Genomic DNA, 112,088 nt, shown 5'->3' on the forward strand with positions numbered 1-112,088 from the left:
AAGCACTGGCTCAGAAAGGCCGCAAGTCGCACGGTCGAAACCGTCTGCCAGGCGATCGGACAGATCCTCAACGGTGTCACACCGATCGAGTGCTCAAACTACTTCGCAAACTCTGGATATGACCGGTGGTAATCCCATCCCGCTCTAATGGTAGGACAGCGCCCTTTGAAGGCGTGAATCGTGGTTCGAATCCATGAGCGGGAACCAGTCGGCGAATACGGATTCCACCACCAGCACGCGATCACACAGGGTCGTGAAACGGGAAAGGCTGCCGCTTGGCGGCGCGGGGGCGACGCACCGACCGATACTTCGACGAGAACGCTCTCGCTGCCCTGGTGAAGGCGCCGATTACTTCTTGAGCTTGCTCGCCTCACGCGCCAGCGCTTCGATCTCGTCCCACTTGCCGGCCTTGATGAGATCGTCGGGCGCGACCCAGGAGCCGCCGACGCAGATCACGTTGGGCAGGCTCAGATAATCGGCGGCGTTCTTGGCGGTTATGCCGCCGGTCGGGCAGAATTTCACATCCGCCAGCGGCGAGGCGAAAGCCTTCAGCGAAGCGATGCCGCCGGACTGCTCGGCCGGGAAGAACTTCAGGAAGCGCAAGCCGGCTTCGCGCGCGGCCATGATCTCGCCGGGCGTGATGGCGCCGGGCAGCAGCGGCACGGGACTGTCCTTGGCCGCGTCGAGAAGCTGGCTGGTGATGCCGGGGCTGACGATGAATTTCGAGCCGGCGCGGGCTGCCTCGTCGAACTGCCTGGCGTCGAGGATGGTGCCGGCGCCGACGACCGCGTCCTCGACTTCGGCGGCAACGCGGCGGATCGCTTCCAGGGCGTCGGCGGTGCGCAGCGTGATCTCGATCGCCGGCAGGCCGCCGCGCGAAAGCGCGCGAGCAAGTGGTACGGCATCGGCAACATTGGCGATTTTGAGCACCGGGATAACCGGCTGACCATTGAGAAGCGACAGGAGCTTTTCGGTCTTGCTGGTCATGTGCTGGTCTCCATTTCGATCACTTTAAACCGATTAGCAGAAGGGATATGCCAAGTCCACGAAGGGCGGCGTGTCGTGATGTCACGTCGTGATGTGCCGGCGTCGTCTGCCTTGAAACGGCTTTCACCACGGTCTAGTGGCATTGCCATGACAATAGCCAAGGAAATTCAGCCCGTCTGCGTCGCCGCGCTCTATAAGTTTGCCCGGCTCGACGGATACGAGGCCCTGCGCGCGCCACTCGCGGCCTTCTGTTGCGGGCGCGGCATCAAGGGCACGCTGCTTCTGGCGCATGAAGGCATCAACGGCACCGTCGCCGGCAGCGAAGGGGCGATTGCCGCTCTCGTCGACCATCTGCAGGCCATCGAAGGCCTTGCCGGGCTGGACGTCAAATACAGCAGCGCCGCCGAAATGCCGTTCCACCGCATGAAGGTACGGTTGAAGCGCGAGATCGTGACCATGGGCGTCGAGGACATCGATCCGGCGGCGAGCGCGGGCACCTATGTCGCGCCGGCCGACTGGAACGCGCTGATTTCCGATGCGGATACCTTGGTGATCGACACGCGCAACGCCTATGAGGTTTCGCTCGGCACCTTCAAGGGCGCGGTCGATCCCAAGACCACCAGCTTTCGCGAATTCCCCGCCTGGATCGAGCAGCACCGTGAAGAGCTTGAGGGCCGCAAGGTGGCGATGTTCTGCACCGGCGGCATTCGCTGCGAGAAGGCAACGGCCTATGTGAAGTCGCTCGGCCTCAAAAACGTCTTCCATCTCAAGGGCGGCATCCTGAAGTACCTGGAAGACGTCCCTGCCGATGAGAGCCTGTGGCAAGGCGAATGTTTCGTCTTCGACGAGCGGGTGTCCGTCTCGCATGGCCTGGCCGAGGGTGAAGCGGAGCTCTGCCGCGCCTGTCGGCACCCGCTGACGGTCGAGGACCGGCTGTCGTCGAAATACGCGATCGGCGTTTCATGCCCGCATTGTTTTGAAATGCGCTCCGACGAGGATCGAGAACGCTATGCCGAACGCCATCGCCAGGTGGAGCTGGCGCAAGCGCGCGGCGGCAAGCGCCATATAGGCAGTTAGAACTCCACCGAATAACGATCGATCGCCCAAAGCCATGTTCCGTCGCTCTGACGGCGGGCGACCTCGCTGGTTATGCTGCCGTCGGGAAGCTTCGTCGACGTCAGCGCCAGGTCGCCGTTGACGAGGGCAGGGCGCTGCTCGCCGCGCTGGAATTTGCGACCCGCGGCGATGCCCTGTTCGAACAGCGCGCGGATGGCGTGCCGGCCGCGAACCGGCCCGTCATCGCTGCTGTCGACGACGGCGTCGGGCTCGAACAGCGCCAGCATGCCCTCGATGTCGCCGGCCCATTGCCGATCGATCAGCAGACGCTCGAGATCCTGCGGATCGCGCGCCGGCTCGCGGTTTTCTGCACTCGTCATCCACTCGCTCCTCTCCGAAACCGGCGTGATCCTACTCGATGCATTCCACCGTTTCGACACACGACGAACCCGCCCCGACAGCGGCACCGCGCGGGCAAAAAGGCCGTCCCGTCATTGTAATGTCAAAACGCGGGGCCTACCTCTTGCCGGTCCGACACCTTGCCCGCGCGCATTCGGCCGGGCCAATTCTGGAGGCATTGATGCTCGACCCCAAGAAGCTGCTCGACGATCTTCTCGGCTCGCAAATCCCTGGGACCGGCTCGACCGTCCGCGACAAGGCCGGGCAGGCGGTGCAGATGGCGAAGGACAATCCGCTGGCAGCCGGCGCGCTTGCCGCCGTGCTGCTCGGCACCGGCACCGGCCGGCAGGTAACCGGCGCGGCCGTCAAGCTCGGCGGCCTGGCTGCGATCGGCGGCCTCGCCTACAAGGCCTATCAGAACTACAAGGCCGGCAAGGAGCCGGCGCAGGCGCCGGCCGCAAGCGAGCCGGAACTGCTGCCGCCGCCCGCCGACACCGCCTTCCACCCCTCGCAGGCGCCGCAGGGCGAGGCCGAGTTCACGCTGACGCTGGTCAGGGCGATGATCTCGGCGGCGAAGGCCGACGGGCATGTCGACGACGACGAGCGCAAGAAGATCGCCGATAAGCTCAAGCTCGCCGGCATTGGCGCCGAAGCGGAAAAGTTCCTGCTCGCCGAGCTGGAAAGCCCGCTCGATCTCGACACGCTGGTCGCCGGCGCCAAGACCGATGCGCAGAAGCTCGAGCTCTACACCGCCTCGCGGCTGACCATCGATCCCGACACGCGCGCCGAGCGCGGCTATCTCGACCTGCTTGCCGGCCGGCTCGGCCTGCCGGACGCCCTGGTCGATCATGTCGAGGCGACGGTTTCGGCGGCCAAAGTGCCTGCGGGAAGCTCGCCCTGGTGAGCAGGGTTAGCGGATGCGGTTGCCGTTAACTTCTCGTTAACCCAGCAAGCGCATCATTCTAATCAGTCGGACCGGCTTTTCCTCCTCCCAAGCGCGGTTCAGATCGGGGCGGTCGCTAATGGCCGCCCTTTTTGTTGGCATGTCCTTATCCGCCAATAGCGGCTTGCCATGATCCCCGGCATTTGCGATGCCACGTCTTTCCATCCATGACCGGGAGGAGGACGGCGATGACAGCCATAGCAGAGAAGACCGCCATCGTTACCGGCGCCGGCACCGGCATCGGCAAGAGCGTGGCGACGGCGCTGCTCAAGGCAGGCTGGAACACGGTGTTCTGCGGCCGCCGCAAGACGGTGCTGGAAGAGGCGATCGCGGAAGCCGGGAAGACGCAAGCCAAGGCATTGGCCGTCGCCTGCGACATTGGCAAGGCCGACCAGGTGGACGACATGTTCGAGACCGTGCTCGAAGCCTTCGGCCGCGTCGACCTGCTCTTCAACAATGCCGGCATGGGCTACAAGTCGACGATGATCGACGAGATCCCGGTCGAGGTCTGGAACGACGTCGTCGGCGTCAACCTCACCGGCTCGTTCCTGTGCGCGCGCGCGGCCTTCGGCGCCATGCGCCGGCAGAAGCCGATGGGCGGCCGCATCATCAACAACGGCTCGGTGTCGGCCTATGCGCCGCGCCCGGGCTCGGTTCCCTATACGGCGACCAAGCATGCGATCACCGGGCTGACCAAGACGCTGGCGCTCGACGGCCGGCCTTTCGACATCGCCTGCGGCCAGATCGACATCGGCAACGCGCTGACCGAGATGGCGCAGCCGATGACGGTCGGCGTGCCGCAGGCCAATGGCTCGATCGCCGCCGAAGCGGTGATGGATGTGCAGCGCGTCGCCGATGCGGTGCTGCACATGGCGAGCCTGCCGCTCGACGCCAATGTGCTGTTCATGACGGTGATGGCGACGAAGATGCCGTTCGTCGGGCGCGGATGAACGCGAGTTCCCTCACCCGGAGGATGGGGGTCACTTCTTCAGGAACGCCTCGATCCGTTCCAGTGCGCGCAGGATATTTTCCTCGGAATTGGCGTAGGAAAGCCGGATATAGCCTTCGCCGAGCACGCCGAAATCGGGGCCGCCGATGAGCGCCACGCCGGCATCCTCCAACAGCGCCGATGCAAGCTTCTTGGCCTTCCAGCCGGTCTTCGAGACGTTGGGGAAGGCATAGAAGGCGCCCTTCGGCGTGATGCAGGAAATGCCGGGCAGCGCGTTCAGCCCCTCGACCACGATCCTGCGGCGGTTGTCGAAGGCGCGCATCATCTTCTCGACATCGTCCTGCGGGCCGTCGATCGCGGCGATGCCGGCAAACTGGCTCGGCGCGTTGACGCAGGACCAGCAGTTCACCGCCAGCTTGCGCACCTTGTCGTAGAGATGCGCGCCCTTGTCGCCGTTCGGCCAGATCGACCAGCCCATGCGCCAGCCGGTCATCGCCCAGGTCTTCGACCAGCCGTTGAGCACGATCAGCCTGTCGCGGATTTGGGGGAAGTTGAGCAGCGAGCAGTGGGTCTCGCCGTCATAGGTCATCACGTCGTAGATCTCGTCCGACATGATGGCGACCTGAGGGTGCTTCTCCAGGCCCTTGACCAGCTTCTCGATCTCGCTGCGCGGGGTGACGCCACCGGTCGGATTGGCGGGCGAGTTGAGGATGAGCAGCCTGGTCTTCGGCGTGATCAGCGCCAGCGTCTCCTCCGCCGAGAAGGCAAAGCCGTTTTCCTCGCGGATCGACACCGGCACCGGAGTGGCGCCGGTGAACTCGATCATCGAGCGATAGATCGGAAAGCCGGGATCGGGATAGAGGATCTCGGCGCCCGCCTCGCCGAACATCAGGATCGCGGCAAACATCGTCGGCTTGCCGCCCGGCAGGATCATCACATTCTCGGGCGACACCTCGACGCCGGTGGTGGTCAGCGTGCGGCGCACAACCGCCTCGCGGGTGGCTAAAAGCCCGTTGGCCGGCGTGTAGCCATGGTGGCCGTCGCGCAGCGCCTTGATCGCCGCCTCGACGATGTGCTGCGGCGTCTTGAAGTCGGGCTGGCCGATGCCGAGGTTGACGATGTCGCGGCCCTGATGGGCCAGCGCGGTGGCCCTCGCCAGCACCGCGAAGGCATTTTCCTCACCGAGACGGTCGAAGGCCGCGATCGTGTGGAGCATTTTTCCCGTCCCTGTGGTTCTTTCTGTGAGCGAGCGTTTTTGTGACCGTCTGCCGGTAAAAGTCAACGGATTGGAGTGGCAGGTGTCGGAAGATCTGATGAATTGGCAGCCGCGCCCGCGGCCGGAACGCAAGGCAATCGAGGGACGCACCGTCAGGCTCGAGCCGCTGAGCGCCGCCAAGCATGGCGACGGCCTTTACGAGGCCTCCTCCGTCTCGGATGTCGGCGGACGTTTCGCCTGGCTGCCCGATTACCCGCCGGAAACCCGCGCCGCCTTCCAGCCCTGGCTCGACAAGGCCGAAGCCAGCGAGGATCCGCTGTTCTTCACCGTCATCGACAAGGCGAGCGGCAAGATCGCCGGGCGCCAGACGCTGATGCGCATCGACGCCGCCAACGGCGTCGGGGAAATCGGCAACATCTATTGGGGGCCGCTGATCTCGCGCAAGCCGGCGGCGACCGAGGCGCAGTTCCTGTTTGCGAAATATCTCTTCGACGATCTCGGCTACCGCCGCTACGAGTGGAAGTGCAACAACCGCAACGAGCCCTCGAAACGCGCCGCCGAGCGCTTCGGTTTCAGGTTCGAAGGCATCTTCCGCCAGCATCTTGTGGTCAAGGGTGAAAACCGCGATACGGCGTGGTATTCGATCATCGACAAGGAATGGCCGGCCTTGCGCCAGGCCTATGAGGGCTGGCTCGATCCGGCAAACTTCGATGGCGAAGGCGGCCAGAAGAGGCGCCTCGAGGATTTCCGCGCCGAATTCGGAGCGTGACAGGGAGTTTGGCGATGGCGCATGACCACGGTTCACATGATCACGGTTCCGCCGGCCATAGCCATGGCGCCGGGCATGTGCATGGCTCGACCGACAAGAAACGGGTGCTGATCGCGGCTTGCCTGACCGGCGGCTTCATGGTCGCTGAGGCGCTTGGCGGTCTGCTCACCGGCTCACTGGCGCTGCTCGCGGATGCCGGCCATATGCTTGCCGATTCGATTGCGCTCGGCCTAGCCTGGTACGCCTTCCATCTCGCCGGGCGGCCCGCCACCGGTCGTCTCACCTATGGCTTCGGCCGGGTGAAAACGCTGGTCGCCTACACCAACGGCATCGCCATCTTCGTCATCGCGCTGTGGATCGTCTACGAAGCCTGGGGACGGCTGTTGCACCCGTCGCCGGTGCTGGGCGGACCGATGCTGGTGGTGGCGGTCGCCGGCCTTCTGGTCAACATCGCCTCGTTCTTCGTACTGCATGGCGGCGATCGCCAGAGCCTCAACATGCGCGGCGCCATCCTGCATGTGCTGGGCGACCTGCTGGGGTCGGCCGCGGCAATCGTCGCCGCGATCATCATCCTGGCGACAGGCTGGACGCCGATCGATCCCATCCTGTCGGTGCTGGTTTCGCTGCTCATCCTGTCGACGGCATGGTCGCTGATGCGCGAGGCCGCGCATGTGCTGCTCGAAGGCGTGCCGGCAAGCCTCGACCGCGATGTGATCGCCAAGGATATCGAAGGCGCGGTCAAGGGGGTGCGCGAGGTGCACCATATGCATGTCTGGTCGCTCGACGGCACCTCCAACATGGCGACGTTGCATGCTTGCCTCAACGACGGCGTCGACGCGCATATGGCGGTGAGCGCCATCAAGAAACGGCTTGCAGCCAAGCATGGCATCGAGCATGCCACTGTCGAACCCGAATTTGGCCAATGCGCGGACAGCCATGACGAGCACGACCACCATCACGATCACGATCATGACCACGCGCACGATGCGCCGCGCGATCGCCGGCACTATCACTGATCGCTGCGTGATGACAAAGCCGAACAGCCTCGAAACGAAGAATGCCAGTTGATGGATCGTGACACCCGCAACGCGGCGATCGCCGCCGCCGTGATACTGCTTGTGTTCGGCCTCGCCGCCTATTTCCTGCCGGCCATCATGCTGGCCGCTGGCAAGGTATCGACGGTTCTGGCGGCCATCATCGCCGCGATCTTCATGGTCGGGCTGTTCGTCGTCCTGTGGCTGCGCGGACGCAGCCAGCGCAAGAAAGGTCTCTGAAGATGAGAATTCTGATCACCGGTGCCGCCGGCATGGTGGGCCGCAAGCTGATTGCCCGGCTGGCCAAGGACGGGACGCTGCGCGGGCAAAAGATAACGGCGCTCGACCTGCATGACATCGTGGCGCCGCAGGCGCCGGCGCTCGCGGGTGTCGATGTGTCGATCCACACCGGCGATCTTTCCGAACCCGGGGCCATGGCGGCTCTCGTGGCTCCGCGCCCGGATGTGATCTTCCATCTGGCCGGCATCGTGTCTGGCGAGGCGGAGGCCAATTTCGACCTCGGCTACCGCGTCAATCTCGACGGCACGCGCGCCCTGTTCGACGCCGTGCGGCTGGCGGCGTTCGCGCCGCGCCTGGTCTTCACCTCGTCGATCGCCGTGTTCGGCGCGCCGTTCCCGGACGTCATTCCGGACGAATTCCATCCGACGCCGCTCACCTCATACGGCACGCAGAAGCAGATGAGCGAGGCGCTGCTCGCCGACTATACGCGGCGCGGCTTCTTCGACGGCATCGGCATCCGGCTGCCGACGATCTGCGTGCGCCCCGGCAAGCCGAACAAGGCGGCGTCGAGTTTCTTCTCCGGCATCATCCGCGAGCCGCTCGCCGGCCAGGAAGCGATCCTGCCGGTGCCGCGCTCGGTGCTGCACACCCATGCCAGCCCGCGCTCGGCGGTGAATTTCCTCATCCATGCGGCCGAGATCGATGGCGACAAGGTCGGTCCGCGCCGCAACCTGACAATGCCTGGTGTCGCCGTCACCGTCGGCGAGCAGATCGAGGCGCTGGAGCGCATCGCCGGCGCCGAGGTCGCGAAGCGGATCCGCGAGCAGCCCGACGAGGTCATCTGGGCGATCGTCAAAGGCTGGCCGACACGGTTCGAAGCCAGGCGGGCGAGGGAACTCGGCTTTGCCGCCGAGAAGAATTTCGACGACATCATCCGTGCTCATATCGAGGACGAACTGGGCGGCAAGATCGCCTGATAGGGTTCAGACGCCGCCCGACAGGCTGGCCGACAGAAGCAGCAGGCCGACGATGAAAATGAAGGCGGCGCCGCCGATCTCGACGATCGAGTGGATGCGGTTGCCGATGCGTCCGTCGCCGGCGAAATAGACTGCCCAGTTCTTGGCCGTCACTGCGATCGTCGCCAGCGCCGACACCGTGATCGCGGTGCCGATCGACATCGCCAGCACCGACAGCAGCCCACCTACCCACAGTCCGTTGAGCAGCGCGAAGCTCAGCACGATCAGCGCGCCGGAACAGGGGCGGATGCCGACGGCGGCGACTGCCGACCAGGCCGTCTTCCAGTCGAAGCGGTCGCCCGACAGCATTGCCGGGTCCGGCGCATGCGAATGGCCGCAGGTCTCGCAGACTTCGCCCGGGCCATGGTCGTGGCGGGCGTGCTCGTGCGCGGCGTGATGATGGTGCTCATGCGCGCCATGATCGTGGGCGTGCGCATGGTCATGATGATCATGATCGTCATGCACATGCAGGGAATGCGCGGCGTGCGCATGTGCGTGCGAATGGCCCGCATGCGAATGCGCGTGAGCATGCGAGTGGCCCGAATGCCCACCATGCGAATGGCCGGCATGGGCCGCCGACAGGCTGTAGGCAGGGGCTCTGCCGAACAGGCGCAGCACCGACGGACCGAGCTTGCGCCACAGCAGCCAGGCACCGAACAAGGTGACCAGCACAAAGCTGGAGATTTCGAGGAACCAGGCCGCGTCGGTCATCGAGATCGCGGTGCCCCGCAGCACGAAATAGGCAAGCATCATGACGACCACTGCCGTCAGACCCTGCAGCAGCGCCGAGACGAAGGAGAGCAGGATGCCGCGTCTCAGCGCCACCTCGTTGGCCACCATGTAGGAGGAGATCACCGCCTTGCCGTGGCCGGGTCCGGCAGCGTGGAAGATGCCATAGGCGAAGGAAAGCCCGATCAGCAGCCAGAGCTTGCTGCCGTCCTGGCGCATCGCCTTCATCGCGGCCGCCAGCGAATGGTAGAATTCCTGCTGCCTGAGATTGATCCACATCAGGATGTGGGCGAACGGGCCGGTGGTGGTCGGCGCCATGCCGTCATTGGTGCCGATGCCGAGCGAGCTTTGCGCGTGCGCGACGACGGGCAAATGAGTGATCACCAGGGTGGTGGCCAAAAGGCCGAGCGCTAAGCGGATATTCGTGGGATGCCCCACGAATATCCGCTTAGATTCCCTTGCTTGTCGCAGGTTCCGATCGCAAAACCGTGGGACACTTTTGCGGAACCTGCTTACGCGCAGCGACGGTTTCATCACCAAATCATCCTTCCGGCGAGCAGTTCAACTCGAGCTTGGTGGCGAAGATCTTGCTCATGTCGGTGCCTGTCGGATCGTTGAAGAACGCGTCCGTCAGGGTCTTCTGGTTTTCCTTGATCGCCTCGTCCGGATCGGGCCGGACGACCTTCTTGGTGCAGGTCGAGGGCAGGCCTTCGACGGTGAGGTTGGCGTCGTCGGTGAAGTCGATCGCCGTGTAGAAGGTCGGATCGTAGACGCCGATGTCGATCTTGCCCGTCAGCTTGATCGGTGCCTTCGGCTGCGACTCGAACAGGATGATCAGCTGGTCGTTGTCGAAGTTCGCCATCAGATGCGGCGGCGGCACCATCGGCACGTCCTTACCGTCCTGGGTGACGAGCTGGAAGTAGTTGAACTCGGCCAGCGAGGAATGGACGGTGTCGGCCACTTCCTTGAGCTCTTTGTCGTCAAGTTTCAGATCGGAGTTCTTGTCGAACTCCATCATCACTGTACTCGAAAACAGGTCGTCGAAGCGCCAAAGGTGGCGCAGCGCCGTCACACTTTGGTGATCCTGGCTGAGGATGACGTCGAGCCGGGCTTCGGCAAATACATGCGGGTGCACTTCGGCCTGCTCGACCGAGGCGAACGTGGCCGCGAGGGCCGAAGCCAGCATGGTGGCTTGCCGTTTCAGATGCATTCCGTGCCGCGATTCCATTGACTTCGAGGGCGAGCCCGAGAGTTAGCATAAAGGGGGCGAAATTGGGACGCCTGCTCAGGCTCCCGTATCGCGCGTCTTGAACCACTGCGCCAGGAAGTCGACAAACACCCGCACCTTGGCCGGCAGATAGCGCCGGTGCGGGTAGACGGCGAAGATGCCGGTGCCCGCCAGGATGCGGTCGTCGAGCGCGGTGACCAACTTGCCGGACGCGACGTCGGGGGCGGCGATGAAATCCGGCAGCATGGCGAAGCCCAGGCCGGAAAGTGCTGCGGCTCTTGCCACAATGGGGCTGTTGACCTCGATCGGGCCCGATACGGCGACGCTCACGGAGTCTTCGCCTTCGCCCTTGAAGCGCCAGTTGGCCAGCGAGCGGCCGTTGGTGTCGACGAGGCAGGGCATGTTGGCGAGATCCTGGGGTCGCGTGGGCTTGCCGTGCTTGGCGATCAGCTCCGGCGACGCGCAAAGCCTGACCGAGAACGGCGCCAGCCGCCTGGCGATGAGCGAGGAGTTCTCCAGCCGCGAGATGCGCACGGCAAGATCGAAACCTTCCTCGACTAAGTCGACGAACCGGTCGTCGAGATGGATGTCGAGCACGATGTCGGGATGCTGCCTGGCGAAGTCGACCAGCGACTGACCGATCGGCGCATCTGCGAAGGTGCGGGCGGCCGACAGCTTGATCCTGCCGCGAACGTCGCCGGAAGACTGGCGCACCGCCTCGGCGAGGCTGTCGACCTCGCGCACGATCTCGGAGGCGCGCTGATAATAGGTGTGGCCGGCTTCGGTCAGCGAGAACTGGCGCGTCGTGCGGTTGAGCAGCAGCGCGCCGAGCTCGTCCTCCAGCTCGCGCACATATTTCGACAGCAGCGCCTTGGAGCGGCCGATCTTGCGCCCTGCGGCCGAAAAGCCTTCCGCCTCGACCACGTCGATGAAGGCGCGCATGCGCGTCAATGTGTCCATGGTCAGACCTTTCGTGCCGCGTCGAGAATCTTGCGGCCGAGCCGTATCAGGGCAACGTCGCTGCCGGAAGGGCCGAGCAGCGAAAGGCCGAAGGGTGCGCCGTCTATCGCGCCGATCGGCAAGGTGATCTGCGGAAAGCCCGAGAGGCCGGAGAGGCACAAGAGATGCAGCGCCCGTTCGCGATAGGCCTGGAACTGTTCCGGCGTGCCGGCCGCGAGCGGCGCCGCGCCGGGAACGGTGGGCAGGACCAGGAAGCCGTTATTGCCGAGCAGCGCCCCGAGTTCGGCCCGGAACGCCAGTCGGCGCGCGGCTTCGGTGGCGGCCACCTTGGCGTCGATGGTGCGGCCAAAGCCGAAACGCTCCTCGACGCCTGGGCTCAGGCGGCCGCCGGCCGAGATCCAGGGACCATGCTCGCGCCAGGCCTCGAAGGCCTGCAAGCGGCGAAAGCACCAGTAAAGCTCGTCGGGGAACGAGGCGAAGGCGTATTCGGTCTCCGCGGGCTGGCCGATGACGGCGGCGGCCAGCGCCTTCATGCGCTGATATTCGGCGGCTTCCGCCGGACCCATGACAAAGGCGTCCAGCCAGCGGATCGACAGCGGGCGGTTGAGCGGGTGCTGGTGCGGATCGCGGCCGAGCAGAAGTTTGCCGACCGTCTCATAGGTCTCGATGTCGTCGGCGAACCAGCCGAAGGTGTCGAAGCTCGATGCCAGCTTCATCGCGCCGTCGAGCGGAATGCGGCCATGGGTGGTGCGCAGTCCGATCAGGCCGCAGAAGCTCGCCGGCGCGCGGATCGAGCCGCCGGTGTCGGAGCCGGTGGCGATGTTCGCCAGCCCGCCGGCAACCGCGGCCGCCGAGCCGGAGGAAGAGCCGCCGGTGACGCGCTCGGGCGCGGCGGGATTGACCGGGTAGGGGAAATGCGCGTTCTGGCCGAACAGCGAGAAGGCCAGCTCGTCGGTCTGGGTCTTGCCGACGAACCGCGCGCCGGCATCGAGGATCGTCTGCACCGCCTCGGCCGTGCGCGAGGCGGCATGCGCCTCCTCGAACTTCTGCGGATTGCCGCAGCCGGTTCGGTAGCCGGCGACGTCATAGATATCCTTGACAGCCAGGCGCAGGCCGGCGAGCGGACCCAATTCCGCATTCGCCACAGGCATTTGGCGCAGATCGAGGAAGGCGTTCAGCGGTCCTTGAGTTCCTGGCATCGTTCGATTTCCGGATACGGTGCGACAAACATTGTTCGATGCCAGAAATTTTACAACCTGGGCTTACGATTTTTATTGATTGTGAAACCCTTCGCTCCTATATCGCGCTTGCCCAAAGTCGCACGTGCCTGTGGGTGTCCGCCGATCCTCGAATGGTGAGGGCAATCGGTAAGGTAACTGGAGCCAACCCCTCCAGTCGGTCAGTGGCCAACCACAAGACCGAGGACACCTTGAAGCAACGACGGTGCGGGCCTTTCTGGTTCTCTGCCGGTTGTCCAAAGACCGGGGTTACTGAAGAGGCACACCTTCATTGCCGGCAGTGCGGAACGGGGTTCTCCCAATCCAAGCCAAGGCAGACAAAGCGAACCGAAGCCGGGCAAGGCTAGGTTCATCGCCGCGAGACGGCGTTTCATGGTTCCGGGGTCTCCACCGGCTGGTTCCATGGAATTTCTGTCCCGCCTTTGTTTGACCGCGTGTTCGCGAGGCCGACAGCCCGCGTCCGCACCCTTGTGCGCGCCGAAAGGCGTGATGGAGAGACCCCGATGGCCACCCAGCGCATCCTTGACTTCCTCGCCACCCGACGTCCGAACGGTCCCTGCCTCGTCGTCGACCTCGATGTCGTGCGCGACAATTTCCGCGCCTTCGAGAAGGCGTTGCCCGATTCCAAGATCTACTATGCGGTGAAAGCAAACCCGGCGCCGGAAATCCTGCGCCTGCTTGCTGCGATGGGCTCGTCCTTCGACACCGCATCGGTTGCCGAGGTCGAGATGGCGATGGATGCCGGCGCGCCGGCCGATCGCATCTCCTTCGGCAACACCATCAAGAAGGAGCGTGACATCGCACGCGCCTACCAGCTCGGCATCCGCCTGTTCGCCGTCGACTGCGTCGAGGAGGTCGAGAAGATCGCCCGCGTCGCCCCCGGCTCGCGCGTGTTCTGCCGCGTGCTGACCGACGGCGAAGGCGCCGAGTGGCCGCTGTCGCGCAAGTTCGGCTGCGTGCCGGCGATGGCCGTCGACGTGCTGCGCCATGCCAAGGGCCTCGGCCTCGACGCCTATGGCGTGTCGTTCCATGTCGGCTCGCAGCAGACCGACCTGACGGCCTGGGACCGCGCGCTGGGCGACGCCAAGAAGGTGTTCGCGACGCTCGCCGAGGAAGGCATCGTGCTCAAGATGGTCAATATGGGCGGTGGTTTCCCGACCCGTTACCTGAAGGACGTGCCGGTGGCCCAGGCCTATGGCCAGGCGATCTTCTCGGCGCTGCGAAAGCATTTCGGCAACGCGCTGCCAGAGACGATCATCGAGCCGGGCCGCGGCATGGTCGGCAATGCCGGCGTCATCAAGTCGGAAGTCGTGCTGATCTCGAAGAAGGCCGACAACGACAATGTGCGCTGGGTGTTCCTCGACATCGGCAAGTTCGGCGGTCTCGCCGAGACCATGGACGAGGCGATCCGCTATCCGCTGGTCACCCGCCATGACGGCTCGGAGACCGCGCCTTGCGTGCTCGCCGGCCCGACCTGCGATTCGGCCGACGTAATGTACGAGAAGACGCCTTATCCGCTGCCCTTGTCGCTGACCATCGGCGACGAGGTGCTGATCGAAGGCACCGGCGCCTACACGACCACCTACTCGGCGGTCGCCTTCAACGGCTTCGAGCCTCTCCGATCCTACGTGATCTGACCGGTTCGCAAGGACCGCTCAGATCATCCGGCGCGGGCGATCATGTCGCCCGCCCTGGCTCGCTTGTGGGACAGATCTCCGCTCGTGAAGGATCGCGGACATGGAATACCTGATCAAATCGGCCGTTGCGGCCACCGAAATTGCCCCCTCGTCCGGACCGTCGGCTGAGCTTTTCTCCGCGGGGGAGAATGGCTCGACGGCAGTGCTCTTTGGCGCATTTTCTTACGGCGAACCGGTTTCCACTTCGCCTGAAAATGTGCTGGCGCCCTCCCTTGCCCTCCGGGCACAGGCTGGCTCGCGCGGCGCGCCGGACGAGGGGGCCGCCCAGGCGCCGGCCTTCGTCATCCTTGGCGAAGGCGCGGGCGACGTCGCGGCGCGCGAAGCGCTGCTCGACCGCGCCATGGGGCCGAAACGCAGGAAGAAGTCGTCCGAGAAGCTGCGGCGCGGCCGCCGGCCCTCGGAAGGCCTGGCCTTTGTCGCCCGCGATGTCTCGGGCGCGGTCGTCGGCACGGTGCGGCTGTGGGATGTGAGGCTGGGCGAGGGCGGTCCGGCGGCGCTTCTGCTCGGCCCGCTCGCTGTCGAGCCGGGATTGAAGAGCGGCGGCATCGGCTCAGCGCTGATGCGGCATGCGGTTGCCGAAGCCGCGCGGCTCGGCCACGGCGCGATCCTGCTCGTCGGCGATGCGCCCTATTACGGGCGGTTCGGCTTCTCGGCCGACCGCACCGGAGCGCTCGCCATGCCCGGCCCCTATGAGCGGCACCGGCTTCTGGCGCTGGAGCTGAAGGACGGCGCGATGGGTGGCGCCAATGGCACGATCAAGGCCGCCGGCCGCAAGCTCAAGGGGCAAGCGCCGGGCTTCGTCGCCTGAAGCCTTTGTTTCACGCAATTCCGGACGGAAGGCCACGGCGAAGTCGCCGAGCCCAACCGCTACGCACTTTTCCTGGAATTGCTCTAAAGCAGGTCGCGTGAAAAAGGATTCACGCGACCTGCTTTAAGTTTTTGATTTTAAGCATGTCTTTGTCCCGAAACCGGGCCCACTTTCGGGAGACATGCTTTAGGTTCGACAAAAACAGGAACGCCGCCCATCGGGCGGCGTTGCTGTTTTGCGAAAGGTCAGCCGAGCAGCTGGCTGAGCGCCATGGCGACGGTCATGTCGCCTTCGACCTTCAGCTTGCCGGCCATGAAGGCCATGGTCGGGTTGAGGTCGCCGGCAATCAGCGAATCCAGATCGTCGAGCGACAGCTTCACGGTGCAGTCGGTCGGCGCGTCGATGGTCGAGACGCTCGCGCCGTCGATGACGATGACGCCATCGCTGCCGGTGTCGAACTTGACGGAATGCTCGAAGCCGGCGCTTGCCACGCGCGACTTGATCTTGTCGGCAATCTCCTGAACGCCCATGGCGGTTCTCCTCGTTGGTTGCGTTGACGCGCACCGGCGCTTGGCCGCTGGGCGAGGTAGGCGCGCCACGCCTGCGCGCGGTTGCCTGTCACCGGCGCATATAGCTTCGAGTTGACGTTAACGTCAACGCAAGCGACATGCGTCATCTCGCATCACGGGTAAGCGGAGTTCGGGCATCCACGCCGAACCTTGGCCGGACAATCAGTGCTCCGGCTCGGCCTTGAAAGCCTTGGTCATGGCTGAAGCGGTCTCGCCGGCACCCCTGCGGCGGCGGAGCGCGTTGTCGCGGATATCGTCCTTGGAGAGGAAGTTGACCTGGTCGATCAGCACCTCGTGCACGAGCTCGACGCCAACCCGAGCGTTGATGGTATCGCGGATCGACTTGCGAAAGGCATCGAGATCGATCGATTCCTTCTTGGTGAAATCGATCTGCGGGTTGGAATAGAGATATGAATAGACCTGGTCGGTCATCAGCGCCTGCGCCGGGACCGACAGCTTCTTTATCTGTTCCGGCTCCACCGTGTAGACCAGCTTGGTGAGGAAATAGCCGTCGATCGTGCCGTCGCGCAGCAGCGGCACCGAGATCATGTCGGTCTTGACGTAGTCGAGGCCGCCCAGCATCGGCTTCGGCGGTTCGGCCGCGCCGCGCTGGCCGGCCGCCTGGAAGGAATAGAAGACCGCGCCGAGCGTCACGGCGCAGATCCACAGCGCGGCGGCGATAAACTTAATCACCCAGTCCGTCCTTGCGCCTCGATCATCTCGATCAGGCCCGTGCCATTCCGAACTCCCCAACCGAATAGGTGCCGTCGGCATCGGCCCGCTGGATGGCGTTCCTCAAAAGCGTGGCGACCTCGTTGACCGCGTTGAGATGGGCAAGGATCGCCGCTTCGTTCTTCGCCAGCTTCTGGCGCAGCCGCAGCAGGCCTTCTTTATGCTGCTCGAGGAATTCGATCTCGTTGGCGCCCTTCAAGGCGCGGTTCAGCTCGTAGAGGTACCGGCTCTTGCGGGCGTTCGAGGCCTTGAGGTCATACGTCGTTCCGCTGCGGATGCCGGCGGTCTCCTCGTCCACGACTTCTTCGATGCGGCCGATGATGGCGGCGAGGTTGCCGGGTCGTGCGGCGGCGGGCGCCTCCATTGCGTTGGTGCGTACGGGAAGGTTGGAAAGGTCCGTTTGGTCGGCCATGTAGGTCCCTAGATCTTGATGTCCGTCTTTATGGTTGTGTCGTCGCCGGTCATCGACCGTGCGGCTTTGCGCTCAAGCTCCTCGATCATCGAGGTCGAAAGCCGGGTCTGCTGGTCGATCTCGGTCTTCTGCGGTCCGCCGGCAACAGGGCCGACCGGCACCTTGTGCTTGCCGTCGAGATAGTGGTCGGCAAGCATCGATTTGGCGATGCCGATGCCGCCATGCGCGGCCATGACATCGGCCACCTTTTCGGCGAGCTGCGACTTCCACATGTCGCCCGCCAGGCCCTTGCCGTAAACGCCCTCGGTGTCCTTGGGCATCATGTTCTGGATGAAGGTCGTCAGCACCATCGCCTCGAAGCGCTGGAACTTCTTCGCCGGATTGGCGGCTTCCGCCTTGTCGGCCGAGGCGCGCGAGAGAATGGAGCCGGCATCGACCGTTACAGAGGGACCGACAGAGAATGCACCTGGCGCACCACCCGCGCGCTTAAGGAGTGCTGCCCGCGCGGCCTCGATATCGGCCGGCTCCGCTGCGCGGGCAACGTCCATGACGATGTCGCTGGGTGGGGAAATGGCCAAGAAAGTCCGCCCTTTGCCGGTTTTGTTATCTGCACAATGACTGAACAAGCTTGTGGCAGGCTTGCGATATCGGATGATGACGGCGGCGTGATCGGCAGCCGGCGAAAGAGCAGCGACGATTCGTCGTTACACCGTCAAATCGCGCCGCGGCAGGCCGATCCACGAGCCGAACCGGACCGTGGCGATGTGCGGCGCGTCCTCGTGTCCTGAATTGTCCGCATCTGTCCATATGTGCCCGCCACTGTCGCCGAGCCCGGCGCCAGGGGGTTCTGGATGCAGGGCGCCGGGCTTGCCCGCTCGCTCGACAGCGACGGCAACGCCGCCGATGCCGACGCCAACACGGGCGCCTTCTTCGCCGGTATCGACGCCGCCGTCGGCGACGGCTGGACGCTCGGCTTCCTCGGCGGGATCAGCGTCACCTCGCCCGATATCGACGACCGAGCGTCCTCCGCCGACATCGCCAGCGTGCATCTTGGCGCTTATGGCGGCGGCGCCATCGACAGCGTCCGCTTGAAGTTCGGCGCCGGCTACAGCCATCACGACATCGACACCAGCCGCAGCCCGGCCTTTGTCGGCTTCAGCGATGAGCTGAGTGCCAGCTACGGCGCAAGCACGCTGCAGGCGTTCGGCGAGGCGTCGCGCCCCTTCGATCTCGGCGCGCTCAAGCTCGATCCGTTCGCCAATCTCGCCTATGTCCATCTGTCGACCGACGGCTTCGCCGAGGACGGCGGCGCGGCGGCCCTGTCTTCGGGCGGCTTCAGCAGCGACGCCACATTCACCACGCTTGGCGCGCGGGTCTCGCAGAAGATCGTCGTCGTCGGCACGAGCTTCGAGGCGCGCGCCTCGGCTGGCGCCATGCCTTCGCGGATGCGCCGGCGGCGCGGCTTTCGTTCGACGACGGCGACGGCTTCACCGTGTTCGGCGTGCCGATCGCACGCGACGCGGTGGCGCTGTAGGCCGGCGTCGATGTCGACCTCGGCGGCGCCAGCCGCCTCGGCTTCAGCTATGACGGCCAATTCGCTTCCGGCGCGATGGAGAATGCCTTCAAGGCGAGTTTCTCGACACGATTCTGAAGCGCGACACGCCTGCCATCGTTTGATCTGGAGATGTGCCGGCATAGCCTAAGCCTTGTCGCAGCCGGGCTAACGACTTAACCTGCGCCTTGAGCTTTGGGCGGGGATGTGGGCATGCGCGCGCTCGAAATTTCCAACCGCGAATTGCTGGCTTTCATGTCGGAGGCCACAAATTTCGCCGCCGAGTACTGGGCTTCGCTGGAGGAGCGGCCATCCTATCCCTCGACCAGCGGGTCTGAGACGGCGCGCCTCTTCGACCGGCCATGGTCGGGTGAGGGGCGAGGGAGCAAAGTTCTGGACGACGTCAGAGTGATTGCCGAACACGTCCGCCCATGCACTGGCCGCTTCTTCGGCTACGTCGCCGGCTCTGGTGAACCGGTGGGGGCCGTCGGCGATTTTCTCACATCGGTTTTCAACCAGAACACTACGTCCTGGCGTTCGGCTCCCGCCGCAATCACCATCGAGCGCGCGGTGATCGGATGGCTCGCTGAGGCGATCGGCTGCGGCGGTTTTGCCGGAAGTCTGTGCGGCGGCGGTTCAATGGCCAACCTGATGGGGTTGGCGATCGCGCGGGAGAAGGCGCTGGCCGCCAACGAGGAGGGGGCTCGGCCGGGTGTGGTCTACGCATCCGAACAAGTGCATATGTCGATTCCCAAGGCCATTGCGCTGCTGGGCCTGGGCCGCAGCAATCTTCGGCTGATCCCAGTCGACGCGGATTTTCGTTTGCGGACCGATGCTCTCGAAGCCGCCATCGCCAGCGACCGGAAGTTCGGGAACACCCCGGTGGCTATCGTGGCCAGTGTGGGCGCGGTGGCCACCGGAGCAATCGATCCATTGCGGCAAATCGCGGAAATCGCGAAGTCCGAAGGAATTTGGCTCCATGTCGACGGTGCTTTCGGCGTCTTGGCAGCGCTGGCGGTCCCGGAAAAATTCGAAGGACTGAACCTGGCCGACTCCATTTCCCTCGACGCGCACAAGTGGCTCTACCAACCCATCGACTGCGGTTGCCTGCTTTATCGCGATCGCGACGCCGCGCGGAAGACCTTCTCCCACAGCGGAGATTATGTCAGGGTCTTCAACCAAGACCCCGGCGAAGCGTTCGCCTTCTTCGAGGAATCGATCGAGCTTTCCCGCCGGTTTCGCGCCCTCAAGCTCTGGCTGTCCCTGCAATACCACGGACGCGAAGCCTATCGAGAGGCCATCTCGCGCGATCTGCTGCACGCACAGCTACTCGCCGATGCTGTCAGGGCACGTCCTGAACTCGAACTGCTCGCGCCGGTGCCTCTTAGCGCCGTGTGCTTCCGCCATCGCGTCAAAAGCAACGAAGCCATCCTGCAGCGCGTGATTGCACGTGGGCGCGTGTATCTCTCCAATGCCAGCATCAACGGTCACTTTGCGCTGCGTGCCTGCTTCGTCAATCATCGGACAGAGCCGGCAAACGTCTATGAGATCGTTTCCGAAGTGATCGCCGCAGCTGACGAACTCAACGCCTGAAGCGCTGAGGCGCGTTGCACTCACTCTTCCCAACGCTTCTGCGTGATGAGATCGAGCCGCTCGCGGTCGGAGCGCTCGCGCTCGTCGCGGCGACGCACGTCCTTGTAGGCGCGCTCGACCATGTTGGTGCGCGCCGTCGCGGTGGCGATGAGCGCGGCTTCCTGCTTGGCATCTTCCAGGCTCTTTTTCTGGCGTTCCAGCGCCCCGGTGATGCGGCGATGATAGATTTCCGGAAAGAGGGAGCCCAGCGAAGCGTCGGTCTCGAAATGCTCGATCAGGTCCCTGGCCTCCGCCTCGGCCTTGACGGCGGCGGCGAGGAAGCCGGCGTGGCGGGTCTCGTGCAGCGCCTTCAACTGCTCCTGCACCTTGACCAGTTTCTTCAGGCGGTCTTTTCGCGTGGTCATGGCTATCTCGCCAGCGTGAGGTCGACGAAGCCGTCGACGAACAGCGACAGCAGCGTGCCGACGGCGAAATAGAAGATGATCATGCCGCCGGCGATGACGAAGGGCAGCGAGATGAAATAGACCGGGATCTGCGGCGTCAGCTTGTTGACGAAGCCGATCGTCAGATTGACCAGGATGGCATAGGCGATGAAAGGGCTGCCGAGGCGGATGACCAGGAAGAAGGCGTCCGACACGGTGTCGGTGACGTCGACCAGCGCCGCCTGCGGGTTGAAGAACACGTTGACCGGGGCGACCTGATAGGAGGCGACCAGCGCCTTGACGATCTCATGGTCGAAGTCGAAGACGAAGAGCAGAAGCAGCGCTGAAAACGAGATGATGGCGGCAAGGGCCGCCTGCGGTTCCGGTTCCTCGATCGCCGGTCCGCCCGAGCCGCCATAGCCGATCAGCATGGCGATGGCGGAGCCCATGAAGCGCAGCGCCTCCATGTAGAGCCTGGTCATGGCGCCGATCAGGCCGCCGACCAGCAACTCGGAGACGATCATCGGCGCCAGGACCTGTGGGCGCGGATCGACGAACGGGTAGATGCGGTCCCACAGGAAAGCGAGCAGGCCGCCGGTCGCTGCGAGCGAGACGAACAGCCTGATCTGCAGCGGCACGCGGGCGCTCGACAGGCCCGGCATCAGCATGAAGCAGGCGCCGATGCGGCAGAAGGCGAGGAAGGCGGCGATGACGACGCCTTGCGAGAGCGCGTTCACGAGATGGTTCCGAGCACCTTGATCTCGACGCCCTTGGCGATCTCGACATGGCTGAGCACCGGCAGCGTCGTGAACAGCCGCTCGATGATCATGCGCACATAGGGGCGCGCGTCGGGCGCGGTGACGAGCACGAAGCGCTCGCCGGCCTCGAGATGCTTGCGGATCGCCTTGGTGGCGTCCTGGCCGAATTCCTCGAGCTGGCGCGGATCGATGTCGAATTCGCGCACCTCGCCCTTGGCGTCGCGCTTGAGGCTCTGGTGGAAGGCGAGGTCCCAGCGGTTGCCGAGCCGCAGCACCTTGAGCGTGCCGCCTTCGGAGAGGTCGCCACAGATCTGCTGCGCCATGCGGATGCGCACATGCTCGACGATCTGCTCGGTGCGGCGCACATGCGGCGCGATCTCGGCGATGGCCTCGATGATCAGATGCAGGTTGCGGATCGAGACGCGCTCGGCGAGCAGCAGCTTCAGCACCGCCTGCAGGCCGGGATAGGAGATGTGCGAGGTGCATATCTCGTCGGCGAGCTTGCGGTACTCAGGGTCGAGCCGCTCCAGCAGCGCCTTCATGTCCTTGTAGGACAGGAGCTGTGGCAGATTGTTGCGGATCACCTCGGAGAGATGGGTGAGCAGCACCGACATGTTGTCGGCGAAGGTGAAGTTCTCGCGCTTCAGGTCCTCGGCGAAGGTTTCGAGCACCGAATAGGCGCGCATGCCGAAGGCCGGCTCGCGGATTTCCTCGCCGGGGATCTCCGGCACGCCGCGCGTGCCGAGCAGCACCATGATCTCGCCGACGCGCATCTGGTATTCGGCGACGACCGTCCCGTGCACCTTGATCTGGTAGCTCTTCGGCGGGATGGCGAAGTCGTCGGCCACGCGCACCTCCGGCACAACGAAGCCATATTGCTGGGCGAATTTCTTGCGCATCTTCGACATACGGAACACCAGTTCCTGGTGCGCCACCATCAACCTGGTCGAAAGCTGCTTGCCGATCAGAAGCTCGATCTCGGCGGTGACCAGCGAGGCCTTGACCGAGTTCTTCTCCTCCTCGACCTTGTTCGCCTTCTCCTGCGTCTTCAGGGCTTCGGCAGCGGCGTGCTCGCGGTTCTGTCGCAGCGGGATGATGTAGCCGAGGCTGGCCATGCCGCCGGCAAGCGCGAAGAAGGGGAACAGCGGCAGGCCGGGCATCAGGCCGAGGATGACCAGCAGCGAGGAGGCGACATAGAGCGCGCGCGGATGCGCGCCGAGCTGGCCGAATATCGCCTGGTTGGCCGAGCCGCGCGTGCCGCCCTTGGAGACGAGCATGCCGGCGGCGAGCGAGACGATGAGGGCGGGGATCTGGGTGACGAGACCGTCGCCGACCGACAGCTTGATGAAGACGTCGGCCGCCTGGCCGAGGCCCATGCCGTGGCGCAGGTAGCCGATGGCGATACCGCCGACGATGTTGATGGCGGTGATGATCAGGCCGGCGATGGCGTCGCCGCGCACGAATTTCGAGGCACCGTCCATCGAGCCGAAGAAGGAGGATTCCTCTTCCAGCTCGCGACGGCGCAGCTGCGCCGTCTTCTCGTCGATCATGCCGGCGGAAAGGTCGGCGTCGATCGACATCTGCTTGCCTGGGATGGCGTCGAGGGTGAAGCGCGCGCCGACTTCGGCGATACGGGTCGCGCCCTTGGTGATGACGATGAAGTTCACCACGATCAGGATCATGAAGACGATGAGGCCGATGACGAAGTCGCTCGACATCACCAGCTTGGAGAAGCCCGAGATGACATAGCCGGCGGCATGCGTGCCCTCATTGCCGTGCGACAGGATCATGCGCGTGGTGGCGATGTTGAGCGACAGGCGCAGCATCGTGGCGATCAGCAGCACGGTCGGGAAGGACGAGAAGTCGAGCGGCCGCTGGATCCACAGCGCCACCATCAGGATCAGCACCGAGAGCGCGATCGAGAAGGCGAGGCCGATATCGATGAGGAAGGCCGGGATCGGCAGGAACAGCACAGCCAGGATGAAGACGATGCCCAGCGCGAAGAAGACGTCGCGGCCGTTCTTGACCACCAGGCCCGACGGGAGTGTTTCGCTGATCGCCATGTCGTCCCCAAATCAAGACCCGCCACGCACAGGGGCAGGCCCTCGACCGTAACCCCCCAAGCTTGCGCGAAGGTGGGAGAGTGGCTACGGGACCTGGACACGGTCTTGCGAAAGGAAGGCAGATGCTCCTGATCATCGGCACGATCCGGCTGCCGCCAGACAGGCTCGAACAGGCTAAGCCTGTGATGCAACGCATGATCCTGGCGAGCCGCGCCGAGCCGGGCTGCCTCGGCTATTCCTACGCGCAGGATGTGCTGGATGCCGGGCTCATCCATGTCTCGGAAGCCTGGAGCGATCGCGCCGCGCTCGAAGCGCATTTCAAGTCGGCGCATATCGCGAAATGGCGCGCGAGCTGGGCGGAGCTCGGCATCGGCGACCGCCAGCTCACGCTTTACGAGACGGGCGGCGGCGCGCCGACCTGAAAGCGTCGCCTCTCAAGTCTGAGCCATGTCCGCGGTCGCGACGGCGACCAGCCAGCGCCGCACCGCGCGCTCCTCCTCGGCGGAGAGGCCGGCGGTCAGCTCGCCTTCGAGCTTGTAGACGCGTTCCCGGCATTTCTTCAGCAAGGCGCGCCCGCTGTCCGAGAGGTCGAGATGCTGGATGCGGCCGTGGACGGCATGCGGCCGACGGATGAGGGAGCCGGCTTTTTCCAGATTGCCGACGATCACGCTCACCGTCTGCGGCGTCAGCACGGCGAGCCGGGCCAGGTCGGCATTGGACAGGCCGGGATAGGCCGAGATCATGGTGAGCGCCGCGAACTGCGCCTGCGTCACGCCGAATTCATCCAGCGCCCGCTCCACCTTAAGGCGATAGGCGCCGGCCGCCTGGCGCAGCAGGTAGCCCAGATAGCCTTGCTCGCCGCGCTTGCCTTCACCGGCGGACGGAATGGACGAATTCCCCTTGCGCATGGTATCAGTGCTCTTATATGTTATTCGTACTCTGATATTATCACAGCAAGGAGCGAAAGACGATGGGCCATCGCATTTTTCTCGCGGGCGCCTCGGGCGCGATCGGTCGCCGGCTGGTGCCGCAGCTGGCGGCGGCCGGCCATGAGGTGACGGCGACGACGCGCCAGGCGGCAAAAGCCGAAGATCTTGGAGCGCTCGGCGCCGATCCGGTGGTGGTCGATGTGTTCGATGCGAACGGGTTGCGCGCGGCTGTCCTGGCGGCGAAGCCGGAGATCGTCATCCACCAGCTCACAGACCTGCCGGCCGGGCTCGACCCATCGAAAATGGCCGAGGCAACCGCGCGCAACGCCCACATCCGCGATGAAGGAACCCGCAACCTCGTCGAGGCGGCGAAGGTGGTCGGCGCAAGGCGGCTGATCGCGCAGAGCATCGCCTGGGCCTACGCGCCGGGGCCTGAGCCGCATGCCGAGACCGACGCGTTGGACGGCGGCGCGGAAGGCGGTCGTGCGGTCAGCGTCGGCGGCGTCATTGCATTGGAAAGGCATGTGCTCGGCGCCTCGCCGATCACCGGCATCGTGCTGCGCTACGGCCACCTCTACGGTCCAGGCACCGGCGTGGAAGTTGCCGCGGACCCGGCGGTGCATGTCGACGCCGCCGCTTACGCGGCCTTGCTTGCCGTCGAGCGGGGCGCACAGGGCGCCTTCAATGTCGCGGAGCCGAACGGCCATATCACGACCGACAAAGCCGTCCGCGAGCTCGGCTGGCACGCCGGCTTTCGCCTGGCCGGATGAACGGAGTTGCCGTCATGATCGAAGATGTTTCTTCGAGAAGCCTCGCGCTGCTCGGCGTCGCCGCCATCGCTTCGGGGTTGCTTGGCATGGCCGTAGCCCAGAGCAACAGGGCAACCACCACGGCTGGTGGAATGGACGCGCATATCGATATGATGGGGGCCGATGCCGGGGAAGGGGCGGCGGCGCGTCCGACCACCACGGTCAGGCCGCTCTCCTGCGAAAGGCTGCCGAATGTGCCTGGGCATTCGATCACCACGGCGCTGGTCGAATTCCCGCCCAACGCCTACACGCCGCGACATCGCCACCCGGGCTCCGTGACGGCTTTCGTCATCAAGGGAGCGCTGCGTTCGCAGATGGAAGGCGGGCCGGCCGTCACCTACACAATGGGCCAGACCTGGTTCGAAGCGCCCGGCGCGATCCATTCCTTCGCCGAGAACGCCAGCGCCACCGAGCCGGCCGAGCTGCTGGCGATCTTCGTCGCGGGGGACGACTGCGGACCGCTGACCATTCCGTTACCCAACTAAATCTATCGCCTTTATCGCGGCGGGGAGCCTTCCTTTGCTGTATGCATGTCGTTGTCCCAGAACCGCTGCACACTTCTAGGCGACATGCATTACGCTAATTCGCGCAACGCCAAAATGGCGCCATAAGCGGTCGGCATTGCGATTGCCACGCAAGGCCGCCGCGCGTATCAGGCACGGCAGCTGTTTATCCTTCGCATACCGGCGAGCCGTTCCGTTGCCTGCCAGAAACGACCCACAAGTCTACGCCCGCCGGCTTCGCGCGGTGCTGATCAGTTCGATCCCCGTGCTCGAGGCGCGCGGCATCGTGATCGTGCTGATGGCCGGCATGGTCGGCGTCATCGCCGGCGCGCTGGTCACCGGCATGAGCGCGCTGGTGCAAGGCATGCACTGGCTGCTGTTCGACGTGCAGCCCGGCGGCCGGCTTTCGGCGATGTTCTCGCTCGCCGACCCGGTGCAGGCGATGTTCCCGGCGATCGGCGGCCTGCTGCTCGGCCTTTCCGTCATCTGGCTCAGAAAGCGCAAGTTCCGCACGCCGGTCGACCCGATCGAGGCGAACGCCCTCTATGGCGGGCGCATGTCGCTCACCGACACCTTCATCATCGTGGCGCAGACGATGATCTCCAGCGGCTTCGGCGCCTCGGTTGGATTGGAAGCCGGCTATACGCAGATCGGCTCCGGGATTGCTTCCCGACTTGCGCGCGCGTTCCGGCTGCGCCGCAACGACGTCCGCATGCTGGTCGGCTGCGGCGCGGCCGGCGCGATCTCGGCCGCCTTCGACGCGCCGCTGACCGGCGCGTTCTACGGGTTCGAGCTGGTCATCGGCATCTACTCCGTCGCCAATGTGGCGCCGGTGATGACGGCGGCGATCGCCGCTTCGCTGACGGCGGAAATGTTCGGTGGCGTGCCGTTCCCGCTGGAACTCTCAGGCCTGCCGAATCTGACAGCCAGTGAATACGTGCCGTTCATGCTGCTCGGACTGCTCGGCGGGGCCGCCTCGATCGCCATCATGCATCTGGTGAGCATCGTCGAGCAGCTCTTTGTGCGGCTGTCGATCGACGCGTCGGTCAGGCCCTTCATCGGCGGCATCTTTGTCGGTCTGCTCGGGCTGGTCACGCCGCAGGTGCTCTCCAGCGGCCATGGCGCGCTGCATCGCGAGTTCGCCATGAATTACACGCTGCCGGTGGTGGCGAGCGTCTTCGTGATGAAGCTGGCGGCCTCCGCCATCTCGCTCGGCTCCGGCTTCCGCGGCGGCCTGTTCTTCGCTTCGCTGTTCCTGGGAGCCTTGCTGGGCAAGGTCTTTGCCGGCGTCATGGCGATGACCGCGCCCTCGATCGGCATCGACCCCGCGGTCGCCGCCGTGGTTGGCATGACCTCGCTTGCGGTGGGCGTCGTCGGCGGCCCGCTGACCATGACGTTTCTGGCGCTGGAATCCACCCGCGACCTGACGCTTACCGGCGTGGTGCTGGCGGCCTCGATCATGTCGGCGATCCTGGTCCGCGAGACCTTCGGCTACTCCTTCTCGACCTGGCGTTTCCACCTGCGCGGCGAGACGATCCGCAGCGCCCATGACGTCGGCTGGATGCGCAGCCTCACCGTCGGCTCGATGATGCGCAAGGACGTCCGCACCATTCCCGCCTCGACCACGCTCTCCGAATTCCGCAAGGAGATACCGCTCGGTTCCGGGCAGCGCGTCATCGCCGTCGAACAGGCCGACCAATATGTCGGCATGCTGCTGGTGCCGGAGCTGCACAGCGATCCCTCCGATGGCGATACGCCGGTCAGCGCGCTCGCCCAGTTCAAGGATGCGGTGCTGGTGCCGTCGATGAATGTCCAGACCGCCGCCGAGACCTTCCAGCGCACCGGGGCCGAAGAACTGGCGGTGGTCGAGGACTTCGACGAACGCATCGTGCTTGGCCTGCTCACCGAAAGCCATCTGATGCGCCGTTATGCCGAAGAACTCGACAAGGCGCGGCGCGACCTGTCGGGCGAGGGCTGACCCGATCGACGGCCCGGCCAATAGACGCACACCACTCGCGGAAACCATCCCATGCAAGTCAAGCGTAACGGCGATATCTCGTTCTGGTACGCGGATCTGGGTCATATCCCGGCGCCGCGCCCGTCTTTGCCTGGCGACATCGAGGCGGATGTCGCGATCGTCGGCGCGGGCTATACCGGGCTGTGGACGGCCTACTATCTGAAGAAAGCCAGGCCCGCGCTGCGCATCGTGCTCCTCGAGCGGGAATTCGCCGGCTTCGGCGCATCGGGGCGCAATGGCGGCTGGCTGTCGGGCGGTTTCGGCTGGTCGCGCGAGAAGTATCTCAAGACCTCGACGCGGCAAGGCGTCACCGCCATGCAGAAGGCAATGGCCGGCTGCGTCGACGAGGTGATCCGGGTGGCGACGGAAGAGGGCATCGACGCCGACATCCGCCGCGTCGACAATCTGACGGTCGCCACCAATCCGGCGCAGCTGGAACGCGTGCGCGAGGAGTGCGAGACGATCCGCTCCTGGGACGCCGATCCCGAACGCATCGAGGCGCTCGACGCCGACGCCACGCGAGCGCGCATCAACATCCGGAATGTCATGGGCGGCTTCGTCATCCATGGACAGGCGCGCGTGCAGCCGGCCAAGCTGGTGCGGGCTGGCGGCAGCGGTCGAGCGTCTCGGCGTTTCGATCTACGAGAAGACGACGGTCACGGCCATTGCCAAGGGCGTCGTGACCACGGACCGCGGCACGGTGCGGGCCGAAACCATCATCCGCGCCACGGAAGGGTTCACGGCCGGCATCCCGGGGGAAGAGCGGACCTGGCTGGCGCTCAACAGCGCGCAGATCGTCACCGAGCCGTTGTCCGAAGAACTCTGGCGCAAGATCGGCTGGGAGGGGCACGAGCTGCTCGGCAATGCCGCGCATGCCTATTGCTATGCCCAGCGCACGCGCGAGGGGCGCATCACCATGGGCGGGCGCGGCGTGCCCTACCGCTACGGCTCGCGCACCGACGTCAACGGGCAGACGCAGCAGGCGACGATCGACCAGCTGCACACGATCCTGACGACGCTTTTGCCGCAGACCGCCGGATGCCGCATCGACCACGCCTGGTGCGGCGTGCTCGGCGTGCCGCGCGACTGGTGCACGACGGTCGGCCTCGATCCCGCGACGCGCATCGGCTGGGCCCGGTGGCTATGTCGGGCTCGGCGTGTCGAGCTCCAACCTGTCGGGGCGCACGCTGACCGATCTCGTGCTTGGCGAGAACACCGAACTGACGCGGCTACCCTGGGTCAACCGCAAGGTCAGGCCCTGGGAGCCCGAGCCGTTCCGTTGGCTCGGCGTGCATTCGATGTACCAGCTCTACCGCATCGCCGATAACCGCGAGGCCACCGGGCTCAACCACACTTCGAAACTTGCTGCTTTGGCCGACAGCCTCACAGGCCACTGACACTGGAGCCTATCTTGATCGATCTCTCGACTTTCCACGACGTCGCCAAGGCCGACATCGGCGCCTTTTCACCGAAGCCGACTTCTTTCGAAGGGGATCAACTGGAGGCCGCGCGGTCGCTCTTCCAATCGCCGGACGGGAGTATCGACATCGGCATCTGGGAATGCACGCCTGGACGCTTCACCGCCGACCGCACGAACTCGTCGGAGATATGCCACATCATCTCCGGTCGCGTCGCGGTAAGCCGCGCCGATGGCGAGATGCGTGAATTGGGGCCGGGCGACCTTCTCGTCCTGCCGCAGGGATGGAAGGGCGAGTGGCGTATCCACGAGACCACCCGCAAGCTCTACATGATCCAGAGCGCCGACTGATCCTTGACCCCTCGGCGCAGGCCTCGGACGACGTGCGATCAGTGATCGATCGGGCCTTTGGGCGAGACAAGTGTCGTGCCGGCGGTGGTCGGACGCTCGATCATGCGGCGCACGCGCGGCGGGTTCTCGCCACTGTGCAGCGCGCGGATGCGTTCGCCGACCACGGCGTCGGCATGGGTGGCGCGCCGGTTGTGGCGGATATACTCGACCCAGGTCGGCGTGTGGTAGTGCTCGATCCAGATGCCCGGATTCTCAAGGTCCCGCGCGAGCGTCCAGTTGCGCGCGCCGTCGCGGCGGCGGATGCGGCCGCGCTCGGCCATGGTCGCCAGGAATTCCGGCACATCCTCCTCGCGGATGATGTACTCGATCATGATGGCGATAGGGCCGCTGCGCGGCTTCAAATCGAGCGCCAGCATAGGCTCCTTGAAACGATTGAGCGGATCGAGGTTGAGCACCGTCTGCCGCGGCAGCGGCAGGACGAAGCCGATGGCGCCGCCGGCGAGCATCGCTATCGCCGCGGCGATCAGCGCGGTCTCGGCGCCATGGGCGTCAGCGACGACGCCCCAGATCCAGCTGCCAAGCGCAATGCCGCCGAAGGTCGCCGTCTGGTAGATCGACAGCACGCGTCCGACCACCCAGCGCGGCGTCGACATCTGTACCGTGACGTTGAAATGCGAGAGCGCGATCACCCAGCAGGCGCCGCCGATGAGCAGGCCCGCCGATGTCTGCCAGGCATTGTGGCTGACGGCGGCATTGAAGGCGCATAGCGCGAAGCCGGCAAAGGCCATGCGCACCATCACCTCGCTCGACAGCAGCTGCCGCAGCCGCACGCTGATCAGCGCGCCGCCGACCGCGCCGATGCCGAAGGCGCCGAGCATGATGCCGTAGGTCAGCGCATCGCCCTTGACGACGTCGCGCGCCACCAACGGCAGCAGCGCCAGCACCGCGCCGGCGCTGAAGCCGAAGGCGGAACCGCGGACCAGCACCTTGGCGATGTTGGGCGACATGGCGACATAGCGCAGGCCGGCGCCCATCGCCGCGCCCAGCGACTCGCGCGGCAGGGTCTGCTCGGGCAGCGCCGGCTTCCAGCGGGCGAGCACGACGATCAGGCCGATATAGCTGACGGCGTTGGCGGCAAAGGCGGCCGCAGCGCCTGCCGCCGCGACGATGACGCCGCCGATGGCCGGGCCGACGCTGCGGGTGATGTTGAAGCCCAGCGAATTGAGCGCGACCGCCGCCGGCACCTTGGCGCGCGGCACCATGTCGCCGACCGAAGCCTGCCATGAGGGGCTGTTCAGCGCCGTGCCGCTGTCGATCAGGAAGGTGAAGGCAAGCAGCGTCCACGGCGTCATCCAGCCTTGCCAGGTGAACAAGGTCAGCAACGCCGAGACGACCAGCATGAAGGTCTGCGCCACCAGCATCACCTTGCGGCGGTTGAAGCTGTCGGCGATGGCGCCGGCGACGAGCGCGAACAGCATGATCGGCAAGGTGGTCGAGGCCTGGACCAGCGCCACCTGGTAGGGCGAGGTGGCGATCGTGGTCATCATCCAGGCGGCGCCCACGCCCTGGATCAGGCCGCCGAAATTCGACACCAGGCTGGCCGACCAGACGGCGCGGAAGATGCCGTGCCGGAACGGCGCCAGCGCGGAGACGCGTTCGCTTTCCGGCTCGTCGTCGATCATGGTTGGGCCTTCGTCCGCTGTAGGGGCGCGCCGCGCCCGGAAGGGAGGCGACTCGCCAAAGAGTGCGGTCCAACAACAGGAAGGCAAAGGCGAAAATGCGTCGGCGAGGCTTTAAACCAAGCATCTGGCCGGTCTGGACCAACTTTCGGTTATTTTGCGCTTCTCGTCTCGGCGTGCAGGGCCTCGGTCAGCTCGCCTGTCGTCTCGCCGCCCATGTAAAGCCTGAGCAGCATTTCCATGCCGACGAGACGCAGGCGCGACGTTTCCTGGCTCCTTGCCATGTCGATCAGGTCGTCCAATTCGGAAGAAGACCATTTCATCGCGTCGCGCAGCAGACCGCCGCGCAGCAAGCCTTGAGTGCCGGCTGAAAAAGCCTCGGCCATCTCGAAGCCGTTCTTCGCGGCGCGAATGTTTTCGCGCGGCAGATGGCGCTCGGCGACCTTTTTCAGCAGCCACTTGCCGGTTCCGCCGCGGTATTTCTGCCTGCGCGGCAGATGAAGGGCGAAGTCGATCAGCCGGTTCTCGAGGAACGGCACCCGGAGCTCGACGGACGCCGCCATGCTCAACCGGTCGTGCCGGTGCAGCAGGTCCTGCAGATGCGAGTAGAGGTCGTAGAGACAGCTCGCCAGGAAGGCGCGATCGCTGGGCGGCGCGACGCCGTCCAGCCTGTCGAACAGCTTTGTCTGCAGGAAATTCAGCTCCGGCGACAGGGCTCTGAGCGCCATGGTGCGGTCCGTCGGCGAGCCGCGACCGATCGAGTTGCGGAACGGAGCACGGCGCAGCTCGGCGAATTTGCGGTCGCGCCTGGTCTTCGAGCGGAACAGGCGCTGCAGCCAGGACTGGCGCCAGAGCCTCATCGTCGACGCCTGCCATTTGTAGCCGCCGAAGAGTTCGTCGGAGCCCTCGCCGGTGAGCAGCACCTTGACGCCGTCGGCGCGGCACTGTTCGGCGAGCGCCAGCAGCGCGGCGTGGCTGGCATGCCAGCCGTCGGTTTCAAGGTGCCAGACCGCGCGCGGCCAGAGTTCGAGGAACCGGTCCTTGTCGAAAGGCACCCGGCGCAGGTTGACGCCGACATGGCGACCGGTGCGCTCGGCGTCCTGCGCTTCGCTGCGGCCGAGCTTCGGGTCGACGACATAGCCGTGCAGCTCGGGCCTGAAGCGTTTGGCAAGTGCTGTGATCAGGCCGGAATCGACGCCGCCGCTGCAGGCGGTGGCAAGGCTGGCATCGGCGATGCAATGCAGCTCGACGCTTTGCTCGAGCAGGCTCTGAAGCGTCGCCATATGTTCGGCGTCGGACGTCCTGTCGCCGGCGATGCGCGCGGTCTCGATGACGTCGAGGACGTGCCAGAAGCGGCGCTTGTCGATGCCGTCTCCGGTGATCTTCCAAAGGCCGGCCGGCGGCAGCCGCTCGATGCCGTCGAAAACGCTGTAGCTCGAATCGCGGCTCTGCCAGGCGAGCCGCAGCGTCAGTTCGCGCGTGTCCATCCTGCGCGCAAAATCATGGCAGGCGAGGATCGCCTTGTCCTCGGAGGCGAACAGTACGCGGTCGCCGGTTTCGGCGACCGACATCGGCTTGATGCCCAGCCTGTCCCTGGCAAGCCACAAGGCGCCGTCGCGGGCATCGAAATAGGCGAAGGAGAACATGCCGTCGAACAGCGGCACCGCCTTTTGCGGACCCCAGTGATGCAGGGCCTGAATTATCACCTCGGTGTCGGACACCGATTGGAATATCAAGCCTTCCGCTTCCAGCGTCTTGCGCAGCGCGCGAAAATTATAGACCTCGCCATTGTAGCACAGCACGCCGTCGCCGGACGCGGTCAGCATCGGCTCGCGCGCGGCGGGCGATGGATCGATGATGGTCAGCCGGCGGTGGCCGAGCGCCAGGCGGGCGTTGTTCCAGTTGCCGTGATCGTCGGGGCCGCGATGCGCCAATGCCTGCATCATGCGCACGACGTCGCGGCGATCGCCGCTGCCGATCGGATCGCGCTTTCGCCAGACGCCGGCTATTCCGCACATGGCCTGCCGGCCGTTCTTGCCTGATGCATCGCTTCCTGAAGATCGCTTAGGACAAGGGCACCGCCCGATGCCGGCGCGTCTACAATCTAGCTGCAAGAAACGCCGCCGCAAGCGATCTGGCGACTTGCGAACAGGCCGCCAGGCGCTTGCCGCAGCTTCGCGTCAGAAACCGTGTTCGATGCGCTCGAAGATGACGTTGGTGAAGGCCGAGATCTGGCTGCCGATGAACGGGCCGGTCAGCGCCACCACGAGCATGATGGCGACGATCTTCGGCACGAAGGTGAGCGTGATTTCCTGGATCTGGGTCAGCGCCTGGATGAGCGCGATACCGATGCCGACGACCATCGCCACCAGCACCACGGGGGCGGAAGCGGTAAGCACCGTCCACACCGCATACTGGACGATATCGAGGGCGTCGGCCTCGTTCATGGCTTGCCCCTATGGAGAAATCGGCTAGGCGGCTGGCTTGATCGACACGCCCGCGCCGACGGGCACCTTGGTGCCGTCCTGCAGCACGGCGATCAGGCCGCTGCTGGACAGCGTCACTGAAGCCACCGTTCCGCTGGTCTTGCCGTCGGCCGATGTGATGTTGCGGCCGATAATCGCGTCGGCCTGCGACAGCGCCGATGACGACATGATCTGGTCGAGCTTGGTGTTGGTCTGCACCGATTGCTCGACCTGCGAGAAGGTGGCGAGCTGGGCGACATATTGCGTGGAATCCATCGGCTTGGTCGGATCCTGGTTCTTCATCTCGGCGATGAGCAGCTTCAGGAACGACTGGTAGTCGACCGCCGTCTTCGAGGTCTGCTGGCTGGCCTGGTTGGCGCCAACCGGGATCGTCGTCGTCATGTCCACAGCCATCTTATGCTCCTACAGCCAATGCGCGCGGCGCTTGCGGGATGTCGTCATTGTCTTCGAGCGCCTTGCGCTCGAGCGGATAGAGCGCACGGATCGCTTTCAGCGCCTCGTAGATCTCATCCTCGCCGACCATGCGGTCGATCTGCTTCAGGCCCTTGCAGATGTCCTGGTTGTCGAAGCTTGCGATCAGCATCGGCAGCGAGCGGCGGAACATGTCGCGAGCTTCCACGGCCCCTGCCGGATTAATCAGCATGATCTGCACAATGAAATAGAGCTGCTTCAGCGGCGTCGAGGCCTGATCGGCCTGGATGACGTGGCTTTCGAGCAGGAACTGCACGTCGTTCATCAATTCAAGGGTGACCTTGCGGTCGACGCGGATGACCGCGCCGTTGATATAGATCTTCTCGTTGGGCTTCAGCGAGATCTTCAGCGTGTTGGTCATTGGATGCCGTCCCGGATGATCTGGGAGACCTCGATCAGCCCTTCGAAATTGTTGGTGCGGCCCTGGCGGATGTCTTCTGTCTCGCGCAGCAGCCACAGGCCGATGGAGATCAGGTTGGCGCGCAGCTCCTTGGGCAGGGCGTTGTCGCTGGAGCCGAGATCCTCGACGAAGGTGGTCCAGATGCGGTTGGTGAAGTGCAGCGCCTCAACCGCTTGCATTGACTCGGTGCCGACGACGGCCGCCGCGGCCAGCATATCGATCGAGCGGGTGAGCAATTGCCGCTCCCGGTCCTTGGCGTCGGCGACGGAGTCGGTCTGGATGTCGGCGTAGGAGAATTGATACATCGTCAGCGCTCTGGCGTTCCGGTGTGGGTGTTCAGGTGAGGTACTTCAGCAGGCTGAGCTGCTGCAGACGCGCGGTCAAGGCGAAGGAGGTCTCGATGTGCTGCGTCAGGTCGGCGACGCGGGTAGCGGCTTGCGCCGGATCGACGCCTTCGAGATCGACGATATGCTTCTCGAAGAGGTCGACCTGGGTCTTCATGCGATCGCTGGCGTCGGACACACGCTGCTGGGCAAGGCCCGTTTCGGCCCGCACCTGGGTGATGCCGCCGATGGCTTCGCCGACCAGCGCCTGCGCGCGATCGACGACCGCGTTCTGGGCGGCTTCGCTGATGTTGCCGGTAAGCAGACTGCTGACCATGGCGGACGCCATGGCGAGCTTGCGGATGCCCTGCTCGTTGGCGCTGACCGAGGTCTGGGTGGTTTCGTTGAGCGAGATGCGGCTGGTGATCTGGTCGTCGGTGGCGCTCGACCAGTTGGCCTGCCAGCCGGCGCCCAGGAATTGCGGCTCGACCTTGGTGGTGATGAAGTCGTCCATCTGCGCGGCGGTGATGTTCGCCGCCGCCGGGTCGGTCTGGGCGAAGCCGAAATAGCTCGAAAAGGCGGCATCGAAGGCGGCCTTGGCCGGCGAGCCGGCGGCGTTGAAATCGTCGATCGGCTTGACGTCGGTGTTGGTGCCGGCAAACAGATATTCGCCGTTGACGCTGGTGTTCAGGATGCCGGTCATCTGCTGCAGCGCCGAGGCGCCGGCGGTCCGCAGGATGCTGGTCGAGGAGTCGCCCGACACGCCGCTGGTCAGCGCCGACAGGAAGCTCTGCGCGGTGTCGGCGATTTGCCCGAGCGAATTCTGGGTCGATGTCAGGCGCGCGGTGACGAGCGCGTTGGAATCGACGATGCCGTTCAGCCGGTCGAGATCGCGCTGAAAGGTGACGGCCTGGGTCGTGCGGCTGCCAAGCGCCAGGCCGACATCGGCGACCGTCCCGGTCTGCGATTCCTTGGTCGCCTTCACGAGGTCGGCCTGCATCTTCGCTTGCTGGTAACGCAGCGCGTTGGAGATGGCAGCTGAGGAGACGCCTGTCGCTTTCATGGATTATCCCACCGCGGCCATCAGAGAATCCAGCATATCGCTGACCGTTTTCATCATATGCGCCGAGGCTTGATAGGTGTGCTCGAGGTCGAGAAGCAGAGACATTTCCTGGTCGACATTGACGCCGGTGTCGTTGGACAGCGCCTCGGCCGTGCGCGCGGCCAGCGCCTGCTTGCTGTCGGCATTGGTCGAGGCCTGTTGGCGCACGCCTTCGAACCAGCCGATGGCATTGGCCGCGTAGTCGGAGACGCCGGAACTGACGGTGATGCCGGCCGAGCTGTCGAAGGCCATCGGCTGATCGAGCTTGTTGGAGTAGCTGATCAGGAGGTCCGAATAGGATGCGCCGCCGGTGTTGACGACATAGGCCGCGCCGTTGGCGCCGCCGTCGCGCAACAGGGCCGGATTGCCGCCCGCGCTCGGATCGAAGGCCGCGTTGACGCTGATCGTGCCGGCGAGGCCGTCGACCAGGGTGCCGGCGGCCGGAATTGCCGGTGCGCCGGACCATGTGAACAGGCCGGCCGCATTGGGCTGCGACGGCGCGGTTTCGGCAAATGCAGTGACAAGGCCGCGCGCGATCTCGTCGAGCTGGCTCTGCATGGTCGAGGCGACGCCGTCGCGCAGCTTCAGCAGGCCCGCAAGCTTGCCGTCGGTGGTGCTGTTATCGCCGGTGCCGGCAGAGACCGGCACGTTGTCGATGTAGATCGTGTTGCCGGGCGTGCCGGCCGAATAGCCGGCCGACGGCGTGAAGGTCACCGAGCGCGGCACGGTCTCGAACAGCGTCGAGCCGTCCTTCGTGGTGATGACCATGTCGTTGTCGCCGCGCGTGAAGGTCGAGACCGGGACATATTCCGATATCTTCTTCAGAATAGCGTCGCGCTGATCGAGCGCGTCGGACACGTCCGTGCCGGAACGGGTGCCCGAAATGACCGCCTTGTTGGCGTCCTGGAACTGGCTGAGCAGCGAGTTGAGATCGTCGACGGCAGTGGCGATCTGGCTGTCGGCCTGGGTGCGGAAGTCCTGGATCGCCTTGGTGCCGCTGTTCAGAGAATTCACCACCTGCTTGGCGGCGTCGATGACGCTTGTGCCGAGGTTCTGGTTCGACGGCGTCGTGGCGTAGAGCTGCAGGGCCTTCTGCAGGTTGGCGATTGCCGTCGAGGGGGACGACGCGTTGTCGACCCCGTTGACCGACAGATCGAGCTGATCCATGCCGTTGTAAAGCGCGCTCTGCCCGCTCCATGCCGACAGCGCCGAAAGGTTCTGCCGGAACAGGAGGTCGTTCGCGGTGCGCTGGATCTCCACCGACCGGGCGCCGGGCGCCGTGCTGGTCACCACGGCGATGCGACGGGTATAGTCCGGGTTCGACGCGTCGGCCACATTGCGCGATACGACGCTGGTCTGCTTGGACGTGGCCAGGAGCGCCGACTGGGCAATGCTTAGTGCGGAGGAAAGCGACATGCTGATCTTTCACGGGCGGCGCCCGTCGTTTATCTCTTCAGGTTGACGAGGACGTCCATCAGGTCCGAGCCGGTCTGGAAGACCTTGGAATTGGCGGTGTAGCTGCGCTGCGCCGCAATCATGTTGGTCAGTTCCTCGGCGATATCGACGTTGGAGTTTTCAAGCGCCCCGGAGACGATGGAGCCGAGCTTGCCCTCATTGGCAAAGCCGATGTGTACGGCGCCGGAGTCGGTGCTCTGCACATAGACGTTGCCGGGCATGGCGGTGAGGTTGTCGGGGCTCTGAACGTCGGCCAGCGGGATCTTGTACAGCGCCTTGGTCGAGCCGTCCGCGAACTGCGCGTAGATGATGCCGTCCTGGCCGATCTGGACCTTCTGGATGGAGCTCGGCGCATTGCCGTTGACCTTGGCGTCGGCGACCGTGAAGCCGGTGCCGAGCTGGGTCACCTTGGAGAGATCGAGGTTCAGCGTCGAGCCCCCCGGCACGGTGAAGGAGATGCTGTTCGTCGCGCCGGTGAGCTTACCCGTGGTGGTGTCGAAGGTGAGGTTCGTCGATGCCAGCGCGCCGCCGGCATAGGGGAAGGAAGTGCCGGGCGTCGCCTTCGACTGATCGAAGACCGAAACCTCCCAGGTGCCGGCGCCGGTGTTGGTGAAATAGACGTCGAGCAGCTTCTTGTTGCCGAGATTGTCGTAGGCGACCAGCGAGGTTTTCGACGTGTATTCGGCGGTCGCGCTGTTGCTGGACGGCAGCGGGCCGGCAGGCGGGGTGGCGCCCGCGGGCAGGTTGCCGCTGAAGGTGCCTTCGGTGCTCGGCGTCGCCGTCATCTGCTGGTCGGAGATCTGCACCGGCACGAGGCCTTCGAAGCCGTTGGCGGTCGCCGCAGGATCGCCATTGGCGTAACTGTAGGCCATCAGCTGGTAGCCCGCGGCATTGACCAACTGGCCCTGCGCATCCGGAACGAAGGAGCCGGCGCGGGTAAGATAGGGCGTGCCGGCGGCGTCCTGAACCACGAAGAAGCCGTCGCCGTTGACGGCAAGGTCGGACACCGAGGTGGTGTAGGTCATGACGCCCTGCGTGCTGACGGCGGAGCGGATCGTCGTCGTCACGCCACCCGAATTATAGGCGCCTCCGGTGTTGGGCATGATCAGGGACGAGAACTCGGCCGAAGAGCGCTTGTAGCCGGTGGTGTCCGAGTTGGCGATGTTGTCGGCCACCGCGGAGAGGCGGTTGGCCTGCGCGTTCATACCGGAAACGCCGGTTCGCATCATTCCGTAGAGGCTCATCGATCGATCTCCGCAGTGCCTGGGTAGGAGGCCATAAAACTATGCCTCGTGTCTTGCGCGAGGCTGGCGCGGGATGTGCCTTGGACGGCCATCAAAACACTAGCCGGTAGCCGAGGAACCTCTTGGAATCGATCGGGTCGCGACCAAGCTTCTCGCGCAGCTTCTTGCGCAGCTTCGAGATGTGGCTCTCCACCACGTTCTCCTCGACCTCCTCGTCGAAGATGCCGTAGATGGCGTTGAAGACCTGCGTCTTGGTTACGCGCCGGCCGCGGTTGCTGGCCAGATATTCCAGGATGCGCCGCTCACGCCGCGGCAGCGGCAGCGGCTCGCCGTCGATCTCCGGATCGCGGCCGTCCATGAAGATGCGCATCGACCCGACTTCGGTGTAGGCGGCTTCTTCGGAGCCGCGACGGCGGATGGCGGTTATGCGGGCGAGAATTTCGCGGATATGGACAGGCTTGCGGACGACGTCGTCGACGCCGCTTTCGAACAGCCGCAGCGTATGTTCGAGCGAGTGCTGTTCGCTGAGCGCGATTACCGGCGCGCCGGTGCGGTCGCGGATCTGGCGCGGCGATATCGCGCCGTCGCGGCAGTCGCCGATGAGAAAGGCCCTGACGGATCTGAGATCGGTGTCGGCGGCGGAACTTACCCATTCGCCGAATTCGCCCGGCGCAAAGCCGGCCGTGGCCACGCCCTCGCGATCGAAAAGTGAAGAGTAGCCGTCTGTCACGAGCTCCCGCTCGTCAACGATCACGATCATCGGCCCGCCCTCCGAATCAATTCATTTGCCCCGTGCGGAAAGGGGTACCCGGCTCGACGAATCCTGAAAAACCATCATTTCTTGTAGCTATTTTCTTGGGAGTTTTTTTGAGAGCCGTAATAAAGGCGGTTGCAGCAGGTGTATTTGCCCCCACTTTTGGCCGATGAATATTGGGGCTGGCGGATAGGCGGCGAAGGTCGGTCGGCGTTCGAGGACTGCAATTACTGATTGCAGAAGGCGCTGGCGTTCGGCGTCCATTTGCCGAAGCCGGTGGCGACCATGTTGGCGATGACACGGCAGACATAGACCTTCTGCGCCGGGTCGTTGTCGGGGCCGGCGTGATAGCGGGCGACGGCCATCGACCAGGTCATATGCCTGGCATGCAGGCTCACCAGGAAGCGCGCCGCATAGTCGACATTCTGATGCGGGTCGAGCATATCCTCGACGCTGCGGAACTGCGCGCCGTGATAGCGATGGTTGATCTGCATGCAGCCGAGATCGATCAGCGTCTTGCCCTCGCGACGCGCATTCTCGAATGCGGCGAGCGCTTCACCGCGGCTGCGGGGAAAGAGAGCTTTTCCTTCTATATTCAAGGCATTAGGCTGAAGGCTGCCCTTCTTCCCGGTTTCGGTCAGACCGACCGCATAGAGGATGCCGGCCGGCACGCCGTAGCGATCGGCGGCGCGCAGGATCTCGGGCTCGCAGGGATTGGCGGCGGCGCTGGCCGCGCTGGCGGCGAAACTAGATATACATATCGTCGTCAGCACGCTCGCGAAGAGGCGAAGCGGCACGACCGAATTCCTGTGCGCCATTGCCATCGTTCCTTCCCGGTTGCCGGCCGCCCTCGTTGTTGCCGCCCGAGTTCCCGGGCTGGAACGAAGGCTGGTCGCGGCCTGTCGACATGGGCATGGCGCTGTTTGCGTCGGCGCGGCTGGCCGCATGCGCTGCTATCGAAGGTTGCAGGATGGTGATCTTGTCGACGTCAAAGCCGAGGCTTCGCATCGACTTGACGATGGCGTCGCTGTCGACGGTGAGACGGCGGTATGCCTCGTGCGTCTCGGGCTTCATCTCAATCGAAAGTTGCTCCCCCGAGAGCCGCAGGCTGGCGGTGACCGATCCGAGCTCCGAAGGGTGGAGCTCGATCTTCAGCACATGTGTCGGAACGGCAACAGAATTGGTCGTCTGCAAGCCTGCCGGGGCGCTTGCAAAGGCCTGCTGAACGCCCTTGTCGGAGGCAAGCGCTTCAACCAGCGCCGATGCCGTCTGGCCGATCGGGTTTTGCGCCGGCGCCGGGAAGCTCTGCTGGCTGACGACGTCCATGCGCGTGGGGGAGGAGGATGGCTTGGCCGGAGCCTGCTGCGCGGTCGACTGCGATTGTTGCGAGGCCTTGGAGACGGAAGCCGGCCGCCAGCCTTGCGGGGGCAACGGGCTATCGGCCGTCGGCTCGTTCCCCTGCACCGGCAAGGTATTGGCGTCATGACGGCCCGGCACATCGAGAGCCATTTGCGTCTTCACCGGCTTCTGTCCGAAGTCGGGCCCGGACTCTTCCGCCGTCGTCGAACGGGCGGACCGCGACTGCGGCTCCAGGGAATTGTCGGCCGCCGCGCGCTTGCCTGGGCGCAGCCGCAGTTCCAGCGATCCGCGGTCGCTCACAGGTTCTTCACCGTTGGTGGAATCCTTGCCGCCCGTGCCCGACGATTGCGCGAAATGCTTCATGTCGCTCAGCGCCATCAGCAACGGCAAGCGGTCCTGCAGCGGCGCGGACTCGTCGGTTTGCGCCGTAGTACCCTTGTCCGTCGTCGGCTTCGCCTGATTGGCCTGGGCGGTGGTCTTCGCGGACTTTCCCGTGGTTGCTTTCTGCGAGCCGGTCTTCCCTTCCTGCGGGTCCTGGTCCGGCTCCTGCCTGCCGGCATTGGCCGCCGAGCGCCTTGCCGGATGCGCGTCCGGCATCACTGGTCCGGTCGCGTGCTTGTCCTGCGGCCGATCGGACTTTTCCGTCCCGTTCACGAGGTCCCCGAAATTCTGATCCTTGTCTTTACCGCCGGCGGCGTGCTGCCGGGGCTGGGTCGAAGCAAAGCCCGGCAGGGTCTGGTTGACGCTGGTCATTTGGGGGCTGCTCCGAGTAGCTGGTCGATCTGGTCTAGCTGACGACGCGTGCTCGTTACCGCCGCATCGACAGGGTCTTGCGAATCCGGCGTCGCCGGCGCGGATGCCTGCACCACCGGCGCGGCGTCAGTCGATGCTGGCGCCGACGCCGGCGTCTCAGCCGATGCTTGCGCTGGCTGCGTGACGGCGGGCGGCGAAGCCGCGGGCGTGTCTTTTACGTGGTCGCTTGCCGCCGCGACCGCTGGATTGCTTGCCGCGACCGCTGGCTGGTCGGGCATCGCTCCTTCCACCGGCGGCAAGTCCGCATTGGCCGGGTCGGCCGAGGCCTCGGTCGCTGATTTCGCCTCGTCACTTTTTGCAACGGTTTTCGATGCGGCTTTGGCATTGGCGGCCGCTTTGACAGGCGCCATCACCTCGCCCGCGACAGCTTGCGCGGCATCGAGCAGGTTGCGGTCGCTTTGCGAGAGCTTGCCGCGATCGATCTTGCCAAGCTTGGCGCGCACTTCATCGACATTGGCCGATGTCATGGTGGAGAGGCTCGAATAGAGCTGGGTGCGCGGGTCGTCCTGGTTGCCGTTGCCGTTGCGGCCCAGTTCCGCCTTGGCCGAGGCGAAGGCCGAGAGCTCGGTCATCCCGTCGATCGCGGCACGGCGCGCGATGCGCAGGTAGATCACTTTCTCGCGCTCGGGATCCATCATCGAGGTGATGTCGGCGATCTTGTCCTGGCTGATCGCCATGTGCAGCGTGATGACGCCGGAAACAAAGGCATCGGCGAACTGGCTGGCGTAGGGCGAGTAGAGGTAGGACGCGACATACTGGGTCGAAGCCAGCGCGAAACGGGCGGCGTCGCCCTGCGCGGCCGCGATGCCCACGGAGCGGCGAAGCGCCGCTTCCTCGACCAGCGTGCCGGGGCTGAGCAAGCGCGCCTCGTCGAGGAACGCAAGCGCTGCCGCCGGGTCATCGGCCGAAAGAAGCGAGCCCTTGACCAGCGCCAGGAAGGCGCCGAGGTCGGCGGGCACGCTCATCGGATCGATCGGCTTCAGCATTTCGATCGCTTCGGCCGGCTGCCCGCTCAGATAGGCGACGACGCCTTTGGCGATAGCCAGGCTTTGCGGGTCGGTCACCGCCCGCGAAGCCGCCGCCGCGACCGTCACCGGATTGCCGCCGCTCATGCCGTAGACCAGCAAGGCGCGAAAGTTCTTCGGCTCCTTGAAATCCTCGGCATTGGCGGCGCGCATCCGGGCATCGATCATTTCGAGGAGTTTTGCCTGCATCGGCATCGCGGCATGATCGCCGCCGGCAATGCGATCCTGGATCAGCTGCAGCGAACGCACCAGTTGATAGGGCTGCAGGGCATCCTGCGCGAAGGCCGGCGACGGCCCCGCGGCGAACAGCGCCAGCGCCAGCGCAATTCCAGGAAAAGTGTGGCGCGGTTTTCCGTTCGGAATTGCGCCAAGGCAAAAACATGTAGCGGTTCGCCGTTTCGACGAAACGGTGAAGTGCTCCATTGCACGGCCGATGACGGCTTTGCCCCTCATCCGCCGGCCGCCATCAGGATTTCGATGCGCCGGTTCGCGGCCGCCATCGGATCGGACGCGATCTTGGGCTGCCGGTCGGCGAAGCCCGCAACCTCGGTGATGCGGCTTTCGTCGACGCCGCCGCGCACCAGCATGTAGTATGCCGAATGGGCGCGTGCTGTGGACAGCCGCCAGTTGTCGTAGGCGTCGCTACGGAACGGCCGCGCATCGGTGTGGCCGCTAATGGTGATTGTGCCCTTCTTCTCGTTGATGATCTGGCCGATCTTTTCCATCGCCTGCACCAGCTCGCGCCGCGGCATGGCCGAGCCGATCTCGAACATGCCGAAATCGAGCTGGTCGGTGATCGAAATGACGACACCCTTGTCGGTGGCTTCGACCGAGACGCCGGCGGCGAGCTTTTCGCCCGGCAGAAATGCCTTGGCGAGTTCTTTCTTGATATCCGCCGCTTCCTGAAGAGCGGCTTTGCTCGGCGCCTTATCACCTTTGTCGGCGGCCTGCTCGGCTTCGGTCTTTTCCGCCTTCGTCGTTTCGGCCTTGGTGTCGGCCGCTGCAGCCTCGCGCTTGTCGACTTCAGCTTTCGCGTCTTGCGCTTTCTCGGTCTTGTTCCCTTTGGCCGACGGCTTCTCGGCCTCGCCTAGCGCGACCTTTGGCCCGTTCTTGGCGTCGGTCTTTTCCGTAGCCGCCAGCGGTTCCAGCGGCGCGGCCGTCAGCGGGGGAGCAGCCGGAATGGCCTTCACCCTCGGCACCGCGACGATGGCGACCTTGTCGCCGGGTTTGACCGGATCGCCGTCGATCCTGGCGCGCTCGGCGGTAGCCTCGGCATCAGGCGCAGCCACTTGTTGCGACCAGAAATCCGGCGCGAACGGATCGCGGTAGGATTCGCCGCCGGAGGCGCCTGTTGCCGGACCGGATGTCTGGGCACCGCCTTCGCCCTTGGCGCTGACGTTCTGCATCACGCCCGTATCGGCGGCGATCTCCGCCAGCACCGCATAGGGGTCGGCAAACAGCTTCTCGTCGGAGAGCTGGGCGTCCTGGGCCCCGTCCTTCGTCTGTCGGCGTTCGGAGGAACCGGCGCCGCCCTTGCCGTTGTCGCCCGCCTTGGTCGCGCCCTGCTGCGGGTTGTCCGCGGTCAGCCCCACCTTGCTGGGGCCATCGCCGAGGTCCTCCAGGCCCTTGCGGCTGGAGTTGCGGTCGATCAGCTCGACCGGATTGAAATAGCTGGCGACGGCTGCCTTGGTCTGCTCGTTGGCGGCGTTGATCAGCCACATGACGAGGAAGAAGCACATCATCGCCGTCATGAAGTCGGCGAAGGCGATCTTCCACACGCCACCATGGTGATCCTCGTCATGACCGTCGTGATTGCGCTTGACGATGATGATCTCGTGCCGGGGGTCGGCATGGTCGACGGCGCTCATGTCAGGACCTCCGACAAAGACGCCGACCACTCGGCGATACGCGTTTCGAACACCGTCTCGTCAATGGTGACGGTCAGGTCGAAGCCCGGCGCCTCGGTGAAGTCGAGATTGGCGGCGCGGGATCCGAGGGCCGCCTTCAGCGGCTCGAACAGCGAGAGCGGCCCGCGGACACCGATCCGCACGGCCTCGCTGTCGGCGACAGCGGCGCCGATGGTGCGCGAAAGCGCCTGGAGCGAGCGTTGCTGCAGATCGTCGCTGAGAAGGCCGCCGAGGATGCGCGCGACGGTCGCGCCGGCAAGCTCGGCAACGCGCTGCTCCATGGCCTTGATGCGCGTGGCGACGGCAGCGCCGAGATCGCCGCCGAAGCTTTCAAGGAAAGCTTTCGCCGCATCGTCGCTGGCCTGACGCTCGGCGTCGAGCGCAGCCTGATGGGAGAGCGCAAGGCGTGCCTCGAGCGTCGCCTCCGCGTCGGCCACCGCCTCGGCGATCAGCGCGCCGATATCGGCCTGCGGCGCCGGCGCGGCGGCAGGCAAATGCTCTGCGGCGCGTGCGGACGGCGGCTGGCTGGCACGCGGGGTCCGCGAACCAAAATCGGGCAGGAGATCGAAGAGCGCCGAGGCCACGGCCTAACCCACGGCTTCCGGAGCAGCAGCCCATTTGCGCAGGATCTGGGCGGTGCGCTCCTCGTTGAGGTCGACCATGCGGGCAAGCCGCTCTTGCGGCGCCGGCCGGATCTTCTGGCGCAGGTCGTCGAGCGGGGTTGCGCCGGCGCGCGCGCCGGGCAGGGCGCCGGCCGGGGTCTCGGCGGTGATCGCCGCGACGGGCGCATCGGGCGTCGGCAAGGAACGCTGCACGTCGTCGAAGCTCGGGCCGGCAATGGCCGCGGGCTTCGCCGACGCCGTCAGCGCGGAGGCCATCGGCTTCAGGCCGAAGAAGGCCACCAGGAAAACGACGACGATGAAGGCGCCGGCATTGATCAGCGTGCCGGCATGGGTGCCGATCGAGGCGAGGATGCCAGGCTGATCGATCGGCTCGCCGTCGAGGCCGTTGATGAACTCGACCGCCGACACGTCGATGATGTCGCCGCGCTTGTCGTCGAAGCCGGTCGCCGAGGCGACCATCTTCTGGATCTCGGCGACGCGCTTGGCGATCTGCTCCGGGGTGGCGTCCTTGCCGAGGATGGTCTTGAGGCGATCCTGGTTGACGACGACCGCGATCGACATCTTGTTGACCGTGTAACCGTTCGAAACGGTCGCGATCTTCTTCGAATTGATCTCGTAGTTGGTGATCTCTTCCTTGCGGTCGTTCTGCGAGGTGGATTGCGGTCCCTCGGTGGTGGTGGTCTGTGTCTCGGGCAGGTTCTGCTCGACGCTGGTCGGGGTCGAGGCCTGCTTCTGGTTGCTGGCCTCGTTGGTCTTCACCGACTGCACCGAACGCTCGACGCGTGAGTTCGGATCGAAGATCGTCTCCTCGGTCTGGCGCGTGTCGGTGTTGACGTCGGCCTTGACGCTGGCGCGGAAATTGTCCGGGCCGAGATAAGGGGTGAGCGCGCGGCGGATGTTGTCGCCGATCTGCGCCTCGACCGTCTGCTCAACGCCGAGCGTGCGCGCGGCGCTCGTATTGGACGGGTCGTCGCCGGCGGCCAAAAGGTTGCCGTTGGAATCGAGCACAGTCACCTTGTCGGCCGAGAGGCCGGGAACGGCCGCGGCGACGAGGTGGCGGATCGACATGGCGCTCTTCTCGGCATCGTTGCCGGCATAGCGGATGACCACCGAGGCGGAGGGCTGCTGCTCGTCGCGGCGGAAATTGGCGCGCTCGGACATGACGATGTGGACGCGCGCCGCCTTGACGCCGGAAATCGACTGGATGGTGCGCGCGATCTCGCCTTCCAGCGCGCGCACGCGGGTGATCTGCTGCATGAAGGAGGTGAGGCCGAGCGAGCCGACATTGTCGAACAGCTCGTAGCCGGCATTGGTGCTGGTCGGCAGTCCCTTCTCGGCAAGCAGCATGCGCGCCTGCGCGGTGGTGCCGGCCGGCACCAGCACGGAGGTTCCATCGGAGCCGACATCGAAGCCGATGCCGGCGTCGGCCAGCACCAGGCCGATCTGGTTGACGTCGGAACGATCGAGGCCGACATAGAGCGTCTCATAGGCCGGCCGGTTGAGATAGACGGAAGCGATTCCGATGACGGCCATCACCAGGGCAGCGATGCCGCCCATCAGCGCCAGACGCCGCACGCCGAAGCTCTTCAAATTCGCGATGACGCTCTGGATCTGTTCCGGCACGATTCAACCGCTCCCAGCATGACTGTCCGCCGGAAGACTAGACCGCGAAGCTTGTGCGAGGATGATAGGTGTGCCGCCGGAGAGCCGCCAAAGTGTCGAACCGGCGTCTTGTCGAGCAACGAAAAAACGGCCGCGCCTCAGGCGCGGCCCTTCGCTGGTCGGAATAATCCGGCGGCTTAGCCGTTCTTGAACAGCTGCAGGATCGACTGCGAGGAGCCGTTGGCGATCGACAGGGATTGTATGCCGAGCTGCTGCTGGACCTGCAGCGCCTGGAGGCGCGTCGATTCCTTGTTCATGTCGGCATCGACGAGTTGGCCGACGCCGCGGTCGATGGAGTCCATCAGGCTCTGCGTGAAGGTCTTCTGCAGGTCGATCGAGCTCTTGGCTGCGCCGAGCACGGTGGCGGCGTCGGTAAGCTGACTCATGACATGGTCGATCTTGGTGACCATTTGCGTGATGATGTCGTCGGTCACGCCCGTTGCCGTGATGTCGAGATTGAAGGCGGAGACGTTGTCGATCTTGACGGGCGTGCCCGACACAGCGCCCTGGGCTGTAATGTTGGCGGCGATGTCGGTGGCGCCGCCGGCGATGGCGGTAGCATAGGCGGCGTCATACGCCGACTGGTCCGCCGCCGTGGAGTAGATCGAAGTCTTGCGATCGAGAATGCCCTGGTTCTTGACGTCGGTGGAGAGGCCGTTGTCGAACAGCTTGGTGCTTTCGATATTGATGTCGATCGTTCCGAGCGAAATGGCGCCGGACGACGAGCGGTTGAACGAGGAGACGATCTTGGCGTCGGACTGGACGCCGTCATTGGCGGCCGCGACCTGCTTGGACGTCACCGAAAGGAAATTCGAGCCGGAGAAGGTGGCGGCATCGGCAAACGACTTCATCTGCGCCTGTAGCGCGGTGATTTCGGTCTGCGTCTTAGCCTTGTTGGCATCCGACTGGCCGACACTCGACAGCAGCTTGGTCTTGATCTGGCCGATCGTCGAAATGACGTTGTTCATGCCGGTGTAGGCGGTGTCGACCTTCGAGGCGCCGAGTCCGAGCGCGTCCTGCACGGTCGACAGGGCCGAGTTGTCGGAACGCATCGTGGTGGCGATAGACCAGTAGGCGGCGTTGTCGGCGGCCTCGGAGACCCGGTAGCCGGTCGAGATTCTGGCCTGTGTCTGCTGGAGCGATTTGTTGGTGGCGTTGAGGCTTTGAAGTGCAGTCAACGCCGCAGCGTTCGTCATGATGCTCGCCAAGAAACTCGCTCCTTCTCAAAAGCCGGCATGCCACACAGGCCGGTTCGGCCTGTCCATCGGTTGCGATCGTGCCGGTCGGGCCGATTCGACAACCTAAGTGATTGGTTAACCATACCTAGCGCGATATGGTTAATGGCCTGTTAAAAGTAGGCTTCCGAGAGGTTAAGGAACGAGGGTTGCGCGAGCCTTGAGCAAACGCAAATCGGGCCGCGCTTTTGGCGCGGCCCGATGCTTTGGCCTTGTCAATATAGAGCGATCAGCCGCGGAAGAGCGACAGGATCGACTGCGACGAGCCGTTGGCGATCGACAGCGCCTGGACGCCGAGCTGCTGCTGAACCTGCAGCGCCTGGAGGCGGGTCGATTCCTTGTTCATGTCGGCATCGACGAGCTGGCCGACGCCGCGGTCGATGGAGTCCATCAGGCTCGAGGTGAAGGTCTTCTGCAGGTCGATCGAGCTCTTGGCGGCGCCGAGCTTGGTGGCGGCGGTCGTCATGTCCTTCAGCGCTGCGTCGACGACGTTCATCATCTGCGAGATCTGAGCGTCGCTGGCGGCGGTGGTGCCCGTGAAGATGGACAGGCTGGAAACCGAATAAGTATCGCCGGCTACGGGAGCGGCGCCCAGGGTCGGGTTCTGTGCCGTGGCGGTCGTAGCGCCGGTGGTGCCGAGGCGAGCCGCATCGAGAATGCCCTTCGAGGTCGGGGCAGCGCCCGCGTCATAGAGCTTGATGCTTTCCACGTTGACGTCGATCGTCGAGATTGAAACCGCGCCCGTGGCGTCGCGGTTGAAGGCCGAAACGATCTTGACGTCGGCAGCGGTACCCGAGGCCGTCGACACCGACAGCATGTTGGTGCCGGAGAAGGTGGCGCCGTCGGCATAGGCCTTCAGCTGGTCCTGAAGAGCTTTGATTTCAACCTGCGTCTTTTCCTTCGAAGCATCCGTCTGGCCGTAGGAGGCGGTCAGCTTCTGCTGGATCTGGTTGATCGTGGTGATCGCGCTGCTCATGCCGGTGTAGGCGGTGTCGACCTTCGAGGCGCCGAGGCCGAGCGCGTCCGAAACGGTGGACATGGCTTGGTTGTCGGAGCGCATCGTGGTGGCGATCGACCAGTAAGCGGCGTTGTCGGAAGCCTGCGAGACGCGATAACCCGTCGAGATGCGGGTCTGGGTGGTCTGGAGCTGGTTCTGGGTATTGTTGAGGCTCTGCAGCGCGGTCAACGCAGCGCTGTTGGTCATGATACTGGCCATGGTACTCGTACCTTATTTTTACACGGATTTTTTTGACATACCGGCATGTCCGGTATGACGGTGCGGCATCATGCCAATGACCGCTCAACTGGGTCACCCGCCATCTGCGAGCGACTATGGCGGGAAGTCCCTACCAAAGACCTAAATGGGACGGTTAATCGAAAATAATGTCAGGAAGACTTGCGCGCACTTTGCTCAAGCGGTCGAGACTTTGCGCACGCTTTCGCGTGGTCCGGGGGAAACGATCAGGTGAAGGATCGCACCAGGCTGCCGACCAGAAGGTTCCAGCCGTCGATCAGCACGAAGAACAGGATCTTGAACGGCAGCGACACCACTGTCGGCGGCAGCATCATCATGCCCATGGCCATGGTGACGGTGGCGACGATGAGGTCGATGACGAGGAACGGCAGGACGATGAGGAAGCCGATCTCGAAGCCGCGCCGGATCTCCGAGATCATGAAGGCCGGCACCAGGATGCGCAGGTCGACGGTCTCGCGCGAGACGGTCTGGCCACGCTCGCGGGCGAGGTCGGCGAAGAGGTCGAAATCCTTGTCGCGCACATTGTGCAGCATGAAATCGCGGAACGGGCCGGAAATCTTCTCGAACGCCTCGGCCTGCGTGATCTGGTTGTCCATCAACGGCTTGACGCCGGTGTTCCAGGCCTGGTCGAAGGTCGGCGCCATGACATAGAAGGTCATGAACAGCGACAGCGAGATCAGGATCAGGTTGGCCGGCGTCGATTGCAGACCGATGCCGGCGCGCAGGATCGAGAAGGCGATGACGAAGCGGGTGAAGCTCGTCACCATGATCAAAAGGCCTGGCGCCACCGAAAGCACGGTGAGCAGGCCGAACATCTGGATCAGATAGCCGACGGTCGTGCCGTCGGCCTTGCCGATGCCGCCAAGATCGAGCTGCTGGGCGGCAGCGACGGACGTGGTGACGACGATAAGCGCGGTCGCTATAAGGAACTTTCTCATTCGAGCAGCATCGTCCTGACGAGAACCTGTTTGACGTGGCCGCCGCTGCGCAGCGCCGCGCGCTCCTCGAGATCGGCCTTGAGATGCTGGTAGCCGCTGGCGCCTTCGATCTGATGCAGCTTGAGTGTGCGCACATAGGCGAGCAGGTCCTGCTGGATCTGCTCGGCCATTTCCGGCGGCTGGGGAGCATCGTAGAGCAGCGACGTCTCCAGCCGGATCCAGACGTCCGACGGCGAAGCGAGATTCGTGGTGATCGCCGCCAGCGGAACCAGTGTCGGCCCGGCGACCGCCTTGCCGCCTTCGGCGAGTTTTTCAGCGGTGCCGGCATTTTCCGGCGCCGCGGGCACCGGCGCCGGCGTTTCGCCTTGCTTGAGATAGCCGCCGGAAAGCCAGCCCATGCCGACGGCCGCGCCGGTCATGGCCAACAGCATGGCGAGCTGGATCACCAGGGAAGGTCCCTTCTTGGGCTGGACCTGCTCGAGATTCGCCATGGCAGCGCTCTCCCGGGCCTAGAAGGGAAGAACCTGGTCGAGGACCTGCTGGCCATAGGCCGGCTGCTGGACCTCGCTCACGCGGCCTCGACCGCCATAGGAGATGCGCGCCTCGGCGATGCGCTCGTAGGGGATGGTGTTTTCGGCGCCGATGTCGGACGGACGAACCATGCCGGCGATGGTCAGCACCCGAAGCTCGTAGTTGACGCGAACCTCCTGCGAGCCCCTGATCATCAGATTGCCGTTGGGCAGCACCTCGGTAACGACGGCGGCGACGTTGAGGGCGAGGTCCTCCGAGCGCTTGATCTCGCCGTCGGCATTGGTCTCGGTGCTGGAGCTCAAGCCGGCGTCGCCCTTGCCGCTGGTGCTTGCCTTTTCCCAGCCGAGATTGATGTCGTAGCCGAGCTTGCGCGCGGCGGTGCGGCTGCGGTCGTTCTGGTTCTTGAAATTGGCCCTGTCGTTGAGCTTGATGTTGACGGTCAGGATGTCGCCGGCGCGCAGCGCGCGCGGATCGGTGAAGAGCCGGCTCTGGCGATCGTCCCACAGCGAGAATTTCTTCGGCCGCGAGGCAGGCGGCTCGGGGTAGCTGTACGGGCCCGGGCCGCCGTCACTGATGCCGGAACCGACCGGCGACAGAGCGGGTTCCCTGTTGATCTCCCTGAGATCGGTGCCGCAGCCGGTCAGGGTGGCGAGGGCGACCAGGGCGAGCAGTTTCAACTTCATGACGGATCAACCCTTCGCGCCGCGCTGGCCATGATGCCGGTGAGCGTCGCCGCCGCCTTCTGGTCCATTTCGTTCAGGATGACGCCGGCCTTGCGCGAGTCCAGCTTCATCAGGATGGCCGCCGCGAGTTCGGCATTGACCATCGCCAGGCGTTCGGCGGCGGCATCGGGCTTCATGCCGGCATAGATCTTGACGACGCCGTCCTCGGCGCGCGCCAGGAACACTTCGCGGCGCTTCAGCCATTCCTCGTATTCGGCCCGCTTTGCTTCAAGCGCTTTCATGCGCTCGTCGATGCCGGCTTGTAGCTGCTTCAATTCCTCGGCCTGAAGAGCGTAGCGGCGGTCGCGCGCGGCGTCCGCGATGTTGGAGCAGAAACGCTGTACCTCGCTTTCGTCAGGCGCCTTCCCGTCCGCAAGCGCGGCCGGCTGAACCGGCACGGTCTCGCGCTTGAGCTGGGCCGGCTGAAGTGGCGCCTGTCCACCGGGCAATATCTGGCGCACCTCGTCGGCGCGGGCGACGGTCGCACCCAGCAGAGCAACGATCACCCCGGCGGCGCAGAGGCTCAGGTGACGATGCGGTTTTGAGGAGAAGAGCGCGTTCATCGGCGTGCCTATTGGAGAACCAGGTCGGCCTGAAGGGCGCCGGCCGATTTGATGCCCTGCAGGATGGCGATGATGCCGTCGGGCTTCACGCCGAGGCGGTTGAGGCCGGAGACAAGCGTTTCGAGATCGGGGCCGTCGAGCACTGCGACGCGCGCGTCGGGCCGGCTCGCCTGGATGGCGGTGAAAGGCTCGACCGCGGTCTGGCCCCTGGAGAAGGGTTCCGGCTGGACTACCCTTGGCGCTTCGGTGATGCGCACGGTGAGCGTGCCATGGCTGATCGCCACGCGCGAGATCCTGACATTGTTGCCGATGACGATGGTGCCGGTGCGCTCGTCGATGACGACACGGGCAGGGGCGTCCGATTCGACGACCAGATTTTCGATCTCGGCATAGAAACGCGCGGCGGAGACGTTCTTCGGTCGTCTGATCTGCACGGTGCGGGCATCGCGCTCGGCGGCGACGCGCATGCCGAAGCGCTGCGAGGTGTAGTCGTTGATGGCGTCGGCGATGCGGATGGCGGTCGAGAAATCGGGATTGCGCAGTTGCAGCGTCAGCACGCCCTGATCGTCGAATTCAGCCGGCACGGCGCGCTCGACGATGGCGCCGTTCGGCACGCGGCCGGCGGTCGGCACGCCTTGCGTCAGCTGCTGGGCCTGGCCTTGGGCGGTGAAGCCGCCGACGATCACGGAGCCTTGCCCGACGGCATAGATCTCGCCATCGGCCGCCTTCAGCGGCGTCATCACCAGCGTGCCGCCGGCAAGCGAGGTGGCGTCGCCCATCGAGGAGACATCGATGTCGATGCGGGCGCCCGACTGGACGAAGGGCGGCATGTTGGCGGTGACGATGACGGCGGCCACGTTCTTGGCGCGCGCGCTGCCACCCTCGGTGGCGATGCCGAGATTCTCAAGCATGGCGCGGATCGACTGTTCGGTGAAGGGCGAGTTGCGCAGGCTGTCGCCGGTTCCGGCAAGGCCGATGACCAGGCCGTAGCCGACCAGCTGGTTGTCGCGCGCGCTCTGCAGCTGCGCGATGTCCTTGATGCGCGCGGCGACCTGGCCGGGCGGCAGCGTGCTTGGCCCGGTCGAGACCCGGAACATGCGCTGGGTCGTTGCCGGATCGTATTCCGGATCGTCGTAGACGCCGCCGTTCTTCTGCGCGAGCTCGCGCTTGGCCTTGGGCGTCAGCCCATCCGCCAATGCCGGCTGAAGGCCGATGGCAGTGCTCAGCAGGAGGGCAAGCACGCGCATCACGAAGCGCCGACCTGGATGGTGCCGTCGGCCATCACCGTGCCCGAGATGATCTTGCCGCTGTCGATGTTGCGGATCTTGATCTGGTCGCCGGCGGCGCCTGGCTGCAGCGTGACGCCGGCCGCCGAAATGGTGAGCGCGCCGGCGGTGAAATAGACCTGCACGGACGCGCCCTGCTCGACCAGCCAGGCGTCGCGGATGGCGCTGACCGGGATGTAGCGGCCGGGCAGGAGCGTGCGCTTGGCGACCTTGCCCTGGAGTTCCTCGGTACGCGTCGCCATGCCGTCCGGCTTGTGCTTGCCGGGGATCAGCGTCACCTGCTTGAGCGAGGCGGGTTCGATGGTCTCGCCGGGATAGATGACCCTGTTGGGGATCAGCACGGCCTCGCCGACGGCCTGGCCGGCGGCGATCTGGTTCGCCGACTGGCCGGTCGCGTCCTGCGCGAAAGCCGGCGTGCCCGCGGCCACCAGGACCGTGGCCAGCGCGGCGCGACGCAGTGCGGAGGAGATCGGCCCGGCCATCGTCCGTTACCTGATGTTCTTGGAGACCACCGAGGCCATGTCGTCGGCGGCCTGGATGACCTTGGAGTTCATTTCATAGGCGCGCTGGGCGGAGATCAGCTCGGTGATTTCCTTGACCGGATCGACGTTGGAGGATTCGAGATAGCCCTGCTGGATCGTGGCGAAGCCGGGATCGCCGGGGACGCCGACATTGGCCGGGCCAGACGCAGCCGTTTCCTGGAAGAGGTTGTCGCCGAGCGGCGCCAGGCCCGCCTCATTGGCGAAGTTGGCGATCTGGAGCTGTCCGAGAAGCTGGAGGTTAGTCTGACCGTCCAGGCGGGCAAAAACCTGGCCGGTCTTGTTGACGATCACCTCGACGGCGTTGGTAGGCACGGTGATGGCCGGAATGACATTGGCGCCGTCGACCGTCACGAGCTGCCCGGTGGCATTGGTGTTGAAAGCGCCGGCGCGGCTGTAGAGCGTGCCGCCGTCGGCGCCCTCGATCTGGAACCAGCCCCTGCCGGTCAACGCCAGGTCGAAACTGTTGCCGGTGCTGGCCAATTCACCTTGCGTGTGGACGTTGCGCACCGCCGTCGTCTTGACGCCGAGGCCGATCGAGACGCCTTCCGGCACCAGCGAGGTGTTGGAGCGGTTGGGCACGCCCTGCGTGCGGTCGACCTGGTAGAGCAGGTCGGAGAATTCGGCCCGCGCCCGCTTGTAGCCGGTGGTGTTGATATTGGCGATGTTGTTGGCGATGACTTCCAGGTTGGTCTGCTGGGCGTTCATGCCGGTGGCGGCGATGGCAAGGGCTTTCATGGTCCTAGATACTCATGCGGCTGATTTCGAGATAGGCCGAGACGACCTTGTCGCGGATGGCGATGGTGGTCTGCAGCGCCTGCTGGGCGCTCATCACCGCATCGACGACCTGGCGCGTGTCGGCATCGCCCTTGAGCGCCTGTATCGACATCTGCTCGGCGCCCTGCAGCGTGTTGACGGTCTTCGTCGCCGCCTGGCTGAGGACGTCGGCGAAGGTGCTGCCGAGGCCTTCGCTGGCCTGCGTTCCGATGCCGCCCTGCAGCAGGTTGGGTGAGGCCGACTCCGCCCCGTCAACCGCCGTTTTGAATTGTATTGCCCCGATACCGCCGATCATTACTGGTTCCTCATCAGGTCGATGGTCATGGAAATCAGATCGCGAGCCTGCTTGATGACCTGCAGGTTGGCTTCATAGGAGCGGTTCGCCTCGCTCATGTCGGCCATTTCGACCAACGTGTTGACGTTGGGCATCTTGACGTACCCTTTGCTGTCGGCGGCTTCATTGCCGGGTTGGAATTCGATCGGGAAGTCCGAAGGGTCGCGGGAGATCGCGCTGACTTCCACCAGCGAGCCGCCGGTCGCGCGGTCGACCTCGGACTGGAAGGTGATCGTTTTGCGGCGATAGGGGTCGGCGCCCGGCGTGCTGCCGGTCGACTGGGCGTTGGCGAGGTTTTCCGAGACCACGCGCAGGCGCTCCGACTGGGCGCCAAGACCGGATGCCGCGACTTTGAGGGCTGCAGTAAGGGCGTCCATGATCAGCTCTTCACCACCATCGTCATCATCGAGTGGAAGGCTTTGACGATCGCCGTGTTGAGCTCGAAGGAGCGGCGGACCTCGCCGGCCTTCATCAACTCCTGCTCGACAACCACGGTGTTCTTCGAAGGCATGATCGCGCCGTCAGCGTCTTCCGGCTTGACGTTGAAGCCGGCATTGGCCGTTTCGGCGCCAAGGTGGCCGGTCTGCGTGGCGGCAAGCGTCACCGCGGTCCGGTCGAGGACCTTTTCGAAGGGCTCGACGTCATTGGCCGTGTAGCCCGGCGTGTTGGCATTGGCGATGTTGGAGGCAATCGCCGACTGGCGCACGGCCAGCCATTGCGACTGCCGCGTGGCAAGATCGAAAAGATTTACGGGTTCCATGGGAATCTCCCGGGCAATTACGCACAAGACTAGGCGGCCAGTCTTGCGCGGACCTTGCGCGGGATGGGTCACGCGACCCGGCGCCGTTACCTGGAGAGCTGGATCACCTTGTCGGCGCTGGTGACGATCACCCACTTGCCGCCGCGCTGCTCGATCGAGGCGACGCGGCTGGAATCGGGCAGGACAGAGCCACGCTGGACGATCCACAGACCGGTATCGTCCTCGATCATGGCGCGACCGTTGGCGACATGCACCATCTTGAATTCCGAAGCGGCGGCCGGGAAGGGCTGGTCGCCGGGCGGCGGCGCGGGGTCGTCCTGCACCGTTCCGGTGGCGAACAGGTCGATATCGGCGTTGGGAACGTCCTTGGCCGTCAGTGGCCCGCTGCGTTCGGCCACGACGCCACCGCCCGCGCGTCCGGAATTGCTGCCGCTGCCGCCGAACTTGATCGCCTGAACGCCGAACTGCTCCTGATTGAAGAAGATATACCAGGGGAACAACGCGCAGATCAGGCCGAGCGTGATCCCAAGCGCGGCGATGACGAAATCGCTGCGGCGATCGGCGCTCTTGTCGGCCAGGCGCGGGAACTGGGCTTTCGGCGGCTCCGGCCATTCGGTCCGGGGAAAGAGGCCGTCGAGCAAGGAATCGCGGCTGGCCTGTGCAACGTCGGCGGTGGAAGTCCGCGGTGGATGCGGCCTGTCGGCTTTGGTCAGAAGCGCTGTTGCCTTCTCCGTCCTGGCGCGGGCGGCCCTATCCTTGGCAAGCCTTGCCGCGTCGGCCTCGGCTCTTTCCGCCGCCTCGGCCTCGGCAAGCATGTCGCGCAACATGCGCTCGGTGTATTGGAGCTCAGTCTCCTTGATCGCCATTCAGCTTCCCCTTGAGATGGCGGGCGAGGTCGGCGAACGGATCGGCCGATGCGCGGTCCCTCGGCGATTGCGTGAGCGCCTCGTAGATCACCGGCACCTGGCGCACCGCGTTGTCGAGCTCGGCATCGGCACCGCTTTGATAAGCGCCCAGCAGACGGATGTCGCGCGTGTCCTCGAAGCGCGCGATCATCGATTTCAGCCTTGTCACCAGCATGCGCTGCTCGGCGCTCCAGGCCTTGTCGGCGAGGCGGGAGATCGACGACAGCGGATTGACCGGCGGATAACGGCCCTGCTCGGCAAGCGAGCGGTCGAGCACGACATGGCCGTCGAGGATGCCGCGCACCGAGTCGGCGACGGGATCATTGTGGTCGTCGCCGTCGACCAGCACGGAAATGATGGCGGTGATCGAACCCCTTCCTTTAACTCCGGGGCCCTCGGCTCCAGGCCCGGCGCGTTCGAGCAGCTTCGGCAGGTCGGTGAAGACCGAGGCCGGATAGCCGCGCGCGACCGGCGGCTCGCCGGTTCCGGTCGCCACCTCGCGCAACGCATGCGCGAAGCGGGTGATGGAATCCAGCACCAAGAGCACGCGATGGCCTTGGTCGCGGAAATGCTCGGCCACGCACATGGCGGTGTCGGGCGCGCGGCGGCGCATCATGGCGCTTTCGTCGCTGGTGGCGACGACGGCGACGGTCTTGGCCATGCTCTCGGCGCCGATCGTGTCCTCGAGGAATTCGCGCACCTCGCGGCCGCGCTCGCCGATCAGCGCCACGACCACCGTATCGAAAGCCTCGGCGCCGGCCAGCATCGCAAGCAGCGTCGACTTGCCGACGCCGGAACCGGCGAAGATGCCGAGCCGCTGGCCGAAGCAGAGCGGAGTGAAGATGTCTATCACCCTGACGCCGGTGAGGAAGCCGGTGCCGACGCGCTGGCGCGCCAGGGCGCCCGGCGTCGCGGCATGCCCGACCTCGGCGGCATTCGGCCTGATCAGCGGCGGTCCGCCGTCAATGACGCGGGTCAAGGCATCGATGGCGCGCCCGCGCCAGGAGACATGCGGCGTGACGGCGAGCGGGCCGCGGCGAAAGACGGCGTCGCCGATACCGGCATCGGCGCTGCGGTCGAATGGCGCGACCACCACCTCGTCGCTGCCGATCTTGACGATCTCGCCGCGGCGTGTGCCGGCCTTGCCGCGCTGCTCGACGATGTCGCCGAGCCTGGCAATTCCGGACAGGCCGCGGACCTTGTAGTGCGTCGGCGATATCTCGGCGACGCGGCCGCCGCGCGCAAGCAGCGCCTGCGGATCGTCGAACCGCCGCCAGACGCGTTCGAGCGCGGCCAGCCTGTCCGTGTGCCCGGTATCCGCCGGGCTCTCCGAAGCGCGCAACAGGGACGAGCCGGTCGTCATGCCGTCACTTCGAGCCGAGCGTCTTGATCGCGTCGTCGGTGGAGGAATCGGTCTGCCGCATCAGCGCCGCCGTGTTCTCGAAAGCGCGCTGCACCTGGATCAGCCGGGTCATTTCCAGCACTGGGTTGACGTTCGACTCTTCCAGAAACCCTTGAGCGACGCCGACGTCCGAGCGATCGGTGACAGGTTCGGGCGTGCGCGCCGGAACGATGCCCGAATTGCCATAGCGGACGAAATTCTCGCCGGGGTCGAAATCGTAGAGGCCGAGGGCTCCGACCAACTGGTCGTTCTGCCTGAGCGAGCCGTCGGCGCCTGCCTTGGGCGGGCCGTTGCGCGGATCGAGCTGGATCGGAGCGCCGCCGCTGTCCAACACCGGATAGCCTTCGATCGACATCAGTTCACCGTTCTCGTTCATGGAGAAACGGCCGTCGCGCGTCATCACCGTGCCGGCTGGCGTGTCGATGGCGAACCAGGCGTTGCCCTGGATGGCGAAGTCGAACGGGTTGCCGGTCTCGGTCAGCGCGCCATGCGCACCGGACAGGTAGGTCTTGCCGGAGGAGGCGAAGGAGACCGACTTCGACCCGGTGCCCGAGACCACGTCCTCGAACTTCACTCCGGTGGCGCGAAAGCCGATGGTCGAGGCGTTGGCGACGTTATCGGCGATGGTGTCGAGACGACGCTCGAGCGCGATCTGGGAGGAAAGGGCGACGTAAAGGCTGTCCTGCATGATCTTCTCAGAACTTCAACTGCTGCATGGCCATCATCAGATCGGTAGAGATGCCGACGGTGGTCGGCTGCGCGAAGAGCACGCTGACCGACGTCACGGCCGTCGAGGTCGGATGGGCGATCTCGTACATGCTGGTGAAGCGGGTCAGGAACTTGCTGAGCTTGGCCGGGTCGGTGAAGTCCTTGATGTCGAGCTTCTGCCCGAACAACTGCGCCTGCTTGTCGACGTCGGCGGTGGCGAAGGAATCGGGCAGGCCGAGCGCGCTGCGCACCACGCTGGCCAAAGCGGTGTCGGCCAGCACGTCGTACCAGCTGGTGATGTCGGGCGCCTTGCGCTGGAAATAGAGCGCCAACCGAACGCCTTCGTTGCTCTGGCCGGCATTCTCTTCCAATGTCTGGCGCAGATACATGTCGACGGTCGGCTGCTGCGCCGCAACGCGAGTGGTGGTCGTGTCGCCGTATTGCGCGAAGTTGAAAGCAGCGGCGAGCCCGGCATAGGCCTTGTTGGTTTGCTGGTTGGCGACGCTTTTGGGATCCTTCACGCCGCCTTGCAGGACGGACTTGATCAGGTCCTTGTTCTCGGTGGCCGAATCCAGGCCGAACGCGGCCAGCGCGTAAGTGTAGAGCCGGTCGTTCGACATCAGGTCGTCGATCGACTTCACCTTGGTGATGTTGGCGAGATAGTAGGTCGTCTCGCCTTTCACATAGTCCGAATTCGGATCGAGGCCGGCGATCTCGGCCTGTGCAGCGTAGTTCGCTGTAACCTGCTGCTGCGTCGGGTTGTAGACCGTCGCATTGGCGCCATCGGCGGCGAAGTTGAAGGCAGCGACGAACTGGGCGTAGCGCTTGTCGGTCAGCTTGTTGGCGAAGCTGTCGGTGTTGGAGACGCCTTCCTTCAGCGCCTTGACCATGAAGGCCTTGGCATAGTCCATGTCCTCCAGTCCGTAAGCCTTCATGGCATATTTGAACAGGCGGTCGTTGTTTACGAAATCGTCGATCGATTTAACCTTGCCGATATTGGCCAGATAATATTGCGTATCGCGATCGACCGTCGGCTGTTGCTCGACCTGGGTGATCGATTTGTTGATGTCTTTGGCGATCAACTGGTAGCTGGTGTAGGTACTGAGCAAGGAGACGCCTCCGGCCGAAGCTATCCCTGCACAATAGCGTCACTTCCTTGCGCGAAGCTGAATCGCGTTCGCTGCCTTCGATTCAAGCCTCACACAAGGCACGAGGACTATCCCTGATCCACGACGTGACATGCGGAAGGACCTGTCGTGGGCATTCTGATCGGACTTGTGGTGACGCTCGGCTGCGTTCTCGGCGGCTTCATGGCCATGGGCGGGCATCTGCATGTGCTGCTGCAGCCTTGGGAGGCGGTGGTCATCTGCGGCGCCGCGCTCGGGACCTTCCTCGTCGCCAATCCGATGAAGACGGTCAAGGACACCGGCAAGGGCATTCTCGAGGCCTTCAAGCAGGCGGTGCCGAAGGAGCGCGACTACCTGGAGACGCTGGGCGTCCTGCACAGCCTGATGCGCGAATTGCGCTCGAAGTCGCGCAGCGAGGTCGAGGCGCATATCGACAATCCGGAAGAGTCGGCCATCTTCCAGGCCTTTCCGACCGTGCTGAAGAACCACGACCTGACGAATTTCATCTGCGACTATTGCCGCATCATCATCATCGGCAATGCCCGTTCGCATGAGATCGAAGCACTGATGGACGAAGAGATCCAGACGATCCGCACCGACAAGCTGAAAGCCTATCACGCAATGGTCGCGGTCGGCGACGGTCTGCCGGCGCTGGGCATCGTGGCGGCCGTGCTCGGCGTGGTGAAGGCGATGGGCGCGCTGGACCAGTCGCCGGAAATCCTCGGCGGCCTGATCGGCGCGGCACTTGTCGGAACCTTCCTCGGCATCTTCCTGTCCTATGCGGTGGTCGGTCCGGTCGCCACCAAGATCAAGACGGTGCGCGAAAAGAAGAACCGCCTCTACATCATCGTCAAGCAGACGCTGCTTGCGTATATGAACGGCGCCTTGCCGCAGGTGGCGATCGAGTTCGGCCGCAAGACCATCTCCTCCTACGAGCGTCCGACGATCGATGCGGTGGAGCAGAGCACCATGAACGCTGGCGCGGCCGAGAAGAAGGCGGCCTGAGCATGCAGCGTCTCAGACAGGGCCGCCTGCCGTCATGACAAGTCCGGGCAGTCCTTCGCAAACCCGGGAGTTGATCATCGAGCGGCTCGTCGGCGACAGCGGCGAGGCGGCGCAGGTGATCGGCGTCGGCCGCGGCATGGCCGAGCGAGCGCTGCCGGTGCTGCAGAAGGCGCTTGCGGGCGAACTCGGCGCGCCGGTGAGCGTGGATCTCCAAGTGGTGGAGGTCGGTCGCGTTCCCGAGGCCCGTTCGCGCGCCGGCGACGCCTTTGCACTGAGCGTCGTCTCGTCGCCGGCTTCGGCCGACGCCATGACGCTGGTGATGGATGCGCAAGCGGTCGCCGTGATGGTGAGCGCACTGTTCGGCGGCGATCCCGACCAGCCGGTGGCGCCGATCGAGCGCGACCTGTCGCAGATCGAGGCCGATGTCGCGACCACCGTCTTCCAGGAGGTCGCGACGGCACTCAACGGATCCGGCAAACGTTCGCTCGACCTGCGCCTACCGGTGCCGAAAGCAATGTCCGGCAACGACGCGAGGCGGCGCGTGTTGCGCGACGGCGCCGCCGTGCGCATCGTCTATGGCCTCTCGACGCCGTCCGACAGCGGCACGCTCACGGTGATGATCCCGCAGCGCCTGCTGCTTTCCGCGCGCAGCAGCGACGTCGCCACGGGCGAGGGGGGCGAGGCCACGGAATTCGACTGGCGGGCCCGCTTCTCCGAAGAGGTGATGCGCTCGACCGTCCGGCTCGAAGCGACGATGCCGCTCGCCCGGCTGACGCTCGGCGACCTCGCCGCGTTCGAGCCCGGCCAGGTGATCGAATTCGAGGAGAACGCGCAGGTCAACGCCAGGCTCAGCGCCCGCGACAAGACACTGTTTGTCTGCGAGTTCGGCAAGTTGGGGCAGAACTATACCGTCCGCATCAGCCAACCGCATGATGCCGGGCAGGATTTCATCGACGGACTGCTGCCGGGCTGACGCCAGGCCTGGGATTCATGGAGACGACAGATGGCAAAAACCAAGGTGGAAGCCGAACCCGATCAGCCCGACGAACAGCTCGACCGCGCCATCGAGGAGCTGCGCGGCGTGCTGCGGGAAGAGGAAAAGCGCCCGGATGCCGCCCTGCAGTCGGGTGCGAATTCTTCGATCATCATGGCCATTCCGGTCGACGTGCAGATCATCCTGGGCAGCACCGAGATGCCGGTGTCGGAGCTGATGGCGCTGCAAAAGGGTTCCACCGTCGCGCTCAACCGCCGCATCGGCGAGCCGGTCGACGTCGTGGTCAACGGCCGCAAGATCGCGCGCGGCGAGATCACGGTGCTGGAAAGCGATCCGACGCGTTTCGGCATCCGGCTCACCGAAATCATCGCCGCGACGAAGAGCGCCTGAGAATGGCCGGCGTGCGGACCAACCGGCAGCGAGGGCAACACGCATGACGACGGCATTGGCGCTCACACGTCCGCAAAAGGCGGCGGCCATATTGGTGGCCATGGGCAAGCCCGCGGCCAGCCGCCTGCTCAAATTCTTCAAACAGGACGAGCTGAAGGCGCTGATCGAGGGCGCGCGTCTCTTGCGCACCATTCCGCAAGCCGATCTGGAGCGCATCGTCGCCGAGTTCGAAGCCGAATTCACCGAGGGCGCCGGCCTGCTCGATTCAGCCGACCGGATGGACACGATCCTCAATGAATCGTTGTCGCCCGAGGAGATGAGCGCCATCATGGGCGACAAGAAGTTCGAGCCGGTCCAGGAAGGACCCGCGCCGATATGGCCGGACCTCGAAAAGCTCGAGCCGGCGCGGCTTGGCGCCTTCCTTGCCGGCGAGCATCCGCAAACGTCCGCCATGGTGCTGTCGAAGCTCGCGCCGCAGACAGCCGCCAACGTGCTGCTCACCATGGAAAAGCCGATGCGCAGCCAGATCACCAAACGCATGGTGACGATGGCCAACATCCCGGACGCAGCATCGCGGATCGTCGAGAACCAGCTGCGCGTGAGCGTGCTGTCGCAGAAGGCCAGCAGGGACACGTCCGCCGGCCAGGAACGCGTTGCCAGCATGCTCAACGAAATGGCGAAGCCGGAGCTGGACGAACTCATGCAGGACCTGGAGAACGCCAACACGCCCGATCTCGCCGGCGTCAAGTCGCGTCTGTTCGCCTTCGACGACCTGCCGCTACTGCCGCAGAAAGCCCGGGTTCTGCTGTTCGACGGGCTATCGACCGAACTCGTCACGCTGGCGCTGCGCGGCGCGCCGCCGGAACTCGCCGAATCGGCGCTGTCGGCGATCGGCGCACGCTCTCGCCGCATGATCGAGTCCGAGCTTGGACAGGGATCGGAAGGCATTGCCCTTGCCGACATCATGGCGGCGCGCAAGAGCATATCGGTCGCTGCCATCCGGCTGTCGCGCGAAGGAGCTTTCGAGCTGCCTTCGACGCAGACCGCCCCCGCCGAAGCCGCCTGACGATAGCGACCCGGTCAGAGCGCGATGGCTGAAGCGGTCGACAAGGATTCCAAAACCGAGGAAGCCACAGAAAAGAAGATCCGCGACACGATCGAACAGGGCAAGCTGCCCCATTCGCGTGAGACCGCGATCTTTGCGTCCTTCCTCGCCATACTGGTTTTCGCCGTCTTCTACGCCAAGGACGCGATCGTCGATCTCGGCATGTTCCTGTCGACGTTCCTGGAAAAGCCGGAAGCCTGGCCGATGGACACCGAGACCGACGTCATCTCGCTCTACAAGCAGGTGATGACCGAGATCGGCCGCGCCGTGGTCAGCCTCTTGGTGCTGCTGACGGTTGCCGGCATCGGCGCCTCGGTCTTCCAGAACATGCCGCAAATCGTCGGCGAACGGATCAGGCCGCAGCTGTCGCGCATCTCGATCGCCAAGGGCTGGAGCCGGATGTTCGGCGCGCAGGGCTGGGTCGAATTCCTGAAGTCGCTTGCCAAGCTCGGCTTCGCCATCGCGGTGCTGAGCTTCACGCTCTCGGAAGATCATCGCAAGCTGCTTGCCGGCATGATCACCAACCCGGTCTCGTTCGGCATGGTCATACGCGGCATCTTCGTCGACATTCTTGTGGCGATCGTCTTCGTCATGGGGCTGATCGCGGTGATCGACATCGTCTGGTCGCGTTTCCACTGGCGGCGCGACCTGCGTATGACCAAGCAGGAAGTCAAGGACGAGCTGAAGCAGTCGGAAGGCGATCCGATCGTCAAGTCGCGGCTGCGCTCGCTGGCGCGCGACCGGGCGCGCAGACGCATGATGACGGCCGTGCCGCGCGCGACGCTGGTGATCGCCAATCCGACGCACTATTCGATCGCGCTGAAATATGTGCGCGAGGAAGATTCCGCGCCGATCGTGCTGGCCAAGGGACAGGACCTGGTAGCGCTCAAGATCCGCGAGATCGCCAAGGAGAACAACATCCCGATCTTCGAGGACGTGGCGCTCGCGCGCTCCATGTACAAGCAAGTTTCGGTTGATAGCGTGATCCCGTCGCAATTCTACCAGGCGGTCGCCGAGTTGGTGCGGATCGTCTACTCGAAAAAGGCCGCGCGCAAAGCAACCCAATGAACGGACGCCGCTAATCCATGGACCGGCAACCACACGCCAACTCCCGCGAGCTTATCGTCGCCAGCGCCATCGAGCCCGTTGTGGGCGAATTGAGGCTCATCGACGTGGCCGACTATATCGCCTTCATCCGGCTCGAGCATCTCGCCTGCCTGTCGGATCTGGTGGATTCGGCGGCCGAGCTTTACTTCCGGCCAGGCACGCTTCGCCTCGGCCATGGCGCGGAGGCGCATGTAGACTGGAGCGGCAGCCCGCGCATCGTGCTCGATCTCGAGCTGCGGCCACGCGGCGTGACGGTCTATTTCCAGCTGACGCTGACCGAGCACGAGGCGTCCGTGGTGGTCAACTATGTCTCGTTCGAGAAGCCCGGCGAGACGCCCGAGCACAACACGGCCTTGCTCGAGGACGCGATCGAAGAGGCTCGCATCCGCAGGACCGAGCCGCTGGCCTTTTGATTGCAGTCGTCCCAAACCTCGCTATGGCACGCTCAAAGCGCCGCGCGCTGAGACGGGTTCAGGCGACGCGCTTTAAGCCTTGGTTTTGATGCATGTCGCCCAAAACCGCTGCATGCATTGGTGCGGCTATTCGATCAGGCCGAGCCGCAACGCCTTGGCGACCGCCTGGTTGCGGTTGACCGCGTTGAGCTTCTGCGTCGACTGGGTGAGATATTGGTTGGCGGTATGTACCGAGAGCTTGAGGAGCTTGGCGATCTCCTCGCTGGTGTTGCCGTTGGCTGTCAGCTTGAGGCATTCGAGCTCGCGCTTGGAGATCGAACGCGTTTTGCCGGCGTCGCCGGGGCGGATGCGGGCGACCGCCGCGAAAAGCGCGAAGGAGCGGGCATGGATCTCGCACAGCATGTCGTCGGACAACGCGATCTCCGAGCCCAGGAAGACGACTAGCCCACATTGACCGCGATCGGCGTGCACCGGAAGGGCGATGCCGTTGGTGCCGGGCGCCAGCGGCGCGGTCGGCTCGGCCCAGGCGAGCGACTGAAAGACCTGTCGCGACCCGGCGGTGCCGTCGTCGGCCCACCAGCGCGGCGCCGTCGAGAGACGGCTGTGGCGCACCATATCCTCGCCATTGGCGCCGGAGATGAACTTGGTCGCGACCGCGGTGCCGGGATAGTCGGAATCGAAACACGCGACCAGTCGCGCGCGCTCGGGCGAGGGGCTGACGAAATAGAGCCCGAAGGCCGAGGCGTTGATATCGACGGCGATCCAGCGGCAACGCCGCACGGCATCCGGAATGGTGACCGCGTGATGGGTCTCCGAGCCGAGCGAGAAGGCGCCAAACGGATTGCGCTGATCGTTGAAAAGGGCGGCTGCCGCCTCTCTGACCTGTGCGTGCTTCAAATGATGCCGCTCCTGATCGCGGTCGCGATCGCCATCGCGCGGTTGCTGGCCGCGAACTTCTGGATGGCGTGCGTGATGTAGCTGTTGACGGTGTTCGACGAGACACCGAGGATGACGGCCACCTCATCGGTGGTCTTGCCTTCCGAGACCCAGAAGAGGCATTCGCGCTCGCGGTCCGAAAGCGGATCCTGCATCGATGCCGCCGCGATCAGCTGCGGAATGCTGGAAAGCGCGTAGCAGCATTTGAGCTGCGCCTTCATCAGGGCGGTCAGGTCGATCCTGCCCGCCTCGGCGGCCGAGAACAGCACGAACAGGCGCTGCCGGCCGACATTCAACTTCAGCGAATAGATTTCAGCGTGGCCGAGCACGTCGAGCAGGCGGGCTTCCTCACCGGTCAGCAATGCGCCGGCGTCAGGCGCGTGCGCCGCCACCAACGGCTTCGGGCGTATGCCCGGCGCCACGGTCAAGGGACCCAGCGCCAGATTGGCAATCAGCCTTTTGCCGATCAGCTCGATGGCATCGAAGATCCAGTTGGAGGAGACGATGCGCGCATCGTTGCGGTCCTGGTCATGCACGATGGCGACCAGCATGTAGCTGTCGGCGCCGATATCGGCGGCAAGCTGCATGAAGAAGGAGGTGAGATCGCCGCGCGACGTCAGGCGCGAGCCTGAAGTGTCGGGTTGGAGAAGCGCGGCGGGACTGCTCATTTTAATTCTTGGATTCTTGCCGGAATCGATCCTTGTGCCCGGTGTTGGCGAAGCCAACAGCCGGACCCGAAACGCGTCACGTTTACGAAGACACACCCACGGGCGCGAACGGCGCCCAACCGCGCCGAATCCCTCTAGGGAACGCGAAACCGTCCGCGTCTGGTACCGGCCTGGCGCCGGAACTTGAGACTTTGGGTGGTCGCCGCGCCCCCCATGGACCGGCTGATTCGGGTCTAATCTACCCGCAGATGAATCCGACATCAAACGCGATTTGACAAAATCGAATCCGGTGGACTCGCTTTGCGACTCAGCAGCCGGTCTTCGCGTTACTTGGCGGTGATTTCAAAGTCGAATTGAGCCGATGATTTCGCGGAGGAGCGCAAAAAAATACGCCCCCGGTTGCGTCCGAGGGCGTATGTCCCTGAATGGGATTGGTTCAGCGATCCTCGAAACCGGTCAGCACGCCAACGGCATTGATGCCGATCTCTTCGACGGCGTAGCCGCCTTCCATGACGAACAGCGTCGGCAGGCCGAGGCTGGCGATGCGGCGGCCGATCTTGGGATAGTCCTCGCTCTTCAGCTTGAACTGGCTGATTGGGTCCTTCTCGAAGGTGTCGACGCCGAGCGAGACGATGACGACGTCGGGGGCGTAGGCCACGAGCTTGGCGCAGGCGTCCTCCAGCGACGCGCTCCAGCCGTCCCAGTTGGTGCCGAAGGGCATCGGGTAGTTGATGTTGAAGCCTTCGCCTTCGCCTTCGCCGCGCTCGTCGGCATGGCCGAGGAAGAACGGATACTCGACCATCGGATCGCCATGCAGGTTGAGGACCTGGATATCACCGCGGCGATAGAAGATCTCCTGCGTGCCGTTGCCGTGATGGTAGTCGACATCGAGGATCGAGACGCGTTTGGCGCCCTGGTCGCGATACCACTGCGCGACGACGGCGGCGTTGTTGATGAAGCAATAGCCGCCCATGAAGGCAGCACCCGCGTGGTGGCCGGGCGGGCGGCAAAGCGCGAAGGCGGTGGGCTCGCCGCCCTTGACCAGGGCGGCGGCGGTCAGCGCGACGTCATAGGAGGACTTGATCGCCGCCCAGGTGCCTTCGACGAAAGTGGCACCGGCGTCGAAGGAATAATAGCCGAGCAAGGCATCGATCCGCTTCGGCGGCACGTCGCCGCGCAGGCCGCGCGTCGGCCAGGTGAAGCCCATGGCCGATCCCTTGAAGCCGGCGGCGACCCATTCCGGCCACACCGTCGGCAGGAAATCGATGTAGTGGGCTTCATGCACGCGCTTGGCGGCGGCGAGGTCGTGCTCGACCGGCCCGATGATCGGCCCGAGCTTCTCGCTCTCCACCCGCGCCCTGATGAATTCAGCCCGCGACGGCTTCTCGAAGCCCGGCACGATCGCCGACGTGACCAGTTCCATCTGGCCCGAATGGCCGGCATGAAGCGGCGAATAGACAGTTTTCATGGAAATTCCCCTGCGAAATCAGTTGGAGGTGCGAAAATTCAGTCGAGATTGAGATGGGGGGTTACCAGAGCGAGCCACATGGCTTCCACATCGTCCTCGATGAGGTCGAAGGTCCTGCGATCCCTCTTCAGCCCGACAAGCCGGCAGACATGGCCGACTTCCATCATCAGCACGCCGAGCCGGCTGGCGATCTTGGCTTCGAGAGCCGGATTCACATGCTGCAGCCACGCGGCGTAGAGGGCGATGATCTCCTTGTCATATTCGTCCTGGATCGGCCTCAGGTCGGCATTGCCGGATATGGCCTCGATCACCGGCATCAACGTGGCGTTGTCGAGATAGAGCCTGGACGTGTCGATGAAGAGCTTGCGCACCTCGCGCCGAAACTCGTCACGGTTGGTTGGCCGTGGGACGTCGATGCGCTTCTGGATGACCTTGGGAAAAGACGACAGCCAGCGCCGGGCCAGGTCCAGAAGAATGGCCTCCTTGTTGGGAAAGTACTGATAAACCGAACCGACCGACAGGCCTGCGCGCTGCGCGATGGCGAGTGTCGTTGGCGTTCTGGTTCCTTGCTCGCGCGTCAGGATCAGCGCCGCGTCGAGAATCCTGTCGACCACCTTGCTTGACCGTTGCTGCCGCGGCTGCTTGCGCGGTTCGAGCGCTATCTTGGTCTTGCGGTCGAGACTGCGCTTCACTGTTCGTTGCCCCCGTTCCCCGCCCGGCCTCACCATCGGCGCGCGGTGCAGTCCACTATACATTCCAAATTCCGGCTGTTGACAAACGCGAATAAACAGTCGCATTCTTTATCCACGCTGTCTTCCACGATAACAAGGGGAATTTCGAAGACGGCGCATCGGCATCGACTTTTGTCCCATGGCGTCGCCCCGGTGGAGCGGCTGCCCGTTGGACGTGGCGTTGCCGGTCCCTCAGCAAATGTGGAGTCGCGATGTCGGTTGCGGATGGTGGTGCGGATCTGGTGGTCGTCAACGGCCGAGTGCTGACCATGGATGATGACAATCCCACCGCCGAGGCTGTTGCCGTCAAGGACGGCGTCATCATCGCCATCGGCAACCGCGCTTCCATCGAAGAACTCAAGGGACCGGCGACAAAGGTCGTCGACGCCCATGGCGGATCCGTCCTGCCGGGCTTCATCGAGGCGCATATGCATCTGTTCGGCGGCGCGGCCGAGCTCGACAACCTGCATCTGGCGGGCGTGCACGGCTTCGACGCGCTGCGCGACGCGATCCAGGATTTCGCGGCCAGGCGCCCGGACGTCAGGCTCCTGATCGGCGCCGGCGTCGACTACGCGATCCTGCCGGAGCCGGTGACGCGACACGATCTCGACCGTATCATTCCCGACCGGGCCTTCGCCATGTCGGCTTCGGACCACCACACGATGTGGGCGAACACCAAGGCGCTGGAAGAGGCCGGGCTGCTCAATGGCAGAGAGGTCGGACAGGGCAACGAGATCGTCATGGGCGCCGACGGGCTTGCCGCGGGCGAGCTGCGCGAAGGCGAGGCTTTCGGGCCGCTCCTCGACCATTACGGGGCCAACCGGACGCGGCTCGGCCTCGAGGGCGCCGAGCCGGATCCCTATCCTTCGGAGGAGGAACTGGCCGCCGATCGCGACCTGATGCATCGCGGCCTGCAGTGGTGCGCCAAGCACGGCATCACCTCGATCCAGAACATGGACGGCAATCTCTACCAGCTCGAGCTGCTGGCCGGGCTGGAGAAAGAGGGGCGGTTGCTTTGCCGCACCAAAATCCCGTTCCACTTCAAGAACTTCATGAAGCTGGACATGCTGGAAAAGGCCTCGCGAATGGCCTCGACCTACAATTCCGAATGGCTGACGTCCGGCATGGTCAAGGTCTTCTATGACGGGGTGCTGGATTCGTGGACGGCGGTGATGGTCGACGACTATGCCGACCGGCCCGGATGGCGCGGCGAGCCGCTGTTTTCGCCGGAGCATTTCGCCGAAGTGGCGGTCGAAGCCGACAGGCGCGGCCTGCAGATCGCCGTGCATTCGATCGGCGATGGCGCCGTGCGGGCGGTGCTCGACGGCTACGAAGCGGCGCAGAAGAAAAACGGCAGGCGCGACAGCCGGCACCGCGTCGAGCATATCGAGGTGACAACGGCTTCCGACGTTCCGCGCTTCGCCGAGCTCGGCGTGCTCGCGTCGATGCAACCGGCGCATCCGCCGGGCGCGTTGAACTTCCCGATGGAGCCGACGATCTCGCGCATCGGCCGTGACAAGTGGGCGCTGAGCTATGCCTGGCGCACGTTGAAAAACGCCGGCGCGCGCGTGGTGTTCGCGTCCGACTGGCCGGTTTCGCCGATCGATCCGATCCTGTCCATCCAGGCGGCAGTCATGCGCAAACCTTGGGCAGAAGGCATGCCGGACCAGAGCTTTTCGTTGCAGGAAGCAATCGAGGGCTACACGGTCGAGGGCGCCTACGCGGAGTTCATGGAAGATCGCAAGGGTCGCCTGAAGACCGGGTATCTGGGCGATATCGTCGTTTTGTCGGCTGACATCGAGGCGACCGCGCCGGAAGCGCTGCACACCGTGCGCCCGGTGACCACCATCTGCGGGGGGAAGATCACTTACCAAGCCTAACGATGGCATAGGAATTGCTTAATTGAATAGGGGCTCGGATCGAGTCACTGCTCCGCAGTTGCCAAGCCGACCAGCTTGTGGTGACAATCAAACAGGAACACACCTGCCGACAAGAGCAGGCTCTCTCAATGGGGTAATCGTGCCGGAACAACCGGGTAAGAACGCGATCGAAGTTCGCGGTGTTCGCAAGGTCTTTGGTGCCGGCGAAAATCAGGTAGCCGCTCTCGACACGGTGTCGGTGTCGATCCGAGAAAACGAGTTTTTCACTTTGCTCGGCCCGTCCGGATGCGGAAAGACGACGCTGCTGAGATTGATTGCCGGTTTCGATTTCCCGACAGCCGGAGAGATATTGCTGCACGGCCAGGACATCGCGCCGCTGCCGCCCTTCAAACGTCCGGTCAACACCGTCTTCCAGAGCTACGCGCTCTTCCCGCACATGACGGTGGCGCAGAACATCGGTTTCGGACTGGAGATGCTCGGCAAGCCGAAAGCCGAGATCGAGGCGCGCGTCGCCCAGATGCTGAAGCTGGTCAAGATGGAGGCGCTGAAGGCGCGCAGCACCAGTCAGATCTCGGGCGGCCAGCAGCAGCGCGTGGCGCTGGCCCGGGCGCTGGCGCCACAACCGAAGGTGCTTTTGCTCGACGAGCCTTTGTCGGCGCTGGACTATAAGCTGCGCAAGGAAATGCAGATCGAATTGAAGCGGCTGCAGAACGAAACCGGCATCACCTTCATCTTCGTCACCCATGACCAGGAAGAAGCGCTGACCATGTCCGACCGCATCGCGGTCATGTCGGCCGGCAAGATCCTGCAGGTCGGCACGCCGCGCGACATCTACGACCGGCCGGCCGAACGCTTCGTCGCCGACTTCATCGGCGAAACCAATTTCCTGCCTGGCACGGTGGTGTCGAAAAAGCCTGGCGTGGCGACGGTCAAGTTCGCCAGCAACGCGACGATCGCCGCGGGCTATCCGGAAGGCTTCGACCCGACCGGCGAGGTGACGCTTGTGGTTCGCCCCGAACACGCCGACCTGGTGCCCGATCCGGCCAAGGGCACGATCGCCGGGACGCTCTCCAACATCGTCTATTTCGGCACCGACACGCACTATCACGTCAAGCTCGACGGCGGCGAAAACTTCATCGTGCGCCACCAGAACAGCCGCTCGTCGTCGGTCACCTACGCGACCGGCGCCAAGGTCGGCATCCAGTTCGAGGAGGACGCCGCCCGCGTCCTGAAAGACTGATGACGACAGCCGCGCTCTCCCCGACCACGCTCTCCAAGGCCGCGTTGTTCGAAGCCCAGGCGGTGAAAGCCGGTGCCCGGCGCAACCGGCTGCTGTCGCTGCCGGCGCTGATGATCATCGGCATATTCGGCGTGCTGCCGCTCCTCATCATCTGCGTCTATTCGTTCCTGGTCGCCGCACCCTATGGCGGCGTGCAGTGGCAGTTCTCGACCGACGCCTATCTGAACTTCCTGTTCCAGCGCGACATTTTCGACGATACGCTGCAATTCACGCCGGACTTCCTGGTCATCTACCTGCGCTCCTTCCTGTTCGCGGTGGTGACGACGATCATCTGCCTGCTGCTCGGCTTTCCGACCGCCTATTTCATGGCCACCCGGCCGCCGGCGCAACGCAACTGGTGGGTGCTCCTGATCACCATCCCGTTCTGGTCGAACCTTCTGGTGCGCACGCTGGCGATCATGTTCATCATCCGCGACGAAGGCCTGATCAACGACGCGCTGATCGGCTTGGGCGTGATCGATAAGCCGATCACCATGCTCTACACCAACTTCGCCATCCAACTCGGCCTGCTCTACGCCTTCTTGCCGTTCATGGTGCTGCCGCTCTACTCAAGTCTGGAGAAGCTCGACTTCCGGCTGATCGAAGCCGCATATGATCTTTACGCGACGCGCCGGCAGGTGCTGTGGCGGGTGATCATCCCGATGTCCAAGCCAGGCATCATCGCCGGCTGCCTGCTCGTCTTCATCCCGGCGCTCGGCGCCTATGTGACACCGCTGATCCTTGGCGGTGGGGTCCACCTGATGATCGGCGATCTCATCGCGCAGCAGTTCGGCTCGGGCCGCAACTGGCCGCTCGGCTGCGCGCAAGCGCTGATCCTGATGGCGGCGGTGCTGGTGGCGCTGTTCTTCTATGTCCGCAACACGTCGGGCAAGGTGCAGCATGGCTGAGCCCCGCATCATGGACATCAAGGACCAGCCGGGCTTCCGTTCGATCGCCATCATCTGCCTTTTGGTGCTCTATGTGCCGGTGCTGATCCTGATGATCTTCTCGCTGAACAGCGGATCGCTGGTCACACATTGGGAAGGCGTCACGCTCAACTGGTACGGCAGCGCGTTCCTCAACGAGGAATTCCATGCCGCGGCACGCAACACGCTGATCATCTCGGTGACCGCGACGATCGTCTCGACCATCTGCGCGACGCTTGCAGCGATCGGCATGACACGCGTGAAGCCGTGGCGCGGGCTTGCGGCGGCTTTCATGGTGATCAACTTGCCGCTGATGGTGCCCGAGATCATCACGGCAGTGGCGACGCTTTCCTTCTTCGCGCTGATCGCCGGCGCGTTCGGGCTGAATTTCGGCATCGGCAACCTTATCCTCGCCCACACCGTGTTCTGCATCCCCTTCGCCTATATGCCGATCCGGGCGCGGCTGGAGGATATGGATCTGACGCTCGAATATGCGGCGGCGGACCTTTACGCGACGCCGTGGAATGCCTTCAGGCGCATCACGCTGCCGTTGCTGGTTCCCGGCATCATGTCGGGTGGGGCACTCGCCTTCATTGTTTCCTTCGACGATTTCACCATCACGCAGCTGGTCGCCGGCCCTGGCCAGACGACGCTGCCCCTCTACATCTGGAACCAGATCCGGCGCCCGATGACGCCGGAGATCAACGCCATCTCCACCATCCTGCTCATGGTGTCGATCCTGTTCGTCTCGATCTCGTTCCTGATCGCGCGGCGACGCGCCAAATGAGTTCCAAACACAACAATGGGAAGGCAAGGAGAACATAAAATGTCTGGAAAACTGATGGCGGCCGTTTCCGCGGCCGTGCTTTTATGGGCAGTGCCGGCGCTCGCCGACGGCGAACTGCATATCTACAACTGGGGCGATTACACCAACCCGAAGCTGATCGATAAGTTCCAGAAGCAGTACAACATCAAGGTGACGCTGGACGACTACGATTCCAACGAAACCATGCTGTCCAAGGTGCGCGCCGGCAATTCCGGCTACGACATCGTCGTGCCGTCGGACTACACCGTGAAGATCATGGTCGAAGAGGGCCTGCTCGAAAAGACCGAGCCCAACGCGATGCCGAACGGCAAGAACATCGATCCGCGCTTCGTGGACGTCTATTGGGACAAGGGCCGGCATTACACCGCGCCGTGGCAGTTCGGCACGACGGCGTTCTCGGTCAACACCGACAAGTTCAAGGGCGACATCAACAGTTATGCCATCCTGTTCAATCCGCCGGATGAACTCAAGGGCCAGATCAACGTGCTCGACGACGTCAACAGCGTCCTGCATGCGGCCGAGCGTTATGCCGGTGTGCCGCGCTGCGGCGCCGACAAGGCCAATCTGAAGAAGGTCAACGACATACTGATGGCCGCCAAGCCGTCGTGGAAGACCTTCAGCTACGACACCATCACCAAGATCACCTCCGGCGACGTCATCGTGTCGGAGCAGTGGAACGGCGCCAGCTACCGCTCGCGCCAGAAGATACCGGCGATCAAATATGCCTATCCGAAGGAAGGCATCGAAGGCTGGATGGACAATGTCGCGGTGCTGAAGGGCGCCAAGAACCTCGACAACGCCAAGCTGTTCCAGGACTTCGTCATGGCGCCCGAGAACGCGGCGCTGATCTCGGAGTTCGCCGGCTACGACAACGGCATCGCCGGCAGCCACAAATTCCTGGCCCCGGAATTCGCCAACTCGCCGGAAATCAGTCCCCCGGCCGGCTCGCCGACGCCCGAATTCGTGCCGCCGTGCCCGCCGGACGTGGTGGAGATCTACAACAAGATCTGGACCAACCTGCGCAAGTAATTTCGCAGGCAAGCATGACAGGAGGGGAGGCTCCGGCCTCCCCTTCGTGTGACTGTTTCTGTGCATGTCGTTTCCCAAAACCGCCGCGCACTTTTGGGCGACATGCATTAGGGAGGATTTGATGACATCGTACCGCAACTCCGATCCGCGGCCGCCGATCATGCAGGGCTCGCCACCCAGCCTTGTGCCGCCGAAGCTCGATTGGGACCGGCCGCCGTGGAACCGCTGGGCCTTCCAGCACATGCGCGAATTCCTGCCGACGGTCGAAGTCTGGCGCGGTAACGGCCATCGCCATCGCCTGGAGCGCAACGAGGTTGACCTCGATGGCTTGGCTGTCGTGGACAGCAATGGAGCACCGACGACGCTCGCCGGCTTGCTCGACGAAACCTATGCCGACGGCTTCCTGGTGCTGAAGGACGGCAAGGTCGCCTATGAACGCTATTTCAACGGCATGGATGAGCGCACGCTGCACCTGTCGCAGTCGATGGCGAAATCGATCACCGGATCGGTGTGCGGCATCCTGGTCGGGCGCGGCCTGATCGATCCGGGCAAGCTGGTCACCGACTATCTGCCGGAGCTCGGCGAGACCGGCTGGGCCGGCGCCACCGTGCAGCAAGTGCTCGACATGACGACCGGCGTGCGCTTCTCCGAGGAATATACCGATCGCTATTCGGAGATCGGACAGGTCGATGTCGCGACTGGCTGGAAGCCGGTCCCGCCGGGCAGCGATCCGGATTTTGCGTGGCCGTCGCACCTGTTCGAGCTGATCCTGCGGCTGAAGGACCGAGTGCGCCCGCATGGCGCGGCGTTCGAATACCGCTCGATCGAGACCGACGTGCTCGCCTTCATCATGGAACGGGTGAGCGGCAAGCGCCTGGCGCAGCTCGTCTCCGAAGAGCTCTGGCAAAAGCTCGGCGCTGACGAAAGCGCCTGCTTTACAGTAGACAGCGCCGGCTACGCGCTGGCCGATGGCGGCTTCAACGCGACGCTGCGCGACTATGGCCGCTTCGGACAACTGATACTCGACAATGGCGGCGGCGTGATCCCGGCCGACTGGATCGAGACAACGCGCAGCGGCAAGCACGGACCGAATTTCAGCCCGAGCCTTCCGGATGGCAGCTATCGCAACCAGTTCTGGATCGAGGATTCGCGTTCACGGTCGCTGATGTGCCGCGGCGTATTCGGCCAATTGATCCATATGAGCTGGGAACACAGGATGGTCGTGGTGAAGCTTTCGACCTATCCGGATTTCCTCAACGCCGCCTATTCGGTGGCGACGCAGAAGGCGGTGCATGCCATCGCCGCCGCGCTGGCCTGAAGCCGCAAGCAGAATCCGGGAGAGTATCATGAGCGGCAAGACCGCGTTCGAGGCCCAATACGGTTTTGCCCGCAAGGCTGTGCGGCTCGAAACCTGGCGATTGGCGCCGTTCAACCGATGGTCTTTCCAGAATGTCGGCGAGTTGGTGCCGAGCGCGCATGTCGCGCCGGCGCCCGGCGGCGAGGAGCAGGCGAAGTCGCTCGGCGCTTTGCTTGAGGAGAAGGTCTCGCTCGCCGGCGGTAGCGAAACCGTCGAGAGCTTCCTGAAGCGTTCCGACACCGATGGGCTGGCGATCCTGAAGGCGGGCAAGCTGGTTGGCGACTGGTCGGCGCCGCATATGCCGTTTGGAGCCCGCCACATCATCTTTTCGATCAGCAAGTCGGTGACGGCGATCCTCGCAGGCATATTGGAGGGCGAAGGGGTGTTCGACCCCGGCGCGCCGGTGACGCAATACATTCCCGAAGCCAAGGGCTCGGCCTATGGCGATGCGAGCGTGCGCAACGTGCTCGACATGACGGTCAGCCTCGATTTCGAGGAAGCCTATCTCGATCCAGAGAGCGCGTTCGCCCGCTACCGGCGCTCGACGCTGTGGAACCCCGGCGGCGGATCGGAGAGCTTGGCGGCATTCCTGATGACCATCCAGCGCCTTGCCGAGCCGCATGGCCAGACCTATCGCTACCGTTCGCCCAATTCCGATATGCTCGGCATCCTGGTCGAGCGTGCCTCGGGCAAGCGCGTCAGCCAATTGCTCAGCGAAAAACTCTGGCAGCCGCTCGGTGCCGCAAGCGAGATGTCGGTGACGGTCGACATGGAAGGCACGGCGCGCACCGCCGGCGGCATGTCGATGACGCCGCGCGACCTTGCCCGCATCGGCGAGATGATGCGGCAGGGCGGCACGGCCAATGGCCGCCGCATCGTCCCGGAAGCCTGGGTGCGCGACACGGTCGCCACCGGCGGCAGCCATGAAGCCTGGCAGCGGGGCACGATGGCCTTCCTGTTTCCGAACGGGCGCTACCGCAACAAATGGTACCAGACCGGCCATGACAGCGGCGCCTTCTGCTGTATCGGCATCCACGGCCAGTGGCTCTACGTCAATCCGAGGGCGGAAGTGGTCGTCGCCAAGATGTCGTCGCAGCCGGAGCCGGTGGATGAGAAGCTGGATGACGATATTGTGGTGTTCCTGGATGCGCTGAGCGGCATGGTCTGAGCCGACCCGAGATTGGTTCCAAGGGCTGTTTTCTGTGGACCTTCGGCGCATGATGAAACCGGCGCGGTTGGCGTGACGGTTCTCCGGGCCTATGGTCGCCGCTCTTTTCGACAGGGATCGGCATGGCATCGGACATCAAGCGCATCGCAGCAATCATCGCGGCCGAGATCGGCGCGCGGCCGGAGCAGGCCGCGGCGGCAATCGGGCTGCTCGACGAGGGCGCGACAGTTCCGTTCGTGGCGCGTTACCGCAAGGAAGTCACCGGCGGGCTCGACGACACGCAGTTGCGCGACCTTGCCGAGCGATTGGCCTATTTGCGAGAGCTCGATGCGCGCCGCGACACGATTCTTGGCTCGATCCGTGAACAGGGCAAGCTGACAGAGGAGCTGGAGGCTAAGATCGTCGCGGCCGCCACGAAGGCCGAGTTGGAAGACATCTACCTGCCCTATAAGCCGAAACGCCGCACCAAGGCCGAGATCGCCAGGGAGCGCGGGCTTGGACCCCTGGCCGAGGCGATCCTTGCCGATCGTTCCGCCGTGCCTGCCCAATTGGCGCTCGCCTACATCACCGAAGAGGTGGCCGACGCCAAGGCGGCGCTTGAAGGCGCGCGCGACATCCTGTCGGAGCAGTTCGCCGAAAATGCCGATCTGGTCGGCAAGCTGCGCGCCTATATGAAGGAACGCGCCTTCCTGCGTGCAAAAGTCGTCGACGGCAAGCAGGAAGCCGGCGCAAAGTTCTCCGACTATTTCGACCATGTCGAGCGCTGGGCGGGCGTGCCCAGCCACCGCGCCTTGGCCATGCTGCGCGGCCGCAACGAAGAGGTTCTGTCCCTGGACATCGAAGTCGATGCCGATGACGCCTCACCCGTGAAACCGGTCGAGCGCATGATCGCCAATGCGTATGCGATCGGCGGCACGCTGCCGGGCGACAAATGGCTGATGGACGTGGCCGGCTGGACCTGGCGGATAAAGCTGTCGCTGCATCTGACGCTCGATCTGATGCGCGACCTGCGCGAACGGGCCGAGGAAGAGGCGATCCATGTCTTTGCCCGCAACCTGAAGGACCTGCTGTTGGCCGCGCCTGCCGGTTCGCGGCCAACGATGGGGCTCGACCCCGGCATCCGCACCGGCGTCAAGGTGGCGGTGGTCGACGGCACCGGCAAGCTGGTGGCGACCACGACCGTCTATCCGTTCCCGCCCAGGAACGACGTGCGCGGCACGCAGGCCGAACTTGCCGCCCTGATCCGCCAGCACAAGGTCGAGCTGATCTCGATCGGCAACGGCACCGGCAGCCGCGAAACCGAGAAGCTGGTTGCCGACATGCTGTCGGATATGCCGGCAGGCGCGGGGCCGAAGCCGCTCAAGGTCATCGTCAGCGAAGCCGGCGCTTCCGTGTATTCCGCCTCGGCTACGGCAGCGGCGGAATTCCCGGGCCTGGATGTTTCGCTGCGCGGCGCGGTGTCGATCGCCCGGCGCCTGCAGGATCCGTTGGCCGAGCTGGTCAAGATCGAGCCGAAGTCGATCGGCGTCGGCCAATACCAGCACGATGTGGACCAGTACCGGCTCGGCCGCTCGCTGGAGGCGGTGGTCGAGGACGCGGTGAACGCGGTCGGCGTCGACCTCAACACGGCGTCGGCGCCGCTTTTGGCGCGCGTGTCGGGGTTGGGGCCGTCACTCGCCGAGGCGATCGTCGCGCATCGCGACACGACCGGGCCGTTTGCCAACCGCAGGGACCTGCTCAAGGTGGCGCGGCTCGGGCCGCGCGCCTTCGAGCAAAGCGCCGGCTTCCTGCGCATCCCGAACGGCGCGGAGCCGCTCGATGCGTCATCGGTGCATCCGGAAGCCTATGGCGTAGCCAAGAAGATCGTCGCCGCTTGCGGGAGGGATGTCCGCGCGCTGATGGGCGACGGCGCCGCGCTCAAGGCGCTCGACCCGCGCGTCTTCGTCGACGAGCGCTTCGGCCTGCCGACGGTGCGCGACATCATCGCCGAGCTGGAAAAGCCCGGACGCGATCCGCGCCCCGGTTTCAAGACGGCGACCTTCGCCGAGGGCGTCGACGACATCAAGGACCTGAAACCCGGCATGCTGCTCGAAGGCACGGTCACCAATGTCGCGGCCTTCGGCGCCTTCGTCGACATCGGCGTGCACCAGGACGGGCTGGTGCATGTCTCGCAACTGGCCGACCGTTTCATCAAGGACGCGCATGAGGTGGTGAAGGCCGGCGATGTGGTGAAGGTGCGGGTCGTCGATGTCGACATCAAGCGCAAGCGCATCGGGCTGTCGATGCGCAAGGATGGCGGTGAGGGTGGACCGCCTCGTGGCGGCCAGCGCGACCACGGCGGCGGCAAGCCGGCACCGCGCTCGCCGGTGCCGCAGCGCCAGCCGGACCGACCCTCGCAGGGCGCGTTCGGCGCGGCGCTCGCCGAGGCGATGAAGCGCAAGTAGCTACCACGCCAGGACAGTCGGCTCCTTGCCGATCTGACCCAGCAGCCAGTCGCGAAAACTGGCGACCGGCGGGTGGCCGCGCTTGTCGTGCGGCACGACGAGATAGTAGGCGCTGCGGCTTTGCATCGGCGTGCCCGGCGCCGGCACCAGCTGGCGGCGCTGCAATTCGCCGGCAATCAGTATTTCCGGCAGCAGCGCGACGCCGAGCCCCGCCATGCAGGCCTGGGCGACCGTGCCGAACTGCTCGAACTGCATGCCGGGTCCGGTCGGCGCCTCCAGCCCCTGATGCTCGAACCATTCGCTCCAAGCGCCGGGGCGTGTCGCCATGTGCAGCAGCGGCAGGCGGCTGATATCGGCCGGCGTGGCGATGGCGCGGTTGGCGAGGAATTCGGGTGAAGCCACAGGCATCACGGTTTCGCGCATCAGAAGCGTGCAGTCTGCGTCCGGCCAGTCGGGCATGCCGTGATGGATGGCGGCGTCCAGCCGCTCGCGGGCAAAGTCGAAGCGGCCGATGCGGGTGGCGAAGTTGATGGTGATGTCGGGATGGCGGGCGACGAAATCCGGGATCAGCGGCATCAGCCAGCGTGTGCCGAAGGTCGGCAGAATGGCAAGGTTGAGAACGCCGCTATGCCGATTGCTCATCAATCCGAGCGCGGCATCGCGCAACTGGCCGAGTGCCGAGCGAACCGCCTCGGCATAGATCTCGCCTGCCGTCGACAGCCGGACATTGCGGCTGTCGCGTTCGAAGAGCCGACGCCCGAACTGCTCCTCGAGAAGGCCGATCTGCCGGCTGATGGCGCCTTGTGTCAGATCGAGTTCGCGGGCGGCTGCCGTGAAGGAGCCGAGGCGCGCCACCGCCTCGAAGGCGGCGAGCGCGGCGGTGTTCGGCAAAAGACGGCGCTGAACGTTCATGACCTATTACTAACGCTCATTGATGCGTGATGCAATTTTGTTTGATTTTTCGCCGGCGCAGGCGGATAAGCCGGGCAATCCAAGATTTTTACCGGGAGCGAGGCCATGGCCGCCGAGAAGTACGCCTTCGTCTGGAACGATCCTTTCCTCATCGAGGACCAGCTTTCCGAGGACGAGCGCATGGTGCGCGACGGCGCCGCCGCCTTCGCCGCCGACAAGCTGGCGCCGCGCATCGAGGAAGCCTATGCCGACGAGAAGACCGATCCGTCGATCTTCCGCGAGATGGGCGAGGCGGGCCTGCTCGGCATCACCATTCCGGAAGAATATGGCGGGCTCGGCGCCGGCTACGTGACCTACGGCCTGGTCGCGCGGGAAGTTGAACGCATCGACTCGGGCTACCGCTCGATGATGAGCGTGCAGTCCTCGCTGGTCATGTATCCGATCCATGCCTATGGCTCGGAAGCGCAGCGCAAGAAATACCTGCCGAAGCTCGCCTCGGGCGAATGGATCGGCTGCTTCGGCCTCACCGAGCCGGATGCCGGCTCCGATCCGGGCGGCATGAAGACGCGCGCGGAGAAGACCGCGAACGGCTACAAGCTCTCCGGCTCCAAGATGTGGATCTCGAACGCGCCGATCGCCGACGTCTTCGTCGTCTGGGCGAAGCTGAAGGGCGACAACGGCAAGGATGAGATCCGCGGCTTCGTGCTGGAAAAGGGCATGAAGGGGCTGTCGGCGCCGAAGATCGGCGGCAAGTTGTCGCTGCGGGCGTCGATTACCGGTGAAGTGGTGATGGAAGGCGTCGAGGTTGGCGAAGACGCGTTGCTGCCAAACGCCAGGGGCCTCGGCGGTCCGTTCGGCTGCCTCAACCGCGCGCGCTACGGCATTTCCTGGGGCGCGATGGGCGCCGCCGAGGATTGCTGGCACCGGGCGCGGCAATATGGCCTCGACAGAAAACAGTTCGGCAAGCCGCTTGCCGGCACGCAGCTATTCCAGAAGAAACTCGCCGACATGCAGACCGAGATCGCGCTCGGCCTGCAGGGCTCGTTGCGCGTCGGCCGGCTGATGGACGAAGGCAAGATGGCGCCTGAGATGATCTCGATCGTCAAGCGCAACAATTGCGGCAAGGCGCTCGACATCGCTCGCCAGGCCCGCGACATGCATGGCGGCAACGGCATCCAGATCGGCTACCATGTGATGCGCCACGCGCAGAACCTGGAGACGGTCAACACCTATGAAGGCACGCATGACGTGCATGCGCTGATCCTGGGACGGGCGCAGACCGGTATCCAGGCGTTCTTCTAAGCCGGCAACGCTGCATAAATTAGGTGCAGCGCAACATCTCTGCTTGGAGAATGGCCAGCATTTATGTCAGGGTTCGGCGACTGAAACGCCGAACTCCGGGGCCCCATGGCAATTCTGGCAGCCGTTCATCACCTGACCCATTACAAATATGACCGGCCGGTGGTGCTCGGTCCTCAGGTGATCAGGCTGCAGCCGGCGCCGCATTCGCGCACCAAGGTGCTCAGCCACTCGCTCAAGGTCGAGCCGGCAAACCACTTCGTCAATCTGCAGCAGGATCCCTACGGCAACTTCCTCGCCCGCTTCGTCTTTCCGGAGCCGGTGAGTGAATTGAAGATCGAGGTCGACCTCGTCGCCGACATGACGGTCTACAATCCGTTCGACTTCTTCGTCGAGCCTACGGCCGAGACGTTTCCGTTCGACTATCCCGAAGAGATCAGGGACGACCTTGCCATCTACCGCACGCCGGAACCGGCCGGTCCGCTGTTGTCGGCTTTCCTGGCGACAATCGACCGCAGCCCAAGGAATACCGTCGATTTCCTGGTCGACCTCAATGCCCGCCTCCAGCGCGAGATCGCCTATATCGTGCGCATGGAGACCGGCGTCTTCTCGCCGGAAGAGACGCTCGCCGCGGCCAAGGGCTCGTGCCGGGATTCCAGCTGGCTGCTGGTGCAGATCCTCAGAAATCTCGGCATCGCCGCGCGCTTCGTCTCCGGCTACCTGATCCAGCTCAAGCCCGATCTGGTGGCGCTCGACGGACCGCCTGGAACCACCGTCGACTTCACCGACCTGCACGCCTGGTGCGAGGTCTATCTTCCGGGCGCCGGCTGGATCGGCTTCGACCCGACCTCCGGCCTGCTGACCGGCGAAAGCCATGTGCCGCTCGCCGCGACGCCGCATTTCCGCAATGCCGCACCGATCTCCGGCATGGCAAGCTTCGCCAATGTCGATTTCGGCTTCGACATGCGGGTCGATCGGATCGCCGAGCATCCGCGCATCACTAAGCCGTTCTCCGACGAAAGCTGGGAGGCGCTCGATCAACTGGGCGAAAAAGTCGACGCGGCGCTGGGAGAGGGCGATGTGCGGCTCACCATGGGCGGCGAGCCGACCTTCGTGTCGATCGACGATTTCGAATCCGCCGAATGGAACACGGCGGCCGTCGGCCCGACCAAGCGCGACAAGGCCGACCAGTTCATCCGGCGGCTGCGCGAGCGCTTCGCGCCGGGCGGCTTCCTGCATTACGGCCAGGGCAAGTGGTACCCGGGCGAGAGCCTGCCGCGCTGGACCTTCTCGCTCTACTGGCGCACAGACGGCGAGCCGGTCTGGCGCGATCCTTCGCTGATCGCACGGGAGACGGGCAAAGCGGATATCGGGCCGGTGCAAGCCGAAAGCCTGCTCAAAGCAATCGCCGACGGGCTTGGTATCGAACAATCGATGGTCAGCGAGGCCTATGAGGATCCCGGCGAGTGGCTGCTCAAGGAAGGCAAGCTGCCGGACAATGTCGACCCGTCCAATTCGAAGCTGGAAGACCCGGAAGAACGCAGCCGCATGGCCCGCGTCTTCGAGCGCGGCCTGACCAAGCCGTCGGGCTATGTGCTGCCGGTGCAGCGCTGGAACAGCCAGGCCGCCGGACAGCGCTGGCGCTCGGAGAAATGGAAGACGCGGCGCGGCCGCCTGTTCCTGGTGCCGGGCGACTCGCCGGTCGGCTACCGACTGCCGCTCGGCACGCTGCCCTATGTGCCGCCGGCGCAATTCCCTTATATCGTACCGGTCGATCCGTCGGTGCCGCGCGGTCCGCTGCCGGCGCGGGAGACGATTTTGCCCATGGCGGCCCCAGCCGAACTTGAAGGCGCCGACGAAATGGCGCGCCGCCAGCAAGCGGTATCCTTCACCGCGGCGACTGGACAGCAGGACCGGGTCGAGCAGGAGATCACCGAGATCGGCGGCGCGGTGCGCACTGCGCTCAGCGTCGAGCCGCGCGACGGCCGGCTCTGCGTGTTCATGCCGCCGGTCGAGGCGCTGGAAGATTATCTCGAACTGGTGGCGGCGGCGGAGAATGCCGCGAAGGCCATCGGCGTGCCGGTGCATATCGAGGGCTATGGTCCGCCGCACGATCCGCGCCTCAACGTCATCCGCGTCGCGCCGGATCCCGGCGTCATCGAGGTGAACATCCACCCGGCCGCCAACTGGCAGGAATGCGTCGCCACCACCACGGCGATCTATGAGGAAGCAAGGCAATCGCGGCTCGGCACCGACAAGTTCATGATCGACGGCCGCCATACCGGCACCGGTGGCGGCAACCATGTCGTTGTCGGCGGCGCGACGCCCAATGACAGCCCGTTCCTGCGCCGGCCGGACTTGTTGAAGAGCCTGGTGCTGCAATGGCAGCGGCATCCGTCGCTGTCCTACCTGTTTTCGGGGCTGTTCATCGGTCCGACCAGCCAGGCGCCGCGCTTCGACGAAGCGCGGCACGATTCACTTTACGAGCTGGAGATCGCGCTGGCGCAGGTGCCGCATCCGGACAAGGGCGCGGCACCTTTGCCCTGGCTGGTCGACCGGCTGTTCCGCAATCTCCTGACCGACGTGACCGGCAACACGCACCGGTCGGAAATCTGCATCGACAAATTGTTCTCGCCGGATGGCCCGACCGGGCGGCTCGGTCTGGTCGAGTTCCGCGGTTTCGAGATGCCGCCCAATGCGCGCATGTCCCTCGCTCAGCAGTTGCTGGTGCGCGCGATCATCGCCCGGGCCTGGAAGAACCCGCTGGATGGCCGTTTCGCGCGCTGGGGCACGTCGCTGCATGACCGCTTCATGCTGCCGCATTATGTATGGGCGGATTTCCTCGACGTGCTGGAGGACCTGAAGCTGAACGGCTTCGACTTCCGCCCCGAATGGTTCGCGGCCCAGCTCGAATTCCGCTTCCCGTTCTGCGGCGAGGTGCAGCATGGCGGCGTCAAGCTGGAACTGAGGCAAGCGCTGGAGCCCTGGCATGTGATGGGCGAACAAGGTGCGATCGGCGGCACGGTCCGCTTCGTCGATTCTTCCGTCGAGCGGTTGCAGGTACGGACCGAAGGCCTCAATGCGGAGCGCCACGCCATCGTCTGCAACGGCCGCATCGTGCCGATGAAAGTCACCGACAACCGCGAGGTCGCGGTGGCCGGCGTTCGTTTCAAGGCCTGGCAGCCGGCGTCGGGCCTGCATCCGGCCCTGCCGGTCAACACGCCGCTGGTCTTCGACATCTATGACCGCTGGTCGGGCCGCTCCGTCGGCGGCTGCGTCTACCATGTCGCGCATCCGGGCGGCCGCAATTACGACACCTTCCCGGTCAACGGCAACGAGGCCGAGGCGCGACGGCTTGCCCGGTTCGAACCGCGCGGCCACACGCCGGGCGGCTATGTGCTGCGTGACGAAGAAGCTTCTGAAGAGTTCCCCATGACCCTTGACCTCAGGCGGCCGGCGAGACTCTGATCGACAATGGCCAAGGGGAATCAGAGACGGGCAGGCGGCGGGCCGCGGGCGCAGAGCCTGCTGGAACGCTATCGGCCGATCGAAGGCGTCGTCGACGAGATGGTCGACGCCGCGGGAAGCCCGCGTCCGGCCTGGCGCTTCTTCATCGACGCGCTCGACGATCTGGGGGCGGAGCGGCTCGGGCAGCGGTTCGCGCGCGCCGACCAGTATCTGCGCGATGCCGGCGTCTACTACCGCGTCTACGAACAGGCCGGGGCCAATGAGCGGGAGTGGCCGCTCGCGCATGTCCCCCTGTTGATCGACGAGAAGGAATGGGCCGACATCAGCGCCGGCCTCGTCCAGCGCGCCGACCTGTTCGAGGCGATCCTGGCCGACATCTATGGGCCGAACCGGCTGGTCGGGAAGGGGATACTGCCGGCCGCGTTGATCGCGGCGAGCCCCGAATACCTGCGCCCCGTCGCCGGCGTCCGGCCGGCCAGCGGGCATTTCCTGCATATGGTCGCCTTCGAGCTCGGCCGTGGCCCGGACGGGCGCTGGTGGGTGCTGGGCGATCGCGCCCAGGCGCCGTCAGGCGCGGGCTTCGCGCTGGAGAACCGCGTCGCCACCACGCGCGCGCTGTCGGACATCTATGGCGAGATGCATGTGCATCGGCTCGCCGGCTTCTTCCGCCGTTTCCGCGACGCGCTGAACGGCATGGCGAGGGAATCGGGCGGCCGGGTCGCCATCCTGACGCCGGGACCGCTCAACGAAACCTATTACGAGCACGCCTATATCGCCCGCTATCTCGGCATTATGCTGCTCGAGGGCGAGGACCTGACCGTATCCGGCGGCAGGCTGGTGGTGCGCACCGTTTCGGGCCTGCTGCCGATCGGCGTCCTGTGGCGGCGGCTCGACGCCGCCTTCGCCGATCCGCTGGAGCTCAGGCCGGACTCGCAGATCGGCACGCCGGGCTTGGTCGAGGCGATAAGGCGCGGCTCCGTTTCGGCCGTCAATGCGCTGGGTTCCGGCTTGCTGGAGACGCGGGCCTTGCTGTCGTTCCTGCCCAGGATCGCGCGGGAACTGCAAGGTGACGACCTCAAGCTGCCGAGCATCGCCACCTGGTGGTGCGGGCAGGAGGCCGAGCGCGCCCATGTGCTGGCCAATATCGACCGCATGGTGGTCGGCCCGGCGCTGTCGACCCGGCTTGCCTTCGAGGACGATGGCGCGACCCGGCTCGGCTCGTCCCTTTCGGCCGGCGAGCGGGCCGAGCTCGTCGCGCGGATCGAGACTGGCGGCGCCGATTTCGTTGGCCAGGAAGCAGTGACGTTGTCGACCACGCCGGTGTTCGTCGGCGGCCTGCTGGAGCCACGGCCCGCCAGCCTGCGCGTCTATCTGGCGCGCACGCCGGAAGGCTGGACGGTGATGCCCGGCGGCTTCGCCCGCGTCGGCTTTTCGCTCGACCCGACGGCGATCGCCATGCAGCGCGGCGGCCAGGCGGCGGATGTCTGGGTGGTCAGCGACAGGCCGGTCGAGCGCGAGACATTGCTGCCGCAGGAACATGACGGCTTCACCCGCACCATGCCGGGCAGCCTGCCCAGCCGCGCGGCCGAGAACCTGACCTGGCTCGGGCGCTATATCGAGCGTTCCGAAGACACGGTGCGCGTGCTGCGCGCCTATCACGTGCGGCTTGCCGAGACGTCCGATCCGGACATGCCGCTGCTCGCCGATATCAGGGACTATCTGGAGCCGTACGGCATCGAGGTCGAAACGGCGATACCGCCGGGGTTGATCGGGACCTTGGACAGCGCGGTCTACAGCGCCGGCCAGATTCGCGACCGTTTCTCTCCCGATGGCTGGCTGGCGCTGAAGGATCTGTCGAAGACCATCCACAAATTCGCGGAGACGGTCGCGCCCGGAGACGACGCGACGCGGGCCATGACGGTGATGCTGCGCAAGCTCGCGGGCTTTTCCGGCCTGCTGCATGAGAACATGTACCGCTTCACCGGCTGGCGCTTCCTGGAGATCGGCCGACGCCTGGAGCGCGGCATCCAGATCGCCGGCACGCTCAGCCGGCTGACGCGGAATGGGGCGCCTGAAGGCGCGCTCGACATGATGCTGGAGATCGGCGACAGCGTCATGACCCATCGCCGGCAATATCCGGTGCAGGCCGGGCGGCGCACGGTGATCGACCTGCTGGCGCTCGACCCGCTCAACCCGCGTTCGGTCCTGTTCCAGCTCGAGCGGCTGAAGGCCGAGATCGGCATGCTGCCTTCGATCGGCGGCGAGGGGCATATGTCGCCCGCCGCCAAGGAAATCCTGCAGCTCAACACGGCAATCGCCGTCATGGAGCCGTCGGATATGAGCGCCAAGGTGCTTGACGACTTCGCCGGCCAGATCGGCGATCTCTACAACAGCCTCTCCAGAGCCTATTTCGGTTAGGGCATTTCCAGCGAAAAGGATCGCCTCCAATGCTCTATCTCTCTGTTTTTGCGCAATTCCGGACGCAAGGCTACGGCAAAGCCGCCGAGCCTGACCGCTACGCCCTTTTGCTGGAATTGCTCTAATGCTCTACGACATCAAACTCCATTTGCATTACGACTATGCGTCCGCGGCCGGCGGCGGACGGCACCAGGTGCGCGTCATGCCGCAGACGATCGCCGGCGTGCAGCGCGTGATCGCCGCCTCGCTATCCTTCCAGCCGCCGCCGGCCGAGCGTGCCGATTTTTCCGATTTCTTCGGCAACAACGTCACATCGATCGCCTTTCGCGACGCGCATGAGACGCTCGACATCCGAATGAGCGCGCGCGTCTCTGTCTCGCGGCCCGAGCCGGGTCTCGATGTCTCGCCCGATATAAACGGGCTGAGGTCGGAGCTCGATCTGGTGCGGTCGCTCTCGCCGTCCGCGCCGCATCATTTCCTCGCCGCCAGCGATCATGTCGGCATCGACGCGGCGATCACGGCCTATGCGCGGGACAGTTTATCGGGGTCAACCGTCGCCACGGCGGTCGATCTGTGCAATCGCATCCATCGCGATTTCACCTATGACGGCAAGGCGACGACCGTGCAGACCCGGGCCAGCGACGCGTTTGCCCTGAAACGCGGCGTCTGCCAGGACTTCTCGCATATCATGATCGCTGGCCTGCGCGGGCTTGGCATCCCGGCCGGCTATGTCAGCGGCTTCCTGCGCACGATCCCGCCCAAGGGCAAGCCTCGGCTCGAAGGCGCGGACGCCATGCATGCGTGGGTCATGGCCTGGTGCGGACGCGATGCCGGCTGGCAGGAGTTCGACCCGACCAACGGCATGCGGGCGAGCAACGATCATATCACGGTCGGATACGGCCGCGACTATTCCGACGTGGCACCGATCGTCGGCGTGCTGAAGACGACCGGTGGTCAGGTCGGCGAGCAGGCGGTCGACGTCATTCCGGTCGCCGTGGAAAAGGTGTGAGGGCAGTCCCGATTGCCGACAAGCGCTTCTCAAGCGCGGATGCGGCCGGTATCGTGGGCGTTGGGATTGATCGGGGGATCGGCGAGCGCTTGCGGATCGCGTAGCGGGCGCGGAGAGAGATTTGGAAGCGGTAAGCGTCATCATTCCGGCACATGATGCGGCTCGGACGATCGCCCGAACGCTCGCTTCGCTGGCGTCGGAAAAGGAAGTTATCGGTGAGGTGCTGCTGGTCGACGATTCGTCGTCCGACGCCACCGCGACTGTCGCCTCGGATGCGGCCTTGCGCTGCGGTTTGCCCTTGCGCATCATAAAGTCGAGCTGCCGCGACGCCGGCGGTTCCAGGAATCTGGCGCTGGAGCAGGCCGGCTTTCCCTGGATCTATTTGATCGATGCCGACGACCTCCATCTCGAAGGCGGCCTGCGCGCCTTGCTGGCCAAGGCGAGCGCGCAACCGGGGCCCGACATGGTGGTCGGCGCCTACCGCCGCCACGTCAAGGGCGAAGAGCGGTCGACCAAGCTGCCGGGCGGCTACGTGGCAAGCGGACCGGCCAACGCCTGCGCCTATCTCGAAGGGCGGATACGGTCGATCGCGGTCGGCAGCGCGCTGGTGTCGCGGCGGGTTGTCGGCGAAACAAGATTCGCGACCGGCCTTGCCTATGATGAGGACACGCTGTTCTGGGCGCGCGTGATGGCTAAAGCCTCGCTTGCTGTCGTCACACGGCCCATCTTCATCTATTTCGTGTCGGTGGAGCGCTCCGACGATCGTTTCACTGTCAGACCTGCCAAGGGTTTTCTCGAATGGCGCCTGGCGCTGCGCCGGCTGCGGTCCTGCGGCATCGCGGAACGATCGCTCAAGACCAGGGAAGGCCTCGTCGCCCTGAAGATCGCGCGCGTTCACTACGCGCGCGGCGATTTCGATATGGCGGCAAGATTCCTCAACGTGGCCGAAGCCGCGCCAAGGGCGGGCGCGGATGTCTGGCGGTGCATGCGCTACAGGTTGAAGATCGCGCTGCGACGCCGGTTCTCGGCGCCAGCCGCCCAACTGCAACGCGCCTGATGGCCGGGAGGCCGGATCTCGCGGTCGTGGTGATAGGTTTCCAGGCACCCGCCGCACTGGTGGCGGCGGTGAGGTCCGTGCTCGACCAGGGTGTCCCGCTCGAGATCGTGGTCGTGAATTCCGGCGGCGGGAACGCCAAGGCGCTTCTTGCCGATGGCGGCATCGATGTGAGGGTCATCGAAGTGAGGGAGCGGTTGTTTGCCGGCGCCGCTCGGAACCGGGGCATCGCAGCCACGCAGGCTCCGTTCATCGCCTTTCTCGCGGATGACTGCCTGGCCTGTCCGCGATGGGCCGAAGTCCGGCTGCTGCGTCATCGGGAAGGCGCCGCGGCTGTGGCGAGCGCCATCCTCAACAGTCATCCGCGCAATCTGGTCGCCTGCGCGGCGCATCTCGTCACCTCCATGCGACGCCTGCCCGGTTTGCCGGCCGAGAAGGCGCAGCGCTACGGCGCATCGTTCGAGCGGACGCTGTTCGATCGATACGGGACGTTCGACGAGCAACTGATATCGGGAGAAGACACCGAATTCATGGCCAGACTGCCGGAGGCTTTGCGGCCGGTCTGGGAACCGAGGGTGCTGACCCTTCATCGCAACGAGACGAGCCTGTTCGGGTTGCTTGCGGACCAGTATCGCCGCGGGCGTCGCTATGGCGCCTATCTAGGGTCAGTCGAAGCCGGAAAACCCGTTCGCCCGTTCCGAAAAGTGTTCCGCGACCGGCGTAATATCGGCAAGCTGGTCAAGGAGGGGCTGTCCGGCAGGGACCGGACTTTCGCCAGGCTGTCGCTGCCGATCGTGTGGATGGCATTGTTCGCCAAATCGCTGGGGGCGTCGGTCGGGGCCCGGCACGTCGGCATGCCGAAGGGCCGGCAATGATTACCGTCGAGATGAAGCCGCAGCACCGGCGGCGCGGCCGATGGCCTTGGTCGCGGCGCAAGATCGTCGCCGTCTTCAGCTATCGCTACGATCAGCATCTCGTGCCCGACCTCATCGCCAACCTCGAGCCTGTCGTCGACGGCTGGATCGCCTATGACGACCGCGCCTCGGAAGGGGTTTTCAGCAGCGAGCCGCAAAGGCGGCGCGCGCTTATCGCCGCGGCCCATGGGGCGGGCGCCGATTGGGTTCTGGCCATGGATCCCGATGAAAGGCTGGAAAATGCCGTCGCCGGCCGGATCGGCCGGTTGACCGGCGGGTCCAGGCGCATCGCCTGGGGATTTCGTTGCCGGGAGATGTATACGCCGGCCAGCTACCGGGTCGACGGCACCTGGGGCCAGAAGATGCAACACAGGCTTTTTTCCGCCTATCATCCTGATCGATATCGATCGCAGGATTTGCATGGCGCCTGGTTTCCCGATGAAATCGACTTCAGGCTCAAGGACAGCGGTCTCAATCTTTATCATCTGAAGATGATCGAGCCGAAACGGCGTTCGGCGCGTCGCGACCTCTACAATCGTCTCGATCCGGATCACCGGCTGCAGCAGATCGGCTACGACTATCTGGCGGACGAGTCGGGAATGGTCCTCGAGGCCGTGCCGGAGGGCCGCGAGTATCTTCCCGCCCATGCCGATGACGGTGGGCTTTGGATGGCTGATCTATCCGCCAACCGGCGGGACTGAAATCTCTTTCGGAACCAGTGACCAGCGCGCGGATTTATCTACGACAATTTCGCGGAGCCGGCATGTTGCAGCATTCACAATTGTCCTCGGACCGTTCGCCGCGGAACGAGGAAACCCGGAGGAACGGTGCGCAAGATTCAGCCGAGCACGCGTCGCTCAGCTACGTCAGCGACGCCGATCCCGGCGTTCGACGATTGCGAAAAGGCAAGGGATTCTCCTATGCCGGTCCGAACGGGCGGGCAGTGAGCGCTAGGACTCTTGCACGCATCAAGGCGATCGTCATTCCGCCGGCCTGGACCGATGTGTGGATCTCGCCCGACCCGGACGGCCATATCCAGGCGACAGGCCGGGATCAGCGCGGCCGTAAACAGTACCGGTATCACCCGCAATGGATCGAGGAACGCGACGGCGTCAAATATTCAAGCCTCGTCGCCTTCGCCGAAAGCCTGCCTGCTCTCAGGCGGCAGATCGATGCGGATCTGCGCCGGCACGGGCTGCCTCTGGAACGTGTCGTCGCCTCGGTGGTCTGGTTGCTCGACAACACGATGATCCGGATCGGCAATGCGGCATACGCACGCGACAACAAGAGCTTCGGCCTGACCACGCTGCGCGACCGCCATGTCGAGATCACCGGCTCCAGCCTGCGCTTCGCCTTCAAGGGCAAGTCGGGTAAGGAATGGAAGCTGAAGCTGGTCGATCGGCGCATCGCCAAGGTCGTGCGCGGCGCCCAGGATCTGCCGGGCCAGAAGCTGTTCCAATATCTGGGTGAAGATGGCGCCCGGCGGCCGGTGCGCTCGGAGGACGTCAACCGCTATATTCGCGAGGCTTCCGGCGCCGAATTCAGCTCAAAGCATTTCCGCACCTGGGGCGGCACGATCCATGCGGCGTCGCTGTTTGCGAAGACCGAGCTGCCGGAGAGCAAAACCCAGCAAAAACGGGTGATCAACAGTGTCGTCGACAAAGTCGCCGAGCGGTTGGGCAACACGCGGGCGGTCTGCCGCAAATGCTACATCCATCCGCTGGTGTTCGAGTCGTGGAGCAAAGGGCGCCTGCTTGACGAAATGGCCGAGGCCAACAAGCGCAAACGCCTGATATCCGGCCTCGACGAGGAAGAAACGCTGGTGCTCGGATGGCTGCAGGCGCGCGGCGCCTGACAGGCAGGCGTGGAGACCGCCAAGTCCGTGATCCCTCGATAAATTTTTTATCGACCTTGTGTCGGGAAGGGCCTTAGTGTCGCGTCCTTTGATACGGAAAGGACCTGCCATGCTCTACGCCATCCTCTGCTACGCTTCCGAAGACGTCGTTTGCTCCTGGAGCAAGGAACAGGACGACGAAGTCATGGCAAAGCTCCTCAACGTGCAGGACAAATACGCCAAGGCGGGTCGGCTCGGCCCCGTGGCGCGCCTTTTGCCGACGACCGCGGCGACCACGCTGAGAAAGGTCAAGGGCGAGGCGGTCGTGCTGGACGGCCCATTCGCCGAGACCAAGGAACAGTTCCTCGGCTTCTACACGCTCGAATGCAAGGATCTCGACGAAGCCGTCGCATTCGCGCGGGAGCTTTCCGAGGTCAATCCGAGCGGCGGCTCCTACGAGATCCGGCCGGTTTCGATCTTCAACCCGACAAAGGTCGCGGTATGACCGAGCTTGCCTGGATAAGCAACGCGATCAGCAACGCCCGTCCGCAGGCGATGGGCGCGCTGCTGCGCTACTTCCGCGACCTCGACGCCGCGGAAGAGGCTTTCCAGGATGCGTGCCTGAGGGCGCTCAACAACTGGCCGAAGAACGGGCCGCCGCGCGATCCGGCGGCCTGGCTGATCTTCGTTGGCCGCAACAGCGGCATCGACGCCGTGCGCAAGCGCGCCAAGCAGGCGCCGATGCCGGAAGAGGACCAGGTTTCCGATCTGGAGGACGCGGAGAGCGACATGGCCGAACGGCTGGACGGCGCGCATTACCGCGACGATATCCTGCGGCTGCTGTTCATCTGCTGCCATCCGGATCTGCCGGCGACGCAGCAGATCGCGGTGGCGCTGCGCATCGTCTCCGGCCTCACCGTCAAGCAGATCGCGCGCGCCTTCCTGGTTGGCGAGAGCGCCATGGAACAGCGCATCACCCGCGCCAAGGCGCGCATTGCCGATGCCGGCGTGCCGTTTGAGACGCCGGGCGCGGTCGAGCGCTCGGAGCGGCTCGCCGCTGTCGCGGCGATGGTCTATCTGATCTTCAACGAAGGCTATTCGACCAATGGCGGCGAGGCGCCGGCACGGGCGCCGCTGTGCGAAGAAGCGATCCGCCTTGCCCGCCTGTTGCTCAGGCTCTTCCAGGCCGAGCCGGAGATCATGGGGCTGACCGCGCTGCTCTTGCTGCAGCATGCCCGGGCGCCGGCACGGTTCGACGAGAATGGCGAGATCGTCCTGCTCGAGGACCAGGACCGCTCGCTGTGGAGCCGCAAGATGATCGACGAGGGCCTGGCGCTGGTCGACAAGGCGCTGCGCCACCGCAAGCCCGGCCCCTACCAGGTGCAGGCGGCGATCGCGGCGCTGCATGCGCGGGCTGCTGTCGCCGAGGACACCGACTGGACCGAGATCGACCTGCTCTACGGCCTGCTGGAACAGATGCAGCCGTCGCCGGTGGTGACGCTGAACCGGGCTGTCGCGGTGAGCAAAGTGAAGGGTGCCGAAGCGGCGCTTGCCATGATCGAGCCGCTGGAAGAGCGGCTGTCGGGCTATTTCCATTTCTTCGGGCTGAGGGGCGGGCTGCTCATGCAGCTTGGCCGCAACGAGGAGGCGCGTGTCGCCTTCGACCGCGCCATCGCCTTGGCCAACACCGCCGCCGAGGCGGCGCATATTCGCATGCATATCGACCGGCTGATCAAGGAAAGCGCCCAGAAGCCGACGATCCAGAAAGCGCGCTAAGGCGTGTTGATATTCAGGTGAGGCCGGCCTGCAAATGACGGCTTCCTGCGCTTCCGGTGCTCACATACCGGAAGTACGCTCCGCTCCGGTTCTCGGAACCCATCCAGTTTGGTCGCTTCGCGCCCGTCTTCGACTCCGACTCGGCCTGACCTGAATCTCAACACGCCTTGGCCGTGGTTTGCTGTCTGGCCCAATTCCGCGCTCCGGCCTTGGACCATACCGGGGTGGCGGTTTTTCCCCGAAACGAGTAATGCCACGCCATCAAAGCGCCCGGTCGTGCCCGACGGCACGTCCAAGATATGGCGCGTGGCTTCATTCCGCCCTGCGAGGCGGGATCTGAAAGGGACAAAAATGACGTTAGCGAAGGAAACGGCCGCACTTCTTGAGAAACTGGGCGTCGCCAAGGATGCGCTTTCAGGAGGCGATCTTATCGTGCGCAGCCCGGTGACGGGTGAACAGATCGCGGCGCTGAAGTCGATCTCGGCCGCCGATGCCGGCAAGGCCATCGATGCCGCGCACAAGGCCTTCCAGTCCTGGCGACTGGTGCCGGGGCCGAAGCGCGGCGAACTGGTGCGCCTGCTCGGCGAAGAATTGCGCGCGCATAAGGACGAGCTCGGCCGGCTGGTGTCGATCGAAGTCGGCAAGATCCCGTCCGAAGGGCTCGGCGAAGTCCAGGAGATGATCGACATCTGCGATTTCGCCGTCGGTCTCTCCCGGCAGCTCTATGGCCTCACCATCGCCACCGAGCGTCCAGGACATCGCATGATGGAAACCTGGCATCCGCTGGGCGTGGTCGGCGTGATTTCGGCCTTCAATTTCCCGGTTGCTGTTTGGTCTTGGAATTCGGCGCTCGCCTTCGTCTGCGGCGACGCCGTGGTGTGGAAGCCCTCGGAAAAGACGCCGCTGACCGCACTTGCCTGCGAGGCGATCTTCAAGCGCGCCGCCAGGCGTTTCGGCGCGGATGCGCCGGCAGGACTGCTGCAGGTGCTGATCGGCGACCGCGTCGCCGGCGAGGTGCTGGTCGACCATCCGAAGGTGCCGCTGGTCTCGGCCACCGGCTCGACGCGCATGGGCCGCGAGGTCGGTCCCAGACTCGCCAAGCGCTTTGCCCGCGCCGTGCTGGAGCTCGGCGGCAACAATGCCGGCATCGTCACGCCCACCGCCGATCTCGACATGGCGCTGCGCGCCATCGCCTTCGGCGCCATGGGCACCGCCGGCCAGCGCTGCACAACGCTGCGGCGCCTGTTCGTGCATGACAGCGTCTATGACGCGCTCTTGCCACGGCTGAAGAAGGCCTATCAGTCCGTTTCGGTCGGCAATCCGCTGGAGGGCAAGGCGCTGGTCGGTCCGCTGATCGACAAGGCCGCCTTCGACGGCATGCAGAAGGCGCTCAAGGAAGCCACCGCCCATGGCGGCAAGGTGACGGGCGGCGCGCGGTTCGAAAACGGCCATCCGGACGCCTACTATGTGCATCCGGCGCTGGTCGAGATGCCGAAGCAGGTTTCGCCGGTGACGGAGGAGACCTTCGCGCCGATCCTTTATGTGATGAGATACACCGATTTCGACGAGGCGCTCGAGCAGCACAACGCGGTCGGCGCAGGCCTGTCGTCGTCGATCTTCACGCGCGACTTGCAGGAATCGGAGCGGTTCCTCGGCGTCGACGGTTCGGACTGCGGCATCGCCAACGTCAATATCGGCACCTCGGGCGCCGAGATCGGCGGCGCGTTCGGCGGCGAGAAGGAAACCGGCGGCGGTCGCGAGAGCGGCTCGGACGCCTGGAAGGCCTATATGCGCCGCGCCACCAACACGGTGAACTTCTCCAAGGCGCTGCCCCTCGCGCAGGGCGTGTCGTTCGACATCGACTAGTGCGTTTCACCGTTTCACGGAACCGGCGAGACGCCCTATCTCTTTGTTTTTACGCAATTCCGGACGGAAAACCGCTACGCACTTTTCCTGGAATTGCTCTAAGGACGGCACCAGGCGCCGCGAAACTGCGGCGCCTGATATTCGTTCATCAGAGAGCCTTGCCGGTTGCCGGATCGAACAGGCGCAGCGCGTCCGCGTCGAAGACGAACGCGCAGGGCTGGCCTTTGGCGACGCGGGCTTGCGGCGGCAAGGTTGCCGTCAGCCTTTGCGAACCGATCCGGGCGGTGGTGACCTGCTCGGGACCGGTCAGCTCGACGACGTCGATCTCGACCGGGAGCGACATGTCGGCGCCGCTGGCCGGTCCAAGGCGGAGTGCCTCGGGCCTGATGCCGGCCACAACCGAAGCACCGTTGCGGACGGCGCTGGCGTAGCGTTCCGGTAGCGCCAGCCGCGCATCCGAGCCGGCGATGGCGAGCCTGCCGTCCTCGACAACCGCTTCCAGCATGTTCATCGCCGGCGCGCCGACGAAGCCGGCGACGTAGAGCGTCGCCGGGTGGTTATAGATCTCCTGCGGCGTGCCGAGCTGTTCGATGCGGCCGTCACGCATGACGGCGATGCGGGTCGCCAGCGTCATCGCCTCGATCTGGTCGTGCGTGACGTAGACGACCGTGGTGCGCAACATCTCGTGCAGGCGCTTCAATTCGGTGCGCATTTCCATGCGCAGCTTGGCGTCCAGATTGGAGAGCGGCTCGTCGAACAGGAAGACCTGCGGCTTGCGCACCAGCGCGCGGCCGATGGCGACACGCTGGCGCTGGCCGCCGGAGAGCTGGCCGGGCTTGCGGTCGAGCAGGTTCTCGATCTGCAGGAGTTTCGCTGCTTCGCGCACCGCCTTGTCGCGCTCGGCGGCGGGAACCTTGCGCATCTCCAGGCCGAAGCCGATGTTGCGGCTGACGGTGAGGTTCGGATAGAGCGCGTAGGATTGGAAGACCATGGCGATGTCGCGGTTCTTCGGATGCATGCCAAGCACCGAACGGCCGCCGATCAGCACGTCGCCGCTGGTTGCCTCGGCGAGACCGGCGATGATGTTGAGCAAGGTGGACTTGCCGCAGCCCGACGAGCCGAGCAGCACCAGGAACTCGCCGTTCTCAAGCGCGATGTCGATGCCTTTCAGCGTCTCGACGTTGCCGTAATTCTTGCGGACATCGCGGATTTCAAGCGCGCTCATGGACGGCATCCTCGAACTGGATCGGCCCGCCATAGTCGCGGGGCAAGGTTGATATGGCGCGCGAGGCCACCAGGATGGCGGCGATCAGGCAGTCCTCCAGCGGCCTGCCCTGTGCCAACGCGGCCAGGAAGGCGGCGTTGAAGACATCGCCGGCGCCGATCGTGTCGATGACAGCGACGCGCGGCGCCGTTGCTTTGATGAGCTCGCCGTCGGCGCCGATGGCGATCGCGCCGTCCGGCCCGCGCTTGACGACGACCGTCGCGCCGTCCCTCATGCCGGCGCGGATCTTGCGCGCCGCCTCCGCCGGACTTGCCAGGCCGGCCAGCGTGGTCGTCTCGACTTCGTTGAAGAGGGCCAGTTCGCAGCGCGACAGCCAGCCGCGCGCGGCGGTGCAGTTTGCTTGCGTCCAGCCGTCGATCGGCCAGCCTGTGTCGAGCGCGACGGCGATGCCATGCGCTTCGGCCCAGTCGAAGAAGGCGTCGTAATCGCGCGTCAGGTCGTCGGTGAGGAAAGAGCCGCAGAGCAGCGCATAGCCGCCGGAAAGCTGATTGCCGTCCAGGACGGAGAGCACGTCAGCCAGTCCGAACCGGGGCAGGTGGCCGCGCGTGGTGAAGAAGGTGCGCTCTCCGTCGGGATGGGTCATGCCGACCGACAATGTCGTGCCTTCGGGACGAACCGGCCAATTTTGCGCGCGGCGCCCGAAGGCTTCGCGTAGCCAGCGCCCGAACTGGTCGTCACCGATATTGGCGGCGATCTCGAAGTCGACGCCGAGCGCCTGCCAGGCAAGTGCGGTGTTGCCGGCCTGGCCGCCGACGCGCAGATCGTCGTGATCGACGACGGTCTCCGTGCCCGCCTTCGGCCAGGGCGCGACCGGCCCGACGATCAGGTCGACATTGACGTTGCCGATCACCGCGAGCGGCCGCATCACTCGCTCCGGGTGATCTTGGTGGTGCGCACCGGCGTTCCGGCATTCTCGACGCGGGAATCGGCAAAGGCGATCATCAGGCGTTGCGCCACCGGCAGCATGGCGAAGACCGCCGCCAGCCCGGAGGCGGGGTTGAAGCTCAACGTGACGGCGCCCGCGACCGGCGACATGCCCGAGGCGTCGAAGACGATCAGCGGCGCGCCGGTTTCGACGACGGACAGGGCCATTGCGGTGACGAGGTCGGCGGTCGGGTCCTTGCCGCGGAAAAGCACGATGCCGATCTTCGGGCCGAGCATCTCCATCGGCCCGTGGCGCAGCTGGCCGCCTTCGAGCGAGTAGCAGGGCAGGCGCGACAGTTCGGTGAGGCCGAGCGCCAGTGCTTCGGCGACACCTTGCAGGCTGCGGCCGGATGTGACCACGGTCGCGACATTGTGGAGCGCTGCAAGCGCCGCATCGATCGCAACCGTTTCCGGCATTTTGAGCGCGGTAAGGGCGGCGGCGGGATCGTCGCCGAGCGAGGCCAGGATGGCGAGATGCAGGGCGAAGGTCACGGTCAGGCTGCGGGTCGCGGCAAAGGCAAGCTCGGTTCCGCCGGCGCCGACGAGGCAAGGCACGGTGCGGCCAAGAAACGAGCCGGCCTCCAGCGTCAGGCCGAAGGTCTCCGTGCGGTCGCCGATCTCGGCAAACCAGCGCAGCACCTCGGCGCTCTCGCCGGACTGCGAGGTGACGATCACCGTCTTGCCATCAAGCGGCAGCGGCTGGCCAAGCTGTTCCGACAGCGGCAGTGCGATGGCGTCGATGCCATGCGCGCGATAGAGCGGCTCGACGGCGCGCGCGACGGCATGCGAGGCGCCCATACCGAGCAGGACGAGCCTGCCGTTCTTCCTGATGGAGGCTGCGACCTTGGCGGCTGCCTCTCGATTGCTCTCGAACGAGGCAAGCGCATCCTCATGCTGGCGCGCCATCTCGCGGTCGATCGCGACAAGCCCCGCCGGGCGGTTCTTTTCTGCAGTCATGATTATCCTTTCACTCCGCCGCTGGTCAGGCCCGAGATCAGCGCGCGTTGCATGACGAGGCCGATCAGCACCGGCGGCAACGCCGCGAGCACGCCGGCGGTGGCGATCAGTCCGTAGTCGGACACGCGGCCGCCGGCGAGATCGGCGATGGCGACCGTCAGCGTCTTTGCCCGCTGGTCCGAGGTGAAGAGCAGGGCGTAGAAGAACTCGTCCCAGGCAAGCAGCACGGCAAACAGCGCCGATGTCGCCACCACGGGCGCCGCCAGCGGCAAGGTGATGATGCGCCAGGTCTGGAACAGGCCGGCGCCGTCGATCATCGCCGCGGCCTCGATCTCGCGCGGGATGGAATCGAAACCCGACTTCATCAGCCATGTTGTGAAGGGCGCGAGGATCGTCAGATAGATCAGCGCCAGGCCGAAGACGTTGTTGAGCAGGCCGAGCCAGGATAGGCCCATGTAAAGCGGCACCGAGAGCGCCACCGGCGGCAGCATGTAGGTGGCGATCACCATCGACAGCGACCAGCCCACCGAAGGCGTGCGCGAGACGGCCCAGCCGGCCGGCACGGCGAGGACAACAGCGGCAAGCGTCGCCATGCCGGCGACCTCCAGGCTGTTGCGCAGCGAGGCGGTGAAGGCGGCGCCGGCGCTGTTCTCGGCCGTCGACAGAAGTTGCGCGTAACGGGAGAAGTCGGCCGCCTGCGGCCACCAGCGCAGCGGCTTGGCGGCAAGGTCGGCCGCCGGCGATATGCTCATGACGAAGAGCCAAGCGAGCGGCGCCAGGATCACGGCGGCAAGCAGGATGGCGCAGGCATAGACGAAAACGGTGAAGGGCGGGCTCTTGCGTTCCATCAGGTCGCGCTCCCCGCGGTCTTCCTCACCAGCGTCGCATAGGCGACGGCGAGCACGGTGACGAGCAAGGTGACGATCAGCGCCAGCGAAGCGCCGGAGCCGGCGCGCTGGAAGGAGAAGGCTTCCTGGTAGACGAGGATCGACAGCGAGCGCGTGCTGTTGGCCGGGCCGCCGCGGGTCATCACCCAGATGATGTCGAAGACCTTGAAGGCCTCGATGGTGCGCAGCACCAGCGCCACCATTAGCGGACCGGCGAGATAGGGCAGGATGACGAAGCGAAAGCGGTTGAACGGGCCGGCGCCGTCGACGAGCGCCGCGGCGGTGATGTCGCGCGGTACCGCTTGCAGGGCGGCAAGCGCGATGAGTGCCACAAGTGGAAAATTCTTCCAGCAGTCGGCGACGATCAGCGCCGCAAGCGCCGTGCCGGGCTCACCCAGCCAGGAGCGATAGTCGTCGATGAGATGGAGTTGCGTCAGCGCTGCGTTGAGCGCGCCATATTCGGGATTGTAGATCAGCCGCCAGAGCGTCGCGTTGACGACGGTGGGCAGCGCCCAGGGCAGGATTATCAGCCCACGCAAGACGGCGCGGCCCCGGAATTCCTGATTGAGCAGAAGTGCCGCAAGGACGCCGAGCACCATCTCGGCGGCGACCGAGACGACCGCGAACCAAGTGGTGGTCGAGAGCGTGCGGGTGAAATTCGAGCTCGTCAGCATCCTGGTGTAGTTGTCGAAGCCGACGTAATTGCCCGCCGTGCCAACCAGTTGGGCGTCGGTGAAGGAGAGCCTGACGGTATCGACCAACGGCCAGCCGATAATTGCGACCATGATCACCAGGAGCGGCAGCATCAACAGCCACGCGCGAGTCGTCATCCAGGTGCCTGACATCAGAGGCGCCTCTCTTCCTTCATCCGATCAGAAATAGCACGGGCGGCGCTCGTGTATGAGGCCGCCCGCTTGTCGGGGAACGCCAGATCAGAGGCCGCTGTTTTGCGCAGCAGTCTTGAGCGCGTCTTCCGGTGTCGTCTGGCCGAGCAGCGATTCCTGGATCGCCTGCTGCAGCGCCGTCGACAGCTGCTGATATTTCGGCGTGGTCGGGCGCGGATACATCGCAGCGAGACCGAGCTTGGCGGCGGCGATCAGTTCTTCCTGGCCTTTGGTCACGGCCGGATCGTCATAGGACGAGGCCCAGATCGGCAGCGAGAGCTTGGCATACTGGTTCTGCGTCGCCTGCGAGGTCATGAACTCGATGTATTTCCAGGCTTCGTCCTGGTGCTTCGACACCGCGGTGATGCCGAGGCCCATCGAGCCGTTGACGGCCGAGACCTCGCTGGTGCCCGCAACGCCCGGCGCCGGCACGACGCCGACCTTGCCCGCGACCTTGGAGTCCTTCGGATCGTTGGCCATGTTGTACATGTAGGTCCAGTTCAGCGCGAAGGCGGCATCGCCGTTCTCGAACACCTTGCGGACGTCTTCCTCCAAAAATTCCTTGGAATTCGGATTGGTGAGGCCCGACTTGTAGCTGTCGACCATGTATTTCAGCGCCGAGAGGCCGCCGCCGTTCTGGAAGTCGGGCTTGCCGTCCTTGAGGAAATCACCGCCATAGGCGCTGACCAGCGTGGTGTAGTCGCAGACAGCGGCTTCGGCCTGCGACCAACTCCAGGCGACCGGCGTCTTCAGCAGGCCCTTTTCCTGGATGATCTTGGCCTGCTGGCCAAGCTCTTCCCAGGTCTTCGGCGGCGCCTTGATGCCGGCCTTTTCCAGGATTTCCTTGTTGTAGAACAGGTATTTGGTGTCGAGGATCCACGGCATGCCGTAGTACTTGCCGTCATACTGGACGGTGGTCCAGGCGCCCGGCAGCACGCCCTTCTTCATGTCGTCGGTGATTTTCGACGATACGTCGACCAGCACCTTGTTGGTCGCATATTCGGCCGGCCAGATGACGTCGAACAGCACCACGTCATAGCCGCCGCCCGATCCTTGAGCGAGCACGGTCTTGTCGTGCAGGCCTTCATAGGGGACGAATTCGAGATTGACCTTGATGTCCGGATTGGCCTTGGTGAAGGCCTCCGTCATCGAGCGCACGTCGGCTTCGCTATAGGCGGCCTGCGCCATGAAGAGCGCGTTCAAGGTGGTTTCGGCGAAGGCGTGAGGGACGAACAGTCCGCCGACGAACACTGCGCCCAGAAGTGTCTTACCGATCGATTTCAGCATTTGTCTTTCTCCCATTTTCGACAGCTGCGAGTGGGCGGCCAAGGCCGTGCCGCTTCCTCGAATTCGCATCGCGTCTGACCGGATCCGTCCCCAACGGCGTGCGGCTGAGCCCGAAAGCTTTGCCGTCTTTTTGTAGAGCCGCGAGGGTCTCGCCTATTAAGTCAATTCGCTTGACTTAATTAGTCGATCAATCCTTTAATGGAGTCAAGAGGGGAAACGACGGTGCACGACATCAGCCCGATCCGTGCCAAAAGCGGCACCAACCAGGAAGGCACCAGCGCGCATAACCGCCGCGTCATGATCGAGGCGCTGCGGCTCAACGGCGCGCTTTCGCGCGCCGACCTGGCGCGGGCTACGCAGCTTACCAAGCAGGCGGTTTCCAACATCATCGAGGATCTCGATCGCGATGGACTGGTTGTCGCGCTGGATGCGGTGCGCAAGGGCAGGGGGCAGCCCTTCACGCCCTACCGGCTGGTTCCCGAGGGAGCTTTCGCCATCGGGCTGCAGATCGACCGGCATCTGACACGGGTGGTGGTCGTCGACCTTGTCGGCAAGGTGATCGCGCGCGCCGAGGCCGGCCTGCCCCTCGACGAGCCGTCGCCGGGCGTCCAGACCATCCTGGGTCTCATCGCGCATACGAGGCGCGAACTGGCGGACATCTCCGCCCAGTCCGAACGGCGGCTGGTCGGGCTTGGCGTCGCCATGCCGGGCCCGTTCGGTCTTAAAGAGTCCGACGACAAATGGATGATGCCGGCCTGGCAGCAGTTCCCGTTGCTGGAGACGCTTACGGCCGGGACCGGATTGAGTGTCGGGCTGCAGAATGACGCCGCCGCCTGCGCCACGGCTGAGCGCATCGTCGGCGCCGCGCACGGTGTCGATCATGCAGTCTGCCTTTATGTCGGCTACGGCATCGCTGCCGGGCTGATCCTAAATGGCGAACTCTACAATGGCGGCAACGGCAACGCCGGCGAGATCGGCAGGGCACTGCTGTCGCCGGCCGGGCCTGGAGCTACGCCGCTCGAGCACCGTGCCTCGCTCGCCTCGCTGTACCAGCATCTCGGCCTCAACCCGGCCGATGAGCATCTTTATGAAAAAATAGGCGCTCTGGCCGCCGCCGAGGATGCGAAGGTGATGGGCTGGATCGAGGGCGCCGCGCACGATCTGCGCTGGAGCGTGCATCTGATCGAAACGATCTTCGATCCGCAGACTGTCATCCTCACCAGCGGCGCACCCGAGGCGTTGGCGGGCCGCTTGCTGCAGGCCATACATCCGCTGCTGCCGTCGATCGCCGACCGCCCCGGGAGGCGATTGCCGCGCCTGCAACTCGGCATCACGGATCCATGGGCGATCGCCGTGGGCGCCGCGGCCGAGCCGATCAGCCGGGCCTTCGATCCGCGTTTTTCCGCGATCCTGAAGGCCGGATAGAGCAATTCCAGGAAAAGTGCGTCGCGGTTTTCCGTCCGGAATTGCCGCTCTAAAGCGCGTAGCGCTGAAATGGATTCAGGCGACGCGCTTTTAGGTCTTGTTTTGATGCATGTCGTTGTCCCAGAACCGCTGCACACTTCTGGGCGACATGCACCAGAAAACGGAAAGCGGTCAGTCCGTCGCCTGTGTTGTGCAGGCGGCGAAAGCCGCGTCGATGATGGCGAGCTTGACCGCCTGCGCGGTGATATATTCGCCGTAGAATTCCTTCGATATCCACATGACGGAATGGCCGCGCTGCCCGAGCCAGCCGACGCTGCCGAGCGTCTCGGCGTCGCGAAGTTTGCGCGCAAGATGGGTGCGCGACAGCTTCAGCCATTTGGCGAAATCACCGATCGACAGCACGCCGGTGGGGATGCGCTCCTGGCCCGCATCTTGCGGGTCGACGCTGGCGATCAGCCAGTCCATGACGACGCCGCCATTGTTGAGCCAGGTGAACAGCGAAAAGGTTTGTTGCGGCTCGCGCACCGGCACCGAGGAAATCAGGCCGTCCGCGATCAGCGGCTGCAACTTGGCCAGCATTTGCGGCCTTGCCTGAAATGTTTCCAGCCGCTTCGCGCCGTCAAGCGCGTCAAGCGTGCTCAGATGCATATGAATCCAGCCGATCAACGGCTCCAAGGTCATGGCGGGCAGTCGCAAGGGGCGAATGCGGCCGTCATCGCCCGCCGGCCCGACCTCGATGAAATTATAGTGCTGCATTTCCTTGATGAAGGCATGTGCAGTGTTCCGGCTTGCCACCGCGTGCTGAACGGTGACGTCGACAAAACGCGCTGCCGTCATTTCTTTCCGGTAGTCGCTCGGATCCCTGCGGAAATGCAGGGCAAGGCCGATATGGGCCATCAGCCAGCGTTGCTGGGTGGCAAAGACCGAGGATGCCCGCGGGTTTCTTTCATAGGCCTGCTGCATCGCCATGGCCTGTGCGCGCACACAAGCATGCAGTGCCGGGTGACCGGCAATGTCCTCGTAGGTCACGCACCCTCCCAGCTTCCACCCAAAGATGCTGTAGTCTCGCAAGTTGCGGATAGCAGTTTTGGCCGGCACCCGCCAGCGTGGGCGCCGGTTTTGCGCGCCGCAGCGCGGAGTTTGACGGTCAGCGATCCTTCAGAGCCGAGTGACAGGCTTCGAAGGCTTCGTCGACGACGGCGAGCTTGGCTGCCTGGACGGCCATGTACTCGTCGAAGAACTGCCGCGAAACCCACATCACGGAATGGCCGCGCTGGCCGACCCAGCCGATGCTGCCGAGCGCCTCGGCATCATGGAGCTTGCGCGCCAGATGGGTGCGTGAGAGTTTCAGCCAGCGCGCGAACTCGCTGACCGATATGACGCCGGTCGGGATCCTGTCGAGATGGACGTCTTCGGGGTCGATGCCGGACATCAGCCAGTCCATGACGATACCGCCGTTATTTAGCCAGATAAACAACGAGAAAGTTTGTCCAGGCTCCCGCACGCCGTTGCTGGCCAGCAATCCGTCGGCGATCAACGGCTGCAAGACAGGCAGCATTCCGGGCTGGTCGAGGAAGGCTGCCAGCCGGGTTCCGCCGTCTATGCGGTCGAGCGTCCTCAGATGCGCGTAAATCCAGCCGGTGAAGGTCGCGATGGTGCCCGCCGTGACCCGCATGGGGTGGGCGCGTCCGTCGCCGCTGGCCGAAATATATTCGGCGATGTTGTAGTGCAGCATCTCCTTGACGAAGGCTTCGGCGGTGTTGCGGCTGGCCACCGAATTGCGGCGCACGACCTCGATGAAACGCGCCATCGTCATTTCGGTGCGGCGGTCGTTGGGATCGCGCCGGAAATGCAGCGCCAGGCCGACATGAGCGAGCAGCCATCGCTGCTGGGTGGCAAACACCGCCGCCAGCCGCGGGCTCGTTTCATAAATATGGATGAGCGCCTTGGCCTGTTCCTGGACATTGCTAAGCGCTGCCGGATGACGGGCGATCTCTGCGGCACTCAGCGGCATTTCCTGCGGCACTCCATGCGATTCCAAGCAACGACAAATGAAGATTCCCAGTCTTCGCCGATTGTGTCCAGTTGCCCATTGGAACAACCGTGCGTTTACCCTCGACGCAGTCACCGCAGATGCCAGTCGACAATGCGCCGATATGCGGCTCCGCGCGGCCTTTGCAGCCCGCGGATGGCGGCCTATCGTGGCGGTCGATGGCCGACCATGGTGCGGCCTTTGCCACAGAGTGAAACGATGCCGAGATCAATCAGGACCCTGACCGCCAGTGAAGTGGAGACGCTTGTCGACTGGGCGGCGAGGGAGGGCTGGAATCCGGGGATGGACGATGCCACGGCGTTTCGAGCGGCCGATCCGGATGGATTCATCGGCGCCTTCGTCGGCAGCGAGATGGTGGCGGGCATTTCGGCCGTCGCATACGGCTCGGGCTTCGGCTTCATCGGCCTCTATATTTGTCGGCCCGACCGGCGTGGCGAAGGTCACGGCAAGGCGGTCTGGAACGCGGGCATGGCGCGCCTCGGCAACCGCATCATCGGTCTCGACGGGGTGGCCGAGCAGCGGGCCAACTACCGGCGCATGGGCTTCGTGCCAGCCTATGAGACCGTCCGCTACAGCGGCCGTCCCGCCGGCTTGCCGGACGGTGGCGACATGCGGCCGGTGACGGCCGCCGACATGGCCGGGATACTCGCCTACGATCGCCAGCGCTTCCCGGCGCCGCGCGAGGTCTTCCTTGGCGAGTGGCTGCGGCAGCCCAGGATTGCGCTGCTCTCAGCCGGATCCGACCGTATCGCCGGTTATGCCGTGGCGCGCCGGTGCCGGGAGGGTTTCAAGGTCGGGCCGCTGTTCGCTGACGCGACGCAGCTCGCCCTGGCAATGGTGGCGGACCTCTCGGACGCCACCGCCGGCGAGGAATTGCATATCGACGTGCCGGCCGGCCAGGTTCAATTCACCGCCATGCTTCAGGCCGCCGGCATGGTGGCGGGCTTCACGACGACACGCATGTACAAGGGCGGCAAGCCCGGCAACGCCCCCTCGACGGTTTTCGGCGTCACGACGCTCGAGCTGGGCTGATCGCGCGCTGAGATCATTGTTTTGTCTCGCTGGTCCATGCGACATGGCTCCATGACGTGGTTGCCTTTGCCGGGCTGCGTTTCGCGGAGGTCATCGAATGGCTGGAAGGACGGTCCTCATCGCCGGCGGCGCCGGGGGAATGGGTTTGGCGACCGGGCTGCGTTTCGCAGCCGACGGTGAGCGGATCGCGCTTGCGGATCTTGCCGGCCCCAAGCTCGACGCCGCCGTTGCGCGGATTGCCGCGACCGGGGCGGACGCAATCGGCTTGCCGCTCGACATCCGCTCGGTCGCCGCCTGCCGCGGCGTGGTGGGCAAGGCCAGGGACTGGGGCGGCGCGATCGACATTCTCGTCAACGCCGCAGGAGTCTGGCTCGAGGGGCCAGCGAACGAGGTCGAGGAGGACCAGTGGGACCTGGTGCTGGACGTCAATCTCAAGGGCGCGTTCTTCCTGATCTCGGCGGCCATCCCGCATCTGTCGACGGCGCAAGGCGTGATCGTCAACATCGCCTCCGACGCCGGCATCGTCGGCAACAATGGGGCGGCCGTCTATTGCGCCTCGAAGGGCGGGCTGGTGCTTTTGACCAAGGCTCTCGCCCTGGAACTCGCGCCGCAAGGCATCAGGGTCAACGCAGTCTGTCCCGGCGACACGGCAACGCCGATGATCGAATATCAGGCCAAGACCTATGGGGCGGACGATCCCGACGGCTACAAGCGCCGGCTCCTGGGGCACTATCCGCAAGGGGACAAAGCAAGGTTCATCCAGGTGGAGGAGATTGCGTCCTTCATTCACTACCTTTGCCAACCGGGCGCGGCGCCGATCACCGGGGCCGCGCTTTCGATCGATTTCGGCGTCAGCGCCGGCTATTGAACCCGCGTGGGATCGGTTTCATCGCGGTTATGATTGCCCGCGCCGGCATGCCGGCATCCGCACTCTGGAGAGCAAATGATCGTGTTTCGCAAATCCCGCAAGGCTCTGGTGACCGGCGCGGGCGCCGCTGACGGCATCGGCATGGCGATCGCGCGGGCGCTGGGCGAGGCCGGTCTTTCGGTCACCCTCACCGCTTCTTCCGCACGGGTCGAGCAGCGAGCGGAGGAATTGCGGGCGGATGGGCTGGACGTCCGCGCTGTGGTGGCCGACCTGACGCTTTCGGGCGATGTCGAGCGCCTATGCTCCGACGCCGGCGAAATCGACATCCTCGTCAACAATGCCGGGATGGGCACCGTCGCCCAGCCGGCATTGCAGCGGCGGTTTCTCGACCTCAGCGAAATCGAATGGGACCGCGGCATCGACGTCAGCCTGAAAACCGCCTTTTTGAGCACGCGCGGATTTCTGGCCGGCATGGTGCGGCGAGGCCATGGGCGCGTCGTCAACATGGCCTCGGTGACGGGGCCTTACGTGTCCAATGAAGGCGAGGCCGCCTATTCGGCGGCCAAGGCCGGCATGATCGGGCTGACGCATGCGCTCGCCCTTGAGGTCGGTCGCAGCGGCGTCACCGTCAACGCCGTGGCGCCTGGCTGGATCGCGACGGGCGCTTCGACGCCGGAGGAGCTAGTCGCCGCGCGCAACACGCCGCTTGGCCGCGCCGGCAGCCCCGCGGAAGTGGCGGCCACTGTGCTGTTCCTGGCATCCGACGCGGCGAGCTACGTCAACGGCGCCGTTCTGGTCGTGGACGGCGGCAACATCCTGCAGGAACGCAAGGGATAATCCTGAGCGCGAAAGCCAAAAATGTAAGGAGACGGTAGCGGGAGAGGGACTTGAACCCCCGACCCCAGGATTATGATTCCCGTGCTCTAACCAACTGAGCTACCCCGCCAGGGTGGCAAATGGCCCGGAAAACCGTCCTGAATGGACGGGCGTCGCGAGGCGTTCGCCAAGGTCGCGCGGATATAAGGTTGCGAGGGTGAGCCTGTCAAGCTTCGAAGCGGCCGACATGCCGGCATAATCCAGCCGGCATAATCTCATCCCAGAAAAGCTTTGCCGGACAGACACTCAGGGCATGTCCCGGGGTTGAGTTCGGCGGGGCACGTCGCTATGTCTCGGCCATGAAATTCTAGAGTTTGAGCGAATGAAGCCGCGCATCGCCGTCCTCGGTTGCGGATACTGGGGCAGCAACCATATCCGCACCCTCAAGGCGCTTGGCGCGCTCCATGCCGTCTCCGACGTCAACCGCGCTCGCGCCGAAGGTTTCGCCAGCGAGCAGGATTGCCTGGCGATCGAGCCGGACAGGCTGTTCGAACGCAACGACATCGACGCCATCGTCATGGCGCTGCCGCCGCAATTCCATGCCGACACCGCGGTGCGCGCCGTCGAAAGCGGCAAGGACGTGCTGGTGGAAAAGCCGATCGCGCTGACGGTCGCCGACGCAGAGCGCGCGGTGAAGGCGGCAAAGGACAATGGCCGGGTCTTCATGGTCGGCCATGTGCTGCGCTTCCATCCCGCCTTCGAGACGCTGAAGGCGCTGATCGACAATGGCGAGCTGGGCGAGGTGCGCTACATCCACTCGCATCGGCTCGGCCTCGGCAAGTTCCATACCGAAAACGACGCGCTCTGGGACCTGGCGCCGCACGATTTGTCGATGATCCTCGCCATCACCGGCACCGAGCCGATTGAGGTGAGGGGCGAGGGAGCGGCACTCCTCGACAATCTCAGCGACTTCGCGCATCTGCATATGCGCTTCCCGAACGGCTTGCGCAGCCATCTCTTCGCCTCGCGCCTCAATCCCTACCGCGAGCGGCGACTGACGGTCGTCGGCACCAAGGCGATGGCGGTGTTCGACGACGTCGAGCCCTGGGAGCGCAAGCTCGCCGTCTACCGCCACGCGGTCTGGCAGGACAGCGGCCAATGGGCCTTCACGGCCAACGAGCCTTCCTACGTGCCGGTCGGCGAAGGCATGCCGCTGACGCGCGAGCTTGCCCATTTCATGCAATGCATCGAGACGCGCGCCGAGCCGCGCACCGACGGCGAGGAAGCGATCAGGGTGCTGCGCATCCTGACTGCCGGCACGGTGATCCATACCGGTTCGTCCGTGTGAATCTGTGCTGAAACGGCAGCAATAGACTGAGAAATTACTCGGCGGGAATCTGCGCCGGCCTGGCCGCGAGCCTGGACAGCATGGCCTCGGCCTCGGCGCCGCGCTCGGAGCGCTCGATGAAGCCGCCGCCGAACACGCGCGCCTCGTTGCCGTCGTCGGAATAAAGCACGCAGGCCTGTCCGGGCGCGATGCCCGACTCGCCGTCGGCCAGCTCGACCGACGTCACGCCGTTGCGGTGATGCAGCACGGCTGGACGCGGCGGCCTGGTCGAGCGGACTTTCGCGAACAGCTCGATCCCGCCGGCCGGGACGTCCGACAGCGGTCCGTCGCCGAGCCAGTTCATGTTGCGCAGATAGATCTTGTGCGTCTCCAGCGCCTCGCGCGGCCCAACGATGACGCGGGCCCGGTCGGCGTCGAGATGGACGACGTAGAGCGGCTCGCCGGACGCGATGCCGATGCCGCGGCGCTGGCCGATCGTGTAGCGCAGGATGCCTTCATGACGGCCGAGCACGCGGCCGTCGATATGGACGATGTCGCCGGGATTGGCGGCGGCCGGCTTCAGCTTGGCGATGATGTCGGAATATTTGCCCTGCGGCACGAAGCAGATGTCCTGGCTGTCCTGCTTGGCGGCGACGGTCAGCCCCATCTCCTCGGCAATGGCGCGGACCTGCGGCTTCGACAGGCCGCCGAGGGGAAAGCGCAGATAGTCGATCTGCGCCTGCGTGGTGGCGAACAGGAAATAGCTCTGGTCGCGGTCGGCGTCGACCGGCCGGTAGAGCGCGCGATGCGCGCCACTGGCGCGCGAACGGATGTAATGGCCGGTGGCCAACGCGTCGGCGCCGAGATCCTGGGCTGTCGCCAGAAGATCGGCGAACTTCACCGTCTGGTTGCAGGACACGCAAGGGATCGGCGTCTCGCCGGCGACATAGCTCTCGGCGAAGGGATCGATGACCGCCTTGCGGAAGCGTTCCTCATAGTCGAGCACGTAATGCGGGATGCCGAGCGTCTCCGAAACACGACGGGCATCATCGATATCCTGCCCGGCGCAGCACGAACCGGCGCGATGGGTGGCCGCGCCGTGGTCGTAAAGCTGCAGCGTCACGCCGACGACGTCATAGCCCTCGTGCTTCAGGATGCCCGCGACGACGGACGAATCGACACCGCCCGACATCGCGACGACGACGCGGGTTTCTTCGGGGCGGCGGGGAAGATCGAGGCTGTTCATGGTGCTTTCACTGTGTGGCGCTCAATGCCAATGGCCGGAATATAGGTCAAGCGCCACGCATGCGCCAGCTTGCGGCCCAGGACGAGTTCACCGGCAAAATCAAGGCCCGCAGGCCGGTGTTTCGAATTCTAAACGAAATCCTAACCGGGCGTTCACGATCCTTACCTAGTGATTAGGGTTCGCTTAGGCAATTTTTAAAGCTGTGGCGGTAGTGTGGCGGGGATTGGGTCTTTGAGTTTTTAGTAGAGAGTACGATGACCGATCTGGTTAGACCTAGAGTCAAGTATGTTATCGGGCCTGACGGCAGCCCTCTTACGATCGCCGATCTGCCGCCGACGAACACCCGGCGCTGGGTTATCCGGCGCAAGGCGGAAGTGGTTGCTGCAGTACGCGGCGGCCTGCTCAGCCTTGAGGAAGCCTGCCAGCGCTACAAGCTCACCACCGAAGAATTTCTCTCCTGGCAGGCATCGATCGACGAATACGGCCTTGCCGGGCTGCGCACCACGCGGATCCAGCAGTACCGGCACTAGAGCGTTTCACCGTTTCACGGAAACGGCGAACCGCTCTATCTCCTTGTTTTGACGCAATTTCGGACGGAAACCGCTCACACTTTTCCTGAAATTGCTCTAGGCTGGACAGACACAGTACGAAAGGGCGCGGAACACCGCGCCCTTTCGCTTTTTGCAAAAGCCTCAGACCGTCAGCACGATCTTGCCGATCGGCCGCGTGGCGAGAAAAGCATGGGCAGCTCCCGCTTGGTCGAGCGGAAAGGCTTTCGCCACATGGGGCGCAAGCTTTCCGGCATCGACGAGCCTGGCGAGCCCGGTAAGCCCTTCGCGGTCGGGGATTACAGACATTCGTTCAACGCGGATGTTCCGCTCCTTGGCCTTCGCCCTGGTGGCGTCGTGAACGTTGAGCAGCGACACCAGGACGCCACCGTCACGCACCACCTTCAGCGACTCGTCGGCATGGTCGCCGCCGATAGGGTCCAGCACAAGATCGACATTGCCGACCTGTTCGACGAAGTTGCCCTTGGTGTA

The 112,088-nt window shown here is 64.8% G+C and carries 109 protein-coding genes, 1 tRNA gene and 1 pseudogene (1 of these 111 running past the window's edge); 48 read left to right on the forward strand and 63 right to left on the reverse strand.

Features of this window, described 5'->3' with window-relative positions:
* Window positions 1-348: 348 nt before the first annotated feature.
* On the reverse strand, window positions 349-987 hold the full coding sequence (locus AC0YKC_RS10115; RefSeq protein WP_320293131.1) for a 2-dehydro-3-deoxy-phosphogluconate aldolase: 639 nt from the start codon (window positions 985-987) through the stop codon (window positions 349-351).
* Window positions 988-1,134: 147 nt separating this feature from the next.
* Between AC0YKC_RS10115 and trhO the strand changes: the two genes are divergently transcribed.
* Window positions 1,135-2,064, forward strand: coding sequence for an oxygen-dependent tRNA uridine(34) hydroxylase TrhO (trhO, locus tag AC0YKC_RS10120; RefSeq protein WP_320293132.1), 930 nt, complete (start codon window positions 1,135-1,137; stop codon window positions 2,062-2,064).
* On the opposite strand, the gene AC0YKC_RS10125 is transcribed toward trhO, so the two are convergent.
* Window positions 2,061-2,423 (reverse strand): YybH family protein, encoded by a 363-nt coding sequence (locus AC0YKC_RS10125; RefSeq protein ID WP_488510975.1) that lies wholly within the window; start codon window positions 2,421-2,423, stop codon window positions 2,061-2,063. The two genes, trhO and AC0YKC_RS10125, sit on opposite strands and share 4 nt — an antisense overlap.
* Window positions 2,424-2,623: 200 nt before the next feature.
* Here AC0YKC_RS10125 and AC0YKC_RS10130 point away from each other — a divergent pair, with 200 nt between their 5' ends.
* A complete protein-coding gene (locus AC0YKC_RS10130) occupies window positions 2,624-3,346 on the forward strand; it encodes a tellurite resistance TerB family protein (RefSeq protein WP_488510976.1) in 723 nt (240 codons plus the stop codon).
* A 227-nt stretch (window positions 3,347-3,573) separates the two neighbouring features.
* On the forward strand, window positions 3,574-4,335 hold the full coding sequence (locus AC0YKC_RS10135; RefSeq protein ID WP_434723872.1) for an SDR family oxidoreductase: 762 nt from the start codon (window positions 3,574-3,576) through the stop codon (window positions 4,333-4,335).
* Between the two features lie 30 nt (window positions 4,336-4,365).
* Here the strand turns inward: AC0YKC_RS10135 and AC0YKC_RS10140 are convergent, their stop codons facing one another.
* Window positions 4,366-5,550, reverse strand: coding sequence for a pyridoxal phosphate-dependent aminotransferase (locus AC0YKC_RS10140; protein WP_488510977.1), 1,185 nt, complete (start codon window positions 5,548-5,550; stop codon window positions 4,366-4,368).
* An 82-nt stretch (window positions 5,551-5,632) separates the two neighbouring features.
* On the opposite strand from AC0YKC_RS10140, the gene AC0YKC_RS10145 reads away from it, so the two are divergent.
* The 4 genes from AC0YKC_RS10145 to denD are packed head-to-tail and all read left to right on the forward strand — an operon-like array spanning window position 5,633 to window position 8,570.
* Window positions 5,633-6,319 (forward strand): GNAT family N-acetyltransferase, encoded by a 687-nt coding sequence (locus AC0YKC_RS10145; protein ID WP_488510978.1) that lies wholly within the window; start codon window positions 5,633-5,635, stop codon window positions 6,317-6,319.
* Window positions 6,320-6,333: 14 nt separating this feature from the next.
* The gene (locus AC0YKC_RS10150) at window positions 6,334-7,335 is read left to right on the forward strand and encodes a cation diffusion facilitator family transporter (protein WP_488510979.1); all 1,002 of its coding nucleotides are present in this window, start codon (window positions 6,334-6,336) and stop codon (window positions 7,333-7,335) included.
* A 51-nt stretch (window positions 7,336-7,386) separates the two neighbouring features.
* Window positions 7,387-7,593, forward strand: coding sequence for a hypothetical protein (locus AC0YKC_RS10155; protein WP_320293139.1), 207 nt, complete (start codon window positions 7,387-7,389; stop codon window positions 7,591-7,593).
* A 2-nt stretch (window positions 7,594-7,595) separates the two neighbouring features.
* Window positions 7,596-8,570 (forward strand): D-erythronate dehydrogenase, encoded by a 975-nt coding sequence (gene denD / locus AC0YKC_RS10160; protein ID WP_488510980.1) that lies wholly within the window; start codon window positions 7,596-7,598, stop codon window positions 8,568-8,570.
* A 6-nt stretch (window positions 8,571-8,576) separates the two neighbouring features.
* On the opposite strand, the gene AC0YKC_RS10165 is transcribed toward denD, so the two are convergent.
* The 4 genes from AC0YKC_RS10165 to AC0YKC_RS10180 all read right to left on the reverse strand — a co-directional run bounded on the left by AC0YKC_RS10165 (window position 8,577) and on the right by AC0YKC_RS10180 (window position 12,725).
* Window positions 8,577-9,776 carry a nickel/cobalt transporter gene (locus AC0YKC_RS10165; protein ID WP_488510981.1) on the reverse strand — a complete coding sequence of 400 codons (1,200 nt, stop codon included), beginning with the start codon at window positions 9,774-9,776 and terminating at the stop codon, window positions 8,577-8,579.
* Window positions 9,777-9,879: 103 nt separating this feature from the next.
* Window positions 9,880-10,548 carry a DUF1007 family protein gene (locus AC0YKC_RS10170; protein ID WP_320293142.1) on the reverse strand — a complete coding sequence of 223 codons (669 nt, stop codon included), beginning with the start codon at window positions 10,546-10,548 and terminating at the stop codon, window positions 9,880-9,882.
* A gap of 75 nt (window positions 10,549-10,623) precedes the next feature.
* The gene (locus tag AC0YKC_RS10175) at window positions 10,624-11,526 is read right to left on the reverse strand and encodes a LysR family transcriptional regulator (RefSeq protein WP_320293143.1); all 903 of its coding nucleotides are present in this window, start codon (window positions 11,524-11,526) and stop codon (window positions 10,624-10,626) included.
* A gap of 2 nt (window positions 11,527-11,528) precedes the next feature.
* Window positions 11,529-12,725, reverse strand: a complete 1,197-nt coding sequence (locus AC0YKC_RS10180; RefSeq protein ID WP_488510982.1) for an amidase — start codon at window positions 12,723-12,725, stop codon at window positions 11,529-11,531.
* A 542-nt stretch (window positions 12,726-13,267) separates the two neighbouring features.
* Between AC0YKC_RS10180 and odc2 the strand changes: the two genes are divergently transcribed.
* Both odc2 and AC0YKC_RS10190 read left to right on the forward strand, forming a co-directional pair.
* Window positions 13,268-14,401, forward strand: a complete 1,134-nt coding sequence (gene odc2 / locus AC0YKC_RS10185; protein WP_095817118.1) for an ornithine/lysine decarboxylase — start codon at window positions 13,268-13,270, stop codon at window positions 14,399-14,401.
* A gap of 343 nt (window positions 14,402-14,744) precedes the next feature.
* The gene (locus tag AC0YKC_RS10190; RefSeq protein WP_488511140.1) at window positions 14,745-15,269 is read left to right on the forward strand and encodes a GNAT family N-acetyltransferase; all 525 of its coding nucleotides are present in this window, start codon (window positions 14,745-14,747) and stop codon (window positions 15,267-15,269) included.
* Between the two features lie 245 nt (window positions 15,270-15,514).
* Here the strand turns inward: AC0YKC_RS10190 and AC0YKC_RS10195 are convergent, their stop codons facing one another.
* The 4 genes from AC0YKC_RS10195 to AC0YKC_RS10210 form a co-directional block, all read right to left on the reverse strand.
* Complete coding sequence (locus AC0YKC_RS10195) at window positions 15,515-15,799, reverse strand: SCP2 sterol-binding domain-containing protein (RefSeq protein ID WP_320293146.1); 285 nt, start codon at window positions 15,797-15,799, stop codon at window positions 15,515-15,517.
* Window positions 15,800-16,000: 201 nt separating this feature from the next.
* Window positions 16,001-16,531, reverse strand: coding sequence for a hypothetical protein (locus AC0YKC_RS10200; protein WP_320293147.1), 531 nt, complete (start codon window positions 16,529-16,531; stop codon window positions 16,001-16,003).
* A gap of 31 nt (window positions 16,532-16,562) precedes the next feature.
* Window positions 16,563-16,982, reverse strand: a complete 420-nt coding sequence (locus tag AC0YKC_RS10205; protein WP_320293148.1) for a hypothetical protein — start codon at window positions 16,980-16,982, stop codon at window positions 16,563-16,565.
* An 8-nt stretch (window positions 16,983-16,990) separates the two neighbouring features.
* On the reverse strand, window positions 16,991-17,530 hold the full coding sequence (locus AC0YKC_RS10210) for a rod-binding protein (RefSeq protein WP_430699213.1): 540 nt from the start codon (window positions 17,528-17,530) through the stop codon (window positions 16,991-16,993).
* Window positions 17,531-17,791: 261 nt separating this feature from the next.
* Between AC0YKC_RS10210 and AC0YKC_RS10215 the strand changes: the two genes are divergently transcribed.
* The gene (locus tag AC0YKC_RS10215; RefSeq protein ID WP_488510983.1) at window positions 17,792-18,685 is read left to right on the forward strand and encodes an autotransporter outer membrane beta-barrel domain-containing protein; all 894 of its coding nucleotides are present in this window, start codon (window positions 17,792-17,794) and stop codon (window positions 18,683-18,685) included.
* 62 nt (window positions 18,686-18,747) lie between these two features.
* Window positions 18,748-20,127 carry a pyridoxal phosphate-dependent decarboxylase family protein gene (locus tag AC0YKC_RS10220; protein ID WP_320293151.1) on the forward strand — a complete coding sequence of 460 codons (1,380 nt, stop codon included), beginning with the start codon at window positions 18,748-18,750 and terminating at the stop codon, window positions 20,125-20,127.
* 20 nt (window positions 20,128-20,147) lie between these two features.
* Here AC0YKC_RS10220 and AC0YKC_RS10225 read toward each other — a convergent pair whose 3' ends face one another.
* From AC0YKC_RS10225 to flhA, 3 genes are read right to left on the reverse strand one after another with little or no spacing between them, the layout of a single operon-like run.
* Complete coding sequence (locus tag AC0YKC_RS10225) at window positions 20,148-20,531, reverse strand: hypothetical protein (protein ID WP_434723866.1); 384 nt, start codon at window positions 20,529-20,531, stop codon at window positions 20,148-20,150.
* Window positions 20,532-20,533: 2 nt separating this feature from the next.
* Entirely contained in the window at window positions 20,534-21,286 is a 753-nt protein-coding gene (gene fliR / locus AC0YKC_RS10230; protein ID WP_320293153.1) for a flagellar biosynthetic protein FliR, read from the reverse strand.
* Window positions 21,283-23,370, reverse strand: coding sequence for a flagellar biosynthesis protein FlhA (flhA, locus tag AC0YKC_RS10235; protein WP_320293154.1), 2,088 nt, complete (start codon window positions 23,368-23,370; stop codon window positions 21,283-21,285). The genes fliR and flhA overlap by 4 nt, the downstream gene beginning before the upstream one ends.
* 122 nt (window positions 23,371-23,492) lie before the next feature.
* Here flhA and AC0YKC_RS10240 point away from each other — a divergent pair, with 122 nt between their 5' ends.
* Entirely contained in the window at window positions 23,493-23,792 is a 300-nt protein-coding gene (locus AC0YKC_RS10240) for a putative quinol monooxygenase (RefSeq protein WP_434723865.1), read from the forward strand.
* 12 nt (window positions 23,793-23,804) lie between these two features.
* Here the strand turns inward: AC0YKC_RS10240 and AC0YKC_RS10245 are convergent, their stop codons facing one another.
* Window positions 23,805-24,278, reverse strand: coding sequence for a MarR family winged helix-turn-helix transcriptional regulator (locus tag AC0YKC_RS10245; RefSeq protein ID WP_320293156.1), 474 nt, complete (start codon window positions 24,276-24,278; stop codon window positions 23,805-23,807).
* A 62-nt stretch (window positions 24,279-24,340) separates the two neighbouring features.
* Between AC0YKC_RS10245 and AC0YKC_RS10250 the strand changes: the two genes are divergently transcribed.
* From AC0YKC_RS10250 to AC0YKC_RS10270, 5 genes and pseudogenes are all read left to right on the forward strand, one after another.
* Window positions 24,341-25,069, forward strand: a complete 729-nt coding sequence (locus tag AC0YKC_RS10250) for an NAD-dependent epimerase/dehydratase family protein (RefSeq protein ID WP_434723863.1) — start codon at window positions 24,341-24,343, stop codon at window positions 25,067-25,069.
* Window positions 25,070-25,083: 14 nt separating this feature from the next.
* Entirely contained in the window at window positions 25,084-25,593 is a 510-nt protein-coding gene (locus tag AC0YKC_RS10255; protein WP_488510984.1) for a cupin domain-containing protein, read from the forward strand.
* A 214-nt stretch (window positions 25,594-25,807) separates the two neighbouring features.
* Window positions 25,808-27,589, forward strand: coding sequence for a chloride channel protein (locus AC0YKC_RS10260; protein ID WP_488510985.1), 1,782 nt, complete (start codon window positions 25,808-25,810; stop codon window positions 27,587-27,589).
* A 51-nt stretch (window positions 27,590-27,640) separates the two neighbouring features.
* Window positions 27,641-29,025 (forward strand): annotated as a pseudogene (locus AC0YKC_RS10265) (NAD(P)/FAD-dependent oxidoreductase).
* A gap of 14 nt (window positions 29,026-29,039) precedes the next feature.
* Window positions 29,040-29,396: a cupin domain-containing protein gene (locus AC0YKC_RS10270; protein ID WP_488510986.1), complete on the forward strand. Its 357-nt coding sequence runs from the start codon at window positions 29,040-29,042 to the stop codon at window positions 29,394-29,396.
* A gap of 38 nt (window positions 29,397-29,434) precedes the next feature.
* On the opposite strand, the gene AC0YKC_RS10275 is transcribed toward AC0YKC_RS10270, so the two are convergent.
* From AC0YKC_RS10275 to AC0YKC_RS10430, 32 genes are all read right to left on the reverse strand, one after another.
* Window positions 29,435-31,078, reverse strand: coding sequence for an MFS transporter (locus AC0YKC_RS10275; protein ID WP_488510987.1), 1,644 nt, complete (start codon window positions 31,076-31,078; stop codon window positions 29,435-29,437).
* A 149-nt stretch (window positions 31,079-31,227) separates the two neighbouring features.
* Window positions 31,228-33,093 (reverse strand): asparagine synthase (glutamine-hydrolyzing), encoded by a 1,866-nt coding sequence (gene asnB / locus AC0YKC_RS10280; protein ID WP_488510988.1) that lies wholly within the window; start codon window positions 33,091-33,093, stop codon window positions 31,228-31,230.
* A gap of 162 nt (window positions 33,094-33,255) precedes the next feature.
* Complete coding sequence (gene fliQ / locus AC0YKC_RS10285; RefSeq protein WP_040989996.1) at window positions 33,256-33,522, reverse strand: flagellar biosynthesis protein FliQ; 267 nt, start codon at window positions 33,520-33,522, stop codon at window positions 33,256-33,258.
* 24 nt (window positions 33,523-33,546) lie between these two features.
* Complete coding sequence (gene flgD, locus AC0YKC_RS10290) at window positions 33,547-33,954, reverse strand: flagellar hook assembly protein FlgD (protein WP_488510989.1); 408 nt, start codon at window positions 33,952-33,954, stop codon at window positions 33,547-33,549.
* 1 nt (window position 33,955) lies between these two features.
* Complete coding sequence (gene flbT / locus AC0YKC_RS10295; protein WP_434723853.1) at window positions 33,956-34,393, reverse strand: flagellar biosynthesis repressor FlbT; 438 nt, start codon at window positions 34,391-34,393, stop codon at window positions 33,956-33,958.
* Window positions 34,390-34,737 (reverse strand): flagellar biosynthesis regulator FlaF, encoded by a 348-nt coding sequence (gene flaF, locus AC0YKC_RS10300; protein WP_488510990.1) that lies wholly within the window; start codon window positions 34,735-34,737, stop codon window positions 34,390-34,392. The genes flbT and flaF overlap by 4 nt, the downstream gene beginning before the upstream one ends.
* A 31-nt stretch (window positions 34,738-34,768) precedes the next feature.
* Window positions 34,769-35,818: a flagellar hook-associated family protein gene (locus tag AC0YKC_RS10305; protein ID WP_320293175.1), complete on the reverse strand. Its 1,050-nt coding sequence runs from the start codon at window positions 35,816-35,818 to the stop codon at window positions 34,769-34,771.
* Window positions 35,819-35,821: 3 nt separating this feature from the next.
* Entirely contained in the window at window positions 35,822-37,273 is a 1,452-nt protein-coding gene (flgK, locus tag AC0YKC_RS10310) for a flagellar hook-associated protein FlgK (RefSeq protein WP_488510991.1), read from the reverse strand.
* 29 nt (window positions 37,274-37,302) lie between these two features.
* Complete coding sequence (locus AC0YKC_RS10315; protein ID WP_488510992.1) at window positions 37,303-38,556, reverse strand: flagellar hook protein FlgE; 1,254 nt, start codon at window positions 38,554-38,556, stop codon at window positions 37,303-37,305.
* Between the two features lie 91 nt (window positions 38,557-38,647).
* Complete coding sequence (locus tag AC0YKC_RS10320) at window positions 38,648-39,316, reverse strand: response regulator transcription factor (RefSeq protein ID WP_434723850.1); 669 nt, start codon at window positions 39,314-39,316, stop codon at window positions 38,648-38,650.
* Window positions 39,317-39,537: 221 nt separating this feature from the next.
* The gene (locus AC0YKC_RS10325) at window positions 39,538-40,128 is read right to left on the reverse strand and encodes a transglycosylase SLT domain-containing protein (RefSeq protein ID WP_488510993.1); all 591 of its coding nucleotides are present in this window, start codon (window positions 40,126-40,128) and stop codon (window positions 39,538-39,540) included.
* Window positions 40,058-41,422, reverse strand: a complete 1,365-nt coding sequence (fliK, locus tag AC0YKC_RS10330) for a flagellar hook-length control protein FliK (protein ID WP_488510994.1) — start codon at window positions 41,420-41,422, stop codon at window positions 40,058-40,060. The genes AC0YKC_RS10325 and fliK overlap by 71 nt, the downstream gene beginning before the upstream one ends.
* Window positions 41,419-42,960 carry a chemotaxis protein MotC gene (locus tag AC0YKC_RS10335; RefSeq protein ID WP_488510995.1) on the reverse strand — a complete coding sequence of 514 codons (1,542 nt, stop codon included), beginning with the start codon at window positions 42,958-42,960 and terminating at the stop codon, window positions 41,419-41,421. Before AC0YKC_RS10335 ends, fliK begins: the two co-directional genes overlap by 4 nt.
* A complete protein-coding gene (locus tag AC0YKC_RS10340; protein ID WP_488510996.1) occupies window positions 42,957-44,375 on the reverse strand; it encodes a MotB family protein in 1,419 nt (472 codons plus the stop codon). The genes AC0YKC_RS10335 and AC0YKC_RS10340 overlap by 4 nt, the downstream gene beginning before the upstream one ends.
* Window positions 44,372-44,998 carry a hypothetical protein gene (locus AC0YKC_RS10345; RefSeq protein ID WP_434723846.1) on the reverse strand — a complete coding sequence of 209 codons (627 nt, stop codon included), beginning with the start codon at window positions 44,996-44,998 and terminating at the stop codon, window positions 44,372-44,374. Before AC0YKC_RS10345 ends, AC0YKC_RS10340 begins: the two co-directional genes overlap by 4 nt.
* Window positions 44,999-45,001: 3 nt before the next feature.
* Window positions 45,002-46,660: a flagellar basal-body MS-ring/collar protein FliF gene (gene fliF, locus AC0YKC_RS10350; RefSeq protein ID WP_434723845.1), complete on the reverse strand. Its 1,659-nt coding sequence runs from the start codon at window positions 46,658-46,660 to the stop codon at window positions 45,002-45,004.
* Window positions 46,661-46,836: 176 nt separating this feature from the next.
* On the reverse strand, window positions 46,837-47,907 hold the full coding sequence (locus tag AC0YKC_RS10355) for a flagellin N-terminal helical domain-containing protein (protein ID WP_434723844.1): 1,071 nt from the start codon (window positions 47,905-47,907) through the stop codon (window positions 46,837-46,839).
* Between the two features lie 256 nt (window positions 47,908-48,163).
* Complete coding sequence (locus AC0YKC_RS10360; RefSeq protein ID WP_320293186.1) at window positions 48,164-49,150, reverse strand: flagellin N-terminal helical domain-containing protein; 987 nt, start codon at window positions 49,148-49,150, stop codon at window positions 48,164-48,166.
* 245 nt (window positions 49,151-49,395) lie between these two features.
* Entirely contained in the window at window positions 49,396-50,127 is a 732-nt protein-coding gene (gene fliP, locus AC0YKC_RS10365; protein ID WP_040997123.1) for a flagellar type III secretion system pore protein FliP, read from the reverse strand.
* Complete coding sequence (locus AC0YKC_RS10370) at window positions 50,124-50,618, reverse strand: flagellar basal body-associated FliL family protein (protein ID WP_488510997.1); 495 nt, start codon at window positions 50,616-50,618, stop codon at window positions 50,124-50,126. Before AC0YKC_RS10370 ends, fliP begins: the two co-directional genes overlap by 4 nt.
* Window positions 50,619-50,636: 18 nt before the next feature.
* Window positions 50,637-51,341, reverse strand: a complete 705-nt coding sequence (flgH, locus tag AC0YKC_RS10375) for a flagellar basal body L-ring protein FlgH (protein ID WP_320293189.1) — start codon at window positions 51,339-51,341, stop codon at window positions 50,637-50,639.
* Complete coding sequence (locus AC0YKC_RS10380) at window positions 51,338-51,943, reverse strand: MotE family protein (RefSeq protein ID WP_488510998.1); 606 nt, start codon at window positions 51,941-51,943, stop codon at window positions 51,338-51,340. Before AC0YKC_RS10380 ends, flgH begins: the two co-directional genes overlap by 4 nt.
* Window positions 51,944-51,951: 8 nt before the next feature.
* On the reverse strand, window positions 51,952-53,040 hold the full coding sequence (locus tag AC0YKC_RS10385) for a flagellar basal body P-ring protein FlgI (RefSeq protein WP_320293759.1): 1,089 nt from the start codon (window positions 53,038-53,040) through the stop codon (window positions 51,952-51,954).
* A gap of 149 nt (window positions 53,041-53,189) precedes the next feature.
* On the reverse strand, window positions 53,190-53,711 hold the full coding sequence (gene flgA, locus AC0YKC_RS10390; RefSeq protein ID WP_488510999.1) for a flagellar basal body P-ring formation chaperone FlgA: 522 nt from the start codon (window positions 53,709-53,711) through the stop codon (window positions 53,190-53,192).
* A 6-nt stretch (window positions 53,712-53,717) separates the two neighbouring features.
* Window positions 53,718-54,506 (reverse strand): flagellar basal-body rod protein FlgG, encoded by a 789-nt coding sequence (gene flgG / locus AC0YKC_RS10395; RefSeq protein WP_320293192.1) that lies wholly within the window; start codon window positions 54,504-54,506, stop codon window positions 53,718-53,720.
* A gap of 4 nt (window positions 54,507-54,510) precedes the next feature.
* Entirely contained in the window at window positions 54,511-54,840 is a 330-nt protein-coding gene (gene fliE, locus AC0YKC_RS10400) for a flagellar hook-basal body complex protein FliE (protein WP_320293193.1), read from the reverse strand.
* A complete protein-coding gene (gene flgC / locus AC0YKC_RS10405) occupies window positions 54,840-55,256 on the reverse strand; it encodes a flagellar basal body rod protein FlgC (protein WP_434723840.1) in 417 nt (138 codons plus the stop codon). Before flgC ends, fliE begins: the two co-directional genes overlap by 1 nt.
* A gap of 2 nt (window positions 55,257-55,258) precedes the next feature.
* Window positions 55,259-55,639: a flagellar basal body rod protein FlgB gene (gene flgB / locus AC0YKC_RS10410; protein ID WP_320293195.1), complete on the reverse strand. Its 381-nt coding sequence runs from the start codon at window positions 55,637-55,639 to the stop codon at window positions 55,259-55,261.
* An 86-nt stretch (window positions 55,640-55,725) separates the two neighbouring features.
* Window positions 55,726-56,505 (reverse strand): hypothetical protein, encoded by a 780-nt coding sequence (locus tag AC0YKC_RS10415; RefSeq protein WP_488511000.1) that lies wholly within the window; start codon window positions 56,503-56,505, stop codon window positions 55,726-55,728.
* On the reverse strand, window positions 56,486-57,907 hold the full coding sequence (gene fliI / locus AC0YKC_RS10420) for a flagellar protein export ATPase FliI (protein WP_488511001.1): 1,422 nt from the start codon (window positions 57,905-57,907) through the stop codon (window positions 56,486-56,488). The genes AC0YKC_RS10415 and fliI overlap by 20 nt, the downstream gene beginning before the upstream one ends.
* 4 nt (window positions 57,908-57,911) lie before the next feature.
* Window positions 57,912-58,634 carry a flagellar basal-body rod protein FlgF gene (flgF, locus tag AC0YKC_RS10425; protein WP_320293198.1) on the reverse strand — a complete coding sequence of 241 codons (723 nt, stop codon included), beginning with the start codon at window positions 58,632-58,634 and terminating at the stop codon, window positions 57,912-57,914.
* 7 nt (window positions 58,635-58,641) lie between these two features.
* A complete protein-coding gene (locus AC0YKC_RS10430; protein WP_488511002.1) occupies window positions 58,642-59,763 on the reverse strand; it encodes a DUF1217 domain-containing protein in 1,122 nt (373 codons plus the stop codon).
* 147 nt (window positions 59,764-59,910) lie between these two features.
* Between AC0YKC_RS10430 and motA the strand changes: the two genes are divergently transcribed.
* Genes motA through AC0YKC_RS10460 form a run of 6 tightly spaced genes read left to right on the forward strand, consistent with a single transcriptional unit; the run spans window position 59,911 to window position 64,795 of the window.
* Window positions 59,911-60,786, forward strand: a complete 876-nt coding sequence (gene motA / locus AC0YKC_RS10435) for a flagellar motor stator protein MotA (protein WP_112096303.1) — start codon at window positions 59,911-59,913, stop codon at window positions 60,784-60,786.
* Window positions 60,787-60,820: 34 nt separating this feature from the next.
* Window positions 60,821-61,759, forward strand: a complete 939-nt coding sequence (locus AC0YKC_RS10440; protein ID WP_488511003.1) for a FliM/FliN family flagellar motor switch protein — start codon at window positions 60,821-60,823, stop codon at window positions 61,757-61,759.
* Between the two features lie 30 nt (window positions 61,760-61,789).
* Window positions 61,790-62,170 (forward strand): flagellar motor switch protein FliN, encoded by a 381-nt coding sequence (fliN, locus tag AC0YKC_RS10445; protein ID WP_320293201.1) that lies wholly within the window; start codon window positions 61,790-61,792, stop codon window positions 62,168-62,170.
* 43 nt (window positions 62,171-62,213) lie between these two features.
* Complete coding sequence (locus AC0YKC_RS10450; RefSeq protein ID WP_488511004.1) at window positions 62,214-63,236, forward strand: flagellar motor switch protein FliG; 1,023 nt, start codon at window positions 62,214-62,216, stop codon at window positions 63,234-63,236.
* 24 nt (window positions 63,237-63,260) lie between these two features.
* Window positions 63,261-64,343, forward strand: coding sequence for a flagellar biosynthesis protein FlhB (gene flhB, locus AC0YKC_RS10455; protein WP_320293203.1), 1,083 nt, complete (start codon window positions 63,261-63,263; stop codon window positions 64,341-64,343).
* Window positions 64,344-64,360: 17 nt separating this feature from the next.
* Window positions 64,361-64,795: a hypothetical protein gene (locus AC0YKC_RS10460; RefSeq protein ID WP_320293204.1), complete on the forward strand. Its 435-nt coding sequence runs from the start codon at window positions 64,361-64,363 to the stop codon at window positions 64,793-64,795.
* Window positions 64,796-64,921: 126 nt separating this feature from the next.
* Here AC0YKC_RS10460 and AC0YKC_RS10465 read toward each other — a convergent pair whose 3' ends face one another.
* From AC0YKC_RS10465 to AC0YKC_RS10480, 4 genes are all read right to left on the reverse strand, one after another.
* Window positions 64,922-65,692, reverse strand: a complete 771-nt coding sequence (locus tag AC0YKC_RS10465; RefSeq protein ID WP_488511005.1) for a helix-turn-helix transcriptional regulator — start codon at window positions 65,690-65,692, stop codon at window positions 64,922-64,924.
* The gene (locus AC0YKC_RS10470; RefSeq protein WP_320293206.1) at window positions 65,689-66,399 is read right to left on the reverse strand and encodes a helix-turn-helix transcriptional regulator; all 711 of its coding nucleotides are present in this window, start codon (window positions 66,397-66,399) and stop codon (window positions 65,689-65,691) included. The genes AC0YKC_RS10465 and AC0YKC_RS10470 overlap by 4 nt, the downstream gene beginning before the upstream one ends.
* 436 nt (window positions 66,400-66,835) lie before the next feature.
* Window positions 66,836-67,867 (reverse strand): histone deacetylase family protein, encoded by a 1,032-nt coding sequence (locus AC0YKC_RS10475; protein ID WP_488511006.1) that lies wholly within the window; start codon window positions 67,865-67,867, stop codon window positions 66,836-66,838.
* A 38-nt stretch (window positions 67,868-67,905) separates the two neighbouring features.
* Window positions 67,906-68,559: a TetR/AcrR family transcriptional regulator gene (locus AC0YKC_RS10480; RefSeq protein ID WP_320293208.1), complete on the reverse strand. Its 654-nt coding sequence runs from the start codon at window positions 68,557-68,559 to the stop codon at window positions 67,906-67,908.
* Window positions 68,560-68,810: 251 nt separating this feature from the next.
* Between AC0YKC_RS10480 and AC0YKC_RS10485 the strand changes: the two genes are divergently transcribed.
* The 8 genes from AC0YKC_RS10485 to AC0YKC_RS10520 all read left to right on the forward strand — a co-directional run bounded on the left by AC0YKC_RS10485 (window position 68,811) and on the right by AC0YKC_RS10520 (window position 79,507).
* Entirely contained in the window at window positions 68,811-70,478 is a 1,668-nt protein-coding gene (locus AC0YKC_RS10485) for an amidohydrolase (RefSeq protein ID WP_488511007.1), read from the forward strand.
* Window positions 70,479-70,617: 139 nt separating this feature from the next.
* Window positions 70,618-71,718, forward strand: coding sequence for an ABC transporter ATP-binding protein (locus AC0YKC_RS10490; protein WP_488511008.1), 1,101 nt, complete (start codon window positions 70,618-70,620; stop codon window positions 71,716-71,718).
* Window positions 71,718-72,665, forward strand: coding sequence for an ABC transporter permease (locus tag AC0YKC_RS10495; protein ID WP_488511009.1), 948 nt, complete (start codon window positions 71,718-71,720; stop codon window positions 72,663-72,665). The genes AC0YKC_RS10490 and AC0YKC_RS10495 overlap by 1 nt, the downstream gene beginning before the upstream one ends.
* Window positions 72,658-73,470, forward strand: coding sequence for an ABC transporter permease (locus AC0YKC_RS10500; protein ID WP_320293212.1), 813 nt, complete (start codon window positions 72,658-72,660; stop codon window positions 73,468-73,470). The genes AC0YKC_RS10495 and AC0YKC_RS10500 overlap by 8 nt, the downstream gene beginning before the upstream one ends.
* 39 nt (window positions 73,471-73,509) lie before the next feature.
* Window positions 73,510-74,538 carry an extracellular solute-binding protein gene (locus AC0YKC_RS10505; protein WP_434723827.1) on the forward strand — a complete coding sequence of 343 codons (1,029 nt, stop codon included), beginning with the start codon at window positions 73,510-73,512 and terminating at the stop codon, window positions 74,536-74,538.
* 121 nt (window positions 74,539-74,659) lie between these two features.
* Window positions 74,660-75,856, forward strand: a complete 1,197-nt coding sequence (locus AC0YKC_RS10510) for a serine hydrolase domain-containing protein (RefSeq protein ID WP_488511010.1) — start codon at window positions 74,660-74,662, stop codon at window positions 75,854-75,856.
* 28 nt (window positions 75,857-75,884) lie between these two features.
* A complete protein-coding gene (locus AC0YKC_RS10515; RefSeq protein ID WP_488511011.1) occupies window positions 75,885-77,063 on the forward strand; it encodes a serine hydrolase domain-containing protein in 1,179 nt (392 codons plus the stop codon).
* A 122-nt stretch (window positions 77,064-77,185) separates the two neighbouring features.
* Window positions 77,186-79,507, forward strand: a complete 2,322-nt coding sequence (locus AC0YKC_RS10520; RefSeq protein ID WP_488511012.1) for a Tex family protein — start codon at window positions 77,186-77,188, stop codon at window positions 79,505-79,507.
* Here AC0YKC_RS10520 and AC0YKC_RS10525 read toward each other — a convergent pair whose 3' ends face one another.
* Window positions 79,508-80,419, reverse strand: coding sequence for a LysR family transcriptional regulator (locus AC0YKC_RS10525; protein WP_488511013.1), 912 nt, complete (start codon window positions 80,417-80,419; stop codon window positions 79,508-79,510).
* Between the two features lie 105 nt (window positions 80,420-80,524).
* Here AC0YKC_RS10525 and AC0YKC_RS10530 point away from each other — a divergent pair, with 105 nt between their 5' ends.
* From AC0YKC_RS10530 to amaB, 11 genes are all read left to right on the forward strand, one after another.
* A complete protein-coding gene (locus AC0YKC_RS10530; protein ID WP_488511014.1) occupies window positions 80,525-81,721 on the forward strand; it encodes an acyl-CoA dehydrogenase in 1,197 nt (398 codons plus the stop codon).
* Between the two features lie 105 nt (window positions 81,722-81,826).
* Window positions 81,827-85,186, forward strand: a complete 3,360-nt coding sequence (locus AC0YKC_RS10535; RefSeq protein WP_488511015.1) for a transglutaminase family protein — start codon at window positions 81,827-81,829, stop codon at window positions 85,184-85,186.
* Window positions 85,187-85,192: 6 nt separating this feature from the next.
* Window positions 85,193-87,604, forward strand: a complete 2,412-nt coding sequence (locus AC0YKC_RS10540; protein ID WP_488511016.1) for a circularly permuted type 2 ATP-grasp protein — start codon at window positions 85,193-85,195, stop codon at window positions 87,602-87,604.
* A 124-nt stretch (window positions 87,605-87,728) separates the two neighbouring features.
* Complete coding sequence (locus tag AC0YKC_RS10545) at window positions 87,729-88,613, forward strand: transglutaminase family protein (protein ID WP_320293222.1); 885 nt, start codon at window positions 87,729-87,731, stop codon at window positions 88,611-88,613.
* 121 nt (window positions 88,614-88,734) lie between these two features.
* A complete protein-coding gene (locus tag AC0YKC_RS10550) occupies window positions 88,735-89,670 on the forward strand; it encodes a glycosyltransferase family 2 protein (RefSeq protein WP_488511017.1) in 936 nt (311 codons plus the stop codon).
* Window positions 89,670-90,542, forward strand: a complete 873-nt coding sequence (locus tag AC0YKC_RS10555; RefSeq protein ID WP_488511018.1) for a glycosyltransferase family 2 protein — start codon at window positions 89,670-89,672, stop codon at window positions 90,540-90,542. The genes AC0YKC_RS10550 and AC0YKC_RS10555 overlap by 1 nt, the downstream gene beginning before the upstream one ends.
* On the forward strand, window positions 90,539-91,282 hold the full coding sequence (locus tag AC0YKC_RS10560) for a hypothetical protein (protein ID WP_488511019.1): 744 nt from the start codon (window positions 90,539-90,541) through the stop codon (window positions 91,280-91,282). Before AC0YKC_RS10555 ends, AC0YKC_RS10560 begins: the two co-directional genes overlap by 4 nt.
* 62 nt (window positions 91,283-91,344) lie before the next feature.
* A complete protein-coding gene (locus tag AC0YKC_RS10565) occupies window positions 91,345-92,436 on the forward strand; it encodes a DNA topoisomerase IB (RefSeq protein WP_488511020.1) in 1,092 nt (363 codons plus the stop codon).
* 109 nt (window positions 92,437-92,545) lie between these two features.
* On the forward strand, window positions 92,546-92,920 hold the full coding sequence (locus tag AC0YKC_RS10570; RefSeq protein ID WP_320293227.1) for a YciI family protein: 375 nt from the start codon (window positions 92,546-92,548) through the stop codon (window positions 92,918-92,920).
* The gene (locus AC0YKC_RS10575) at window positions 92,917-94,191 is read left to right on the forward strand and encodes an RNA polymerase sigma factor (RefSeq protein WP_434723816.1); all 1,275 of its coding nucleotides are present in this window, start codon (window positions 92,917-92,919) and stop codon (window positions 94,189-94,191) included. Before AC0YKC_RS10570 ends, AC0YKC_RS10575 begins: the two co-directional genes overlap by 4 nt.
* A gap of 351 nt (window positions 94,192-94,542) precedes the next feature.
* Window positions 94,543-96,057, forward strand: coding sequence for an L-piperidine-6-carboxylate dehydrogenase (gene amaB / locus AC0YKC_RS10580; protein WP_434723815.1), 1,515 nt, complete (start codon window positions 94,543-94,545; stop codon window positions 96,055-96,057).
* Window positions 96,058-96,205: 148 nt separating this feature from the next.
* Here the strand turns inward: amaB and AC0YKC_RS10585 are convergent, their stop codons facing one another.
* From AC0YKC_RS10585 to AC0YKC_RS10610, 6 genes are all read right to left on the reverse strand, one after another.
* Window positions 96,206-97,282, reverse strand: coding sequence for an ABC transporter ATP-binding protein (locus AC0YKC_RS10585; RefSeq protein WP_488511021.1), 1,077 nt, complete (start codon window positions 97,280-97,282; stop codon window positions 96,206-96,208).
* Window positions 97,269-98,207, reverse strand: a complete 939-nt coding sequence (locus AC0YKC_RS10590; RefSeq protein WP_488511022.1) for a PfkB family carbohydrate kinase — start codon at window positions 98,205-98,207, stop codon at window positions 97,269-97,271. Before AC0YKC_RS10590 ends, AC0YKC_RS10585 begins: the two co-directional genes overlap by 14 nt.
* The gene (locus AC0YKC_RS10595; protein WP_488511023.1) at window positions 98,207-99,223 is read right to left on the reverse strand and encodes an SIS domain-containing protein; all 1,017 of its coding nucleotides are present in this window, start codon (window positions 99,221-99,223) and stop codon (window positions 98,207-98,209) included. Before AC0YKC_RS10595 ends, AC0YKC_RS10590 begins: the two co-directional genes overlap by 1 nt.
* 2 nt (window positions 99,224-99,225) lie before the next feature.
* Complete coding sequence (locus tag AC0YKC_RS10600) at window positions 99,226-100,071, reverse strand: carbohydrate ABC transporter permease (RefSeq protein ID WP_488511024.1); 846 nt, start codon at window positions 100,069-100,071, stop codon at window positions 99,226-99,228.
* The gene (locus AC0YKC_RS10605) at window positions 100,071-100,955 is read right to left on the reverse strand and encodes a carbohydrate ABC transporter permease (protein WP_488511025.1); all 885 of its coding nucleotides are present in this window, start codon (window positions 100,953-100,955) and stop codon (window positions 100,071-100,073) included. The genes AC0YKC_RS10600 and AC0YKC_RS10605 overlap by 1 nt, the downstream gene beginning before the upstream one ends.
* A gap of 87 nt (window positions 100,956-101,042) precedes the next feature.
* Window positions 101,043-102,281: an extracellular solute-binding protein gene (locus AC0YKC_RS10610; protein ID WP_320293235.1), complete on the reverse strand. Its 1,239-nt coding sequence runs from the start codon at window positions 102,279-102,281 to the stop codon at window positions 101,043-101,045.
* 222 nt (window positions 102,282-102,503) lie between these two features.
* Here AC0YKC_RS10610 and AC0YKC_RS10615 point away from each other — a divergent pair, with 222 nt between their 5' ends.
* Window positions 102,504-103,706: an ROK family protein gene (locus AC0YKC_RS10615; RefSeq protein ID WP_488511026.1), complete on the forward strand. Its 1,203-nt coding sequence runs from the start codon at window positions 102,504-102,506 to the stop codon at window positions 103,704-103,706.
* Window positions 103,707-103,877: 171 nt separating this feature from the next.
* Here AC0YKC_RS10615 and AC0YKC_RS10620 read toward each other — a convergent pair whose 3' ends face one another.
* Complete coding sequence (locus tag AC0YKC_RS10620; RefSeq protein WP_434725763.1) at window positions 103,878-104,675, reverse strand: hypothetical protein; 798 nt, start codon at window positions 104,673-104,675, stop codon at window positions 103,878-103,880.
* 178 nt (window positions 104,676-104,853) lie between these two features.
* Window positions 104,854-105,720 carry a hypothetical protein gene (locus AC0YKC_RS10625; protein WP_488511027.1) on the reverse strand — a complete coding sequence of 289 codons (867 nt, stop codon included), beginning with the start codon at window positions 105,718-105,720 and terminating at the stop codon, window positions 104,854-104,856.
* 237 nt (window positions 105,721-105,957) lie between these two features.
* Between AC0YKC_RS10625 and AC0YKC_RS10630 the strand changes: the two genes are divergently transcribed.
* From AC0YKC_RS10630 to AC0YKC_RS10640, 3 genes are all read left to right on the forward strand, one after another.
* The gene (locus tag AC0YKC_RS10630) at window positions 105,958-106,791 is read left to right on the forward strand and encodes a GNAT family N-acetyltransferase (protein WP_488511028.1); all 834 of its coding nucleotides are present in this window, start codon (window positions 105,958-105,960) and stop codon (window positions 106,789-106,791) included.
* Between the two features lie 97 nt (window positions 106,792-106,888).
* The gene (locus tag AC0YKC_RS10635; RefSeq protein WP_488511029.1) at window positions 106,889-107,659 is read left to right on the forward strand and encodes an SDR family NAD(P)-dependent oxidoreductase; all 771 of its coding nucleotides are present in this window, start codon (window positions 106,889-106,891) and stop codon (window positions 107,657-107,659) included.
* A gap of 75 nt (window positions 107,660-107,734) precedes the next feature.
* Window positions 107,735-108,496, forward strand: coding sequence for an SDR family oxidoreductase (locus AC0YKC_RS10640; RefSeq protein WP_434723806.1), 762 nt, complete (start codon window positions 107,735-107,737; stop codon window positions 108,494-108,496).
* A 35-nt stretch (window positions 108,497-108,531) separates the two neighbouring features.
* On the opposite strand, the gene AC0YKC_RS10645 is transcribed toward AC0YKC_RS10640, so the two are convergent.
* Window positions 108,532-108,605 (reverse strand) — tRNA-Met (locus AC0YKC_RS10645).
* A 252-nt stretch (window positions 108,606-108,857) separates the two neighbouring features.
* On the opposite strand from AC0YKC_RS10645, the gene AC0YKC_RS10650 reads away from it, so the two are divergent.
* Window positions 108,858-109,823, forward strand: a complete 966-nt coding sequence (locus AC0YKC_RS10650; protein WP_320293290.1) for a Gfo/Idh/MocA family protein — start codon at window positions 108,858-108,860, stop codon at window positions 109,821-109,823.
* Window positions 109,824-109,857: 34 nt separating this feature from the next.
* On the opposite strand, the gene mnmA is transcribed toward AC0YKC_RS10650, so the two are convergent.
* Entirely contained in the window at window positions 109,858-111,048 is a 1,191-nt protein-coding gene (mnmA, locus tag AC0YKC_RS10655; protein ID WP_320293291.1) for a tRNA 2-thiouridine(34) synthase MnmA, read from the reverse strand.
* A 254-nt stretch (window positions 111,049-111,302) separates the two neighbouring features.
* Between mnmA and sciP the strand changes: the two genes are divergently transcribed.
* A complete protein-coding gene (gene sciP / locus AC0YKC_RS10660; protein WP_006203587.1) occupies window positions 111,303-111,578 on the forward strand; it encodes a CtrA inhibitor SciP in 276 nt (91 codons plus the stop codon).
* A 162-nt stretch (window positions 111,579-111,740) separates the two neighbouring features.
* Here sciP and AC0YKC_RS10665 read toward each other — a convergent pair whose 3' ends face one another.
* Window positions 111,741-112,088, reverse strand: partial view of an NADP-dependent oxidoreductase gene (locus AC0YKC_RS10665; protein ID WP_488511030.1) — the 3' end only. Its footprint extends 576 nt past the window's final position; the window shows 348 of its 924 coding nt (coding positions 577-924); its start codon lies off the right edge, out of view; it ends in the stop codon at window positions 111,741-111,743.

Source organism: Mesorhizobium sp. CNPSo 4661 (assembly GCF_057784215.1).

Excerpts from the sequence above, each read along its gene's own strand:
- flgB (WP_320293195.1), bottom strand. The coding sequence starts at position 55,639 with ATGGAACCCGTAAATCTTTTCGATCTTGCCACGCGGCAGTCGCAATGG.
- AC0YKC_RS10115 (WP_320293131.1), bottom strand. The coding sequence starts at position 987 with ATGACCAGCAAGACCGAAAAGCTCCTGTCGCTTCTCAATGGTCAGCCG.
- AC0YKC_RS10625 (WP_488511027.1), bottom strand. The coding sequence starts at position 105,720 with ATGCCGCTGAGTGCCGCAGAGATCGCCCGTCATCCGGCAGCGCTTAGC.
- flgA (WP_488510999.1), bottom strand. The coding sequence starts at position 53,711 with ATGGCCGGGCCGATCTCCTCCGCACTGCGTCGCGCCGCGCTGGCCACG.
- flgH (WP_320293189.1), bottom strand. The coding sequence starts at position 51,341 with ATGAAGTTGAAACTGCTCGCCCTGGTCGCCCTCGCCACCCTGACCGGC.
- AC0YKC_RS10565 (WP_488511020.1), top strand. The coding sequence starts at position 91,345 with ATGTTGCAGCATTCACAATTGTCCTCGGACCGTTCGCCGCGGAACGAG.
- AC0YKC_RS10240 (WP_434723865.1), top strand. The coding sequence starts at position 23,493 with ATGCTCCTGATCATCGGCACGATCCGGCTGCCGCCAGACAGGCTCGAA.
- AC0YKC_RS10510 (WP_488511010.1), top strand. The coding sequence starts at position 74,660 with ATGACATCGTACCGCAACTCCGATCCGCGGCCGCCGATCATGCAGGGC.
- AC0YKC_RS10380 (WP_488510998.1), bottom strand. The coding sequence starts at position 51,943 with ATGAACGCGCTCTTCTCCTCAAAACCGCATCGTCACCTGAGCCTCTGC.
- AC0YKC_RS10130 (WP_488510976.1), top strand. The coding sequence starts at position 2,624 with ATGCTCGACCCCAAGAAGCTGCTCGACGATCTTCTCGGCTCGCAAATC.
- flgC (WP_434723840.1), bottom strand. The coding sequence starts at position 55,256 with ATGGACGCCCTTACTGCAGCCCTCAAAGTCGCGGCATCCGGTCTTGGC.
- AC0YKC_RS10315 (WP_488510992.1), bottom strand. The coding sequence starts at position 38,556 with ATGAGCCTCTACGGAATGATGCGAACCGGCGTTTCCGGTATGAACGCG.
- AC0YKC_RS10575 (WP_434723816.1), top strand. The coding sequence starts at position 92,917 with ATGACCGAGCTTGCCTGGATAAGCAACGCGATCAGCAACGCCCGTCCG.
- AC0YKC_RS10360 (WP_320293186.1), bottom strand. The coding sequence starts at position 49,150 with ATGGCCAGTATCATGACCAACAGCGCTGCGTTGACCGCGCTGCAGAGC.
- AC0YKC_RS10605 (WP_488511025.1), bottom strand. The coding sequence starts at position 100,955 with ATGTCAGGCACCTGGATGACGACTCGCGCGTGGCTGTTGATGCTGCCG.
- AC0YKC_RS10525 (WP_488511013.1), bottom strand. The coding sequence starts at position 80,419 with ATGAACGTTCAGCGCCGTCTTTTGCCGAACACCGCCGCGCTCGCCGCC.
- AC0YKC_RS10570 (WP_320293227.1), top strand. The coding sequence starts at position 92,546 with ATGCTCTACGCCATCCTCTGCTACGCTTCCGAAGACGTCGTTTGCTCC.
- AC0YKC_RS10555 (WP_488511018.1), top strand. The coding sequence starts at position 89,670 with ATGGCCGGGAGGCCGGATCTCGCGGTCGTGGTGATAGGTTTCCAGGCA.
- flgG (WP_320293192.1), bottom strand. The coding sequence starts at position 54,506 with ATGAAAGCCCTTGCCATCGCCGCCACCGGCATGAACGCCCAGCAGACC.
- AC0YKC_RS10325 (WP_488510993.1), bottom strand. The coding sequence starts at position 40,128 with ATGGCGCACAGGAATTCGGTCGTGCCGCTTCGCCTCTTCGCGAGCGTG.
- fliE (WP_320293193.1), bottom strand. The coding sequence starts at position 54,840 with ATGATCGGCGGTATCGGGGCAATACAATTCAAAACGGCGGTTGACGGG.
- AC0YKC_RS10195 (WP_320293146.1), bottom strand. The coding sequence starts at position 15,799 with ATGGGCGTTCAGGAGATTGCCGACAAGATCAAGTCGCGCGTGGCAAGC.
- AC0YKC_RS10585 (WP_488511021.1), bottom strand. The coding sequence starts at position 97,282 with ATGAGCGCGCTTGAAATCCGCGATGTCCGCAAGAATTACGGCAACGTC.
- AC0YKC_RS10320 (WP_434723850.1), bottom strand. The coding sequence starts at position 39,316 with ATGATCGTGATCGTTGACGAGCGGGAGCTCGTGACAGACGGCTACTCT.
- sciP (WP_006203587.1), top strand. The coding sequence starts at position 111,303 with ATGACCGATCTGGTTAGACCTAGAGTCAAGTATGTTATCGGGCCTGAC.
- AC0YKC_RS10530 (WP_488511014.1), top strand. The coding sequence starts at position 80,525 with ATGGCCGCCGAGAAGTACGCCTTCGTCTGGAACGATCCTTTCCTCATC.
- AC0YKC_RS10220 (WP_320293151.1), top strand. The coding sequence starts at position 18,748 with ATGCGCGCGCTCGAAATTTCCAACCGCGAATTGCTGGCTTTCATGTCG.
- AC0YKC_RS10620 (WP_434725763.1), bottom strand. The coding sequence starts at position 104,675 with ATGGCGATGCAGCAGGCCTATGAAAGAAACCCGCGGGCATCCTCGGTC.
- fliI (WP_488511001.1), bottom strand. The coding sequence starts at position 57,907 with ATGACGACCGGCTCGTCCCTGTTGCGCGCTTCGGAGAGCCCGGCGGAT.
- AC0YKC_RS10225 (WP_434723866.1), bottom strand. The coding sequence starts at position 20,531 with ATGACCACGCGAAAAGACCGCCTGAAGAAACTGGTCAAGGTGCAGGAG.
- flgK (WP_488510991.1), bottom strand. The coding sequence starts at position 37,273 with ATGTCGCTTTCCTCCGCACTAAGCATTGCCCAGTCGGCGCTCCTGGCC.
- AC0YKC_RS10595 (WP_488511023.1), bottom strand. The coding sequence starts at position 99,223 with ATGACTGCAGAAAAGAACCGCCCGGCGGGGCTTGTCGCGATCGACCGC.
- AC0YKC_RS10610 (WP_320293235.1), bottom strand. The coding sequence starts at position 102,281 with ATGCTGAAATCGATCGGTAAGACACTTCTGGGCGCAGTGTTCGTCGGC.
- AC0YKC_RS10545 (WP_320293222.1), top strand. The coding sequence starts at position 87,729 with ATGCTCTACGACATCAAACTCCATTTGCATTACGACTATGCGTCCGCG.
- flgF (WP_320293198.1), bottom strand. The coding sequence starts at position 58,634 with ATGCAGGACAGCCTTTACGTCGCCCTTTCCTCCCAGATCGCGCTCGAG.
- AC0YKC_RS10520 (WP_488511012.1), top strand. The coding sequence starts at position 77,186 with ATGGCATCGGACATCAAGCGCATCGCAGCAATCATCGCGGCCGAGATC.
- fliQ (WP_040989996.1), bottom strand. The coding sequence starts at position 33,522 with ATGAACGAGGCCGACGCCCTCGATATCGTCCAGTATGCGGTGTGGACG.
- odc2 (WP_095817118.1), top strand. The coding sequence starts at position 13,268 with ATGGCCACCCAGCGCATCCTTGACTTCCTCGCCACCCGACGTCCGAAC.
- flaF (WP_488510990.1), bottom strand. The coding sequence starts at position 34,737 with ATGTATCAATTCTCCTACGCCGACATCCAGACCGACTCCGTCGCCGAC.
- AC0YKC_RS10535 (WP_488511015.1), top strand. The coding sequence starts at position 81,827 with ATGGCAATTCTGGCAGCCGTTCATCACCTGACCCATTACAAATATGAC.
- flhA (WP_320293154.1), bottom strand. The coding sequence starts at position 23,370 with ATGGCGATCAGCGAAACACTCCCGTCGGGCCTGGTGGTCAAGAACGGC.
- AC0YKC_RS10140 (WP_488510977.1), bottom strand. The coding sequence starts at position 5,550 with ATGCTCCACACGATCGCGGCCTTCGACCGTCTCGGTGAGGAAAATGCC.
- denD (WP_488510980.1), top strand. The coding sequence starts at position 7,596 with ATGAGAATTCTGATCACCGGTGCCGCCGGCATGGTGGGCCGCAAGCTG.
- AC0YKC_RS10440 (WP_488511003.1), top strand. The coding sequence starts at position 60,821 with ATGACAAGTCCGGGCAGTCCTTCGCAAACCCGGGAGTTGATCATCGAG.
- AC0YKC_RS10385 (WP_320293759.1), bottom strand. The coding sequence starts at position 53,040 with ATGTTCCGGGTCTCGACCGGGCCAAGCACGCTGCCGCCCGGCCAGGTC.
- AC0YKC_RS10250 (WP_434723863.1), top strand. The coding sequence starts at position 24,341 with ATGGGCCATCGCATTTTTCTCGCGGGCGCCTCGGGCGCGATCGGTCGC.
- AC0YKC_RS10150 (WP_488510979.1), top strand. The coding sequence starts at position 6,334 with ATGGCGCATGACCACGGTTCACATGATCACGGTTCCGCCGGCCATAGC.
- fliK (WP_488510994.1), bottom strand. The coding sequence starts at position 41,422 with ATGACCAGCGTCAACCAGACCCTGCCGGGCTTTGCTTCGACCCAGCCC.
- AC0YKC_RS10590 (WP_488511022.1), bottom strand. The coding sequence starts at position 98,207 with ATGCGGCCGCTCGCGGTGATCGGCAACGTCAATGTCGACCTGATCGTC.
- AC0YKC_RS10340 (WP_488510996.1), bottom strand. The coding sequence starts at position 44,375 with ATGAGCGCCGTCGACCATGCCGACCCCCGGCACGAGATCATCATCGTC.
- AC0YKC_RS10370 (WP_488510997.1), bottom strand. The coding sequence starts at position 50,618 with ATGGCGAATCTCGAGCAGGTCCAGCCCAAGAAGGGACCTTCCCTGGTG.
- AC0YKC_RS10460 (WP_320293204.1), top strand. The coding sequence starts at position 64,361 with ATGGACCGGCAACCACACGCCAACTCCCGCGAGCTTATCGTCGCCAGC.
- fliN (WP_320293201.1), top strand. The coding sequence starts at position 61,790 with ATGGCAAAAACCAAGGTGGAAGCCGAACCCGATCAGCCCGACGAACAG.
- AC0YKC_RS10470 (WP_320293206.1), bottom strand. The coding sequence starts at position 66,399 with ATGAGCAGTCCCGCCGCGCTTCTCCAACCCGACACTTCAGGCTCGCGC.
- AC0YKC_RS10170 (WP_320293142.1), bottom strand. The coding sequence starts at position 10,548 with ATGCATCTGAAACGGCAAGCCACCATGCTGGCTTCGGCCCTCGCGGCC.
- AC0YKC_RS10560 (WP_488511019.1), top strand. The coding sequence starts at position 90,539 with ATGATTACCGTCGAGATGAAGCCGCAGCACCGGCGGCGCGGCCGATGG.
- AC0YKC_RS10175 (WP_320293143.1), bottom strand. The coding sequence starts at position 11,526 with ATGGACACATTGACGCGCATGCGCGCCTTCATCGACGTGGTCGAGGCG.
- flbT (WP_434723853.1), bottom strand. The coding sequence starts at position 34,393 with ATGACCAACACGCTGAAGATCTCGCTGAAGCCCAACGAGAAGATCTAT.
- AC0YKC_RS10275 (WP_488510987.1), bottom strand. The coding sequence starts at position 31,078 with ATGATCGACGACGAGCCGGAAAGCGAACGCGTCTCCGCGCTGGCGCCG.
- AC0YKC_RS10245 (WP_320293156.1), bottom strand. The coding sequence starts at position 24,278 with ATGCGCAAGGGGAATTCGTCCATTCCGTCCGCCGGTGAAGGCAAGCGC.
- AC0YKC_RS10515 (WP_488511011.1), top strand. The coding sequence starts at position 75,885 with ATGAGCGGCAAGACCGCGTTCGAGGCCCAATACGGTTTTGCCCGCAAG.
- AC0YKC_RS10450 (WP_488511004.1), top strand. The coding sequence starts at position 62,214 with ATGACGACGGCATTGGCGCTCACACGTCCGCAAAAGGCGGCGGCCATA.
- AC0YKC_RS10505 (WP_434723827.1), top strand. The coding sequence starts at position 73,510 with ATGTCTGGAAAACTGATGGCGGCCGTTTCCGCGGCCGTGCTTTTATGG.
- AC0YKC_RS10180 (WP_488510982.1), bottom strand. The coding sequence starts at position 12,725 with ATGCCAGGAACTCAAGGACCGCTGAACGCCTTCCTCGATCTGCGCCAA.
- AC0YKC_RS10475 (WP_488511006.1), bottom strand. The coding sequence starts at position 67,867 with ATGAAAACTGTCTATTCGCCGCTTCATGCCGGCCATTCGGGCCAGATG.
- AC0YKC_RS10335 (WP_488510995.1), bottom strand. The coding sequence starts at position 42,960 with ATGAGGGGCAAAGCCGTCATCGGCCGTGCAATGGAGCACTTCACCGTT.
- AC0YKC_RS10500 (WP_320293212.1), top strand. The coding sequence starts at position 72,658 with ATGGCTGAGCCCCGCATCATGGACATCAAGGACCAGCCGGGCTTCCGT.
- AC0YKC_RS10125 (WP_488510975.1), bottom strand. The coding sequence starts at position 2,423 with ATGACGAGTGCAGAAAACCGCGAGCCGGCGCGCGATCCGCAGGATCTC.
- AC0YKC_RS10600 (WP_488511024.1), bottom strand. The coding sequence starts at position 100,071 with ATGGAACGCAAGAGCCCGCCCTTCACCGTTTTCGTCTATGCCTGCGCC.
- asnB (WP_488510988.1), bottom strand. The coding sequence starts at position 33,093 with ATGTGCGGAATAGCCGGCGTCTGGCGAAAGCGCGATCCGATCGGCAGC.
- AC0YKC_RS10155 (WP_320293139.1), top strand. The coding sequence starts at position 7,387 with ATGGATCGTGACACCCGCAACGCGGCGATCGCCGCCGCCGTGATACTG.
- trhO (WP_320293132.1), top strand. The coding sequence starts at position 1,135 with ATGACAATAGCCAAGGAAATTCAGCCCGTCTGCGTCGCCGCGCTCTAT.
- AC0YKC_RS10485 (WP_488511007.1), top strand. The coding sequence starts at position 68,811 with ATGTCGGTTGCGGATGGTGGTGCGGATCTGGTGGTCGTCAACGGCCGA.
- AC0YKC_RS10210 (WP_430699213.1), bottom strand. The coding sequence starts at position 17,530 with ATGGACGTTGCCCGCGCAGCGGAGCCGGCCGATATCGAGGCCGCGCGG.
- fliP (WP_040997123.1), bottom strand. The coding sequence starts at position 50,127 with ATGAGAAAGTTCCTTATAGCGACCGCGCTTATCGTCGTCACCACGTCC.
- AC0YKC_RS10305 (WP_320293175.1), bottom strand. The coding sequence starts at position 35,818 with ATGAAAGCGACAGGCGTCTCCTCAGCTGCCATCTCCAACGCGCTGCGT.
- AC0YKC_RS10650 (WP_320293290.1), top strand. The coding sequence starts at position 108,858 with ATGAAGCCGCGCATCGCCGTCCTCGGTTGCGGATACTGGGGCAGCAAC.
- flgD (WP_488510989.1), bottom strand. The coding sequence starts at position 33,954 with ATGGCTGTGGACATGACGACGACGATCCCGGTTGGCGCCAACCAGGCC.
- AC0YKC_RS10255 (WP_488510984.1), top strand. The coding sequence starts at position 25,084 with ATGATCGAAGATGTTTCTTCGAGAAGCCTCGCGCTGCTCGGCGTCGCC.
- amaB (WP_434723815.1), top strand. The coding sequence starts at position 94,543 with ATGACGTTAGCGAAGGAAACGGCCGCACTTCTTGAGAAACTGGGCGTC.
- AC0YKC_RS10495 (WP_488511009.1), top strand. The coding sequence starts at position 71,718 with ATGACGACAGCCGCGCTCTCCCCGACCACGCTCTCCAAGGCCGCGTTG.
- AC0YKC_RS10540 (WP_488511016.1), top strand. The coding sequence starts at position 85,193 with ATGGCCAAGGGGAATCAGAGACGGGCAGGCGGCGGGCCGCGGGCGCAG.
- flhB (WP_320293203.1), top strand. The coding sequence starts at position 63,261 with ATGGCTGAAGCGGTCGACAAGGATTCCAAAACCGAGGAAGCCACAGAA.
- AC0YKC_RS10640 (WP_434723806.1), top strand. The coding sequence starts at position 107,735 with ATGATCGTGTTTCGCAAATCCCGCAAGGCTCTGGTGACCGGCGCGGGC.
- AC0YKC_RS10135 (WP_434723872.1), top strand. The coding sequence starts at position 3,574 with ATGACAGCCATAGCAGAGAAGACCGCCATCGTTACCGGCGCCGGCACC.
- AC0YKC_RS10415 (WP_488511000.1), bottom strand. The coding sequence starts at position 56,505 with ATGGCGATCAAGGAGACTGAGCTCCAATACACCGAGCGCATGTTGCGC.
- AC0YKC_RS10205 (WP_320293148.1), bottom strand. The coding sequence starts at position 16,982 with ATGGCCGACCAAACGGACCTTTCCAACCTTCCCGTACGCACCAACGCA.
- AC0YKC_RS10635 (WP_488511029.1), top strand. The coding sequence starts at position 106,889 with ATGGCTGGAAGGACGGTCCTCATCGCCGGCGGCGCCGGGGGAATGGGT.
- mnmA (WP_320293291.1), bottom strand. The coding sequence starts at position 111,048 with ATGAACAGCCTCGATCTTCCCCGCCGCCCCGAAGAAACCCGCGTCGTC.
- AC0YKC_RS10630 (WP_488511028.1), top strand. The coding sequence starts at position 105,958 with ATGCCGAGATCAATCAGGACCCTGACCGCCAGTGAAGTGGAGACGCTT.